The sequence below is a fragment of the Flavobacterium sp. ZT3R18 genome, assembly GCF_007097385.1.
Classification (GTDB): domain Bacteria; phylum Bacteroidota; class Bacteroidia; order Flavobacteriales; family Flavobacteriaceae; genus Flavobacterium.
In genome coordinates this window covers 2015-97158 of the sequence record NZ_VJZS01000002.1, presented here as the reverse complement: position 1 = coordinate 97158, position 95144 = coordinate 2015, and the positions used below count along the sequence as shown (strand labels likewise).

Genomic DNA, 95144 nt, shown 5'->3' with positions numbered 1-95144 from the left:
CCCACGGTTCAGCAGTCCATTGGCTCGCATTGGATTGGGTCGGTTCAGCAGTTGATTAGTTGCCAGTTCCCACGGTTCAGCAGTCCATTGGCTCGCATTGGATTGGGTCGGGTCAGCAGTCGACTGGTTGCCAGTTCCCACGGTTCAGCAGTCCATTGGCTCGCATTGGATTGGGTCGGTTCAGCAGTTGATTAGTTGCCAGTTCCCACGGTTCAGCAGTCCATTGGCTCGCATTGGATTGGGTCGGGTCAGCAGTCGATTAGTTGCCAGTTCCCACGGTTCAGCAGTCCATTGGGTCGTACTGGATTGGGTCGGTTCAGCAGTCGATTGGTTGCCAGTTCCAACGGTTCAGCAGTCCATTGGCTCGCATTGGATTGGGTCGGTTCAGCAGTTGATTAGTTGCCAGTTCCCACGGTTCAGCAATCCATTGGCTCGCATTGGATTGGGTCGGGTCAGCAGTCGATTAGTTGCCAGTTCCCACGGTTCAGCAGTCCATTGGGTCGTACTGGATTGGGTCGGTTCAGCAGTCGATTGGTTGCCAGTTCCAACGGTTCAGTAGTCCATTGGTTCGTATTGCATTGGGTCGGTTCAGCAGTCGATTAGTTGCCAGTTCCCACATTCGTACAGGAACAACTGGAGCGGTCGCCTTTGGATTGAGTTTGAGCCGTTGCCTTTGGATTGAATTAACGGACAAAAACAATTAAAAAAATGATTTTACAATAAAACAATTTTTAAAAAACTATATATCAATGTTTTACCAAACGCAATAACCTGGCATTCACAAGGTAAAAACAGGATTTATTTTGATTTTTTTTATTAAAACGATTATAAATAAAAAAAATACTCATTTTCTACCCAAAATTAAAATTAATTATCAAACCCTTTAAAAATGACGCTTCACAGCATTTTTATAAAGTTCTTTTTATACTTTTATAGTTTAAAGAAAACGACAAAAATTATCCCGCCGTTTCGGGACTAAATATCCTCTACATGGAAATTCATTATTTATCAGAAAACAATAGCGTTCTAAATCATTTTTTAGGTCAAATTCGAGACGTTAAAGTCCAAAAGGACAGCATGCGTTTTCGCAGAAACATAGAACGCATTGGTGAAATTATGGGGTATGAAATGAGTAAATCATTGCATTATAAAACCGTTGAAATACAGACTCCACTGGGTATTAAAAAAACTACCGAAATTGCAGATCAATTGGTTTTATGTTCCATTTTGAGAGCTGGATTGACCTTGCATCAGGGGTTTTTAAACTATTTTGACAATGCGGAGAATGGTTTTATTTCGGCCTACAGACACCATCCCAATCATGATGATTATTTTGATATTCTTGTGGAGTACCAAGCTATTGCCGACATTAATGGAAAAAATGTTTTGTTGCTAGATCCTATGCTCGCCACGGGACAATCTATAGTGGCTGTTTTTAATAAACTAATAGAAAGAGGCACACCAAAAGAAATTCATATTGCCGTGATCATTGCCGCTCCCGAAGGCATTGCGCATCTAAAGGAAAATTTACCGGATACGTGTCATCTTTGGATTGCTTCCTTAGACGAGAAACTCAATGACAAAAGTTATATTATTCCGGGACTCGGAGATGCAGGAGATTTAGCCTATGGAAACAAATTATAACTGAGAAAAGAAAGCAAATAGACTACAGGCCAAAAGCACAAACATAACGATTTCTTCTTTTAATTTGGGTTGGGCAATTTCGATATGGGCAGTCGCTAATATAGCCAATGGTGCAAAAGTAAAAACTAATAATTCATTGCTTTTATTAGCCGAAAAAACGAAAACGAGAACCCCAATAAAAAAAGAAGCTATCACTTTTTTATAAGAAGAAAGTAGCACTAATGGTCGGCTGGATAATGTTGAAAATATTGATATTACAAAAAACAACGCAACCGTGATATAAATAGAAAAGGCGGCATTTTGGTAATTATTGGTAAAATAATCTACATCGAAATCTATTTTGCTATTCTCCTGTAAAAAAGCAATACTGTTAATGTCAAAAATCAAAGAACTCAAAACAAACAAAATCGATACCGCAAAAAAAGCGATAAAAGGAATAATCCAGTTTCTATAATCCCTAGAAACGTGGAATATAACGGATATAAAAACCAAAAGAATATATAAAATACTCCAAAATTGAAATAATGCGGCTATAAAAATCCATAAAGACGCATCAAAAAGTTTCTCTTTTGTTTCTTTTAAAGTTTGCAAAGAAACAAGCCGTCTAATGGCCATTAAAACAAAAAAATTGGCAAGAATCAGATTTGGGTTGTTGAATAAATCTGGGAAAAAAATCAGAAACAAAAGACAGAAAAAAGCGGTGTACGTACTGTCTCTGCTCAATCCGTTGCGTTTTGAAATAAAACTACTAAGGAAAACAGTCCCCAGTAAAACGCACAATAACCCAACTCTCTGAAGAATTAAAATAACAGAATTTGTCCAAGCTAGCTCTCGAATTTGAAATAGAAAAAAGAAAACCAGCATTAAAATAACGACCAAAGAAAAATTTAATGGTGTAGATTTTTTAAAAACACTTGTTATCATAAGGATATTTTATACTTTTGTGACTGTAAATATAATACTTGTTTAAAAAGGAATGGGGCAAGATTAAAAAAGATTCGTTAGAAAATTTATTTATTGATTTTCTCAATTCCAAAACATAAAAATAATAAAATAAAAAAGATACATTATGACATCATTTTTTGAAGGAATCCAATACTTATTTGTAAACATTTTATTCGCTCCGCTTGACTTTTTACGTTCATTAGAGCTTAAAACATGGTTTGGAGCTAATACAATCAACTGGATCTTCATGATTATTTGTGCAGTTGCAATGGTTTATTGGATCAAACAATTGAAATTACATAAAGAAAATGGAGAAGAGTTTCAAGACACAACTGCTCATTCATTTTTGAAATAAGCAAGTAGCTTTGTAGCAATTAAGATAAACTTCTTAGATTTTAACTTTTGTAAAAAATTAAAATCTAAGAAGTTTTTTTGGTTTTATATCAAATCAAATCCGATGTCTTTTCTGAAATTCATTTTGTCAAAATGCAATTGATTTACATTCTTGTATGATTTGTCTAAGGCTTCTTGAAAATTATCTCCATAAGAAGTGATAGCCATAACTCTTCCTCCATTAGATACCACATTACCATTCTCTAATTTGGTTCCAGCATGAAAAACGATAGAATCAGTAATCGTTTCTAAACCTGAAATTATTTTGCCTTTTTCAAAATCTTCAGGATATCCACCGGAAACAATCATAACCGTAGTGGCACTTCTCTCATCCACTTCTAGGTTGAATTCGTCCAGTTTTTCATTGGCTACAGCCAAAAACAACTCCACTAAATCTGATTTTAATCTTGGGACAACTACTTCGGTTTCTGGATCGCCCATTCTTACATTGTATTCAATAACAATTGGCTCGTTATTGACATTGATCAGTCCAATAAACACAAAACCTTTATATGGAATTCCGTCTTTTTGAAAACCTTCGATGGTTGGTTTTACAATACGAGTTTCTATTTTCTCCATCAACACCGCATCTACATAAGGAACTGGAGAGACTGCTCCCATTCCACCTGTATTCAAACCTGTATCGCCTTCGCCTATACGCTTGTAATCTTTGGCTGTTGGCAAAATTTTATAGTTTTTCCCGTCAGTAAGTACAAAACAACTCAACTCTATTCCGTCAAGGAATTCTTCGATTACCACTTTTGAACTTGCTGCACCAAATTTTTGATGTACCAACATGTTTCTTAATTCGTCTTGGGCTTCCGCCAAATCGGGAATGATTAAAACCCCTTTTCCTGCTGCTAAACCATCGGCTTTCAGTACATACGGAGGTTGTAATGTTTCAAGAAACTGACATCCTTTTTCAACGGTTTCGGCCGTAAAACTATCGTAGGCTGCTGTTGGAATATTGTGTTTCATCAAAAACTCTTTGGCAAACTCTTTACTTCCTTCTAATGTTGCTCCAATTTTTGAAGGCCCTATCACAGGAATATCTTTTAAATCTTGATCATTTAAGAAAAAGTCATAAATCCCTTTTACCAAAGGATCTTCTGGCCCAACCACTACCATTTTAATATTTTCCTTAATTACCAATGCTTTTATGGCATCAAAATCGGTGGCACTGATGTCAATGTTTTTTGCAATTTGAGCAGTACCTGCGTTTCCTGGTGCTACAAAAAGAGTGTCGCAAAGTGGACTTTGAATCATTTTCCACGCAAAAGCATGTTCTCTTCCTCCAGATCCTAGTAGTAAAATATTCATGGTGTAGTTTTTTAGTTGCATTTCCGTCTTTTGACAGCTGGTGCAAAAATAATTGGTTTTGAACGTAAAAAATAATTATATTTTAAAAAGTTACAGTTAAATCATCAATAGTTCTAGCTAAATCTTATTTTTGATAAAAATTACTCCACCAAATGTTGAAAATTTTCAACTTAGCTCTCAAACTAAATGGTTTCCCCATACAGGAAGCTAATACCGAATTGCAAAAAATACTTGCCATTCCAGAGGAAGAATACGTTCATTACATTGAGCAAAAAAAAATGGAAATCTTTAATTTTCATTTGCAGAATAATCCTTTTTATAAAGAATTAGTAGGTACCGCATCTTTTAAAAATTGGTCGGATTTGCCTATTTTGAATAAGGGAAATTTACAGAAACCTTTGCAGGAAAGACTTTCGATGGGTTACACATCCAAAAACACTTTTGTCAATAAAACGTCTGGCTCTAGTGGAAATCCCTTTGTATTTGCCAAAGATAAATTTTGTCATGCCCTAATCTGGGTCAACATTATGCGTCGTTTTCAATGGCATGGTATAGATTTTAACCATTCCTATCAGGCCCGCTTTTATGGAATGCCTCTGGATTTTGTATCGAATAAAAAACTGCGCATTAAAGATTTTTTGAGCCACCGTTACCGCTTTACTATTTTTGATTTATCAGACAAGGGATTAGAAAAAATAGTACGTAAATTTTCGAACAGCAAGTTCGATTATATCAATGGCTACACTAGTTCTATTGTATTATTGGCAAACTATTTGAAAAAAAACGATTTATTTCTAGACACCATTTGCCCCACCTTAAAAGTATGCATCGTTACCTCCGAAATGCTTTTTGAAGAAGATAAAATGTTACTTGAAGAACGTTTTAGAATCCCAATTGTAAACGAATACGGAGCCGCAGAACTAGATGTTATTGCCCTAGAAAGTGCAGAAGGAGAATGGAAAGTGAACGCAGAAACCATTTTTGTCGAAATTTTGGATGAAAATAATCAGGTGGTTCCTTATGGCACAGCGGGGCGAATTGTGGTTACCTCACTTTATAACAAAGCCCATCCGATGATTCGGTATGAAGTGGGCGATATGGGCATATTAGATGAAAAAAGCACACTGAAAAACCCTATTCTGAAAAAATTAATAGGTAGAACCAATGACATTGCAGTATTGCCAAGTGGTAAAATAGCACCTGGAATGACTTTTTATTCGATTACAAAAAAACTATTTGGGGATCAAGGAAACGTAAAAGAGTTTGTGATTAAACAAACAAAATTAGATACTTTTGAAATAGAATATACAAGTGACGTTGAGCTAAATGAAAAAGAAATAAACAACATTAAAACTGTGTTTTCTAATTATTTAGAACCTCATTTGTACTATTTTTTTATTAGAAAAAAAGTCTTAGAAAGAGGGAAAAGCGGAAAATTGAAACAGTTTATTTCGTTATTGTAGTGTAATTAAAATCGTATATTGGTGATTTAAATTAAAAAATGATGAGCGATCAAACTTTATTTTCAGAAGAAACCATTTCTAATAAAATATACTTTATACGCAATCAAAAAGTGATGTTAGATAGTGATTTAGCTTTGCTTTATTGAGTTGAAACCAAAAGATTAAACGAACAGGTAAAAAGGAATGAATCAAGATTTCCTTTGGATTTTATGTTTCAACTCACTGAAATTGAATTTCATAACTTGAAGTCGCAATTTGCGACTTCAAGTTGGGGTGGAACTAGAAAATTGCCTTTTGCTTTCACTGAACACGGTGTTTTAATGCTGTCAAGTGTATTAAAAAGCGAAAAAGCAATACAAACCAATATTTAAATTATGCGCATTTTTTCGAGAGTAAGACAAATGCTTTTGGACACCACAGAAATAAAAATAGACATCCTTCAAATTCAAAAGAAACTTGAAAATCATGATAAAAACATCGAATTGGTTTTCTCCTATTTGGACGAACTAACAGAGAAAAAAGAAAACGAGAGCAACAGAGTAAAAATTGGATATAAAAATGAAAATCACGATAATCGCAGGAGCTAGACCCAATTTCATAAAAATTGCACCGATAATTAGAGCCATAGAGCAAAAACAAAATAGCGGTGAAAAAATTGCATATCGCTTGGTTCATACTGGTCAGCATTATGATAAAAATCTTAGCGACACTTTTTTTGAGGAACTTAACATTCCTTTACCTCATATAAACCTAGATGTAAAAAGCGGAACACAGTCTGAACAAACAGCTGCTATAATGGTCGCTTTTGAACAGGAATTACTTAAAAATCCTTGTGATCTAGTTTTGGTTGTTGGAGATGTAAATTCGACTATGGCTTGCGCAATTACAGCCAAAAAATTAAATATAAAAGTAGCCCATGTAGAAGCTGGAATTCGTTCTGGTGATCTAACAATGCCCGAGGAAATTAACAGAATGGTTACTGATAGCATTTCGGATTATTTTTTCACAACTACAATTACCGCTTCGGAGAATCTACTAAGGAATGGCGCTAATAAGTCTGCTATTCATTTTGTGGGCAATGTGATGATTGATACTTTATATCAAAATCAAAATAAATTTACACCTCCATCTTTCTGGAAAGAGTATCAGTTAGCAGCTGAAAACTATATTATTCTCACTTTGCATCGCCCTTCCAATGTAGATGAGGAACAATCATTAATAGACTTACTTTTAGGGATTGACAAAATGGTAGGCGACAAAAAAGTGATTTTCCCGATACACCCAAGAACAAAATCAATATTAGGAGAAAATAACTTGAACCTTAAAAACATACTATTTGTAGAGCCGCAAGGCTATTTATCATTTATGTATTTAATTCAAAATAGTTTTGCTGTAATTACAGATTCTGGCGGAATTTCGGAAGAAACGACGATCTTGAACATTCCTTGTTTTACGATGCGAAATACAACCGAAAGACCCGAGACTGAGACCATAGGAACCAATACTTTGGTAGGCACATCGATAGAAAACTTAGTAAAGGTTTACAATGAATTTCTATTAAACGGAAAAAAACAGTCTGGTATTCCAGAACTTTGGGATGGAAAAACATCTGAACGAATCGTTACTATTTTACTAAGTAAAAAATAATGGAAGAAATCCTTATTGTATCCAATTATTATCCTCCAGAAAAAGGAGCTGCTGCCAATAGAATAGAACAATTGGCATTGAAACTAAATCAAAATAACTACAATGTTACTGTACTTTGTCCATTGGGAAATTACCCAAAAGGAGAGCTGTTTCCTGAATACAAAGGGAAATTCTTTGTGAAAGAAACGTTTCAGAATATTATTGTAAAACGACTTTGGATTTATCCCAGCAATAGCAAAAATATTTTCATCCGATTAATATCGATACTGTCTTTTACTACTTGCATCTTCTTTTACCTTTTGTTCAAAAAAACACCTCATAAAGTGGTTGTCCAATCGCCTCCATTATTATTATCCTTTATTTCTGTTTTAGTGCTTTGGTTCAAACGTAAAAAAATAATTCTAAACGTTTCTGACCTGTGGCCTTTGGCAGCAATAGAATTAAAGGCTCTTAAAAAAAATAGCCTTTCGCACAAAGTATCTTTAAAATTTGAGCATTTTATATATCAAAAAGCAACATTGATTTTAGGTCAATCAAACGAAATTATTTCTCATATCAAATCACTAATTCCTGATAAGACTTGCTTTTTATACCAAAATTTTCCTGATCATGCCGTGAATCAAAACGATACAATTCTAGAAAATAAAATCGAGACGGAAGGAACTATAAAACTATTCTATGCGGGATTATTGGGTGTTGCTCAAGGTGTTTTAGAGTTGTGCAAAAAAATAGAAATAGACCATTTAAATATTGAATTGCATATTTTTGGAGATGGAGCAGAACGAGCTCAAATAGAAGGGTTCATTAAACAAAATCCTTTGAAAAAAATATATTTTTATGGAATGTTAGCACGTCAAGATTTGCATGAAGAAATCAAAAAATTAGATATCGCCATTGTACCGCTTACAACAAGAATATATGGTTCTGTACCCTCAAAAATATATGAATATGGCGCCCTTGGTTTCCCTATCCTCTATTTTGGAGGAGGGGAAGGAGAGAATATTGTACTCGAAAATAGAATGGGGTGGGTTGCAGAAGTGGGTAATTATGATAAACTGAATTCTGAAATAGCCATAATTTCAAAAATAAACAAATCTGAAATTCATAAAATGAAAAGTACAATTGTAAAACAATCCAAAATTGTATTTAATCTAGATACTCAAATGAAAAAACTATTGTCAAAAAACGTATTTTAATACGCTTTTTTATCGCCTTTTATAATATTATAGATGGTTTTGAAAATGATTGTTAAATCCAACAATTGAGACCATTTTTCGATATAAAAAATATCATATCTTACCCTATTTATAATGTCTTTGTCGGTTTCAACTTCACCCCGAAATCCTTTGGTCTGGGCCAAACCTGTTATACCTGGTTTTATAAAATGGCGCACCATAAAATTATCAATTCTTTCGGCATACATATTGGTGTGGCTAATCATATGCGGTCTGGGACCTACTACGGACATATCTCCCAATAAAACATTAAAAAACTGAGGTAGCTCATCTATGCTTGTTTTTCTAATATATCTGCCAATTTTTGTTATGCGGACATCATTTTTAGAAACTTGATTAATATTCGCTTCATCATTGAGTTCCATCGATCTGAATTTGAAACAATTGAATTCCTTATTATTTAAACCATTTCTCTTTTGTATAAAAAATAATGGCCCATTTGAATCCAATCTAATAATAATGGCTAAAATAGGGATCAGCCAAGATAATACCGCAACTATTATTAAAATTGAAAAAACAATATCAAATACGCGTTTAATGATTTTATGTAATGATTCGTCTAGAGAAATCGTTCTCTGTGCAATTATGGGAATATAATCGTAATATTCGAAGGTCGCATTTAAAGAAAGGAGCTGTTTCTCATCTGGAATGAATTTGAGTGTTTTAAAGTTATTGTCTGCAAAAAAAATAAAATCATCAATTTGCTTGCTGGTCAAATCACTCATAGAACAATAAATTTCATCAATTTTGTTTTCTAAAATAAACGAAAAACTCTCCTGAAGCTGTTCGGTTTTATGATGATCCAAATCAAACACTTTTGTCAATTTATACCCATAATCTGGGTTTTCTTCGAAAAAATGTTGCAACGGACTTATACTTTTACGTTTTCCTATCAGAGCAACGGTCCTAAAATTACCCCCAAATATGATTCTGTATTTTTTTAGAAAAAAATAAATGAATAATTTAAAACCAAGAACTAATACTACCGACACTGTTGTGAATAATAGTATGGTATACAAACTATATCTTTCGGGATAAAAATAAGCGAGTGCTAGACAACAAATCGCAAAAGCAATAGCCTGTTTCAAAGTACAATTCAATATAGCAATTACTTTGGTGTACCTATAAACTTCGTAAAAACCTAAATTGGCAGTAATAATAAACCAAGCACAACTAATAAAAAAAGCATAAAAATCCTGAAAAACAGGTATACCCGAAAAGTACGCAGCAAAAACATTGATAATAACCAAGTCTAATAAGCGTGAAAAAGGGCGGATATAGCCCGAATATCTTCCGGTTTTTGTCTTCATATGTGTAAAATTTATATTTTAGTGGTCACATATGGTATCGCCTCAGTATTCATCGGTGTTTGCTTATCCAAACTTATTGTAAATGGCGATTTCACTAATTGATATACTTAGAAAAATCTTTATGCTCCTCTTTGGATAATTCTTCTTTGGATAGTGATTTGAAATAATCATAGGTAATTTTCATTCCTTCGGCACGGTTTACTTTCGCCTCCCAACCCAGTAACTCTTTAGCTTTGGTAGTATCCGGTTGACGTTGCAAAGGATCGTTGATAGGTAACGGATGGTAAACCACTTTTTGATTGGTTCCAGTTAATTTTATAATTTCCTCAGCAAAATCCTTGATGGTGATTTCGTCTGGATTACCAATATTTACAGGCAAAACATAATCCGAATGCAATAATCTGAAAATCCCTTCTACTTGATCATCAACATAACAAAAAGAACGAGTTTGCATTCCGTCTCCAAAAATCGTTAAATCCTCTCCACGAATGGCTTGTCCAATAAAAGCAGGAATAACACGACCATCATTAAGACGCATTCTTGGTCCATAGGTATTAAAAATTCGAACAATTCTAGTTTCTACCCCATGAAAAGTATGGTACGCCATAGTGATCGATTCTTGAAAACGTTTGGCCTCATCATACACTCCTCTTGGTCCTATGGTGTTTACGTTCCCGTAATATTCCTCCGTTTGCGGGTGAACTAGAGGGTCTCCATACACCTCAGATGTGGATGCAATAAGAATTCTTGCCTTTTTTACCCTAGCCAATCCTAATAAATTATGCGTTCCCAACGAACCTACTTTTAAGGTTTGAATTGGAATTTTGAGGTAATCGATTGGACTTGCAGGCGAAGCAAAATGTAAAATATAATCTATTTTTCCTGGAACATGCACAAACTTGGTGATATCATGGTGGTAAAACTCAAAATGTTCCAATTTGAACAAATGCTCTATATTTTTTAAATCACCTGTAATGAGATTATCCATTCCAATAACATGATAACCTTCTTTGATAAAACGGTCACAAAGATGTGATCCTAAAAATCCTGCTGCCCCAGTAATGAGTATTCTTTTCATAAAAATAATAATAGGTAACAAATATAGTGAGAATGGGTTTTGTAATACACTTCTTTACATAACTTTTTGCAATAAACTATCCATATTCAAGTTTTGATATTCTTGATATTTTTCGTCCACAAAAGCTTTAATTTCACTTTCAAACCTTTCCCTTGAAAATTGCAAAGCGTGTTCCCGTATTTCTTTTGGGTTGAATGTTAGGGTTTCAAAATAAAGTATGGCATCTCTTAAGCTTTGAGCTGTTTGTTCCTTAAAAAAAACGCCTGTTTTGCCATTACAGACCGTTTCCAACACTCCTCCTTCGCCAAAAGCAATTACAGGAGTTCCGCAAGCTTGAGCCTCCACAGGTGCAATCCCAAAGCCTTCAACTCCTACTTGAATAAAACCTTTTGCTTTACTTACGTATTCATTTACCTGATTTGATTCTAAAAAACCTGTGAATAAAACATTACTACTTGCCTTTTTTTTAAGTACTTCATAATTATCTCCATTCCCTATAATTATCAAATTGAAATCAAGATCCTTAAATGTTTCTATAAGAATATCGAATCTTTTTACCGAAACAATTCTTCCTACAGAAACATAATAATTTTCTTTTTCCTCGACTAAAAAAAAGTTACTAAGATCCACAGGCGGATAAATAATAGTGGCTTCTCTATTGTATTTTTCTTTTACCCATTGCTTTACAAAATTTGAATTTGCAACAATAAAATCTGGGTTTTGAGCTTGCTTTACGTCCATTCTTCTCAAAATAGAGAAAAATGGTTCAAATAAAAATCTGAAATTGCCAAAAAACAATTTGCTGTCATCCCAAATGTAATTAAAATTTCTAGCCTGAAAATAACTGATATGGAGCTGTTGTTTTGATGACTTTCGTATTCCTTTTGCTACTGCATGAGACGATGAAATAATTATGGATATATCCTTATCTACAACTATTTTATTGATGGAATAGTGAAAAAATAAAAATAAAAATCTAAAATTATTGCTCAAAAAGCGAATAGGAGTTTCTATTATCTCTCGTTTCTTGTTTTTGTAAATTTTCATTAAATCATTCTCTTTCATCACATTGACCAAGGTGTAGGTTTTCCCGAAAGAAAACACATTTTCCAGAGATGCAATTACTCTCTCGGCACCGCCATACTTATCTAGCCAATCGACTACTAATGCTTTTTTCAAAGTAATTTGTTTTGTTAATAAAGAAAAGCGAGTTAAAAAAAGTAAAAAAGACAACTCCAATCTGTCTGTCAAACAAATTCTCGGTTACTAATCCAATCAAAATAATAAAAAGGAAAACGTGATAAATCAGGTCTTTAGTATTTACTCCCCAAAAAAGAAAAATTAAAAACGCAATCAGACCAAAGACACCATATTTTAAACAAATGTCTATATACTGATTGTGTGAATTATATTCAATATGGCTATAATCATCGTAATTTTTATAAGTATACCCAGAATAGCAATCGTCTAATTGTTTTTGAACATTCCCAGGTCCTACCCCTGTAATCCAGTTTTCTTTTAGAATCGTACTTGCACAATGATAAATACCATAGCGGAAATTTACCTCGCTTGAGTTTTGATTTTTATTGGGTAAAATAAGTTTCGAATTAAATACATCATCTATTCTTTTTTTAGAAGATGGTACTATAAAAACAGTTAGAAGCAGCAGAAAGAACCCGGAAATAAATACAATTCTAATGCCTACGGTCTTTGTCATTTTAAAAATTAAAAATAGAGAAACTAACAAAAATGAAAACAAAGCCAATCTGGCGGCGAAAGCTACCACCGAAAACATCAATAAACTTATCGCTAATAGTCGGATGCCATTTAAAATTGAAACTTTTTTTTTACTAAACAATATATCTTTCAAAAGCATTAAACTCGAAAAAACAAATAATATCCCTAAGTAAGGCAAGTGAATTCCTGAGACATCACTAAATATGTTTCTTATTGTTGGGTTATAATAATTATCGGCTGCCATGATCTCAGCATATCCTTTGGACAGAATAATAATCCAGATGTAGGAGGCTAATATTAGATTGCTAAATATAAAGCCATATAACGCTTTTTTTAAAGTATCGGGGAAAATAAAATCTTTGTTCACAATCATAAATAAAGGAAACAAAAGGAAAGCAATGTTTTTTTCAAGAAATCTTGATGCTAAAGCACGGTCATCGATAAAGACAAAGGAAATAACAAAGGCAAAGTAATAACTCGTCAAAACAACCAAATTTATACCGTCTTTTTTAGTAATTGTTTTATAGGTTTTCTCAGTAAAAAGAATAAAAATGGAAAACAAAGCCCAAATGATTATCGTAAACACACTCTTCTTTAATCCTAGAATTGGAAAAACAGCTATGAGTATTGTCAAATAATTGTATATTTTTATCTTGTCTTTAAACATTCCTTAAATTCCTTTTTTAAAATTGATAAATAATTAACGTTGAGCAAATAACTTTGTGCAGCACTAACTTTTACATGCTTTTCTGCTGGACTTAAATTAAAAACAGCCAAAATTGATGTAATGAATTCTGTTGGAGTATTGGCTTCAAAATACATTTCTCCATCTAATCCAATTCCTTCAGCACCTATTGTAGTTGCTATCAATGGCAATCCATTTACAATTGCATTTATAGATTTTAATTTTACTCCGGTTCCGTGGAACATTGGATTAATAAAGACCGTTGATTGTGCATAAAATAAATCTAGTTCTTTGGCATTGAAAAATAACTCAATATTTGAATAGTGATTTAATTTCTTTCTAAAGTAATCTTCGGTAAACTCTCCTGTACTACCAACAATTATTAATTTGTAGTTTTCCTCCTTTACTAAAAATGGATGGACAAAATCTAAGTACCACAACAATGCTTCAATGTTATTTGGCATAAATAAAGCACCTATAAATAACACTGTCTTACTAGACAATTCCTGTTTAAGAAATGGGTCGTTTATTGGTGAAGGCAAATGGGTCGATTTGTATCCCATAGAAGTATTCAGCTCATTTTGAACCAATTCCTCTTTTGATATAAACCAAAGCCTGTCTGCTTTAGAAAAAATATTGAATGAAAAATAGTTGTATTTAAACGATTCCTGAAAATAATACAGTTTGTTAAAAAATGAATGGGTACTATAGGCTAGTTCCCTGAAATATTTTGATTCGTTATTGTGAATCCTAACGATAACTTCATCGGTTCTAAGGCTTTTGTTTTCTAGTATTAACCCAACACATTCTGATTCTAAAATGGTGTAATTGTATTTTTGATGCAACACAACATTTTTCAATTCATTTCTGGAAATTACCTGTAGCGGTTTTAAATTAAAAAGGTCTAGCAGCCTGTTCTTTCTTTCAACCAAAAACAATTCTTCGATATATGTTTTTACAAAATCAATATCTTCCTCTTTTGGGATTGTTTTACAAGTACATATTAAATCTATCTCAAAACCAAGGGATTTCAAGCCTTTGATTCTTTCAAAAACGTCATAAGCACCACCAAAAAAAGAGGGAAATGGAAAAAAACTAGATACAATTAAGATTTTATTCTGCGATTGGGGTTTCATTACTTATTCTGTTTTGCATTACATCTAAAAAGGCCATTAAAAACCAAACCTCATATTTTATATGGAAAGTAATGTAAATAGATCCCGCTAAAATACTAAAGATTAAAGGAACTTTAAGGAAAAAAAAAGTAGGGTTTTTTACTTTGAAAAAAAAGAAGACTCTTTTTATGAAAAATAGATAATAAAAGACTAGAAACCCTATACCGCCATATATTAAACCATCAAAAAACTCCGTTTTGGTAGACAGTCCTTTTGCCGATAGAAGATAGCCTTTTATTTCATTAAGATCTAAAGTACTTACCCAGCTCCCATTTATGGTTTCTCGTATGGTTTCAGGGAGATAGTAAACAAAGCCACTCCAACCAACGCCAAAGGGATGCGTCAAAAATATTTTTATTGCAGACAAATAGGACGTAAAACGCGTTCCAAAAGTTATACTAGTATGTATTTGACTTTCGATGGTTGTTTTTAAAACTATAAAAACAAAAACAGTTACAATAAAAACAACGGGGAGCAATACAAGAGCAATCTTTCTTAATTTTTTGCTCTTAAACATATAACTAATCGTCATCGGTAAAATAGACACTAAAACTAATAACAAATACCCTTTGGATTCACTTACTAAAGTGTAATACAGAAATATAAATGCCGAAATACTATAAACCTTTTGTTTAGTCCGTTTAGAATACTCCAAATAATTTACCAGAAATACAGGAACAAAAACAAAAAAAGTCAAAACTGTTCCAGCCCAACTTTCTTCGGCTGTCAATAGCCTAACCCTATAATATTTAAAAGGATCAACATGTAAAAAGGACAAGAAAATTGTTGTTGTTTTTAAGAAAAAAACTTCGAATAAGAGGTAAATAGCAACGAGCACCTGAAGACAAAATATAGCTTTAAAAAGATAGTTTAGTGTGTCTTTACCCCTGCTTAAAATACTATACACAAATTGATAAAATACCAAAGCTGATAAGGGATAAACGCTCATTTTTATTGTTTTGAGTATAAGATTCTCCTTCAAAAAAATGAGTGACCCGTTTAAAAAGTAAAGAATCGGCATAAAAACCAATGAAATAAGCATCAAATACAACACATAATAAATAAAATATTCGGTGTAATTGGATACCATAATTTTCTTGAGGCTCATTAAATAAACAAGCATCAGAGGAATGACAAAAATTATTGGGGAACGCGCAATTTCACCAAAAACAGTAACCAAAGGAAAATCTTGGTAAATTGCCAAAAATAGTATTCCAAAAAGCAATATCGTTATTGTATTTATCCTCATTTCTGTACTGTGATTTTTAGCAATTCTAATCCTAACCTAATTTTCCCTTTACGGATTCGATTTAGAATCAACGCTAAACTAGAAAAATAAAAATTGAACCCCAATTTGAAATGTTTTTTTACAAATAACTTTCTACTTTTAAAGATCGTAATCTCTGAAAAATAACTCTTTTTTTGGGAATCATAAGAAGAACCTATGCTTGCGCCTTCTTTATGATACACTATCGATTCTAGGCAGCAATCAACATCCCAGCCCTTATCTTTAGCACGATATGTCCAGTCGAGTTCCTCATAATAAAGAAAAAAATCTTCGCACAGCATACCAACATCTTTTATAAATTGTAATGGAACAAACATTGATGCCCCTATAACATAATCTATTTTGATAGAATTATTCTTTTGTAAAACAATAGATTCCCCTTCGCAAATATGAGATGGAATATAATGTCTTTCATTAAAATTTCCGCCAATTGCCTGAATTTTGTCGGGTTTGTGATAATAGACTAGCTTACTTCCTAAAATTCCTATTCCCTTATTTTTGGGTTTTGACAAATACAAAATTTGAGCACTCAGCGCTTCTTTATCAACTACAGTGTCATTGTTTAATAGCCAAATATACGAATCTGGAGTTCCAAATTTTAAAACATAGCGCAGAGCAATATTATTCCCAGCCGCAAATCCATTGTTCTGATTGGCTTTTACAAAAACTATTTTATGGTTTAGCTCCTTTTCTAAAAATTCATTTTCCGATGTTGTACAAAAATCTACTGGTTTTTGCTCCAATGGAAAAACAAGATTTTCGAAAGCAGTTTCTTTTACTTTTACTGTAAAATTTCCTAAAGCCCAATTGATTAAATTTTCAAAAGGCACTAGCGTCTCGCTGTTATCAATCACTATTATTTGAAAATTTTCATAGTGTAACTTCAATACACTCTCTAAACACTCCATCGTGTCCAAAAAGCCATTGTAATTTAAGAGTACTATATAAACTTTGTTTGCCATTTAATTCTAGTTCAATTTTTGGGTTAAACTCTTTATTTTAATGTTGCTTTTATAAAATATTGGAGGCTCAAAAACTGCTCAAAAACACCAAAAGTCAATTTATTCAAAATTGTTTTCATAGAAGAAGTATGTTTCAAATTGGATTCGACTTTAACTATTTCTAATTCATCAAATGAACTCACAAGTTGAATCATATCTTTTTTACAGTAAAATCGCAGATGTGTTCTATCAAAAATTCCACTATCAGCATATTCAAAACTACCTTTTAAGAAGATTTGAGACAACGCTTTAATGTTTCTAATATTGGGCAAACTGATATAAAAACTTCCGCCTTTTCTTAAACAAGGAATCAATTTTTGAATTGTTTTTTCAGGATCAATAAGATGTTCCAGTACATCAGCCAAAATAATAACGTCAAATTCTTTTTTATCAAAAGGACTTAGTTGATTCTCTATATTTCCAATAATAAAACAGTCGAATTTTTCTTTATTGGGATTTATATCAACTATGTCAAAACCAGAAATTCGATTTGCTACACCTCTTTTCTTTAATTCTAATAAGGTTTCGCCTGTTCCTGCACCAATTTCCAAAACATTTAAATCTTTCTCATTTCCTATAAAAGAAATAATATCCTTTCTAACAATTGAAAAATAATCATTGTTTTTATCTAAATAAGATTCTTCCATTTTTCTCTATTTAATCTTTAAACTAATTGCTTTTAAATTTATACCATACTTTACGCAACAATAGCCTATTATTAGGGATGAAATTATTGTTTCTATTAAAAAAACAGCAATTAAACTGCCTTTTAAATGAAACATTTTTGTAAAAAAATAACATCCAAATAGCATTAATATGGAACTAAGGGATAAAATTATTGACAATATCTTTTGCTGATTTTTATAAATCAAGAATTGATAGAATGGAATATTTATCGCAATTACAATGGGCACAATTATAAAACCTGAATAAAAAACAATCAAGTCATATGTTTTACTATTCATTACTACAGTGTTCAGAATCGTGATTCCAAAAACGAGAATAGAGAATATTCCAATTAATAGTAGCAAAATGTTTATACTGTTAACCTTTTTTAAAAATAAAATTCCATTAGATTTATTTTCGGTATAAGTACTGCAAAATTTAGGAAAACTCACATTGAAAAATACCGACAAATAGCTTCTAAAAACGCTTAATATCATATCCCCTATTTTGTATATCCCTGCATAATAATCTCCTAATAAATACCTAATTATTAATATTGGACACTGAGTATAAATAGAAATTGAAATATTGGATATCAGTATTGAATATTCATTTTTAACATACTCTTTGAGTAAATAAAGATCTACCTTAAATAAACTGAGGTTATAAAAACTATACATTTTAAAGTAAAAAAAAGAATAAACTAACGTATTTGAAACTCCAAGCAGAAACAAAACATAGATATAATCATCGCTCTTTTTGACTAAAATAAAGACCAGAAGGATATAGATAGATTTTGAAAAAAAAATAAGCCTGTTTACGGAAGAAAACTTCTCCAGACCTTGATAAATCCATGTTATGTTAAAAAACTGAGCTGATAACATGAATAATCCTAAAAAATAAAGATTGCTTTCTTTTATGTCAAAAACTAAAATAGTTAAACTGACAGGGACCAGCAGGACAAAAAGAATAATTAATTTAAATGAAAATGATAAATTCAAATAACTTCTAATTTTAGAAAAATCATTCTTATTGGCACTAATTTCTTTAACACCCAACAGGTTGGAACCGAAGTCAACAAACAGTCCTAATAAAGTAAAAATAGACAGTGCCACGCCAACTTTACCCCAATTTTCAATACCACAAACCGAAATTACTTTAGGTGCAACTAATAACGGAGCAATTAAATTTATTAATTGTCCTGAACCATATATTAAATAGTCTTTAACTGCTTTTATTTTTTTTTCTATTTTCATTTAATAATGAAATACCAAAAGGAACATTATTGTTAAAGTTCCTTTACTATTTCTAACTATATATTTAGGCTAACTGTATAACTACAAAAAAGTTGCGTTTTATTGAATTTAAATCGTTGAAATCAATACATAAAACAGATTGAATACCCGACCAAGGAGTTTTCTACAATTAAATCTCTTGCGCTTTCACAGATTGTTTTTTATAAAATGAAATGAAAAAGTTAATAAAAATAAAAAGCCCAACTAAAACTAATGGTAAAAGATAAATTAACTTTCCTTGTATTGATTTGTATTTTTTTGTATTTAAAACCATCCCGCTTTCTTTAATGATTTTATCAGCACTGTAAAGTTTTAATTTTAATAGGCCAATCTGATCAGATATAGAATCTTTGGTTTTAATAACCTTATCTAGATCAATATTTTCGTTATAATAAACTAATTTTTGATTGGCTGATTGACTTGTAGCAACTGAAAACTGATTTAAAATGCCATCAATTTGAATAATAGTTGCTTCTTTTATCTTGATTTGATTTTGAATATTCTGAAGATTTATTTTTTTAAATGCATCATAATAGGAACTTTTATTCAAAAAATTTAATATTGGGTCTATCATGTTTTTTGAGGAAACTACACCATTGGTATTTATTTTAATAGAATGAAAATTATAGTATTTTCTTAAAGTAGTATCTTTTACAATGGATTTTAAACCTTCATTTGCTTCCATTAAATTTAATAATTGAAACTCTTTGTCTTTCTCATTAATCAGATCATTTACATTTACAATCGGTTCAACAGAAATAGAAGCGATTTGTAAAGGATTTTGAATCCCAATTGATTTTAAAAACAAGGTATCTTGCAATGCTATTTTTGAGCCTAAAAGATCAATTTTTGAATATAAATATTCGGTTGATTTGAAATTTGGGACTACTATAATTTTTTGATCATAACTGTTATTTGACTTTTGCAAATACTTTCCAACAACAACCCCAACAACGACCAAAACAACAACAACAATTGCGTTTTTTACAAAAAAACGAATCATTTTAAACAACAAAGTATTAATCCATTCGAAGAAATGTCCTATTCTGCTAAAAACCGTTAGCAAGTCAATTTCTGGATTATCTTCTCTTTTTGCACTCATGCTGTGTTTTTATTTTATATTGAAAATTTGTTCTAATATTTTAATGGTAATCAAATACGTAGGTTTTACACCTGTGGTTCCCAACCCGCCTGATGCCAATGTACTTCCTGTTTCTAATGGATTATCTGATGCATAATAAGCATATCGTACTTTGATGTCGTGAGGAACGCTTTTTCTGATTTTAGAGGCCGATTGAATGGCTTTTTGGTAATAGGAACCTTCCATTTCCAATCCTATAACGCCCCAAGTCGATTCGTGAAAAAACTTCAACAAGTCTCTGTTTTGCAACGATGTTCCCAAAACCGTAACCATTGGTCCAGCAAAAACTGCAATGTCATTGCCTTCAAACATGTCTGCAGTCAGTTCATTTTCGAAAAAATAATTATCTGCCGTTCCCTCATTGATATGGGCATTCGGAATCATGATATCTCCTTTTCCCCCTTCTAAAATTCCCGCTTTTCCCATAATGGAAACCGATTCTACACGAAGCAAAGTTTCTTTTTTGTACGGTTTCAATAACTCGTCTATCGTTTCATAAGCTTGCTCACCAAAGGCATAATCCATAACGACAAGAACAGGTTTCTCTTCCCTAAGATTTGCTGTTGGAAAAGAAGTCTTAGTCCAATCTATTTTGGCTGTATCAAAAATTTGCACATCAATGTTGGTTCCAGAAGTATCTGGTAAGGCAATCATTCCTTGTTTTAATGCAACGGCTTCCACTAGATTGCGAACTTCATGCGCTCCCGACTTGCTCAACTCTTCATAAATAAAGAAATCAGATTTGTCTTTGAACTTCGTTTTCAAAATGGGTGTGGCAAAAATAGAATTCATCACCGAATGCATGTTGGCACTAATCACATGAATGGGTCTATCCAACAATTGATTGGCTTTCAAAACTTCCTTGATGTTGGTTGCCCAAATCTCACCATGAATATGATGTCCCAAACGCTCTCTGAGAATAGGACTAAACGTAATGGTTCTTTTATTATTGTCCACAACTTCTTCTATAGCCAGTTTCCCCAACCAATAAATCACGTGCAAAAAGCGATCGGGCGCTGCTTCGGTTCCAAAAGCATCGTATATATCCAAGACTTCCTCGAAGGTTCTTCCTAGAATATTGGCAGCATGAGAAATGGCCTTCTCTTTTTCTATAAGACTCAATTTTTTACTTTGAGAGACTGCCATTTCCAATTTTTCCCAATCACGGGATACTTCGCCAGCATCGTCCAGTAAAACTCTATTCTTGATTTTATGAGATTCGATGAAAATAAACGTCAAATGCGTCAGGATATCATAAATGTCTGATCGTCCTCGAGTGATTTCTACATTCATTTGCTCTTCGTCAATTCGATAGCAATTGCGGCGTCTTTTTGGCGGTACTATCGCTTTAAAATGTGATTTGGAATACCCTTCATCCGAAGTTAAATTAATAAAACGGCACTCCTCGATTCCAACTGGAAGACGCTCAATAACATATAAAAGTCCATTTAATTCCACTTTCTCTTCGGCAATATTTCCATAAATTTCTGGTCTTAAAGCCAATAAGGCCTCTCTTAAGGTGTCCCCAGAAATCCCCATAGGTTTATAAAATCCTCTATTAAAAAGATGGCGCATTGTGATGTACATTTTTTCAATGGCTGCCGATGATTCTTGTGCTCTGGATCTGGATATATTTTTAGTCTCTTTCATTTTTTATAACTTTATAACGCTCAAATGTAAGGATTTTGTTCTTTTATTTTAACCCCTTTAGATTTAAAACTTCTTTAGATTTGCATTAAATTAAATACTCAAAAAAATTAGCTGAATTGATAACCGAAAAAGTATGATTTGGGTATTGATTTGAAAAAGTTTTAGTCAATTTTACCTTTGTATTTGGATTCCATTTTATTTCGAAAGTCCTCAATTGGCCATTTTTTTCGATTATTAAATCAATTTCTTGTTGTTCTTGGGTGCGCCAAAAATAAAATTTTTCAAACAGTTCGTTGTATTCACTCCCTTTTATTAATTCATTTATGATATAATTTTCAAACAAATTTCCTTTATCTTTTCTGGTTTCAAAAGGAGAGAAATCGTTGATAATCGCATTTCGAATGCCTAAATCATTAAAATACACTTTCTTCCCTTTTTTAATCTCGTTACGCTGATTGCTATGAAACGAATTTAATCTATAAATCACAAAGGATTGCTCTAATAAATGAATATATTCTTCGACAGTTTCACTCTTTATTCCAATTAATTTTCCCAATTCGTTGTAATTTACTTCGCTCCCAATTTGCCAAGCCAATGCTTTGAGTAAATCTTGCATTTTTTCAGGTTTTCGTATTCCTTTAAACATCAAGACATCTTTGTATAAATAACTATCGGATAACAATCGTAATATTTTTTCTTCGCTATTCTGAGTGGTTACCACTTCTGGGTAATAGCCAAAAACCATTCTATGGGGAAGCATTCTAAGTTCTTCCAACATCCCTATTTCATTTTTCATTTCTACAAAAGATAAAGGAAATAACTTGTGTTCAAACTTGCGACCTGTAAGCGGTTCATTGAGTTGATTTCTCAATTCAAAAGCACTGGAACCGGTTGCAATTACTTGTATTTCCGGCAAATGATCCGTAATTAACTTCAGTTTGCTGCCAATATCGAGTATTTTTTGTGCTTCGTCTATGACAACAAATTTATTCTTACCAAAAAAAGCCTGCAAACGGGTAGCGCTGGCGTTATCAAAAATTAAGGATACATCTGGATTTTCCGCATCAAGCCACAATACATTTTCTTGATTTTGAAGTGTATTTTTAAGTAATGTGCTTTTCCCAACTTGTCTAGCACCAAGAATTATTATCGCTTTTTGTTGAAAAAACTCTCGCTGAATAGTAGCTATAATGGTTCGAGTAATCATTTTTTTAATTCAAAAATACCTAATTTTTCCGTTATAAAGGAAAAATAAGTACTTTATTTTCCGTTACAACAGAAAATAAAAGGTTTTTATCTTTTATATGCTCAATAAATCAACAATACCCCTATCATTAGATAATCTTGGAATTTTATTCTGTCCTCCCAATTTTCCAATAGATTTCATATAATCTTGAAACCCATTTTTGGTCACTTTGGTAATGACCAATTTTTTCAAAACATGTCCTACAATCAAATCATCATAATACATGTTTTGTTTGCGCATGGCATTGTCTAGCGCTTCCGCAAAAGTGTCGCTGTCCTCTGGTTCGTTTTCAAATTCGATAAACCATTCATGATAAGGCAATCCTTCAATGGGTGTGATTTGAGGCGCTACAGTAAATTCATTCACCCTTACTGTTGTTCCTATCATAGCTTCCTGCAAAGCGCATTCGACTTCTTTCCCTATAACATGTTCTCCAAAAGCCGAAATGTAATGTTTAATACGTCCCGAAACGATAACACGATACGGTTTCAAAGAAGTAAACTGAACGGTATCGCCGATATTATACCCCCAAAGCCCAGCATTCGTCGAAATAATTAAAACATAATTAACCCCCAGCTCTACTTCGCCTATGGTATGTCGTTTTGGGTTTTCCGTATAAAATTCTTCACTTTTTATAAATTCAAAAAAAATTCCAGCATTCAGCAACAGCAACATTCCCTTTTCTTTTTGAGAATCCTGGTAGGCGAAAAATCCTTCGGAAGCGGGAAATAATTCGATGCTATCTACTTTTCTCCCAATTAAATTCTCGAATTTAGCTCTGTAAGGTTCGTAATTAACTCCCCCGTAAATAAACAGATTAAAATTTTTGAAGATTTCGCCCACTGGTTTAGCTTCGCTCCGTTCGCCTACGGCTCGGGTTCCGGCTCTCTGCTGTAGTTTTTCAAAATACATTTGTACCCAAGAAGGAATTCCCGAAATCACGGTCATGTCTTCCTCTATGGTTTCATTAACAATGGCATTTACTTTGGTTTCCCAATCTTCAATACAATTGGTTTCCCAAGAAGGCAGTCGGTTTTTTTGTAAATATTTTGGAACAAAGTGCGCCACAATCCCGGACAAACGTCCCAGTTTTATTCCGTATTTTTCTTCAAGAATAGGACTTCCTTGCAGGAAAATCATTTTGCCGTTTACAAAATCGGCTTTTTTGGTTTCATGTATATAAAGCAAAATCGCATTTCGGGCTGCTTCAATATGATACGGCATCGATTCCTTAGTCAACGGAATGTATTTCGCACCTGATGTGGTTCCTGATGTTTTGGCAAAATAAAGTGGTTTGCCTTTCCAAAGTATATTCTCCTCCCCTTTTATAACTCTATCTACATATGGTTTTAAGTCTTCGTAATCACGGATAGGAACTCGTTTTGTATAATCTTCGTAAGTCTTTATCGCTTCAAAATGATGGTCTTTCCCAAATTGAGTCTGTTTTGCGTCTTGTATTAAATTCAAGAAAACAGTTTTTTGGGTTTCTCTAGGAGTATTGGCCCAAGCCTGTGTCTTTTTATAAATTTTTTGTGCAAATAATCTTGCTGCAACCGATTTTAGTGACATTGTATTGGACTTTATTTTTAAAATTGTGGTCTTATTTTTTAATTCCGAAACTATCCAGATTATTTTTTAGGGTTTCGGCTCCTCCCCTTCGGGGAGGCTGCGAGGGGATTTTCCTCTTGCGCTACTCTTTCCCTTAATTCCATTTCTTTTTTAGAAGGCGATAAATTCACTGGTTCTGGTTCTTCATCAGCGCTAGAAAGTATAGAGTCTTTGTTGAATTTGGTATATTCTAAATCGCCATTTAGCACTTTTTGAATCGATTTGATATAGGCTTCATTTTTCTTTAAGGCAAAAGATAGAGAATCTGATTTTAATGCCAGAACCGTGGCATCTCTTTTTAGCTGAGAAGACGAATACCCGGGGATGAATTCTCGTAAAGGAGTAAAGGCTATCAAAACGGTTGTAATCAAAATCAAAAAAATGGCACTTAATGAAAGTGAAACAAAAACACTCATAATGTTTAGTTTGAAAGAAAAAATTTCTTCAAAAGTATTCTCGTTCAAAATTATCAATCGGTTTTTGATTAATAATTTATCCAAAAACTTTTTTCTTTTCAATCGATTAGTTGACATACTTTGAGTTTAAGTCACAAATATAATAATTAAAAGCGTTGCCAACACTAGCCTCTTTTAAGTAGCATGGCATTCACGTTTAAAAATTTTCGCCACGAATTATATCGCGGGGAATTTTTAGCCACGAATTCCATAAATTTACACGAATTTTTTTTTCTTATAAATTAAAGGAATTCGTGCAAATTTGTGGAATTCGTGGCTAACTTTTTTAAAAGCGAATGCCTTGTTTAAGTGGTTGTACGGTTAACCAAACTATTTTATCAAATATTTAACGCTATCAAAAGTAAATAAATGAATCAAAATGAATGCCTATTAAGTTATTCTATATACATTTGCACATTAGATTCATTACAAATTTGCTACGGCATTAAATATTCAATCATGGGAAGATTTGGAGTTACAGAAATCCTTGTTATTTTGGCAGTTGTTTTATTACTTTTTGGAGGTAAAAAAATTCCAGAATTAATGAAAGGTTTAGGAAGCGGTATTAAAGAGTTCAAAAACGCAGCCAAAGACGAACAGCCAGCTGATAAGAAAGAAGAAAAAGAAGAAGAAAAAAAATAAAAAAAAGGCTTTTCGATACCGAAAAGCCTTTTTTTTGTGTTTTAAATTACCATTGTCAACTGAATCCGTTTTCGCTCTTCATCCACTTCCGTCACTTTGACCTGAACGTGTTGGTGTAATTTAACCTCTTCGTTTACATCGCTCACAAAACCCTACTTTGAGTTGGGAAATAGGAACCAAATCGCTTTTTTTATAAACTCACGAAGCAATTATTGACTAATTTGAATAAATTTCAAAAATATCATTTTCAATATAATTAACAAATTGGATTATTTTGTCTTTGTTTTCCAGTATTAAATCGACTAATTTTTTGGTGTCAAGATTATAGGTTTTGAGATAAATTAATTTGGGTGGTGCTTTTCTTAAAAGGACAATTTTCTCAAAATCATCGTCCTTGCTTATTATTGTAAAACCATTTTTTTTAGCATAATTCCAAATAGAAATATCAGTGGCTGGTTGTGTAATTTTTAAATCGGATACATGAATTATCTCTTCGGAAATTGACACAAGCATTTTTATCATTCTCCAAGATAAATTTTCGTCTAACAATAACTTCATGATGCAAATGAAATCTTAGTCATACTGTCTCTATAGGCAGCAAACGAAAGTGTTGCCACTATTTTTTCTTTATCCAAAGAAGGAAAATCTTCAATAATTTCTTCAATTGACATTCCCGATGCAAGATAAGATAATACATCCGAAACTGTAATTCTTGTACCAGTAACACACGGTTTTCCGCTTCTAATTTCTGGATTTATGCTGATGTGTTTTTGCCAATTTTCCATGATTGATTCTTTTGTCATTCAAATTTAATCTATTTTTTTGATTTTTCTTTAAATAACCATCGTCAACTGAATTCGTTTTCTATCCTCATCAACTTCAACAACTTTTACAGTAACGTGTTGGTGTAATTTAACCACCTCATTGACATCGCTCACAAAACCCGCTTTGAGTTGTGAAATATGAACCAATCCGCTTTCTTTTACCCCAATATCAACAAAACAACCAAAATTGGTAATGTTATTGACAATTCCTGGTAGAATCATACCGGTTCTAACATCTTTTATCGATTTTACATTAGGGTCGAATTCAAAAACCGTGGCTGCTTTTCTTGGGTCCAATCCCGGTTTCTCCAATTCTTTAATGATGTCCTTTAAAGTCAATACTCCAATATCGGGTGTAATGTAATTTTCGGGTTTAATTAAGGCCGTTTTTTCTTTATTGGCAATCAAATCATTTACCGTTAATTTCAAATCTTTGGCCATCTTTTCAACAATTGCATAGGCTTCCGGATGCACCGCCGAATTGTCCAATGGATTCTTGGCATTCGAAATTCGGATAAAAGCTACTCCTTGTTGATACGCTTTCTCGCCCAAACGAGGTACTTTTTTGAGTTGTTTTCTATCGGTAAAAGGTCCGTTTTCAGAACGATAGGTTACAATATTTTCGGCCAGCTTCTCTCCTATTCCACTCACATAACTCAACAAATGTTTACTCGCGGTGTTGATGTTGATTCCTACCGAGTTCACACAACGAATTACTGTATTGTCCAGTTCTTCCTTAAGTTTGTTTTGATCTACGTCGTGTTGGTACTGCCCTACTCCAATCGCTTTGGGGTCAATTTTTACCAATTCGGCCAACGGATCAGACAATCGTCTCCCAATAGAAACCGATCCTCGAACCGTAACATCATAATTAGGAAACTCCTCTCTCGCAATCTTCGAAGCCGAATACACCGAAGCCCCGGCCTCCGAAACGATAAATACTTGAAGTGGCTTATCAAAAGCAATTTTCTTGATGAAGAATTCCGTTTCCCTCGAAGCAGTTCCGTTTCCTATCGAAATCGCATCAATTTGATACGCATTAACCATCGAACGAATTTTTTTCATTGCCATGGCTTCCTCCTTTTGCGGAGCATGCGGATAAACGGTTTCATTGTACAACAAATCCCCTTTTTCGTCCAAACAAACCACTTTACATCCCGAACGAAATCCAGGATCAATCGCCAAAATTCGTTTTTCTCCCAATGGTGGTGCGAGTAAAAGTTGTCCCAAATTATTCGCAAATACCTGAATTGAGTTAGCATCTGCTTTTGCTTTGGCTTCCTGCAACGCTTCATTTGAAATTGCTGGATTCAACAAGCGTTTGTAACTATCCTCAATCGCCAATTGAATGTGTGGCGTGGTGGCGTTATCGCCTTTTATAATTAATTCGTCAATAATATTGTAAGCATCATCAATTTCAACATCAACTTTGAACTTGATAAAACCTTCATTTTCGGCACGCATAATGGCCAATAATCGATGCGATGGTGCTTTGGTCAACGGTTCTGCCCATTCAAAATACTGATTGAATTTTTGGGCTCCCTCCTCCTCTTTTTTGGATTTAACGACCTTTGTTGTTATAGTCGCTTTACGTTCAAACAACCGTCTGAGTTGCTTTCTGACGTAAATGTTTTCATTGATCCATTCGGCAATGATATCTCTTGCTCCTTGCAAAGCTGCTTCTTCATTGATTACATTTTCATTCAGATATTGTGTTGCTAAGAAATCAACATCATCCTTGCTTTGAGCCATAATGATCTTGGCCAAAGGTTCCAATCCATTTTCACGGGCCACATCGGCTTTGGTTCGTTTTTTCTTTTTATACGGCAAATAAAAGTCTTCCAATTCCTGTAAATCAAAACTTTTATCAATTTTAGCAAATAAGCTCTCGTTCATGGCTCCTTGCTCCATAATCGATTTTAAAATTGCTTCTTTGCGTTTTACAATAACTTCATACTCTTTTTGAAATTTGGCAATATTCTCAATATAAACTTCATCCAGATTTCCCGTTTTGTCTTTTCTATAACGAGATATAAACGGAATCGTACAGTCTTCCTGTAATAATTGAACCGTGTTTTGAATGTTGATCGTTGCTGTGGCAACGTATTTTGAAATGAATTGTAAGTTGGTCATTTTTTATGCTGTGATTTTTATGGTGTAAAAATAGAAAAAGGAATGCATTTCTATTCGTTTAATTCCTTTTTTGCTGGTGGTAAAAAATTCTCCCCAGTCACTACACTTTTTCCGGTCTTATCTTCCAGGGCAATACGGGCATTTTTGGCAATGGCTCCTCCTTTTTTGCTTGCTTTTGCATTTTCAATAAGTCCTTTGGCTTCGTCGCTTTCGGCTATTTGTCTGGTGGAAAGTTCAGCCAATGCGGTAAAAATTAATTCGGCTTCACTCATATGATCTCTTAGATTTTGAGTTTCCAAACCCTTAACTTCTTTGTGTTTTTTTACCGATAATCCTGTCCATTCTTGATGAATGATGTTCGTCAATAAAGCAAACTCGTCCTGCTTTTCAACACCGCTTTCTTTCCAATAGTCAGTCAATTTATTACGTGTCTCCTGCCCCGTCATTCGTTGCTGAATCCATTTTTCGCTTCGACCTAGTTTTTGCCAATTTTCACGGGCGCGATCTAAACTTTGAGCGGGATCTGCCAATTCTTGCATACGTTCGTACCCAACTTTCGCCAACCATTGTTTGAAAGGTTCTGCTTTTGGAGAGGGAATGGATTGGATTAATCTTAAAAGTTGTTCAGTATCAGCTACATCTGTAGTTCTTTGTTTCCCATCTGTTGCTTCCATTTTCAACTGTCCGATTTTATCGGACACTTCACTTCCCTCTTTTAAAAGTTTAGCTTTTAAATCTCCCCAATATTTTCTGGGTCTATCAGTTCCTGTCAAAATCTCAATTACATCGATAACCGAGAAATACCAAATTTCTTTTTCAGCATCGTAATGGCTTCGTACTTTTTTTTGTTCAAATAATTTAATTGGGCTCATAATTTATACATTTTTAAGGCTTCAATAAAGACTCTAAATATAAGAAAAATAATAAACTTCTGCTATCTTTGTACCTTATTTTTATAGCAATGACATTACTTTTATATTTGTTTTTTCTTGTTAATTTGATAGCTTTTATTACAATTGGATATGACAAACGACTGGCTATTAGAAACAAAAGAAGAATATCCGAAAAAGCACTTTTAACCTGGGTCGCTTTAGGTGGAACCATTGGATCATCGCTTGCGATGTCGATTTTTAGACATAAAACACAAAAACGGAGTTATTTGTTAAAACTTGCAGGAATTGTAATGATTCAGATTTTAATTGTTTATTTTCTATTCAAAAACAACATCATTAAACTATAAAATCCAAGTAATTCTCTTTGTTAACAACCTCAAAACTCGCTTCCGGATACGCTTTTGCGAAAGCGCCCGGAATTTTTACTTTTCTGTTTCCATTCCATTTGAATTCATACGCACGAAGCAAACCGTTTTCTTCTTCTAGCCAATCCAGTTCTTGCTGATCGTAGGTTCTCCAAAAATAATTACTTACCAAATTCTGATTGTAGTTTTGATATTTAATACGTTCCGAAGCCAGATAATTTTCCCATAAATCGCCCACATCGTTTCGGGCATCTAAACGGCTAAAATTACCAATGATTCCATTCCGAATTCCATTGTCATAAAAATACCATCTATTAGATTTTGTAATTTCTTTACGCAAATTTCTACTAAAACCGGGAACTTTATAAATCACAAAAACTTTGGAAAGCAGATCCAAATAATTTTCTACTGTGTTTTTTGAGATACCCAATTGTCGCGCCAATTCCTGCAATGAAACTTCTTTACCCACCTGAAAAGCAATCAATTTTAAAAGATCAAAAACTTTATTAGATTGTTTAATTCCTTCAAAAACAAGAATATCTTTTAATAAATAGGAATTGATTATTTCATTCAGATAATTTTGTTTGTCTTTCCAATCCGAATATTGTTCCAACTCGGGATAACAGCCAAAAAGCAATCGTTCCTCAAGTTTTCCCACTGTTTCTTTATAGTTTTCGTGCTTCGAAAATTCTAATTGTGCCAATGGAAACAAATAAATGGTGTTTTTTCTACCTACCAAGGGCTCCCCTAATTTGTTGCTCAAATCAAAAACCGAAGACCCGGTAGCTATAATTTTGATTCCATCGATGCTGTCCACAATCAATTTTAGAATCATGCCAATTTCTGGAATGTTTTGTGCTTCATCAATTACCAACAGTTCTACGTTTGCCAAAAGCCGTTTGTAATTGTTCACTGAGCGCTCTTTTAACAAATCGGCATCTTGAATATCTTCTCCATTAAGTTGCAAATAGCTTTCTTTTGGAATCGTTGACAGATAATTTTTGATGAAAGCTGTTTTACCTACTCGTCTCGCTCCCAATAAAAGCAATACTTTGTTAGGTAAAACCTTCTTAGTAAATAAAGTAGTAATCCCTCTTTCTAAAAAAAACATCGCTTATTATTTTTAATTATATCAACAAATATAATCAAAAAACGTTAATTCAGTCAGTACACTGACCGAATTAACGTTAATTCAGTCAGTACACTGACCAAATTACTACTTTTTTAATCCGTTAGAAACAAAAAAAGCACTTATTTCGAAAGTTATAATTATCGAAATAAGTACTTTTTTTAAATTTATCTAAAAATAAATTAACACATTTTACTAATCTTATCCACTCTATTTTGGTGTCTTCCTCCCTCAAATTCTGTAGTCAAAAAAGCATCAACTATTTCTACAGCCTGTGGAATAGAAGTAAAACGAGCTGGTATACTTATAATATTAGCATCATTATGCAAACGAGTTAAAACAGCTATTTCTTTCATCCAACAAAGACCGGCGCGAACTTTTGGGTATTTATTTACTGTCATCGCAATTCCGTTTCCGCTTCCACAAACAACAATACCAAAATCAGCTTTTCCTTCAGAAACATCTGTGGCAACTGGATGGGCAAAATCAGGATAATCAACACTGTCAACAGAATCGGTTCCGTAATTGGTTACTTCATGTCCTTTTGCTTCAAGCATAGCAACAATCGCTTTTTTATAATCTGGACCGGCATGGTCATTTCCTATGGAGATTTTCATTTTTATTGAGTTTGATTTTTCGATGCAAATTTAACCAAAGTTATTTATATACAATGCAAAAAGCGTTTCTCACTTTTATAACTATCCAATCTATACTAATTATTGAAAGTCATTGATAAATAGAATTATAAATAAAAACCTTAAAGTTGATTCTGTTTTTATTTCTTTAGGTCAAATTTTAAGATCTAAATTTCTAACCTTTACGCTGCGACCATTTTTTAAACAGAATTTCAAACTAATTAAGGTAGAAGCCTTTATTTTAAAAGTAAAACACAACTACTTGATTATTAGAAATTCAGCAGGTTATCAACATAATGATAAATTTACAATAGACTGTAAATCAATAGGTAGTCTGTAATTAAAATGTTAATTTTTTGAATTGTTAATAGCAAAACCTAACTACTTGATATTCAGTTAACATTAAGTTAACAAGAAATGTTTATAACTTAAGATAGAATATTAGAAGTTTTTTTTGGAAAATAGAATAAAATAAGTAATCCAAAACCCACTTTAGAAATCCTAATTTAGTTTGATGAATTTTTAGAAAAGTTATCAATACTTAAAATTGGTTTTTCAACAAAAAAATAGAAATCACTTATTTACAATTTATATAATTTTTGAATTGTTAACAGTTGTTAACTAAACTTGAAAAAGCCTTTAAAACTAAATATTTACGCATAAATAACTATGTTGATAACTCAATATAAAGTGACAAAACTTCATTTCAACATATTTTTTCAGAAATTTATAGCAACTATTAACACCCTATAATAACCATAAATAAATAATTTAAATTTAAATTTTCTTTTTGTTGTATTTAATATATGTTGACAACTTTGATTTTTTAAAACAAAAAAAATGAGAAATTAGCGAATAGCTTTTAGTGATTAGCTAAGTGTTTCGCAATAAATGTTTTTTAGAGTAGGTAAAAAAGCGAATCACTCTTTACTAATCACTGATAGCTGACTTTTTTATCCCTATAGTAAAGTTATTATTAGTTTAAAACTCTTGGCAGAATAGGGATTAGTGGATACTATTTTGTAATTTTAGACTTTTAAGAAAAAGATATATGAGTAAAAGATTAAGAAAGCCGATAAAAAAAGAGAAAGATTTCTCAGATAAAATTATAAAAATATTATCGCAAAGTGCCAATAAAGCCTTTAATTACAAGCAAATAGGAGCCAAATTAGAATTAGACGATACCCAAAGTCGCAATCAAATTATAAAGGATTTAAAGATTTTGGCCGCTTCCAAAAAAATTATAGAATCAGAACCTGGTAAATATTTAGTAAAAGCCGAAAGTAAAGAGTATTACGAAGGCAAAATTGATATGACAGGTCGTAAAACTGCCTATTTTATTTGTCCTGAATTTGAAGAAGACGTTTTCATTCCAACCAATAATTTGAATCACGCTCTAGACAAGGATACCGTAAAAGTGTATGTTTATAATAGAAGAAGTGGTAGAAGAGCTGAAGGAGAGGTAATTGAAGTGGTTGAAAGATACAAAACCGACTTCGTTGGAGTAATTGACATTCAAAAGAATTTCTCTTTTGTATCGACAGCCAATCCAAAAATGTACACCGATATTTTTATTCCAAAAGACAAAATAGGGGAGGCGGAGCAAGGAGATGTAGTTTTAGTCCATATCGAAGATTGGCCTTCAAGAGCCGATAGTCCTTTTGGAAAAGTGGTAAAAGTTCTTGGGAAACCTGGAGAACACGATACCGAAATTCATGCGATTCTAGCCGAATATGGCTTACCAGCTGAATTTCCTATTGAAGTGGAAACCTTTGCACAGAAAATTGATACCTCGATTGAAGCCAGTGAAATAGCCAAACGTCGTGATATGCGCGATACGTTGACTTTTACCATTGACCCAAAAGATGCCAAAGATTTTGATGATGCTTTGTCTTTCAAACCATTAGAAAACGGAAACTACGAAATCGGAATTCACATTGCCGATGTGTCGCATTATCTCGAAGAAGGAACTATCTTAGACGATGAAGCTTATCAAAGAGCAACATCGGTTTATTTGGTGGATAGGGTAGTGCCTATGTTACCGGAAGTGCTTTCTAATTTCGCTTGTTCGTTGCGTCCCCAAGAAGAAAAATATACCTTCTCGGCCATATTCGAAATTTCCGAAAAATGTGAAGTAGTCAATCAGTGGTTTGGTAGAACGGTAATTTTCTCTGATCAACGATTTGCTTATGAAGAAGCTCAATATATCATTGAAACGAAAGACAATACCATTCCAACCGAAATTTCGATTACAGGAAGTTCGTATGTAGTTTCAGATGAAATTGTTGCTGCTACTTTAAAAATGGATGAACTGGCTAAAATTTTCCGAAGAAACAGAATGAACGAAGGAGCTATTTCTTTTGATAAAGTAGAAGTTAAATTCAATTTAGATCCAGAAGGAGAACCAGAAGGTGTTTATTTTAAAATTGCTAAAGATGCCAATCATTTGATTGAAGAATTTATGCTTTTAGCCAATAGAAAAGTAGCGGAATTCATTGGTAAACAAAAGAAAACATTTATTTATAGAATTCACGATGAACCCAATGAAGATAAACTTTTTGCAATGCAAAGCGTAATAGCTAAGTTTGGTTATAAAATCGATTTCAAACAAGGATCTATTTCTCAAGCTTTGAATAAATTAATGGAAGATGTAAATGGTAAAAAAGAACAGAATCTAATTGATACTTTAGCCATTCGATCTATGAGTAAAGCCAAATATTCTACCGATAACATTGGTCATTATGGTTTAGCATTTGATTATTATTCTCATTTTACGTCGCCTATCCGACGTTATCCAGATGTCATGGTGCATCGTTTGTTGCAGTTTTATTTGGATGGAGGAAAATCCGTAGATGAAGAAACCTATGAAACGAAATGTTTGCATTCCTCAACAATGGAAGGTTTGGCTACCAATGCCGAAAGAGATTCCATCAAATACATGCAAGTAAAATACATGCAAAACCATCAGGATCAAGAATTCTTAGGAGTTATTTCTGGAGTTACAGAATGGGGTATTTATGTTGAAATTATAGAGAATAAATGCGAAGGTATGGTAAGAACCCGTGATATAAAAGAGGATTATTACACTTTTGATGAAAAACAATATGCTTTAGTAGGCGCAAATTCCGATCGTTTATTACAACTAGGTGATGAGATTTATGTAAAAGTAAAAAATGCCGATTTAGTTAAAAAACAATTGGATTTCAATTTTATAAAAAGAAACGAGTAAGATTTTAAAATAAGCATAGTAACAATTAAATTTTTTTAAGAGATGAAAAGAATAATTTTAGTAGGTTTCCTATTTCTAGCTCAATTCACTTTTGCACAAAAGACAATAGATCTCAAGGAATTTGACGATCTAAAAGTGTTTGATAAACTGAATGTTACTTTGATTGCTTCTGCTGAAAATAAAGTAGTTATCACAGGAACCAATCAAAATGATGTTGAAGCAGTAATTAAAAATGGGCTTTTAAAATTAAAATTGCCTTTTACAAAAACAATGTCTGGTGAAGCGATAAAAGTGATATTATATTTTAAAAAGTTACAAAGTATAGATGCTAATGAAGGGAGTATTGTAATTTGTGCCGATACTTTTAAACAAACTAGCTTGGATTTAAACGCTCAAGAAGGTGCTAGGATTACAGTTGCTATAAAGGTGGATAATACGTCAATTAAAGCGTATTCAGGCGGTATTATCAATTTATCAGGTAAAGCCACCACTCAAGTGGTTTCGATTAATTCTGGAGGTATTTTAAAAGCGAGTAGTTTAGAAACTTCTCAAACCACAGTAAGAGTTTCTGCTGGTGGAAATGCCGAAGTAAAAGCAAGCATATTGGTCGATGCTAAAGTAAAAGCTGGCGGGTTTATTACTATTTATGGTAATCCAAAAGAAATAAGGCAAGAAACCGTTATGGGTGGAAGTGTTATTCAGAAATAATAAATAATTTATAAATTTTTAAAGTCATTTTTTAATGATAAACGATATTTTAACTGGGGTTCCTTGGGGAGTTTTATTGAGTTTTATGATTGGCCCTGTTTTTTTTATTTTACTTGAAACAAGTATTATTAAGGGATTTAGAGCCGCTTTGGTGTTTGATTTAGGTGTAGTTTTGGGAGATGTTTTTTTTATAGTAATTGCCTATTTAGGAAGTTATAAATTGATTCAAAGTCTGAATGATAATTCTTCTTTATTTATTTTTGGTGGTTTTATTATGATATCTTATGGTTTTGTTTCTTTCTTAGGGATTAAAAAAGAGAAAAAAATGAATACTAAAACAATTGATAATGAGATTATAAAGAAGAACTATCTCGGTCTTTTTCTAAAAGGTTTTTTTCTAAACATTATTAACATTGGTGTTCTTGGTTTTTGGTTGGCAGTAATTATTTCTGTGGGACCAAAATTAGAAATGGAAACTTCAAGAATATTTACGTTTTTCATCTCGGTTATCTTAACGTATTTAGGTATAGATTGTATTAAAATAGGCTTAGCCAAGCAATTAAAACACAAAATGACACCAACTAATATCTATAAAATAAAAAGAGGAATTAGTGTTGTTTTAATGATTTTTGGAATAGTTTTAATTTTTCAAGGTTGGTTTCCAAAAGAAAAACAAATGGTAAAAAATGCATTTGAAAAAATAGAGTAGAAATTTTTGAATCAAAATTTATAAAAAAGAGACTGTAATTAGTCTCTTTTTTTATATTAATAATTAGCCTATTTTAGTGAGATTGCTTCGTTCCTCGCAAAGACTTAACGCACGTCTTTGCGAGGAACGAAGCAATCTCACTCGCTAAATTTTTTAATTTTTATAAAATAGAACTTGTGGCATAGTATAGATTCGAACATTATATTTACCTAATTTTTTCTAAAAATGAGACATAAAAAAAACGGCTGAATTACTTTAGAGGTTTTAGAGTTATTGTCCGGATTCGAACATTATATTTACTTCATTTTTTCTAAAAATGAGACATAAAAAAAACGGCTGAATTGCTTTAGAGGTTTTATAGTTATTGTCCGGATTCGAACATTATATTTACTTCATTTTTTCTAAAAATGAGACATAAAAAAAACCTCTAAATTGCTTTAGAGGTTTTAGAGGCATCGTCCGGATTCGAACCGGAGTAGGAGCTTTTGCAGAGCCCAGCCTAGCCGCTCGGCCACGACGCCATTGTTGAACGGATGGCAAAAGTAGTTTAAAATTTTAAATTTTAAAAGTTAAATCTTAACTTTTTTTTATTTTTATACGAATAGTTACAATTTAAAATAGCGCTCTTCTTCCATTTCTATGGTAACGGCTTCAACATCACCACCAATAGGAGGATTTATTTTGGACACTGCTACTTTTATTTTTGATATGGCTTCTATTTCAACCAATGCTCTTACTATTATTCTTTTGGTTACATGTTCCAATAAATTAGAACGAATAGCCATTTCTTCTACCACAATTTGATTTAAATGCACATAATCTACCGTATCTTTCAAATTATCCGATTCGGAAGATTGTTTTAAATTGGCTCTTATTTCTAAATCTACACTGTAATCAGACCCAATTTTACCTTCCTCGATTAAGCAACCGTGGTAAGAATACGTTCTGATGTTCTTTAATTTTATTGTTCCCATTTGGTTTATTGTTCAGTCTAATTTTTTGAATATATAAAGATTTTAATCTTTAATTTTAGTTGTTCTTGGATCTTGATAGTCACAAGTTACGGCTTGAATATAAACTAATTTTTCTTTTTCATCTACAGTAAAATGTATAGTGTAAGGGAAATTTTTTAAAGGAAGCTTACGAACAATATTATATTTTTCTTCAAAAAAAGGAAAGGTTTTCAAAGTTTCTACATAGTCTTGAAATTCATTAAAAAATTTTGTTCCTAATCCTTCAGAAATTGATTCATAGTATTCGGAAATTTCATCCGCTTCTAAATCTGCACGAACAAGAATACTTATTTCAAATTCATTTATTCCATTTCGCATTCAATCTTTTTTTAGATTCTTCCCAACTTATGTAATCTTCTGGTTTTGCATTTTTGACCCTATCTATAACCATTTTTTCTATAGAACGATTGTATTCCTCTTGACTTTCATCAATTTTTACCTCAGGAACATGCTTAAAAAATTCTACGAAAGAATTATAAAATTCGTCTGGAATTGTAACGGTTAATTGTTTCATAACTTCAAGTATTTATACAAATGTATTAAAAATTACAATCTGTTTTTTCTTTAAAGTCTATTATCTTATTCTCTATTATCTGTCATCTATTTTTTATCTTTGTTTAAAATTATTTACAAATGGCATCAGAAGATAAATCACTTCATTTTATAGAACAAATTATAGAAGACAGTTTAACAAACGGTTTTTCACAAGATAAATTACGCTTTCGTTTTCCACCAGAACCTAATGGATATTTACACATTGGTCATGCCAAATCGATATGTCTTAATTTTGGTTTAGGTCTAAAATACAATGCACCAGTAAACTTACGTTTTGATGACACCAATCCAGCCAAAGAGGAGCAGGAATATGTAGATGCCATCAAAGAAGATTTAAAATGGTTGGGTTTCAATTGGTCTGAAGAACTGTATTCGTCTGATTATTTTCAGCAATTATACGATTGGGCTGTTACTATGATCAATAATGGAAAAGCTTATGTTGACAGCCAATCTTCTGAAGAAATGGCGATTCAAAAAGGAACTCCAACACAACCAGGTGTAGATGGTCCTTATAGAAATCGTTCTATTGAAGAAAATTTAACGCTTTTTGAAGGCATGAAAAATGGCGATTTCCCAGAAGGAAGTCATGTTTTACGTGCCAAAATAGACATGACATCTACCAATATGTTGATGCGTGATCCTTTGATGTACAGAATATTACATCGCCATCATCATCGTACAGGAAATGATTGGAATATCTATCCGATGTATGATTATGCACATGGAGAAAGCGATTATGTAGAACAAATTTCGCATTCTATTTGTACGCTTGAATTCGTGATGCATCGTGAATTATACAATTGGTTTTTAGATCAAATTTATGATGAAAATAAAGTACGTCCCCATCAACATGAGTTTGCTCGTTTGAACTTGAATTATACCGTTATGAGTAAGCGAAAGCTTTTGCAATTGGTACAGGAAAATATAGTAAACGGTTGGGATGATCCAAGAATGCCTACTATTTCCGGACTAAGAAGACGTGGTTATACTGCTGCTGCTATCCGTAAATTTTGTGAGGTTATTGGGGTTGCCAAACGGGAGAATATTATTGATGTTTCACTTTTAGATTTCTGTTTGCGGGAAGATTTAAACAAAACAGCTCCAAGGGTTATGGCTGTTTTAGATCCTGTAAAAGTCGTTATTACCAATTATGCAGAAGGAGTAGAGGAGTGGCTTGAAGCCGAAAACAATCAAGAAGATGAATCGGCTGGTTATAGAAAAGTTATTTTTTCTCGCGAATTATACATCGAAAGAGACGATTTCCTTGAAGTGGCTCCAGCTAAGTTTTTCCGTTTGAGTATCGGAAATGAAGTGCGTCTAAAAAATGGATATATCATTAAAGGAGAGAGTGTTACTAAAGATGCTAACGGTGTTATTACCGAAATTCAAGTAACCTATGATCCCGATTCCAGAAGCGGAAGTGGGAGTGAAGCCAGTCAAAGAAAAGTGGCTGGAACCTTGCATTGGGTAGCTGTAAAATCCGCTGTTGAAGCCGAAGTTCGTTTATACGATCGTTTGTTTACTGATGAAGCACCGGACAGTCACAAAGAGAAAAGTTTCTTAGAATTTATGAATGCCGAATCACTGCAAATCGTAAAAGGTTTTGTAGAACCAAGTCTATCAGCTGCTAAAATTGGAGATCATTTTCAGTTTCAACGTTTGGGTTATTTTGTTGTTGATAAAGACGCAACTGATTCAAAATTAGTGTTTAACAAAACAGTTGGACTTAAAGATGCTTGGGAAGAAAAGGATAAAAAGGAAGCTAATCTTTTGATGAATACCCAAAAAGAAATCAATAAATATGTAAAAGAAAAGGAGGATAACAACGCTCAAATTCTTTTAAATTCTATTGTTGATAACATCAAATCTATTGACAATTTCAGTTTGCTTTGTCAAACTATGGTCAAGAATGTTAAGAATGACAATAACTCATTGTTGTTTGCTAATTTAATTTTGCATTTTTCTGATAAAGTAACTGCTAACGATGTTGATCCAGAAATTGTGCATAAATTATATACCATGTCATTAAAAAGTCAATTGGCAACGGTTCGTATTTTTGTATTATTAAATATTAAAAAAGATTTAGCTAATTTTTCTGTTTTCGAATCTCAAATCTCAGATTTAAGAAATGTAGAAAAAAACGAAAAAGTATTAGAAGTTCTAAATTCTATATAAAACCAAATTATAGATATTATCAATCGAAAGCGCTTTTTACAAAGCGCTTTTTTTATTATATAGAATAATGATTATTTTAGTAAAATATATAAATTTTATTTATTAAAATCAGCCTCCATAAATTGATTTTAAGACGTTTTTTATTTTTGTTTATGTCAATTTACATTTTATATATTTCAATTCATTAGGAGTTTTAATTTCAATTTTAATGTAAAAAACACCTCTTTTTTTACGCTTCAGCCTATTTTTTGTTCTTTTTTCAAATCTTCCTAATTTTTTTTTAAATATCAGTTTTTATTATTGATTTTCAATATTGATCATTTATGATTATAATTTATTTTGTATATTTAAATAGTAATATTAATCAATTATATTTATGATTTATTTTATATATATTGATTTTAATATTTATCAATTTTACTTATAATTAAGTTTTAGTGTTGTAATATTAATTTTCATCAATTTTATTTATAATTGACTTTAGATATTAAATATTATTTTTCATCAATTTAACTTATAGTTTATTTTAGGTATTTAAATATTTATTATTTAAAATTATAATTAACTTTAGGTATTTAAATTTTAATATCTATAGTTTTTAATTATAATTGATTTTATATATTCAAATTTTACTTTTAATTGTTATTTTTGATTAAAAGCGACTTTTATAGCTTTGTTTTAATCCATTTTTATTTAGTTTTTATACTGATAGATGGTTTTGTGATTTTGATTAAACAGAACGCTTTATTTAGTTTTTTAGCCTAATATAGGACACTTTAACGGCTTGTTAACATTGGTTTGTTAATAAAGTTGTATTTTTATAAATAGTAACCTTTTAAATTTTAATAATATGTCAAATAATACTGGAAATACAATAGTGGCCATTTTAGTTGGTGCAGCGATTGGTGCAGGGGTAGGAATTTTGTTTGCACCAGATAAAGGATCTAAAACTAGAGAAAAATTAAAAGATGGTTTTGATGATGCCAAACACAATCTTCAGGATAAATTACATGATGTTACTGAAAGCATTAAAAGTAAAATAGTAACTGCTAAAGATGACATTGATGGAAATTACGATAATATAGTTTCTTCTCTAAGTCATAAAAGTGAAGATGTCATTTCTTTTTTAGAAAACAAATTAGCGGATCTTAAATTAAAAAACGCTAAATTTCAAAAATAAAATAGAGCGTCTATGGCATTTGTCGATATAAAAGAAAATACGGATAAGATTCAGGAACAAGCCCAAGCTTATCTTGAAAGTACTGTTTCCTATTATAAATTATGGGGTTTTAAGGTTGCGATGAAATCAACCACTATGATTTTGAAGTTTACTTTAATCTTGTTGTGTTTTGCTATGGTTTTATTATTTGGCTCTGTTGGAGCAGCTTTGGCAATTGGTATTTATTTTGACAGTTACGCTATTGGTTTTCTTAGTATAGCTGGTTTGTATTTATTCATAACAGGTCTTTTATTTTTAGTAAAAGACAGAGTGATTGAAGGACCAATTTTAGAAAAATTTTCAGAAATCTTTTTTAACGACTAAATATGGAAACGAAGAAATATTCATCTTATGCCGAAATTGATTATAATCTGGAAATTTTAAAATTAGAAAAAGAGATTAATTATCAAAAGCTAGTATTAACTGTTCAAAAAACAAAAGAAGCCATTACTCCAGAAAACATAGTATGTGGTTTTTTTGATTCGTATAAAAATATAATTTCTAATTCGTATGTATCTATTTTAAAATTAATAGCTCCCTATGTAATTAGTTATTTTGTAAATAGAAAAAGAGGCGATTAAGCCTCTTTTTTTATGGTAATTAGTTATTTTATTCTTCAGATTTTGGTAATTCTGAATCTGGTAATTCCAGTTTAGTTGGTGTTGTATAATGATCCTCAGTTTTAGCCTTCACTTTGGGTTTATTTCTCTTCATCATTTCGCCTACTTGGTTCGATGCTGAGAATGAAGCTACCATATTATTCAACATATCGCTTCCTGCCTGTGGAGAGTTGGGTAATAAAATTAAATTAGAATTGGCATCTGCGCCTATGGCTTGCAAAGTATCATAATGTTGGGTAACTACAATCAATGCAGAAGCTTCTTGCGAATTGATACCCACTTTATTCAAAATATCTACACTTTCTACCAATCCTCTTGCGATTTCTCTTCTCTGATCAGCAATTCCTTGTCCTTGTAAACGTTTGCTTTCTGCTTCTGCCTTGGCTTTTGCAACGATTCTAATTCTAGATGCCTCTGCTTCAAACTCGGCTACTGTTTTTTCTCTATCGGCAGCATTGATTCTGTTCATTGCATTTTTTACTTGAATATCGGGATCAATATCGGTTACTAATGTGTTGATAATCGTATATCCATAGGTTGTCATTGCTTCATTCAATTCTCTTTTTACGGCAATGGCAATATCGTCTTTTCTTTCAAAAACATCATCTAGTTTTAGTTTTGGAACTTCGGCACGAACAACATCAAATACATAAGAAGTAATTTGATCGTGTGGATATTCCAGTTTATAAAAGGCATCATAAACCGTTTCTTTGACCACCATAAATTGTACCGAAACTTTTAGTTTAACAAATACATTGTCTTTGGTTTTGGTTTCGATAATCACATCCAACTGTTGAATTTTAAGATTTACTCGTCCTGCAATTCGATCAATCATCGGGATTTTGAGTTGCAAACCAGATTGTCTTATGCTGTGAAATTTTCCAAAACGTTCGATTATAAAACTGCTTTGTTGCTTCACAGTGAAAAAGGAAGATAGAAAAATAAATAACCCTAAGATTATTATAAAAATTAATGCAATGTTCATAGTGTTTACTTTTTAGTTAGTTAATATTAGACGTAAGAATATTTTTAAAGTTACAAAAAAAAAGCTCCCAATCATTTGGAAGCTTTTTAGTTTTTATAAAGTGGCTATTGCTTTTTGAATTCTCGAAATCGTTTCGTCTTTTCCGATGACATCAACAATATCAAATAGGTGAGGGCCTTTGAGCGCTCCAACCAAACTCAATCGAAACGGTTGCATTACTTTACCCATTCCAATTTCATTTTTGGTCATCCAATCTTTTACGATGGTTTCTATATTCATCGAGGTAAAATCGGTTATTTCTTCAACTACCGAAATCAATTCTTGCATCAAAGCAGGAGTTTCTTCTTTCCAATTTTTTCTAGCTTTTTCATCATAAGTTGTTGGAGCCACAAAGAAGAAATCACTCATTTCCCAAAATTCAGATACAAAATGCGCTCTGTCTTTTACCAAGGAAACGATTCTTGTCAAATCAAATTTTGAAACATCAACACCTTTTTGAATCAAAATTGGAGCAAAGGCTTCTGCTAATATTGCATTATCTTGTTTCATTAAATATTGATGATTGAACCATTTGTTTTTTTCTGGATCAAATTTGGCTCCTGATTTATGCACTCTTTTCAAATCAAAAGCTGCAGTTAGTTCTTCTAAAGAAAAGAGTTCTTTCTCGGTTCCGTCATTCCAACCCAATAAAGCAAGGAAGTTAACAACCGTTTCCGGAAAAAATCCTTTCTCTCTATAACCAGATGAAACCCCTTCTTCGGTTTTCCATTCTAAAGGAAATACTGGGAATCCCATTTTATCTCCATCTCGTTTGGATAATTTACCGTTTCCAATTGGTTTTAAAATCAATGGTAAATGGGCAAATTCTGGTGCATCCCAACCAAAAGCTCTGTACAACATTACGTGCAACGGCATCGATGGCAACCATTCTTCCCCACGAATCACGTGTGTAGTTTCCATCAAATGATCGTCAACAATATTTGCTAAATGATAGGTTGGCATTCCATCACTTTTAAATAATACTTTATCATCCAAAAGACCGGTTTGAAACTGAACTTCTCCACGAATGATGTCTTGCAAATGCAAAGTTTCCTCTACTGGTGTTTTAAAACGGATCACATAATCTTCGTTATTGGCGATTCTTTTCTCCGTTTCTGCTGCAGAAATCACTAATGAAGTATCTAGTTTCTCCCGATTATGATGATTGTAAATAAACGTTTTGCCATCTGCTTCGTGTTGTTTTCTATGGGCATCCAGTGATTCGGCAGTGTCAAAAGCGTAATATGCGTTACCGGATTCTATCAACATATCGGCATACTGTTTGTACAAATGCTTTCTCTCGCTTTGTCTGTATGGTCCAAATTTTTCATTTTTTCCAATGGTTTCTTCGGGAGCAATTCCCAACCATTCTAAGGCTTCCATAATATATTCTTCGGCACCTGGAACAAATCTATTTTGATCGGTATCTTCTATTCTTAAATAAAAAGTACCCCCATTTTTTTTGGCAAACAAATAATTGAATAAGGCGGTACGTACTCCGCCAATATGTAATGGTCCTGTTGGACTTGGTGCAAAACGCACGCGAACTGGTTTAGACATTGCTTAAATTTTTTGCAAATATACAATTTTCAAACAGTCCATTTGTTATTGTGAATTGCTATCGCGTGGACACAAATATTATACGTGAATTTTGAACACGAATTTCACGAATTTTCACGAATTTTGAAGGTTAGCTTAGTTTGTGAAATTTATTTCACAAACTAATTTGTGATAATTAGTGAAATTCGTGTTCATTTTTGTACAATGTCCAGACGATAGATAGTGAATTGGGGATTCTTGGTATGTAGAATATTATGTTTTTTTTACATTTTAATACCCATTATAATTATTACTTTTATTGGTTATTAAATCAATACGTTTATTTTGGAAAAATCTAATTCGATACATAAAAAACTAGAAGCTTTTATCAGGAAGTATTACACCAATGAGTTAATCCGTGGTATTATATTTTTCGTTGGTTTAGGATTAATTTATTTTTTGTTTACTCTTTTTATTGAGTATTTCCTTTGGTTGCAACCACAAGGCAGGTCATTCTTATTTTGGTTTTTCATTACTGTCGAAGCTTTCTTGTTACTGCGATTTATACTTTTCCCAGTTTTTAAAATTTTAAAATTCCAAAAAGGGATTGATTACAAACAAGCTTCATTAATTATAGGAAACCATTTTTCGGAAGTGAATGATACCTTAACGAACTATCTTCAACTTTCTAATTCAGATACTACGGCTTATAATTCAGAATTATTATTGGCTTCTATCGATCAAAAGGCGAATGCCCTTAGTCCAATTCCATTTGGTAAAGCAATTGATTTTAATAAAAATACTAAGTTTTTGCCATTAGCTATTATTCCAATTTTATTTTTATTGTTCTTTTTTATATCGGGTAACAGTAATATTATTTCTCAAAGTTTGAATAGGGTAGTGCATTTCAATGCTGCTTTTGCACCGCCAGCACCTTTTAAATTTGTTGTATTGAATAACAATTTGGTTACCGAACAAGGCAAAGATTTCATGTTGCATATCAAATCCGAAGGGTCGATTGTTCCAGAAAATGTGATGATCTTTATAGGAGATGAAAGTTATTTTTTAGAAACCATTCGTCCCGGAGAGTTTCAATTCAAAATTGTGAAGCCTTCTTCTAATGTAGCTTTCCATCTTGAAGCCAATACAGTTGCTTCTTCTAGTTTTGAATTGAAAGTTATAGCCGTTCCAACTATAGAAAATTTTGAAATGAAGTTTGTTTATCCTTCGTATTTGAATCTAAAAAACACGATTATCAAAGGAACAGGGAATGCCATAATTCCAGAAGGCACACAAGTTACTTGGATTATGAATACGAATTATACTCAAAATGTAGTTTGGAAAGAGGGTACTCATTCATTTCCATTCTCTAAAACGGATAACACCTTCAATTTATCTAAAAATATCACTCAAAACACAGAATATCAAATTATTACGTCGAATTCTGAAGTGAAAAACTTCGAAAAGTTAGATTATCAGCTCAATATTGTCAAAGATCAATTCCCTACCATCAATGTTGACAAAGCTCCTGATAGTTTAAGGGTAGGGAACACCTATTTTGTTGGACAATTATCGGATGATTACGGTTTATCTAAGTTACAGATTGTTTATTATGAAAGCGGAAAAACCCATACTGCCAAACGTGGAACAATAGCAGTCAAGAAGGGCACATTCGATCAATTTGTTTTTGATTTTCCGAGTAATCTTGATTTGGTAAAAGGAGTAACCTATGATTTCTATTTCGAGGTTTTTGATAACGATGCCATTCATCATTTCAAAAGTACCCGTTCTTCAGTGTTTACGAATCGTGTTCTTTCGGATGAGGAAAAACAAAATCAAGCTTTTCAAGAGCAAAATAATGACATCAACAGTTTGCAAAAAACATTGTCCAAACAAGACAAACAGTTTTCAGAAATGGAAAAACTTCAGAAAGCCAGTAAAGAAAAAGCTTCTTTAGATTTTAAAGATCGCCAAAAAGTGAATGATTTCATCAAACAGCAAAACCAACAAAATGATTTGATGAAGGAGTTTGCCAATAAAATGAAGAACAATTTGGACAAATCCAATCCACAGCAAAAAGACGAAAACAAAGAATTGTTGCAAAAAAGATTAGAGAACACCGAAAAGGAATTAGATAAAAACAAGAAATTATTAGACGAGCTTAATGAACTTAACAATAAAATCAATGACGAAGATTTTACAGAAAAGCTAGAAAAGTTTAAGGAGAAAAGTAAAAGTCAAAATAAGAATTTAGCACAATTGGTCGAACTTACTAAGCGTTATTATGTCGAAAAAAAGGCAGAACAAATAGCAGACAAATTAGATAAGCTATCTCAAAAAGAAGATAAATTATCAGACAATGAAAAAGAGAATTCTGCAGAAGAACAGAAAAAACTCAATGAAGAGTTTGATAAAATTCAAGAGGAGTTGAATAAATTAGACAAAGAAAATGAAGAATTAAAATCTCCGATGGATATTCCGAATGATGCCGAGAAGGAGAAAAGTATTAAGGAAGATTTAAACAAAGCTTCTTCTGATTTGCAGAAAAACAGTAAATCAAAAGCTAAACCGAGTCAAAAAAGCGCTTCCAAAAAGATGAAAGAAATGTCTAAAGCGATGGAGCAGGCGATGGAAGAATCCAACAAAGATCAGATAGAAGAAGATGTAAAAATGTTGCGTCAAATATTGGATAATCTATTGACCTATTCTTTTTCGCAAGAGGATGTGATGAACCAATTCAAAACAATTAAACTGGGTTCTCCCTCTTTCAACAAGTATATAAAAAGTCAGCAAAATTTAAAAAACGAGTTCAAGCATGTTGATGATAGCCTTTTTGCTTTGTCCTTACGTCAACCTAAAATAGCAGAAGCTGTTACCAAGGAGGTAGCCAATGTGCAATACAATATAGACAAAGCGATCGAAAGCTTATCGGATTCACAGCTGCAAAGAGGTTCGTCTCAACAGCAATATGCGTTATCTTCTGCTAACAAACTGGCGGATTTATTAAGTGATTCTCTTAACAGCATGCAAATGCAAATGTCGGGTAGCGGTAGTGGAAAGCCAAAACCAGGTAAAGGATCTGGAATGCAATTGCCGGACATTATCAAAAAACAAGGAGAGTTGGGCGATAAGATGAAACAAGGAACAAAGCCTGGGAATAAACCTGGAGAAGGAAATAAACCTGGGGATAGCAAGAATAAAGGTTCCCAATCAGGCAAAGGTCAAGGAGAAAATGGAGACTCGAATGGAGATGGAGAAGGAGATGCCAAAGCAACGATGGATATTTACAAAGAACAGAAGCAACTGCGTGAAGCGCTGCAAGAAGAACTGAACAAAAAAGGTTTAGGTAACAATGGACAAAACGTATTGGAGCAAATGAAGCAGTTGGAAAAGCAATTGTTAAACAAAGGTTTTACCAACGAAACAGTTCAGAAAGTAAATAATATTAAACAGGAACTTTTAAAATTAGACACGGCAATTCGGCTACAGGGAGAAGATCCCAAACGTCAATCGGAGACTAATACCAAGAGTTATTCTAATCAAGCGAGTCCATTGCCAAAGGTACTTTCAGATTATTTGAATAGCATCGAAATATTAAATAGACAATCGCTACCTTTGCGCTCGAATTTTAATCAAAAAGTTCAAGTATATTTCAATAACAAATGATCAATTTTAATTACGAATCCGACTTTACTTTAGACAACGAAGAGGCTATAGCTACTTGGTTAAGCGCTGTAATAGTTTCGGAAAACAAGAGCGAGGGAGAAATTAATTATATTTTTTGCGACGATGAGTATCTGCATAAAATCAATGTAGAGTATCTGGATCACGACACGCTTACTGATGTCATCAGTTTTGATTACACGATGGGTAACGAAATAAGCGGCGATGTCTTTGTTTCTGTCGAAAGAGTTTTAGACAATTCCAAAGATTACAACACCAGTTTCAACGAAGAGTTGAAACGCGTTTTGGTTCACGGACTGTTACACTACTGCGGTTATAAAGACAAGTCAGAAGCGGACGAGACGGTAATGCGCAGCAAAGAAGAAGAAAAACTAACTATGTTTCACGTGGAACAGTAAGCGAAAAAGAAATCAAAATTATATAAAATAACAATACGTTCCACGTGAAACATTCTATTTTTTATAATTTTTAAAAACGAATTGTTTCACGTGGAACGTGTTTAACATTCGCAGCCTTCGATAAGCTCAGTCTACGAATGTAAAAAGCAAATGGCATGTGTGTTTTTGTACGATATGATATTTTAATTAGTAGGTGGTTTTTAGTACTTGGCAAATATATTTAGAAGACAGTCATGTTTAAAGGTGTTTGAATTGTTTCACGTGGAACAGTTTAAAAGTTGCTTTGTTAGTGCTAGAGTTTTGAAATGATTTTTTTTAATTCGTAGCCTGAGCTTGTCGAAGACGATGAATGAAAAAAGTGTAAACGTTAAGTAGGAGTGGTGATTTTATTTTTGATTTTTTTTTATTCGCAGACTGAGCCTGTCGAAGCAACGGATAAAAAAGCGTAAAAGTCACGTTCAATTGGTGGTTTTATTTCTGTATTTTTTTATATTCGTTGACTGAGCCTGTCGAAGGCAATGAATATAAAAAACATAGAAGAGACGTATGTTTATTTTGCTAAGATCACACCTTAATCAATATGCTGATGTTTTAGAATTAAGTTGGTTTGTTTAGATTGTTTCACGTGGAACGTTATTTTGAAATTTCACAATTCCTTTAAAAAGGATTAATACATAAGAAAATGTTTTTAGAAGAGTATGATGTAATTGTGGTGGGAGCGGGTCACGCTGGTTCTGAAGCGGCGGCGGCAGCGGCAAATTTGGGTTCCAAAACTTTGCTGGTGACGATGAGTTTGCAGAACATTGCACAGATGTCTTGCAACCCTGCCATGGGGGGAATTGCCAAAGGGCAAATTGTTCGTGAGATCGATGCGCTTGGTGGATACTCCGGAATTGTTTCGGATCGAACAGCGATTCAATTCAAGATGTTGAATAAATCAAAAGGACCTGCTATGTGGTCTCCAAGAGTTCAAAGTGACCGTATGCGTTTTGCCGAAGAATGGAGAATGATGTTGGAGGGAACTCCGAATCTTGATTTTTACCAAGAAATGGTCAAAGGGTTGATCATTGAGAATGGAAAGATAAAAGGAATCAAAACTTCGTTGGGAGTGGAGATTCGATCCAAATCGGTTGTCTTGACCAATGGAACCTTTTTGAATGGTTTGATTCATATTGGAGAAAAACAATTCGGCGGAGGTCGTGCAGGGGAGAGTGCCGCGTATGGAATTACCGAAGATTTAATTCAGGCAGGTTTTGAAGCGGGTCGAATGAAAACGGGAACGCCGCCAAGAGTGGATGGAAGATCATTGGACTATTCGAAAATGAACGAGGAAAAAGGAGATGCAAAACCGGATAAATTTTCGTATTCGGATTTAACGAAACCATTGGCTGTTCAAAAGTCTTGTCACATGACGTACACTTCTCTTGAAGTGCATAATATTTTGAGAGAAGGTTTTGATCGTTCTCCAATGTTCAACGGAAGAATAAAAAGTATAGGCCCGCGATATTGCCCCTCTATCGAAGATAAGATTAATCGTTTTGCGGATAAAGAACGCCACCAATTATTTGTGGAGCCAGAAGGATGGAATACCTGTGAGGTTTACGTGAATGGTTTTTCAACTTCTTTGCCGGAGGATATTCAATTTAAAGCGTTGCGCTCTGTTGTTGGTTTTGAAAACGTGAAATTCTTTCGTCCGGGTTATGCTATCGAATACGACTACTTTCCGCCAACACAATTAAAGCATACGTTGGAAACCAAATTGGTTGAAGGTTTGTATTTCGCCGGACAAATAAATGGAACGACAGGATACGAAGAAGCCGCTTCTCAAGGTTTGATGGCGGGAATCAATGCGCATCTAAAAGCGCACGAAAAAGCTCCGTTGATTTTGAAAAGAGACGAAGCGTATATTGGTGTTTTAATTGACGACTTGATTACGAAGGGAACAGAGGAGCCATATCGTATGTTTACTTCACGTGCAGAATACAGAACGTTGTTGCGACAAGATAATGCCGATTTTAGATTGACGCCGCTTTCGTATGAAATTGGTTTGGCATCAGAAGCGCGTTTGAGACGTATGGAGCATAAATTAAACGAATCCGAAAAAATGGTGGCTTTCTTCAAAGAGACGAGTGTTTCTGTTGCGGAGGCCAATCCTATTTTAGAATCGAAAGATACGGCGCTGATTCATCAAGGCGATAAATTGTTTAAAGTTTTTTCTAGACCGCAAATTGATCTGGAGGATATGATGAAGTTTGAGAAGGTTGCTGAGTACGTAGCAGAAAATAATCTGGATCAGGAAATTTTGGAGCAAGCCGAAATTCAAGTGAAGTACTCGGGTTATATCGAAAAGGAAAGAAACAATGCCGACAAGCTAACACGACTCGAAGATGTAAAGATCCCTGAAAATTTTGATTACAATAAAATCAAATCGATGTCGATAGAAGCGAAACAAAAATTAAGCAAGATTCGACCTGTGACGATTTCTCAAGCTTCCCGAATTAGCGGAGTTTCTCCTAGCGATGTTTCGGTGCTTTTGATTTATATGGGAAGATAGAGATTTTTGATTTTAGATTGAAGATTAACGATTTTTGATTTATTCTGAATTGAGATTTATTTCGATTGATAGAATGTTTGTTTTAAGTCTATTTTGGGATTGTATCTTAAGGGTTAAATGCTGATTTTTTAACTTAAACGATTTGCTGAGGATTTTAAATCTAAAATCAAAAATCGTTAATCTTCAATTTGAAATCATTTTGTTCCACGTGAAACTATGCTCGCAACGCCCGTATTTGTTGACAAATCTCTTTATACTATTTTTTTTAAATAAAAATTATTCAAACTACGAGTTTAACTTTAGATCAAAAACAATCGGTTTTTGAACTTTGGAATTCGGAATATCCAGAAAAAATTGGTTATAATGAATTATTCGAATTTGAGAATTATCTTGACGGCCTTTCTAATAAAAAACATTATTTAGTAGTTGATGATCAAAATCAAATAGTAGGTTGGGCTTTTACTTTTTTTCGTGAAGCCGAAGATTGGTTTGGAATTATCATCAATTCAGAAATACAGGCAAAAGGATTTGGAATACTTTTGCTGGATGAATTGAAAAAGAATAAATTGGTTTTGAATGGTTGGGTAATCGATCATCAAAATGATTTGAAACAAAATAAGGAGCCTTATTTGTCGCCATTAGGGTTTTATACAAAAAACGGTTTTTTAGTGCATCAAAATAGTCGGATAGAAAATGATAAAATTTCGGCCGTAAAAATAAGATGGGAAAGGGAGTATAAAGACAATGGGTAACTATTCAGTTTTCAGTTTTCAGTCGCAGTTTTCAGTGTTGGCTGTAAAGATTGTAAATCACTTTCTTAAGACTATTTATAAAAACGAGAGTGTTATTTGGCACTGTTTTAAAACGAACACCTTTTTTGGTTTAAAACCGAGAAGTACTAGAATGATTGTGGTAATTCAATTGCTGCGCAATATTATTAATTAAAAAAGAATTTCTTTTTCAGCTTTTTGTACGCAAGGGCTGAAATTATTTATTTAAAACAAAAATGGACATTACAAACAAAAAGCATTTTCTACAAGTAAAAGATTATTCGGTTTCCCAAGAAACTTTCGAGCTGTATCATGATGAAACACTCGACATGTTAATTACCCATCCACAACCTAGTTTAGATGTTTTAGGCAAGTACTACGAAAGCGCCGATTATATTTCACATACCGATTCAAAAAGGTCTCTGTTTGAGAAAGCATACCATTTTGTGAAAAATATTGCTTTAAAAAATAAATTGAATTTAATCAACTCTTATCAACCTTCAAAAGGGTTGATTTTGGACATTGGTGCTGGAACAGGAGATTTTTTATCAGTGGCAAAGAATGACGGTTGGAAAACAGTAGGAGTAGAGCCAAGTGATAAAGCCAAAGCCATTGCAAAAAGCAAGGGCGTTTCCTTTGTCGAGAAAACTTCGGAATTAGAAGATCATACTTTCGATGTAATTTCGATGTGGCACGTTTTGGAACACGTTCCCAATTTGGAGGAACAAATCAAGGAATTAAAACGTTTGCTAAAACCTAGCGGAACTTTGATTGTTGCGGTTCCAAATTTCAAATCTTTCGATGCAAAACATTATGGACATTTTTGGGCCGCTTATGATGTGCCGATTCATTTTTGGCATTTCTCGAAAACAGCGATTCAAAAACTTTTCGAAAAGGAAAATATGAAGCTCGAAAAAGTGCTTCCTATGAAATTTGATTCTTTTTATGTGAGCTTACTTTCGGAAAAATACAAAACGGGGAAAATGAATTATATCAAAGCTTTTTTTATCGGATTGCTGTCGAATTGGAAAGCCAAGCGAAATTTAGAATACTCATCACACATTTACATCCTTAAAAACGACTAAAACGCATTTTAAGCTGTTTTAATACGTTTATTTTGGTTTTTCTAGGGTAATTATTCGATTATTTCGATTCGTGCTTTAGAAGCGAGCTTTTAAACCCGTTTTTAATAGCTTTTTTTGATACCATTTATCTTTATTAATAATTAAAATTGATTACAATAAAATAGTAGCATTTTTGAAACTTTTTACTAATACTATCTATTTTTTTATATTTTTGTCATCCATACTTAAAAAACTTGAAATACATCAAAATGAAGAAAGCATTATTATTTATCGCAATTTCAATATCACTTGTTTCTTGTGATAAAGCAGCAGAAGTGAAAGAATTAAAAACAGCTTATGTTGATACAGCTGAATTGATGAAAGAATATACCGAAACTAAAGACCTAGAAGCAAAATACAAAGGTCAAGCTGCCGAAAAAGGAAGACAATTGGAAGCAGAAATCAATAGATTCAAACAAGATGCGGCTAATTTTCAACGTAATGCTCAAGCAAACGGACAAGAATGGGCTCAAAAAAATGGTCAAGAATTGCAACGTAGAGAGCAGCAATTGGCTCAAGCGCAACAAGGTTTGCAAATGCAATTGCAACAAGAAAGCGGAAAAGAAATGGATTCTCTTGTAAAAGGGGTTAAAAAATTCATCAAAGAATACGGTAAAGAGAAAGGATATGCTTATATCTACGGTACAGGTGATGCTGCATCGATCTTGTATGCTGAAGAGAAATACGACATCACAAAAGACATCGTGAAATTATTGAACGAAAAATACAAATCGACTGCTAAAACAGAAGAAGTTAAAAAGTAATTTTTTGTTTGCACAAATAAAAAAAACCTTCAATCTTATTCAAGATGAAGGTTTTTTTGTTTATGTTCAGTTAAAAGTGATTTGTAAAAAAAATTAGCCGAGTTCAATAGCCTTTGAACAATTTATTCTTGAAAGAATTGGTTAAGAATACCATAGCCCAAGGTTTTAACCTTGGGTATTGTTTTTCAATCTTTGGTATTATTATCTATTGTTTCCAACGGTTGATCCCGATAATTATCGGGAGTTGGCTATGGTTTTAAGTAAAAAAGTGGCACGCAGATTTCGCAGATTATAATAATTGAAATGAATGATTTTTTAAAATACTTTAGCCTTATTTTCGTTTTCTATGCTAATCACCAATCACTATTCACTAATCACTCTATATTTTTCCTTTATTTTAGCTCTCTAAATCTATACGCCAAATGCAAACCCTATCCGAAGCCGCTGCTTATGCCCTCCGTTTTATCAATCAAACCCACCAATCTGTTTTTCTTACGGGGAAAGCGGGAACGGGTAAAACCACACTCTTAAAGGAAATCATTGCGACCACACACAAGAATACCGTTGTGGTGGCACCTACTGGAATTGCTGCGTTGAATGCGGGCGGAGTGACGATCCACTCGATGTTTCAATTGCCTTTCGGTGGATTTATACCTGATAATTCGGCTCCTCAGTTTTCGGATACGACCAAGTTTGAAACCAAAGCCACTTTGCGCCGACATTTCAAAATGAGCGGACAAAAACGCGCGGTTATTCGCAATATGGAATTGCTTATCATAGACGAAGTCAGTATGTTACGTGCCGATTTGCTAGACGCTATGGATTATATGATGCAAACCGTTCGCAGGAAATCGTCTCCGTTTGGAGGTGTTCAAGTATTGTTTATAGGAGATTTATTACAGTTACCACCTATTATCCGAGACGAAGAATGGCGTACGCTTCGCAATTATTACAGAGGAAAATTCTTCTTCCACGCACACGTCATTCAGCAGTATCCGCCTTTGTACATCGAGTTGTCCAAAATTTACCGTCAGACCGATGATCGTTTCATTTCGGTTTTGAATAATTTGCGTAACAATGAGATTACGCCAACGGATATACAAATGCTGAACGAATTTGTAAAACCCAATTTTGACTTGAAAGCCAACAAAGGCTATATCACGCTGACCACGCACAATGCCAAAGCCGATGTGATGAACGCCCAATCGCTCGAAGACTTAGAAGGAAAACAGGTAACTTTCAAACCGGAAATCACAGACGATTTTCCAGAAAAAATATATCCGGTAGATCCCAATCTACAGCTGAAAGTAGGCGCACAGATTATGTTTGTAAAAAATGATTTGTCTCCAGATAAAAATTATTTCAACGGAAAAATGGGAATTGTCAAATCGATGACCCAAAAAGAAATCTGGGTGCATTTTCCGGATGAAGACAAAACCATTGAAGTCGACAAGTACGAATGGCAAAACATTCGCTACACCGTAAACGAGATGACCAAGGAAATAGAGGAGGAGATTTTGGGCACTTTTGTGCATTACCCCATCAAGTTGGCTTGGGCGATTACGGTGCACAAAAGCCAAGGATTGACTTTTGACAAAGCTGCGCTCGATGTATCGCAAGTTTTCCTGCCCGGACAGGCGTATGTGGCATTATCGCGTTTACGTTCCTTAAACGGGCTTGTTTTGCTGTCTCCGTTGCGAATGAATGGTATTTCAAACGATCAGGACGTGATGGATTACGCCGAGAACAAAGCCTCCGAAGAAGCTTTGGCGAATGCCTTAAAACGAGAAACCAAAAATTTTATTCTCAACTATCTGAAAAACAGTTTCGAGTGGAACGAGTTGGCACAAGAATGGCGCAACCACCAGTTCAGCTACAACGAAGATGCCGAAAATTCAGCTAAATCAAAACACTCCGCTTGGGCGAAAAATCAAGCCGGGGTAATTTGGCAATTGCTAGACCCGTCTTCTAAGTTTTTGGTGCAGTTAGACAAGTTGTTCCACAGCGAACAGTTGGAATTCAGCCATATTTCGGATCGTATCAACGCAGCCTTCAATTACTTCATGGATCCCATGGACAAGTTGGTGTATGAAATCCTCTGGAAACTCGAAGAAGTAAAACGACTCAAAAAAGCCAAAGCCTTTTATGACGAACTAATACTACTCGACGATTTGCAAACCAAGGCAGTGCTCCAACTGATGAAAGCCAAATTGATGGTCGCCACGCTGGTAAAAGGTGAAACCATCTCTAAAGAAAAACTAACCTCGGATGAAATAAAACTTTACAAATCAACAAAGATGAACCGAGTCATCGAAGATTTCAAGAAAGCCAACATCACACTGATCGAGGACGAAAAAGATGCCGAACGCTACGCACCCAAGAAAACCGCCAAAGCAGCACCCAAAAAATCGACGGTGCAGGAAACCCATGAGCTGTGGTTAGAAAAGAAAACCGTTCAGGAAATCGCAACCATCCGCAAGTTCACTCAAGAAACCATTTTGTCACACTTAACCAAGTTGATTCAATCCAAAGTCATTACCATCAACGAAGTCCTGCCCGCAGACAAAGTGACTGCACTTACCGAGGCCTTTGCGGGTTATAAAGAAGAATCTGTTTCTCCGCTAAAGGAAAAATACGGTGACAAATTCACTTGGGAAGAATTGAGAATGTTCAAGGCGAGTTTGAATCTCAACTAGGCCCAATATTTTCAAGATTATTTGGGCGTGCCACCATAAAACAAAGGGGCCAACTTATCATACCGGTGAGTCGGCCCCTTTGCTTTATGCTGTCGGGCTATTGCCATTACTTCGGTAATTTGGCGCTATCCCTCACGTAGCTCACAAGATGTTTAGGGGAAGCAGAGGGATTTTGTTTTTTGTAAGATCAAAAGAATAAAAGCAATTCAAAGTTCTTCCTAAAATTTTGTCACACGCCCTTCGGAGATTAATCCAAACAATCCGAAGGGAATAGCAACTTGTCAGATAAGGGCGCTAAGCTGTCCGAAGGCTATAAAAATAGTTCCGAAGTAGGCAACAACTTGTCCGAAGATTATAAAAGGGAGTCCGAAGCATGCAACAGGGCTTCCGAAGCTCTTATCAGGCAGTCCGAAGCACGCATCAGGGCATTATTTTTTCTTCGGATGCCCTGTTTTACTGAACGGAGCACAAAAAACGTTCAAACATACAAAAATTTTATTTTGTAGGTTTCTAACTATTATTGTCTATATTTGAGAAAAAGTAAAACAGGACGTTTGTTGTACCAAACTACACAGAGTAGGATGGATATATGAAAGTTTGTATCGTATGGATACAAGTTGGTGGCAATTTAACAGCAGACAAGAACGAAATAGAAAACTATGACTAAATTATTAGAAGAAATAAAAAATTTAGAGGAATTAAATAATTATTGCTTGAACTTTGAAAACTTCAAAAATCAAGAAGATATAAGAAGCATAACAAATCATTATATATGCCAAACAATCCAAAATTTTATAATTTCGATTAAATTATCATTCAATCTAAAAGAAATAGATTATTGTAAAAAAAACATTTCCGAACAATTAAATGATGACGATTTAAAAGTATTACAAAACAATTTCATTGCATATTCAAAAGAAGCATTTTTTATAAATTTTTCAATTATAGTTGAAAATCATTTTAGACAAATAGCAATACACTATGAAAATGATACAAATAAAATAAATGTAACTCCTATAAAAAAAACATTTGAAAATATCTTCATTGAAAATAAATTTAATAATTCACTTTCTGAGGATGAAATTAATACATATTATTTTTTTCTGTACTTAAGAAATACAATGCACAACATAGGAATTCATACTAAAGATGATATTAAAATCAACTTTAATGACTCAAATTCAATATTTACATTTGATAAAATTTCTTTGAGTCTAACAGAAAATAATTTTAACAACATAACATTTTTTGAGTTAGTTTTCTTAATCGAACAAGTTTGTAAATTAGTAAATAAAACTAACCTTAAAATTGAAAGTAATGAATTTATAAAACATAGGTTAGTTGATGCAGGATTCAATGAATAAACTGCCTCCAACACACGTCTCTAGCCATTTGCAAATTTAGTGGAATTACCGTTTTTTCATCGTATTTTCGTTTAGCCGAAAATAATCGTTTTCATAACTTGCAAACGGCTAGAGGCGCGAGAACGTTGATGGCAACCATATAAAATCTGAATTATGACAGATAAATTAATTGAGATAATTGTTGAGAAAGGTTTATTAGCTATAATAATTGCTTTAGCAGGCTTTTGGATTAGTAAATATTTAGAAATCGACAAACAAAGAATAACTCTACAGAATAAAATCAAAGAAACTAATAGAGATAAAATTTATTCACAAATCGAGAAACAGCTTTCAAATTTCTATTATCCAATCTATTTTAGACTCCAAAAAGATAATGCTTTATGGAAATTGTCTCCTCAATTATCAGGAAGCAAAGATGCATTGCCTCAAGAAACTAATGACATTATAGAGAAAGATTACATACTCAAGAATCATAATGAAATTCTATCAACTATTCAAAACAATATTCACTTTGTAGAAATAGATAACGAACTTCAAGAAAGCATTAACGCTTATATTAAGCATGTTACCGTTTATGATACGATCAGAAAGATTAATTCAACGAGCAAGTTGAACCCAATAGATTTTGATGCCCCATATCCAAATTCTTTTGTTGAAATCATTAAAGCAAGAATGACAATTTTACAGAAAAAAAACAACGAACTTCTAAATGAAATATAGAATGGCAGCCATCCCGTGCTCCGCAAAGTCTGGAGACTTTGCGTAACGGGTTCAAGTTAGTGGCAAGCTTATCCGAACATAACTACATAGAAAATATTATGGTAAATAAAAACAATAAAATAGAGTGGTCAGAAAAAGATGCAAAATCTTTAACCGAAAATTTTATTAATCATATCGATGAGAAATATTATGAGAGTTATAAAAGTGATTCTGAATATTATGAAAAAATAAACAATCGCCTTTTTGCCATAATAACGATAATCGGATTTTTGGTAACTATTACTATTGGCTTGAAAGGAATTTTAAAAATAGAAGATAAAGATGCACTTATTTTTACAATTATTTCGTTTATTCTTCCTTCAGTTTCGTCAGTCATTTTGCTTTATATGAATAACAAAGGATTTAAACGGAAAGAAGAATTAAGGGAAGATGCGAGAATTCAATGTAAATATTTGGTAAATGAAGCTAAAATTAGATTTTCAACGGCAAAAGAAAATGTCGAATTTGAAAATATATACAAGTGGCTCAATGAAGAAGTAAAAAAACTTCAATTAAGCCAAGCAAACGATTATTTTGTAGTTCATAATAACACTTACTGGCCTACTCAAACTGAAAATCTGCAAAAAATGAAAAATGGAAATGAATAAAAATCCAGCCACCTAACCCCCGCTCTTTTAAGTGTTCGTATCTACACGCTACCCTAGCTCCTCTAAGTGTTCGCTGCTACACGCTACGCAAATGTCTCTGAATCATATCTTTAAAAGTTCTTGAAAACGCTAAATATGATAAAAGTCTCCTGCTTTTTATCGTTAAAGTCTTTTAGAATTGTATGCTTTTCGAGAGTTATTAAAAAACAAGAAAGTAACAAAACTGTTATTTTTAATCATGTAATGCGCAGCTGGGTTTGCTGAGTCCTTGCGAGGAACGAAGCAATCTCATTTGCTATATCCATTCCAATCATTTGTTTTGTTTGCTTGCGATAGTGAGATTGCTTCGTTCCTCGCAAGGACTTTGATTGTAGATCTGCATTGTTTGCTGTTTGTGTAACGAAAACCAATTGGTTGTAAATGCAAATAATGTCATTGTATCAATAAATTTTCTTCTTTACTTCGTTATCGTTCAGTTGTAATTAGCCAGAAAGAAAGCCACAATAAAAAAAACTATGCTCAAACAATTTACAACTAGCGTTTTCATTATCAATACTTTTGAAAGTAATTTAAAAATAGCACTCATTCATCATAAAAAATTCGATCGCTGGATGGTTCCTGGGGGGCATATTGAACCTTGTGAAAACCAAGTAGAAGCTGCCATTCGGGAAGCTAGGGAAGAAACGGGATTGAGTATTAAGCTTTTTTCTTTTTTGCATGCCGAAAATAAGGTCAATGATTCGGAATGGGTTTTGGCTCCTGAATACTTTTATCAACAGCAAATTCCAGCGTCAACCCTAGAAGAGTCCCATTATCATTTGGATTTTGCCTATTTGGCTTTTGCCAATGAGGTAGAATTTACTTTTAATAGCAATGAAACAAAAGACATAAAATGGGTAGATTTAGAAGAGGCTTTAAATTTTAATCTATTCGACGGAACAAGATTTATAATACATCAGATTATTTCTAAGTTTGAAAACAAGGAAAAATTACAATACCTGCAAGACGCATAGTCAAAACGGTCAGCGTTATTTTTTTGACTTTTTTAGGGTTTTGTATCTGTCATGCATTATAAACCGCTTTAAAGACTTTTTTTGAATCAAATGACATCAAACTTGAAAGTTTTAAAAAACACACTAGAACCGAAGCGAAACCGCTTTAATCGTAAAACAGAAATTTGTTTGGCAATGTACATTACATAAGTTTCATTCATGGACTTTAAACAAAGGACTAGATTCTTTATTTTTTTTGAGTATTTACAGCTTTCATATTTTTGACTGACTAGTCAATAAGTTGTTTTGAATGATATAAAAACTCTTAATTGTTGGATAAGTACTTAAACAGTTAGTTGTAATTAGATTCAGTTACTTGCTTGTTTTCAATAGTTTTTGGTAAGGCTGCATAAATGTTTCAGAATTTGTAGCCGAAATTGTGTGCACAATAAATAAAAAAAGAGACTGAATATTTTTCAGTCTCTTTTTAATTTGTAGTGGAGTATTTATGATTTTAAAAGTATTTTTTTATCATTTGTTTACTATGCTTTTTTTATAATAATAGAAGGATGCCAATGTTATCATGTTTAAAACAATTATTGTTGATAGAATTGGATTGAAATTTAATGTTTTTTCAATGCTTTCTACATTTTCAGTAATTTTACTTACTGACATCACTAAAAATGCTGCGATGCTTACATAAGTATAGATTAGGTAGGCACATACTTTGGTGGATAAATTGGTGGTTTTCATTTTTTTTGGTTTACTTTTTTGGTTTTCATGTTAAGATTACTACGAATTTATATTAAGGGTATTACTATTAAAAATATATCTGCCAAGAAGCATAAAAATCCGATTAAAATACAAAAAGATTGTTTTTATTTAGTGTTATTAAGAAGGTATATAGTAAAAAATCAAGGTTTTAGGTGGTTGTACTGCTAGATGGATGTGTCAAATTTACCATCGTAACTATCGCAGGATTTGCGATCCATACCACAATGAAAGGCGACCAATCTGATCCTTTTTAGGCCATATCAAAAGCAAATGAAGTATGATCTTCAGAATTGAAAATAGTCTATGCGTCTTGCCAAAATGATTTTAATAAAAAATGAGATGTTCTGTTTAGAGAAAATGGCAGTGTCTTAAATTAAGCAGGTGTTTGGACATGGTTTAAAAATCGATCAACTGCTTAGTGGTAGTTAGTGATTTATTATTGCTACATTTGTGACTGACTAGTCAATAATTATATAAATGGACAAAAAGCAAATTATTATTAATACAGCCACCCAATTATTTGTTGAATTGGGATTTCACGGTACAGCAACCAGTAAAATTGCGCAAGAAGCCGGTGTGGCCAACGGGACACTGTTTAATTACTTCAAGACCAAAGACGAACTTATCGTTACTTTATACCACAGCATTTTAGAAGAAATGGATGATTTCATCATCGAAAGAATGAGTTCCCATTCGATTTCCAAAGAATCATTCCAATCCCTTTTCGTTGTAACTCTTTTCTGGAGTTTGGATAATCGGACTCAGTATCAATATATGCAGCAATTCAATCATTCTCCCTATTTTCAACAAATAGCCCCAACCATTTTAAATCAGGAAGAACACCCACTCTTCATCCTCATCCAAAACGGAATTGATATTGTTCTCTTAAAACCAATGCCAGCTGCTTTTATTTTCTCATTAGTTACTGCGCATATAAATGGTTTGTATAATTATATCATTGCGAATGATTTAACAAATGAAGCTCAGTTGGAACTGATTCAAGAGGCTTTCGATCTGCTATGGAAAATGATTGAAGATTAATATAAATCGTAATGACTGATTAGTCAATCTTTACTTTTTAACTATTAAAAAATCTATAGTCGTAGAAACTTTTTCTTTTGGCACGATTGTTTCAATCACTCCGTTATTTTAAATTTCTACCGATGTGTTGAAGTATCGGTTTCATCAGTCTTTAGTAGGTTTTTGTATAAACAACTAAAAATTAGTATTTTACAAATATAATTCATCTAAATTCAACTGTTGTTTACTCGTTTTTTTGTAAATTAGCGGATTAAATAATTCACGCTTCCCCACTTCTGTTTTTTAAAAATTTGCACGGCATGAAAGTTTGTTAATTTACCCAAAAGGTAGAGCACTTTCAAGAATAACACCTTAGAAATAAAAGCTCAAAACCATAGTTTTTCTTAATGCTTTTTTTGATAGTTGAAAAAGACCTTATTCAAAATGAAAACCGCTATAAAAGACGGAGTAGCCGAAAACCAAACAGAGTAGGCAAAAATTAAAATGAAAATAAGATGAAAAAAACAATTTTAATGATGCTGTCAGTGATTGCATTCACAGTATTTATGAACGTTCAAACTGTCAACGCACAGGAAACTAAAACACCATGGCCTGGTGTTACCATGAAAGTTTTATTGGACAACGAACATGTTAACGTTACGGAAGTAACTTTTGCTCCCGGTGCTATTGCCGAATGGCACTCACATCCGCAGTATACCGTTTATACCAAAACCGATTTAAAAATGAAAGTGGAAATTAAAGATAAAGAACCAGCCAATGTTGATTTAAAAGCAGGTCAATCGATGTGGTCTCCAGCCGTAACGCACAGAACCTCTAATATTGGCAAAAAGCCTTTTACTGTCATTGTCACTGAAATAAAATAATACCTTTACACATAGTAAAGAAAGGAACTAAAATTAAGCCCCGAAATGGAACCATTTCGGGGTTTTTCGACTTTAATGGTTTAGTTACAATTTTTTAAAAGCATTTTGGGTATAGTTTAAATCCACTATATTTACTTCCGAATTTAACAAAAGAAAAATGGAGTTGCAGTATTTAGACAAACTGCCATTTTTAGTAATACTATTGATCCACAAGAGATAAACACTATAAATGCAAACATTAATTACCTATTTTGAGAAATTGGGTTTTTTGGAGAATGACTTAAACGCTTTTTTGAGTTGTGTTAAATTGCGTAAGTTTTCCGCCAATGAAATTATCCTTTCCGATGGTCAATTAGAAAACTATCTATCCTTTATTGACACTGGTGTAGTGCGCTATTATGTGGTGGCAAACGACAAAGAAATTACGTTTGATTTTGCCTTCAAGAATTCCTTTTATTGTGCCTACGATTCCTTTTATGACAGATCCAAAACCAATAGTTACATACAGGCAATAACCGATTGTCAGTTGTATTCGATTTCATATGAAAATCTGCAAATGCTTTACGGAAAATGCGAAACCGCTAAAAAACTGGGTCGCATTGCCACCGAATTTTTATTGACCAAAAAGGCGAAAAGAGAATTAGATCTTCTAACGACATCTCCACAAGAAAGATATGAAAAATTGCTGCAGGAACATCCTAAATACGTTCAACAGATACCCCTAAAATACCTAGCTTCGTACATTGGAGTAGTGCCAGAAACCTTGAGTCGTATTCGGAAACGCATTTCTTGACCAAAGTCAATTCTGGACTCATAAATTGAACCCAATTTTGTATTATTATTTAACATCAAAATCTAATACAAAATGAAAGTAACCATTACACATATTGACACGGCTTGTGTTTTACTCAACATCAATGGGTTCAAAATATTGACGGACCCCACTTTGGACAAAAAAGACGGTATTTTTCCGCAATATGTCAGCAGTCCTTTGGCTTTTTCCAAGAAATATTGCGACCCCGCTTTATCCAATGAGGAAATCGGAAAAGTAGATTTAGTGCTATTAAGCCACGACCATCACAGTGATAATTTAGATAAAAACGGCCGAGCGTTTATCAAGACTGTCAATACTGTGCTTTCGACAAAAGATGCCGTAAAACGTTTAAAAAACGACAATACCGTTGGACTCGATAACTGGGAAGAGTACATCGTGGAAACCGATAAAGTTCCCCAATTAAAAATAACGGCAATACCTGCCCAACACACCAACATAAAGCGATTGGATAAAGTAATGGGTAAGGTTATCGGATTTGCGATTGAATGGCAAGGTCAAAAAAACGGTTGCCTTTATATTTCTGGAGATACGGTACTTTTTGAAGGGATTTTTGAACTCCAAAGAAGAAAAAAAGTCGATGTCGCCATTTTGCATTTGGGTGCAGGGGCATTCCCATATCTGAAAAAGAATTTGAGAGTGACCATGAATGGGGAAGAAGCCATTGAAACCACGAAGCTTCTGAATCCAAACAGTGTCATACCCATTCATTACGAAGGCTGGTGGCATTTTAAACAATCGGTTAAGTCCTTAAAAAATGAGATTGAAAAGTCAGGGGAAAAGGATAAGTTTTTATGGCTCAGCAGTGGAGTTGAAACGGAATTAATGCAACACAATTAGAAGGATTCTCAAACACGCAGACAATTAGAGAACAGTTTTTAACACAGATTCCACAAATTAGCACAAATTAATCTGTGATAATTTGTGTAATCTGTGTTTGACGTTTAATTATTTTTACTAACGTATATATTTAAATATCATTAAGTTAAGACGTTTTAACCGTCACTTCGAGTGATTTTAAACATTAATGCGATAGCTTTAATGTTCAAAATTGTATCGAGAAGCTTTCAAACGCAAGGGTTCTCGATACTTCGTAAAAATTTTCTATCGCAAATTATTACTCAACTCGAACTGACGAATCCTTAACCTTAATGACATTTAGCTATCGGGGCGCAGATTTATTTTTTGAAAACCTAAATTTTGTGATTTTATAGAAACTAATTTGCGCTAATACCGCTGAAAGCGGTTATTTATGATAGAAGTTTTTATTGAAATCTGCGAATCTGCGGTAAAAAGAACTCATACGTTTGTCCTGCAATAGTTTCGATAAAGACGCAAAGGATGCGATTTGTTTTCACTTGGCTGAAAAGCTATTTTTTAATGGTTTTAAAAGGTTTTTGTGGCTTAACCGTATTAGTTGGTATTTAATGAAAAAAGCGCTCTGAAAAGACTTGAGATTAATTAATAACCCAAACCAAAAAGAATCGAAATAGGTTAAAACGAAAAATCACGAATAAACACCTATTTAATTCGGGTTTATTCGTGATTATTCTATGCTGAATTTTTGATTTTCTATAGCGATTGTATCAAGATCCAAGCTTCAGGATTATCCGTTTCGGTAATTTTGGCTTTCTCTTTTTCTGCTTCCGCAAAAGTGGAGTAGCTTCCGTATAAAACAGGGAATAGTCCATTTTTATTAACAGCCAAACGTCTCGCATTGTATCCTTTGGCAACTAGTTGATCGTATCTTTTTTCTGCATTAGCTTCACTTCTAAAAGCGCCTGCCATAATATGGTACGGCATTTTAGTTTCTTTGTTCGATTTCAAAGAAAGAGTTACGGCCGGTATTGGTGTCTGAATAAAGAAAGTAGCTTCCTGTATTTTATTCTGCACTTGTTTTTGAACCGCTGTTTCTACCAAAATAGTTTCAGAGGCAATTTGGTTTTGATATAAAGGATATCCAATAGTTCCCGTTGCAGCTAGTCCTAATACAAAAACAGCGGCATACTTAAGATAAACAGTTGTTTTTCTGGTTTCTGGGATAAACTCAATCGGTGCTTTTTCTGCGACAACTGTTTCTTTTTGATCCCGAAGCGTCGGGACAACTTCTCTTTTTACGGCTGGCGATACAAAAGTACTTAACCCAAAAGATTGAGTCAAATAATTGGTTTGTTCGTTTGGAGTAAAAAGGATATTGTTATCGGCATTCAAACTAAGAGTACCAATGTTTTTTATCGAAAAAGTACGGTTTTCCTGTAATGCTTTTTTCCAATTCAAGACCTCATATTCTATGGCACTTACGGCATAATCATAGGATGTTTTTTCGGCTTGGGCAATATGATTGGCCAATAATCCATCATTGTTTTTTAGATAGGAATTAAAGGAAATCATCTTCTTTGGCGGAAAAAAAGAATGCGAGTTTTCGATCAATTGAGCCGATTGGATTTCGGTCAAGAAAGCTCCAAAACCTGGTACAGTTACACATTGGTAACGGTACAAAAGCTGCGCGATGTAAAGTTCGATTTTCATAGTAACAAAGTTATGCAACGAAAATAGTTATCAAAATTTTATTCACAATTTTTATTAACAATTTGTATGAATTTATAAATCAGTCGATTGCTGTTTTAACATTTGTAGAAGTGCTGTTTAAAAGTGCGTTTTATTTTTATTTCGTTGCTAAATGAGCTCCTTAATTTTTAGGTTTGGCCACTTATCGTGTGAGTTTTTATAAATCGTTTAAAAAAGGTAGCCACGAATTACACGAATTTGCACAAATTTCTTTAAATTTTAAAATTAAAATTCGTGAATAATTCGTGTAATTCGTGGCGAAAAACTTTTACCATACTCGCGACACTTCGGGACGCAGTAGCCTCATTTTTAAAAAGGCCTTTAGTTTTGAAATATTTTGATGCTAAATTTTTAAGGATTCAAAAATATGTGGTATAATTGTAAGATATGTCAGAAGAAAATTTATTTCATTTAATGGCTTTGCTCCGTGTAGAAGGGGTGGGGGATATTATGGCCAAAAAGCTCCTAACACACTTTGGCAGTGCCGAGGCAGTATTGAATGCCAAAACCGCGCAACTTGCCGCTATTGATGGGGTGGGTTCTGTCTTATTGAAAAACCTAAAAGACAAATCTGTTTTTGAAAAAGCGACTCAAGAGTTGCAGTTTATTCAAAACAATGACATCGAGGTGCTTTATTTTCAAGACGAAAAGTATCCAGATCGCTTAAAGCATTGTATCGATGGACCTGTTTTGTTATTTAGCTCGGGCAATATCAACCTAAAAAACCGAAAAATAATAAGCATTGTGGGCACCCGCCAAATCACTTCTTATGGTACGGAATTTTGCAGGAAATTGATTGAAGATCTGGCTCCTCTAGACCCTATAATCGTGAGTGGTTTTGCTTATGGCGTCGATATCGTGGCACACCAACTGGCGATGGATCACAATTTGCAGACTGTTGGTGTTGTGGCACACGGGTTAAACCAAATTTACCCCAAACCGCATAAAAAATATGTCGCCAAAATGGAGCAAAATGGCGGTTTTATGACCGAGTTTTGGAGTACCTCGAATCCCGATAAAGAGAATTTTGTTCGCAGAAATAGAATCGTGGCCGGAATGACCGAGGCAACGATTGTCATAGAATCTGCCGATAGGGGTGGTTCGCTCATTACCGCCAACCTGGCCAATGATTACAACCGTGATGTTTTTGCTGTTCCAGGGCGAGTTACGGACAAATACAGTCAAGGATGTAACAATCTAATCAAAACCCAAAAGGCGAATCTACTTACCAGTGCCGCAGATTTGATTTATATTCTGAATTGGGATATAAAAAATGACACCAAACCAGTGCAAAAACAATTGTTTGTCACGCTTGATGATGACGAGCAAAAAGTCTATGATTATCTTCTGAAAACAGGCAAAGAACTGATGGACATTATCGCTTTGCATTGTGATTTTCCCATTTATAGAATATCAGGATTGCTCTTGAATATGGAATTGAAAGGGGTAATTCGTCCTTTGCCAGGGAAATTGTTTGAGGTAATTTAAAAATGTTTGATTTTAGATTGAAGATTAACGATTTTTGATTTCAGATTTTTTGACATCCGAAATCAAAGTAAGCTTTAGTAGTGATTGTAATCTATACCGATAGCTTAATGAAACTAGGATATGGTTTTTTTAGATAGTGCAATAGCCCAAGTCCCGATAATTATCGGGATCAACCTTGGGTTACGTATTTTTGGTTTCAATTGTTTGTTATCTATATTGTCTCCAACGGTTGAAACCGTGGGGCTATGGTTTAATGTCATTAAGTTAAGGGGAAAGTGTTGGTTTTACTAGGATTGTCGAGCTACTTGCGGAGATTGCTTCGCCAGTTCGCTATCGCTCGTGTCCTCCGTCGGAATGACAAACTTGCGTGATATTGTATATCTAAACCATCGTTTTTTGTCATTCCGACGAAGGAGGAATCACATAATATGAGAACGCTACAAGCTCTCAAGTACTAAAAAACACTCATAAAAAAGCTTAATTTAATGACATTGGGCTATGGTTTAATGAAAAAATATCGTGTAGTGTCTTTTAGTTAGGAAGTAAAGCAGTATTTGGGTACTGAGCGCTTATAAAAAAAATGCAGATGTCTTACTTAACATCTGCAATCTAAAATCGTTAATCAAAAATCAAAAATCTCTATTTTAAAGCCCTATACAGTATCTCAACAGGATGAAATGCTTTTCGGCTGGTACCGTCGCTTATTTGATGCCTGCAGCTGGTTCCGGAGGCAGATATTAAAGTAGCTTCTTTTTCGGATCGAATGGCTGGGAATAAAACCAGTTCGCCAATTTTCATCGAAATGTCATAATGCTCTTTTTCATATCCAAAAGAACCCGCCATACCGCAACATCCGCTTGGAATATTGAGTACCGTATAATTTTGGGGCAACATCAATATTTTCTTGAGTGGGACCAAAGAGGATAAAGCTTTTTGGAAACAGTGACCGTGCATACGAACTCTTTCTTCATTTGCCGTAAAGGAAGCCGATGTGATGCGGCCTTCGTCCAGTTCTTTGGCCAAGAATTCTTCAATAAGCATCGCTCTACTGGAGAACGATTTGGCTTTTTCTTTCAAATCGCCACGGCACAAATCTGGATATTCATCTCGGAATGATAAAATGGCCGATGGTTCAATTCCAACCAGAATCGCTTTTTCCGGCATTTCTTTGGCGAAAGCCTGTGTATTCTTTTCGGCAATTTCCCTCGCTTCTTTTAGCATTCCTTTCGAAAGATAGGTTCTGCCGCTGATGCCAATTTCGGGAATCTCGACTTCATACCCCAAACGGTTCAACAGCTTCACAGCGGTTTGACCGATTTCTACATCATAGAAATTCAAGAATTCATCGTTGTACAAATAGACTTTTCCTTGTATAAAATTACCCGTTTGTCGGTAGCTTTTGATCCATTTGGCAAAAGTAATTTTATGCATTAATGGCAATGTTCTTTCGGTGGCAAAACCAGTCGAACGTTTCATAATGTTGCCCAGAATTCCTTTGGAACCAAAATTATACAACCACGGAACGGAAGCAAATAATTGATTGATTTTTGGAGTATTTCCAATCAATCTGGAACGAAATTTTACCCCATTCTTGTCATGGTATTGTTGTAAAGTCTCTGCTTTTAGCTTCGCCATATCTACATTTGAGGGACATTCGGATTTACATCCTTTGCAACTCAAACACAAATCCAGCACATCAAGCAGCGCTTCATCGTCAAATCTATTTTCTTTGGTAGAATTGGTAATGGTTTCTCTCAGGATGTTGGCTCTGGCACGAGTGGTGTGTTTTTCATCGCGGGTAGCCATGTAACTCGGGCACATGGTACCGCCACTTTTCTCGGTTTTTCTGCAATCTCCGGATCCGTTACACATCTCGGCCGCACGAAGGATTCCGTTATGTTCCGAAAAATCAAAATACGTTTCAGGCATTGGAGTATCTTGGCCAGGCGTGTATCTTAGGCTGGTGTCCATGGGTGGTGTGTTCACAATCTTCCCGGGATTAAATACGCCCCAAGGATCCCAAGTTTGTTTCACTTGGATAAACAATTGGTAGATTTCCTCTCCCAACATCAGCGGAATAAATTCCCCGCGGAGTCTTCCGTCTCCATGCTCGCCACTTAGGGAACCTTTGTATTTTTTGACCAAATGGGCAATATCGGTGGCGATGGTTCTAAAAAGTCCTGCGCCTTCTTTGGTTTTTAAGTCAATGATCGGACGAAGGTGCAATTCTCCTGTAGCCGCATGTGCATAATGCACGCAATTCAGGTTTCGCTCTTTCAGAATCGCATTAAAATCTTCTATAAAATCGGGTAAATCATTGACGTCAACTGCCGTATCCTCAATAACGGCAACCGCCTTGGCATCTCCGGGAATATTGGATAATAGCCCTAATCCCGCTTTTCTTAGATTCCAAACTTTATTGGTGTCGTCTCCAAAAACGATTGGGAAATGATAGCCTAGATTTTCAGAACGCATCAATTCCTCCATGGCTTTGGCACTTTCCAGAATTTCTTCTTGAGTGTCGCGCAAAAACTCAACCGCCAAAATAGCCTGAGGATCGCCTTGTACGAAGAACCTGTTTTTGCTTTGTTCTATATTTTCTTTAGTACATTCCAGTATATAATGATCGATCAATTCGACACTGTCCGGTTTGAATTTTAAGGCTAATAAATTAGCTTTCAATGATTCATTGATGCTGTTAAAATGCACACAAACCAAAGCTGCGAAAGGCTTTAAGGCATCAACCAAGTTCAGTTTTATGGCTGTCGAAAAAAACAAAGTCCCTTCGGATCCTGCAATTAATTTGCAGAAATTAAATTTTTCGGTAGGATCGCCAAAGGGCTGGCTGTCTGCCAATAAATCCAAAGCATAACCCGTATTTCTTCTTGGAATTGATTTTTTAGGATAATTTTCATCGAATAAAGCTCTGTTTTCAGCCGAAGATAAAATTTCTTTTGCTTGAACATAAATGGCTTGTTCCAATGGACTCACGACGTTTACACCATTGCATTTGTCTTCAAACTCGGCATTGGTCAATGCCCCAAAAGTGACTTCATTTCCATCTGCCAAAAAACCCTTGATTTCCAGCAAATGCTCCCGTGTAGAACCATAAATTACAGATCTGGCACCACAGGCATTATTTCCTACCATTCCGCCGATCATGCAGCGATTGCTCGTTGACGTTTCAGGCCCAAAAAACAGTTTATAGGATTGTAAATGAAGATTGAGCTCATCACGAATGACTCCCGGTTCTACCCAAGCGGATTTTTCAACAGGATCAACCGAAAGGATTTTGGTAAATTCTTGCGAAATATCAACCACAATTCCGTTTCCTACCACCTGGCCTGCGAGAGATGTTCCGGCTGCACGAGGAATTACGCTGCTATTGTTTTCTCTGGCAAAAGCAATGATTTTTTGAATATCTTCCTTAGTTTTTGGAATGGCTACCGCCAATGGCATTTCTTTATAAGCACTGGCATCCGTGGCATAAAGCGTACGCATGGTGTGGTCATAAAATAATTTACCGTCTAATTGCTTTTCAAGATTTTCAAGCTTCATTTTATTTTTGATTGAGGATTAACGATTGCTGATTTTTGATTTTTATTACGACGAAATCTGCAATCAAAAATCGTTAATCAACAATCTGAAATCTTTAGTAAAGAATTCTATATCGAATAGTATTCGGAATCTTTTTTAATTTTTTCTCTAATTCTTTGTTATGGAAATTATCAATATCGGTGATCACATATCCCAAAGTTTCGTTTGTTTTTAGATATTGACCCAAAATATTATTATCATATTCCGAAAGAATGGTATTGATTTGTGCCAAAATACCTTTCACATTCTCGTGGATATGCATGATACGGTGGGCACTTTGAAGTTCAGGAAGCTGAATTTCAGGAAGGTTAACGCTTCCATAAGTGGTACCCGTATTGATATACTGAATTATTTTTTTGGCAACATAATGGCCAATGTCAAATTGAGCTTCCTCTGTACTTCCACCAATATGGGGCGTTAGAATAACATTAGGCATACCTTGCAATTCAGATACAAATGGTTCATCGTTATTGCTTGGTTCTTCTGGGAAAACATCCACGGCTGCACCACGGATTTTGCCACTTCTCAAGTTGGCTGTCAAAGCTTCAATATCGACTACGTGTCCACGGGAAAGATTCAAAAAGATCACTCCAGGCTTCATGTATTCAAAAGCGGTGGCATCAATTAAGTTTTTATTGCTTGCGCGTCCGTCAACGTGTAAAGAAACCACATCCGAAAGCGCCAATAACTCTTTTAAGGAAGAACATTTTTTGGCATTTCCTAGGGCTAATTTATCGACTGCATCATAGAAATAGACTTTCATTCCAAGCGCTTCTGCAATGATCGAAAGCTGTGATCCGATGCTTCCGTATCCTACCAATCCTAACTTTTTACCGCGAATCTCCACACTATTGGTGGCCGATTTGTCCCAAACACCGGCATGCATCATTTTGCTTTTTTCGAAAGTATTACGAACCAGCATGATGATTTCTCCAATGGCTAACTCAACTACCGAACGGGTATTGCTATAAGGCGCATTAAATACCGAAACCCCTCTCATGCTACAGGCAGTAAGATCTACTTGGTTGGTACCGATACAAAAAGTTCCAATGGCATGAAGTTTTTTGGCATGTTCCAAAACCTTTTCGGTTACATGGGTTTTCGAACGAATTCCCAATATAGAAACTCCTTTTATTTTTTCGATCAATTCATCTTCAGACAAGGATCCTTTGATCACTTCAACATTATACCCTTCGTGCTCAAATATTTGAACAGCATCTTGGTGTACGTTTTCCAATAACAAAACTTTAATTCTGTTTTTAGGATAGGATACGGAGGCTTTGTAAGACAAATCATAAAGGATTTCGTCTAATGAAGGGGCGATTCTATCCGCTTTATCGACCACAACTTTTCTGCTCACATTTTCTGTAAAGGCAAAAAACTTTGATACGGCACCACCTTCCAGTGTTTCATAATCGGTATATCCATCACCGATCATTATGGCCTCTCCAGCTAGATTTAATGATTTTATTTTAAGGACTTTTCCTTGATTTTCACACAATTCGTCTTTCTCGTCAAAACCTATGATTTTTCCATCATGGTCGAATTTGAAAGTATTGGCCAAAACATGTTCCGGTTTTATGCCGTATTCTTGAACAATCGGAATAATGATTTCTTTAAATCCATTAGAAATGATATAGATATTTTCGGCATGTTGCTTAAAAAAAGATCTATTTCTGATAACAGATGCGGTAACTTTCTTTTTTAAAACTTCAATTACGGTGCCTAAATGATCTCTATTGGCTTGCAATAAATGAATTCGTTGGGTTAAGGATTCTTTCAAGGACAATTTGCCTTCCATTCCCAGATCGGTCAACCGTTGAATTTCGCTCAATATTTGAACACCCGCAACGCTATCTTCATAAATTACTTCACATAACACGTCAAGTGCTTCGACTTTAATAAAAGTACTGTCAAAATCGAATATAAATGTTTCTTGAATTTCTGTCATCTTTTTACTGTTTATCACAAATAGAAATTATTTGCCAATTTTTTTTCAAAGATAGAGCCTCGATTGGTATTGTGAAAATTTATTAGAATAATACTAAACGGTTTAACGAGAATTGAGATTATTGTTATAATTCCTCCTTTTGATTGGATAATATTTATTTATTAACCCTAAAATCAATACTATTTTCCATTGACCATATTCCAAAAGGGTTTTTGGATGGATTATAAGTTTTTACTTTTCTTGAATATGGAGTGTGTTTTCCTAAAAAAAAACTGCAACTTGTCAAGTTCTTCTAATTTTAGAAGAAATAATGACAAGTTATAGTGTTGTTTTCCAATATTATTTTTGCAATTTCACGTCGGTACTTTCAAAAATTTTATCCGCAGAGGCTGCTACAAATCCTTGGTATAAGTTTCCGTCTGGCATGGCATATCGAAGAGCAAATTCATAATAGCAAGAGGGTATTTCAACCGAACCTTCTTCAAAGGTAATTGTGTGTAAATCTGCCAATGTACTGGATTGCTCTAAAAATTGCTCAGGAGTTCCTTTTATTTTTCCACCAGAAGCGTTCAGTTTCCAGCCATTTTCTTCCAAGAATGAATTCAATTCTTCCAGTTTTTCAAAATGCTTAAGCGCATTTACACTAATCGTAAAATGATTGGCACGGAAACCATAGATATACATCCAAGCTGCATATTCTGATTCTTCCAGGAGTGATTTGTATATTGCCTGTGAATTTGATTTCCAAAAAGTGCTGTTTAAAGCTAATTCAGGATTAGTAAATTCGTTAGGGTCGCAATCATCCAGTAATTTTTTTACCGTATTTTGTAATGATTCTGAACATTTTTCTAGCTCTAATTCAGAGATAAAAATTCTCGGGGCATCTTTGTCTGTAGTATGTTCGTAGTGTTTGGCAAATAATTTTTTAGATTCAAATACATACTCTCCACGAGCTTCATATCCAACGCTTAAGAAAATTTTTTCTAACACAGCGATGTTGACTCTTTTGTCATTAAATGTTCTAATTGCAATATGATCATTTTGAATCGTTTCGCCTTTTTCTTCCAATAAAGTATGTATTTTTTTAGCAGATGGGGTTATTTCAGCATATTGCTCCCATAGTTTCGAAAGTAGTTGATTTTTGTCCATTTTCGTATGTTTTTAGTGTTGTTATTGTGACACAAAATTATAGATACTTGTATCATAATAACAGTAATGTTCTACGATTATTTATAAATAGACATTTTATGATATATTTAATGTAATTTTGACAGCATTAAGTCTAATTTTAACATTCGAATTGTCAAAATAATAGTTTCAACAAAATCACCTTACCGATGTCAAGTATAAAACAAAACGAAAATACTGATTATTTAGATCTAGAAATCATCAGAAAGCTTAGTGAGAACGGCAGAATTCCCTATTCTGAATTGGCCAAAGAATTAAAAGTATCTAATTCACTGGTGCATTTACGGGTTCGGAAATTGCAGGAATCGGGTGTGATTGCGGGTTTTTCGGTGAAATTAAATGCGAAAGCCAATGGATTTGAAACCATAACCTATACCGGAATTACCACCAAAGAAGCTCGTTTTGCCTATTCTATTGCCGAGCAGCTCAAAATGATTCCTGAGATTGTGGAATGCCATTGGGTTTCCGGTAAATATGCTTTATTTATAAAAATTGTGGCGGCCAATAATGACGAGTTGCGTAAAATTATATACGACCAAATTCATATTATTGAAGGGGTTGGCGGTACCGATTCATTCATTTCTTTCGGATCGGCCTTTGAGAAAAACTTGCCGATACATTAGGGTTTGTAAACACGAATTTGCTTCGCCAGTTCGCTATCGCTCGGGTCACGAATTAGCACGAATTCCTTTGTGTTGAAAAATTTCACGAATTCAGTCTAAAGGCGGAATTTGTTCAAAGAAAATCAGTTTTATTTCGTTTTTTTAAAACGCGGATTTACTATAGTCTGAAAAGAGTTAGATAGAATTTCACGAATTTACACGAATCTGTTAGTGAAATTAATCACTCAAAATGTAAGTTTTTAGATTCGTGTAAATTCGTGACCCGAGCGATAGCGAACTGGCGAAGCAAATTCGTGTTGCCTATTCTTTTTTAAACCTCAAACCCCAATTTCTCTCTCACTCTTCCCAAAACACCATTGGCAACTGTACTCGCTTTTTCGGCTCCAATTTTCAACAAAGCATCTACTTCAGGGAGATTATTGATGTAGTAATTGTATTTTTCTCTTTCGGTTTTAAATTTTTCAACAATCAATTCAAACAAAGCTTGTTTCGCGTGACCATACCCATAATTACCTCCCAAATAATTAGCCGTCATGGTTGCTATCTGGCTTTCATTGGCCATTAGTTTATACAAAGCAAAACAATTACAAGTTTCAGGATTTTTTGGATCTTCTAGTGGTGTACTGTCGGTTTCGATACCCATTATTTGCTTGCGTAACGCTTTGTCATCCAAGAAAATATTGATAAAATTATTGGCCGATTTGCTCATTTTTCCGCCATTGGTTCCGGGAATTAGCATGCTGTCTTCTTGGATTTTAGCCTCCGGAAGGACAAAAGTTTCCCCCATTTGGAAATTGAAACGGGAAGCCACATCCCTAGTAATTTCTACATGTTGCAACTGGTCTTTTCCCACAGGTACAAATTCGGCATCATACAACAAAATATCGGCAGCCATCAACATCGGATAAGAAAACAATCCGGCATTTACATCTTCCAATCGGTCCGCTTTATCTTTGAAAGAATGCGCCAATGTCAACCTTTGGTAAGGGAAAAAACAACTCAAATACCAAGATAATTCAGCCGTTTGTGGCACATCTGATTGACGGTAAAAAACCACTTTTTCTACATTTAAACCACATGCCAACCAAGCCGCTGCAGTACTGTAGGTATTGGCTCTTAATGTCTCTCCGTTTTTTATTTGTGTAATCGAGTGTAAATCGGCTATAAAAAGAAAAGATTCGTTTTCGGGTTTATTAGATAGTTCTATTGCTGGTATAATTGCTCCAAGTAAGTTCCCTAAATGCGGCGTTCCCGTGCTCTGAACGCCTGTAAGTATTTTTGCCATTTTAATGTATTTTATTCCCTATAGATTTCGTTATCGAAAAGTGATTTTTTTTGCAAAGTTAATTCTTTTGCTAAATTTTCCGCAAGTTTCCTTACTTTTGACATTGTGAAATCGCCATGATTCCAAAAAACAAATAAAAATGAAGAATGGCGATACCTCCCTTCTCGATAATTATCGGGAGTTATCGTGATCCTTTAAAAAACAATTATTATCAACACATGAAAGGTATAAAAAAGATGTTTTGGGCCGTTTGGCGGGTTTGGTTTTATGTCGTAATGCTTATTCCGATCCTTATTATGTCTCCTTTTTTGGTGGCTTCCATCTTGACCGAAAGAGGCTATCCCTATTTTTTCAAGATGTCCCGTATTTGGGCAAAATGTGTTCTTTTTGGAATGGGATTTTATTATAAAGTCGAAAAAATTCAAAATTTAGACCCTCATAAAAGTTATATGTTTGTAGCCAATCATACTTCGATGTCGGATATTATGTTAATGCTTGCCGTTGTTGAAAATCCATTTGTTTTTGTGGGAAAAAAATCGCTGTCAAAAATCCCATTATTTGGCTTTTTCTACAAAAGAACCAGTATTTTGGTCGATAGAAATTGTTCCAAAAGCAGAATGGAAGTGTTTGATGAAGCTCAAAAAAGAATTGATCGCGGATTGAGCATTTGTATATTCCCCGAAGGCGGAGTGCCACATGATGAATCGATCCTATTGGACAGTTTTAAAGATGGTGCCTTTCGTTTGGCAATAGAACATCAATTGCCTATTGTCCCTCTGATTTTTCCGGACAATAAAAAAAGATTATCCTATACTTTTTATAGCGGAAGTCCAGGTCTAATGAGGGTTAAAATCCTTCCTTATGTTGAAACTATTGGCAAAATAGCCCATAGAAAAGAAATTAAGGAGGAAGTACGGGATCTTATTTATAATGAATTACTCGAGTTTGAGAAGCTAGATAAGCTGAAATAATTTACATAAGCTGTTATAAAAAAAGAGCTACCCTGAACTGTGTGGGTGGACATAAATAAAAAAAAGTTAGCCACGAATTACACTAATTAACACTAATTCTTTGAAATTCAAATAAATTAATTCGTGGATAATTCGTGAAATTCGTGGCGAAATAAAAGCAACCCACACAATTCGTGGTAGAACCATAAAAAAAAGCCCGCAATTGCGGGCTTTTTAAATTTTTAGGCAGCTGCCAATTCTTTGATGTGATTTTTGATCTTCACTTCCAGTTCATCTGCTAATTCTGGATTGTCTTTTATCAATGATTTTACTGCATCACGTCCTTGCCCTAGTTTGGTTTCGCCATAACTGAACCAAGAACCCGCTTTTTTGATAATTTCAAATTCTACTGCAAGATCCAATATTTCACCAGTTTTAGAGATTCCTTCTCCATACATAATGTCAAATTCGGCCACTTTAAATGGTGGTGCGACTTTGTTTTTAACCACTTTCACTTTAGTTCGGTTACCCAATACGTTATCCCCATCTTTAATCTGAGTAGAACGACGAATATCCAAACGTACCGAAGCATAAAACTTCAGTGCATTTCCTCCCGTTGTAGTTTCTGGATTACCAAACATAACTCCAATTTTCTCTCTCAACTGGTTGATAAAAAATACTGTACAGTTCGTTTTGCTGATTGTTCCCGTTAATTTTCTCAGGGCTTGAGACATTAATCGAGCGTGAAGTCCCATTTTTGAATCTCCCATTTCACCTTCAATTTCACTTTTAGGCGTTAAGGCTGCAACAGAGTCAATTACCACAATGTCAATGGCTCCAGAACGAATCAAATTTTCGGCGATTTCTAAGGCTTGCTCCCCGTTATCCGGTTGTGAGATGATTAGGTTTTCGATATCAACCCCCAATTTCTCTGCATAATTTCTATCAAATGCATGTTCCGCATCTATAAAAGCAGCTATTCCACCCGCTTTTTGAGCCTCGGCAATAGCATGTAGTGTTAATGTAGTTTTACCAGAAGATTCCGGTCCGTAAATTTCTATAATTCTTCCTCTTGGATAACCACCAACTCCCAATGCTAAATCAATTCCTAAAGACCCTGACGAGATAGTTTCTACTTCCTCAATGGCTTTATCCCCCATTTTCATTACAGTCCCTTTTCCGTAAGTTTTGTCTAATTTGTCAAGCGTTAATTGCAATGCTTTTAACTTGGCTTCTTTCTCTGAACTGGTTTTTTCTTTCATCTCTTTTTCTTTTTTCATGTTTTTTTGCAATACTATAGGCTTGTAATATAGGCTTGATTTAATTTTATTTTCGTAAAAATACTTCTTTTTTCTGAAGTTGCAATAGTTGTTTTTTGGAATCAATCGGCTTTGCTAGAGATTGATTTCTATGTAAAAAGGGCTTTTAATTCAGTAGCATCATGAGGATTCATTTTGCCGGCCAATACTAAGCTCAATTGTTTTCTTCTCAAAGCTGCCTCGTAACGTTGTTTTTCTAACTCTGTTTCAGGTTCAAGTGAAGGAACTTCTACGGGTCTTCCGGTATCATCTACCGCTACAAAAGTATAAATCGCTTCATTGGCTTTGGTTCTGTTTCCGGATTGGCGGTCTTCTACCCAAACATCCAGATAGATTTCCATCGAACTTTTAAAAGCTCTGGATACTTTGGCTTCAATAATTACAACACTCCCTAGCGGAATGGATTTGTTGAAAGCCACATGATTAACAGAAGCCGTTACACCTATTCTACGCGAATGTCTTCCTGCGGCAATGCTCGCTGCACGATCCATTCTGGCCAATAATTCCCCTCCAAATAAGTTGTTCAAAGGATTGGTTTCGCTCGGTAAAACCAAATCGGTTAATATAGTCAAGGATTCTGAAGGATGTTTTGGTGTCATTATCTGTTATCTGTTTTCTGTTATTTGAAATCTGAAATCTAAAATCTGCAATCTAAAATTTAATTGAGCCAATACACTGCCATTACCGCAGGAATAAAATAAAGGACAATGGTTCTAGCTCCGTCATAATCTTTTGCTAATCGTTGTCCAAAAAGCAACATTATAAGCGTAATACAAGAAAAAATGGCTCCGTATAAACCATAGATTCTTCCGCTATTTACGGCCAATTCTATAGCGCCAACCACGCATAAAATCCCAGAAATTAATTCTAAAATTAATACATTAAGTAAGGCCAAGGGTACTTGATTTTTTAAAGGAGTTGCGGCAAAGTGTTCTTTTAACCAATCTAGATTGTCTTTCCAATAGAACAATTTGTCATAGGCTGATTGTAAAAAGGTAATGGCTAAAAAAATTAAAATTAGGATGGAGGCAATGTTATTCATGTTTAATTATTTTTTATGGATTAGACGAGTTAGTTTTATGGATAAATCAGTTAAAATTATTTTTGCATTTCCATTGCGTTCTATATGATACATCGCATCCGATAGTTCTTTAAAAATGTCGTTTATGTTATTTCCGTTTACAAAAGGCGCAAAATTTTCCAGTTTGAATTTTTCAACTTTTGGTTCAATGTACACCAGTTTTTGGCTTTCATAATTCAGTAACAAAGCCTGACGGAACATTTCAATACAAAACAACAGGAATTTTTTCTGGGTTTCTCTTCCTAAAGCGGCAATTTGCTCACTCCATAGTATCAAATCCTGAATCGCGGCGGCATTTCCTTTGGCTTTAAAGGCGGCTCTAACCCAAGTCACAAACCATTGTTCAAATGGAAATTCGTCACTATCATCATATAATAAGTGGAGCGCTTTAGAGTAGTTACCCTGTGCTTGATGAGCAATCTTTACCGCTAGTTTGGGGTCAATTTGCTCTCTGATTAGTAATGCATCTGAAATGGTTTGTTCACTTAAACCATTAAAATGTACGATTTGGCAACGAGATCGAATCGTTTGAATGATATCTTCTTCATTTTCAGAAATCAATATAAATACTGTTTTTTCCGGCGGTTCTTCCAGTAACTTTAATAATTTATTGGATGCGGCAGTGTTTAATTTATCAGCCATCCAAATAATCATGATCTTATAACCACCTTCGTATGATTTTAATGCCAATGATTTTAGAATTTCTTGAGCATCATCTACGCGAATTTCTCCTTGCTTATTCTGAACACCCAATTTGGCGTACCAATCAAATAAACTTCCGTATGGATTTTCAGTTATAAATTGCCGCCAATCGGTTATGAAATCGATACTCTTTGGTTTTTGTTTTACCTCTTCAGTAGTTACCGTTGGATAGACAAAATGCAAATCTGGATGGGATAATTTTTGAAATTTCAGTACACAAGATTCATTCAAGCCGCCACTATTATTACAAAGTACATACTGAGAATAGGCTATTGCCATGGCCAGAGTACCACTTCCTTCAGGACCTACAAATAATTGAGCATGAGGAATTCTTCCTAAATCGGCACTTTTTGTTAAATGATTTTTAATATAATCTTGTCCTAGAATTTCTGAAAATTGCATGAAGCAAAGATATAAGAAAATGATTTAGTCAAAAATAATCCATAGTAAAGTTTATATAAGATTTAAATTAAAACGAGAATGAATAAAAAAAAGGCGTCAAATTTAATGTTTTTTATAGTACGGATTGAAAAGATGTTAATAACTTTCGTGTTAATATTAACAACTAAATATGCGCTTGTTTTTCATGGTGTCGCTTTAACAAGGTAAATCACATTTAAAATAATATTTTTTATGTTAATTGTTATTTTATATATTTAATAATTATGCCGACAAAGTGTTGGTTTTACTCGTCATAACGTTGTTTTCCCTTTGTTTTTATCTTAAAATTGACTTTAAAATATTTTTTTGGACTTGCAAATTCAAAATATTTGTATATTTTTGTTTTATTAATTAAATATATCTACGGTATGAAAGGGAAATTTATTTTTTTCAGTATTTTTATGTTAGCATTTAGTACTACAGTTACAGTTAAGGCACAGGCCAAAAATCCAAATATGCCAAAAAGTATTATTAGCACTAGTGCTTCAATTCGTACTTTTTATGATGATAAGACATTAAGAGCAATGTCAAAAGGTGAATTGGTGGAATTGTACATCGAACGTATGAAGGTTATTGTAAGAACATTACCAAATATTGCTTTGGCTACAAAACCGGGTGTAACTTTGGTTGATCTTGGTATTCCTAATGATGATGTAAACAAAAAAGCATTAGATTTAGAAACAGAGGCAACGAATGTGTATTTAGATGTAACGGTAGATTTTTTAAGAAAAATGCTGCCTTATTCAGATAAAGGACAACTAGTGACTATGGTTTTGTTCTATGAGCAAACATTGAAGTCATTGCATGAAGTTGAGCACCAATAAAAATAAATTTTTTTGGAAAAGATGTAACAGTCTTTACTAAGTTTGATCTTCAACTCTTTTAATGAGTTTATAAACTCTTGCCTACAGAGATTACAAATAATAATAATTTTATCGCCCCAAACCTATGAAAAATGTATTTATTATATGGGTTTTCCTTGCAGTTGTTTGCAATATAAATGCACAACAAGAAAAGGGAATAATTGGATCAAGCAATTGGTTAAACAATTGGACTGAATTTAAACCAGGTAAAGCAGACTATGGAGAAGCTACTCAGATTCTTGCTGGTAATATAGCTGTGAATACTAAATTGGTCAAAAAAGAAGTTTACATCATACAAGGTAATGTGTATGTAACTAATAATGCAATCCTTACTATTGAACCTGGTACGGTAATTATTGGAGATTCCGAATCAAAAGGAACTTTGATTATTACTAAGGGAGCTCAACTGATTGCAGAAGGTTTAGAGACAGATCCTATTGTTTTTACTTCAAATAAATCGCTTAAAAAAGCGGGTGATTGGGGCGGGATTGTGATTCTTGGTGATGCTCCAATTAATAAATTCGGAACCTATTCTTCTGTCAATTACGATTTAGATCCTTCATTAACTACTTATGGAGGTTTGAATCCTGCAAGTTCTTCAGGAGTTTTGAAATTTGTTAGAATTGAATACGCAGGTAAAAAACCAAGAGGTTCAGAAAATTTTGATGCTCTTTTGTTAGGTGGAATTGGAAACAAAACAATTTTGGAAAATATTATGGTGAGCTATGCTGCTGGAGATTCATTTGAAGTTCTTGGTGGTGAGCCTGTAATGACTAAAATGGTTTCCTATAAGTCTAACGGAATAGATTTTAAATTTACTTTAGGAACACAAGCTAAAATTGATAATTCTTTGGCTGTAAGGTCTTCCTACTTAACTAGTAGTAGTGGATCGCGTTGTTTAGATGTTTCCTCTTATGTTAAAAAAGAAGAAGTAGATTTTACAAAAAAACAAACACTTGTTATCGCGACAAACTTGACCTTGCTAAATGATAGTGAAAACATAGACACGGATATTAAAGCTGGTTTAATTAAAGAAGGGGTTTACGTAAGTGAAAATTCTTATTTGGTTTTACGTAAAAGTGTGATTTCAGGTTTTAATCCTGCAGTTGTTTTAGATGGCAAGATTGAAATAAACGATAAGAATCTTAAAAAGATTCGTATTGAGGAAATGTATATAAACTTCTGTAAAGGAAATATATTTTCGGAAGGAATTGATAATAATGAAGATTTAGAAGGGTATTACGGAAATAGTGTGTTTTTTAATTTGTATTCTAAAACTACAAATTTAGAAACATTCAATGACTTTTCAAATCCAAAAAGACCTGATTTTAGATTGGCTCTTTCTAAATTCACGGCTTCTTCAAAATAAAATTAAAGTTATAATGACTTTTAGTTGTAAAATGAAAGTAAAACCTAAACAGAGGTTTTGCTTTCATTTTATTACTTAAAAACAGTCTTTAATTTTAGTTTTAAATGCTATTTAATATGTCAAGCAAAACTACTTTCGTTTTTTCTTTAGATACTTTTTTAAACTTTTTAATGTTGCTGGTATTACCTTCAACACTTTTTTTGTTTGCGCAAGGTACAATTACGCCTCAAAAATTACCATTTAGTCAGATTTGTGCTGGTGCTGCTCATCCTAGTAAACCAGGTGAAATATTTAATGAGTTTCAAGCACAATTCACAATATCAGGTTTTGCATCGGATGTTACTTTCGTTGTTGAGCTATCAGATCCTTCGGGTTCTTTTATAACACCAACTCCTACTACAACTTTGGCTCCTTTAGCCGGAACTCCTCCAGACACAGCGACTGATAAAACGCTAACATTTTCGGTTCCTATGAATTTAGTAGGGTCTAATACCTACCAATTAAGGGTAAAGCCCTCTGTAGGAACGCCAAGTTCTAGTTTTAATATTAATATTCCTGGTAGCGTAAAAACGCTTTCAGCCTATTATAAAGCTTATAATGACCCTTTTTTTATCAATGATAAAAACAATATTATAAGTTATTGTAATGGGGGTAGTGTTACTCTAACAATATACAATCCAACTCCATCTATTCCAACTTCATCTCCTGCCAATTATCCACAATTAAAATACAATTGGTACAAAGATGATGCTTTAATTCCTGGACAATCCGGTAGTTCCTTAGTCGTAAGTATGAATGGAGTCTATTATGCCGAATTAAATTATGGTCCTTGTTCTGATGTTAATTATAGTTCACAGCGAGTTACTGTATCTGGTACATCTGGAACTGTGGCTACAATCACCTCTAGCTCCGGAAATCCTTTTTGTTCCAGTTTGGGAAATACAACTTTAACTGCTTCTGCTGGTAATGTATATATTTGGAAAAAGAACAATGCTGTTATTGTAGGGGCTACTGATCAAACGTATCAAACCAATTTACCTGGTGTTTACACTTGTGAGGTTGATTTTGGAGGATGTAAATCTACAGGGTCAATTGATTTAAAAGTATTCGAAATTAGTAGCAACATATCGGGCGTAGATAAAGATAAGGTCAATAAAATTCCACAAGGACAAACAGTATCCGTTGCAACGACTACAACGGCGGTTTCACCTAGCTATCAATGGTTTCTTAATGGTACCACCATTCCTGGCGAAACCAAGAGTTCATTAGATGTTACTGCTGAAGGAAAATATAAAGTAATTATTGCGCAAACTTCCGGCTGTCAAATCAGTAATGAATTTCTTTTTGAAATTTCTTACCAAACTAATTTTAATGTGCCACAAATAGCTAATATCGTTACTCCTAATAACGACGGTGCCAATGATACTTGGATTATTCCAGATGATTATATAGACGGTAAGGCAAAAGTGATGATTTTAAGCTCGTTGGGTGAAATTGTATTTGAAACCGATAATTATGATAATTATGGTACTGATGATTGTGTAGATAAGGTACACTGTTCTAATTGGCCAAACACCAATACCCCTGAATTCAATAATTACAATCCTGTTTATTATTATATAATTACTCCTACTGGTCAATCTGCCAAAAAGGGTTCGATAACTCTTGTGAAATAATATGAAAAATTTTTTTTTAAGCGTTTTCTTTTTTTTATGTTCCATTCATGTTTTCTATTCACAAGAAGGTGGAGCAGTTTCTTTCGTAATTCCACCTGGGAACTCTTTAAAATTCAATTCATTTACAATCAATCCCACTTTTAGTTTTGTAAGACAACAGGGGGCCTACATAACTTTGTTTAACAAAACGCAATGGGCTGGATTCGAAAACGCCCCAAAAACGTATTTCTTAAATTACTCTGGTCGTTTTAGAGAAAATCAAGGTGTTGCTTTGGGTGTTTTTCAACAAAATTATGGTCTATTAACCACCTTTGGTCTTATGGCCAATTTTGCCCATAATATTATTCTAGAAGAAGACAGTAATTTGACATTTGGGATCAATTTAAGCGCCTACAAAAGTGGTTTAAATAGCGGAAAAGTAATTTCAAATTTTCCTGATCCCTCACTAGATAACATTCCTTCCAATACTTTAATGGCAGTTTCACCAGGCATCAATTATGGGACTGCTTTTTTTGATTTTGGAGTTGCTTATAATAATTTAGTGACCTATAATTTTAATTCAGGCCTATTAAAAGAAGATCCTAACAGTGGGATACAAGCGCATGTTATGTACACAGGATTTCTTGATTCTTATGGTTTCTTTGACAAAAGTAAATTCTCAGGTCTCGTAAAAACCGAATTATATAAAGATCAAACCATTATTTCGGGATCGGCTGTGTTTACTATTCCTAAAGGGATTTGGGCTCAGGCAGGTTATAATTCTGTGTTGGGAGTATCTGCTGGTTTAGGATTCAATATCACGCCAAAAATCGCACTTGAGTATTCTTATGGAATGGGATTGGGTGATATTTCAAACTTAGGAGCGTCCCATATTCTTGTTTTGGCCTATAAATTTAAAAATGATACTTACGATTATGGAGACGATGATGAAGAAGGTGCTATTATAACACCTAAGGAAATTCGTAAAACGGTAGTTGCAAAACCCAAAACAGATACTAAAGCAATTGCAAATACTCAAGCTCAAGCTGTAGCTGAAGCAAAAGCCAAATTGGCCGCTGCTGCAAAAGCGAAAGCCGATGCTAAACAAGCTGTTGTTGCAAAAGCAAAACTAGCTGCCGATGCTAAAGCGAAGTCGGATGCAGAAGCTGTTATTGCTAAAAATAAATTAGTTGTAGATGCAAAAGCCAAAGCCGATGCCGCCGCCGCACTAATTGTAGCGAATAAAAAACCAGAAACGGCTGTCTCAAAAGCGAAACTAGCAGCCGATGCCAAAGCGAAAGCGGATGCCGATGCTTCTGTAAAATTAGCTGCTGATGCTAAAGCGAAAGCTGACGCCGAAGTTCAGGCAAAACTAGCTGCTGATGCAAAAGCGAAAGCTAAATCAGAAGCTCAAGCCAAACTAGCTGCAGACGCCAAAGCGAAAGCCGATGCTCAAGTTCAAGCAAAATTAGCTGCGGATGCTAAAGCGAAAGCGGATGCCGATGCAACTGCCCAAGCCAAACTAGCTGCGGATGTTAAAGCAAAAGCGGATGCCGAATCTCAAGTGAAATTAGCTGCAGAAGCCAAAGCGGATGCTGCTGCTCAAGCAAAACTAGCTGCGGATGCTAAAGCCAAAGCGGATGCAGAAGCTCAAGCAAAATTAGCTGCAGATGCCAAAGCCAAAGCCGATGCAGAAGCTCAAGCCAAATTAGCTGCAGATGCCAAAGCCAAAGCGGATGCTGCTGCTCAAGCAAAACTAGCTGCGGATGCCAAAGCGAAAGCGGATGCAGAAGCTCAAGCAAAATTAGCTGCAGATGCCAAAGCGAAAGCCGATGCAGAAGCACAAGCAAAATTAGCTGCAGACGCCAAAGCCAAAGCGGATGCCGAAGCTCAAGCCAAATTAGCTGCAGACGCCAAAGCCAAAGCCGATGCCGAAGCACAAACCAAATTAGCTGAGGACGCCAAAGCCAAAGCGGATGCCGAAGCTCAAGCAAAATTAGCTGCAGACGCCAAAGCCAAAGCGGATGCCGAAGCTCAAGCAAAATTAGCTGCGGATGCCAAAGCGAAAGCCGATGCCGAAGCACAAACCAAATTAGCTGAGGACGCCAAAGCCAAAGCGGATGCCGAAGCTCAAGCAAAATTAGCTGCAGACGCCAAAGCCAAAGCGGATGCCGAAGCTCAAGCAAAATTAGCTGCGGATGCCAAAGCGAAAGCCGATGCCGAAGCTCAAGCCAAATTAGCTGAGGATGCCAAAGCTAAAGCTGTTACTGAAGCACAAGCAAAATTAGCTGCAGACGCCAAAGCCAAAGCGGATGCCGAAGCACAAGCCAAATTAGCTGCTGATGCCAAAGCTAAAGCCGATGCTGCTGCTCAAGCAAAATTAGCTGCTGATGCCAAAGCCAAAGCCGATGCTGCTGCTCAAGCAAAACTAGCTGCTGATGCTAAAGCAAAAGCGGATGCCAAAGCCAAAGCGGATGCCGAAGCTCAAGCAAAACTAGCTGCAGACGCCAAAGCCAAAGCCGATGCTGCTGCTCAAGCAAAATTAGCTGCAGACGCCAAAGCCAAAGCGGATGCCGAAGCACAAGCAAAATTAGCTGCAGACGCCAAAGCCAAAGCCGATGCTGCTGCTCAAGCAAAATTAACTGCCGATACCAAAGCGAAAGCGGATGCCGAAGCACAAGCCAAATTAGCTGCTGATGCCAAAGCTAAAGCGGATGCCGAAGCTCAAGCAAAATTAGCTGCTGATGCCAAAGCCAAAGCCGATGCTGCTGCTCAAGCAAAACTAGCTGCTGATGCTAAAGCAAAAGTGGATGCCGAAGCACTAGCAAAATTAGCTGCGGATGCCAAAGCCAAAGCCGATGCTGCTGCTCAAGCAAAACTAGCTGCCGAAGCGAAAGCAAAAGCCGATGCTGTTGCAGAACAAGATAGACTGGAGGCCGCTGCCGCTGCCAAGCTTGCGATAGATGCTCTTGCCAAAGCCAAAGCCGATGCCATGCCTAAAGACGAATATGGCAAGTCGATGGATAATTTGACCAAAACATTAGAAGATTCTAAAAAGAAACAACAACAGTTGTTAACTCGATTAGATGCTTCTGTTGCCAACAAAGAAAAAGCCTTAAAAGCCTTAAGAGAGGAAAATGACTTAAGCGACAAAGGAATTGTGAAAACTACTGTAGAATTCAAGAGTACCTCAGGTGAAAATGCTGAATTGGAAGCCATTAGAGCTCAAATAGAGGAAGTGAATAAGGCACAAAATGCCTCTTTGGCTGAATTTAACCGACTTTATAATGAAAGACTTAAAAAAGCACCGAAAAATGATTTAATTAATCAAAATTATTTGAAAACGATAGAGAGTTTGAAAGCAGAACAAGCCAAAGCCGAGCAATCAAATGGTACTTTAATTACAACTCTAGAACAAATTAAAGTAGAAACCGAAATTGAGAAAAAACGTAGAATCAAACGTGCAGCCTCATTGAATGATCAAGATCGATATGCACAAGATATGGCTACATTAAAACGATTAAAAGAAACAACAAAGGTGAGTAGTGTTCCTCTTAAAGCGGAAGACTTTGATTTTGGCGACAGTCAATCGAATATGCAGATCATTAAAAACAATAAAAATGTAGAAAGTGGTTATTATTTAATTATTGCGGTACATAATGATGTTCAAAAAAGAGATACCTTTGTTACCAAAACGATGTCTGCCGGACAAAAGGATGTGAATTTCTTCTACGATGCAAATTCAAGTAAGTACTTTATTTACGATGCTAAGTTTGATAATTTGGATGAGGCAACACAAGCATTAGAGTCCAAAGGGAACAAACCATACAATAGTAAAATGGTGATTGTTAAGATTGAAAAATAAATTTGTAAGAATAGATTTTTTTTAAAAATAATAATTTAAAAAAAACATACAATATTGTTATAAAAAGTATATTTTAGCCTCTTAACTTATGTTTTGTAGTAAAAATATACAAATTGTGAGTTTTTTATAATTAATTATGATGATAAAAAAATATAACTAAATAAAAATGATGTCTTTGTAGTTTTCTAGCGATAGGATTTAATTTACAACTGCATTATTAGATTTAAAATTCAGCATTTAATAAAAAATGATTTTCTTTTACTATATCCTTTTGCCCCAAAGAATATAGTAAAAGAAACTCCGTAAATATAATCAATATGAAAAAACCTACTTTTTCAAAAATATTTTTTTGGGATTTATTCTTGTTATTGAATAGCTTAAAATCAGCCTTTATTTTGGGTTGCTCAATGATAAAAGAAATGATTTTAATCAAGAATGATGGATATAGTCTGTCTTTTTGTGATTCAAAGCAACTTAAGAAAACACTACTAATCCCTGTTTTTTTTATCTTAAGTACTTATACCGGTTTTTCACAGGTGGGTAAAGCATTTGCGCCTCGATTACCAGGAGGGAATATGCGTATCAAAGGGGATGTTATTTTTGTAGGGAATAGCATGATGAGTCGTACTACGACCCAACCTACTTTTAGTGCTGCAGATCCTAATGGTACTCCGACAAATCTAGCCACTCTAACCACTGAAGCCAATCAAAATTATAATACAGTATCTAATAATAATGGGCTTAATCAAGAATATACTGATATTGACACCGATCCAACAACATTTGCGTCCAGCAGTGCGGAGTTAAATATCAGCAATAGTTGTAAACGTGTTGTTTATGCAGGTTTGTATTGGACGGCGATATATCCGTATGAAAGAAGTACTGATTCAGATTCAAATACAAAAGGTACCCCCCGATTAAACGATTGGAACCAGATTAAATTTAAAGTGCCAGGAGCAGCCAATTATACCACTTTAGTAGCTGATAATGCAGCAGATCCTGTTGGAGATGAAGATGATATTATTTTTAATGGTTACAAAGCGCCTCCCGCTTCTTCATTTACGAATGCGCCTTATGTTTGTTATAAGAATGTAACAAGTATGTTACAATTATTGACAGATCCAAATGGAAATTATTTTGCCGCCAACATCAGAGCGGCAAAAGGTAAAAAGAGTTCTGGTTCGATGGCTGGTTGGACTTTGGTTATCATTTATGAAAGTCCTACGTTGCCAAGTAGATATATTTCTACTTTTGATGGTTTTGCGGGGATTACCAGCACATTGAAAAATTTAGATTTTACCGTAAATGGTTTTAAAGCATTACCAGCTCCACTTCCTGTTAGAGCGACAATTGGAGTAGCAGCTCAAGAAGGGGAAGCAAAACTTTTTGGTGATGATTTGCTTATTAAAGCCAATACAGCTGTTGGTGGTTTTACTTATGTCAACAACTCACTAAATCCATTAGACAATGTATTTAATTCCAGTATTACTGTACCGAGTGCAACAACGCCGTTTTCGGTCAATGTAAGTACAAGAGTGCCTAATAGTTTGAATACATTAGGATTTGACATGGATTTGTTGAATGTGAACAATCCTTCAAATCAAGTCATACCTAATGGTGAAACAGGAGCGACTTTTCGTCTAACCTCGACTTCGGATACTTATGCTGTTTATGTAACCACCTTTGCTGTTGATATTATTGAACCTAAAATTGTATTGACTAAAATTGTAAAAAATACAGCAGGTGTTGATATTGGAAATTCAAACGTCACTTTAGGTGATTATTTGAATTATGAAATTGGGTTTAAAAACGTGGGTAATGATGACGCGGATTCTTTTACCATAAAAGATATCTTGCCTGTAAATATTATTTTTGATCCCAATAATATAGTGGTGCCAAGTGGTTCTGGTATTACCTATACCTATACGGCAGCAACACGTACCATCATTTTTACAGTACCGAATAATCTGGTAAAAATAAATGGTAACCAATGGATTGTTAAATTTGGAGTTCAAGTCGTTCCTAATTGTAATGACTTGAGTGACGCATGTTCAGATCAAATCAAAAATCAGGCATTTGGTACGTATAAAGGCACTACGAATCCAGCTGTCATTACAGATGATCCGAGTATCTCTGTTTTTGGAAACTGTAACTTAGCTACACCCTCAGCGACCAACTTCCTTGTAGGAGTAGGGGGATGTAAGTATACCCGAAAATATCAATTGTGTGGTAAAAATGTTACTATCTCAGCGGCTAACGGTTATGATAAATACTCGTGGTCTACTAGTCCTACCGGTAGTCCGGTTATTGGTACAACGCAATCCATCACAGTGACTAATGTGGGTACCTACTATGTCCATAATACTGCTTTAGCACCTTGCGTGTCTATTGATCAAACGATTACTGTAGAACCTTTTGGATCGACAACAGTTAACCCAGTGATTCCTTTTGCAGATGAAGTGGTAAAGTGTGCTAACGATGGTAAACTTCTTCCTAATATTTATTTGTGTGGCGATAATGCTAAGCGATATATTAGATCGGGTGTAACCGATACGAATTCAATTGTTTGGGAAAAAAGTAATTGTGCACTCGTAAGTGGTACGACATGTGCTGATGAAACCAATATTTGTACTTGGACTCAAGTAGCTACTGGTCCAGATTTTAACGTTGGAGTGCAAGGACAATACCGTGTGACACTCACTTATGTAAATGGTTGTTTCAGTCGTTATTTCTTTAATGTATATGAAAATAAATTAAATCCAACCGCGACATCAAGAGATATTATTTGTAATACAAATGGTGAAATTGTAGTAGGTACACCTGCTGCAGGAAGTGGCTATGAGTACAGTTTGGATGGGGTAACCTACCAGCCTAGTACTATTTTGCCAATCTCCACACCTAACATCTACACGGTTTACATTCGCTCTACAGTTAACGTTCCGAATCGTTGTGTATTTACAATTCCTGGTATCCAAATTAGGAAACGTGATTTTACTGTAACGACTACCGTAAATGACCCTTTGTGTTATGGTGGAAAAGGTTCGGTTAAATTGGCAGCCAATGATGTTCGTGCGCAGTACTACTTTAGTATTTCTAAAGGAGGAACACCAGTAAATAGTGTTGGACCTATTATGGCAAATGATTATACGTTTAGTAATCTGGATCCGGGGACTTACGATTATAGAGTGAAAACTGAAGACGGTTGTGATATTACAGGAACGGTAATTTTAATAGAACCAGCGAAGTTGACGGCTACTGCTAACATTACTAAAGCGTTAACTTGTGAGAGTGGTGAAATTACTGTAACTCCAGTTGGCGGAACAGGACCTTTTACTTATTTTGTCAATAGTACCACCGATTTTCAAGGGTCTCCTATTATTTCGATAACTACGGCGGGTACTTATAGTATTAAAGTGGTTGATTTTAATAACTGTGAATTTACTATTGCTGATATTACTATTGCTGACAACCCAAAACCAGTATATACTGTAATACCAACAAATGTAAAATGTTATGGTTCTAGTACAGCAGAAATTAAATTCAATGTAACGAATGTGTATGGGTATGCTTTGTCGTATAGTATAGACGGAACAACCTATTCATCAAATGCAACTTTTTCTAATCTTCCGGCAGGGACTTATACTGCAATGCTTAAATATTCTTTAGGAGGTGTTGATTGTTTTGATGGACCGCAAACGATTATAATTACGGAGCCTGCTCAAGCTTTAACGGCTTCTGCGGGAGTTTCTGAGTTGGCGGGTTGTGGACCTGCAAAGGAGGGTAAAATACGTATTACCAATCCGCAAGGAGGAAATGCGCCTTATGAATACAGTTTCGATAATCAGGCGACTTGGACACCAATAAATGACGCCTACAAAGCTCCAGGTACATATACCGTTTATGTCAAAGATGCGAATGGTTGTGTTTTTGCAATGCCAGGAGTTATTATTGATCCAGAACCTGTTGCGCCTACTATCAATGTTAATACTCCAGTAGATTTTAATTGTGACGGAACGGCGACAAGTAAGGTTATAATCAATAATCCAGGTTCAGCTTCTTATTCATACGAATACTATTTGGATAACGTGAAAAATTTAAATAATCCATCAAATGAGTTTTTAAATGTTGCCCCAGGGAGTCATGCCGTTAGAGTAGAATACAAACTTACCTCAGTACCTACTTACAGTAATTTATTGAATGAAGATTTTGGGAAAGGTACACCAACGACAACTTCGGGTATTGCGTCAGCTTATTGTTTTAATGATCAGCATGTGTTAGCACCTTATTTTTGTCCAAATCCAACACGTTCTGTTGAAGATAATCAATACTCTGTGGCTAGTTTCTTTTGGAGGTCAGATGATCCAAGTAGTACAAATGTTGGCGCATGGTATCATTTCAAAGACCATACTGTTTTTACTCCTGCTGTAACTGACGGACGCTATTTATTAGTGAATATTGGTAGTGCTGCAGGAAACTATGGTGTTTTATACAGTAAGTCAATTGTAGATGTGATTCCTAATCAGCCCGTTAAAGTTGATTTATATCTTGGTAATTTATTGAGAAATACTATAAGTGCAGTTAATCCAGATTTTATAATAGAATTAGTAAATGGTTCAGGAACAGTAGTTGCTTCACAAGCAACAGGTGTTATTCCTAATAATGAGCTTTGGAATCTAAAATCTTTATCCTTAAATCCAGGAGCTAATACAAGTTTAACTTTCAAGATTCGTTCTGGTAGTATTGCTTATGGTGGAAATGATGCAGTTATTGATGACATCAAAGTATACCAATTACCAAAGTCATGTATCACTACAAAAGATTTTACTATAGTTGTACCTACAGGAAAAGCTTTTACGGCTCAAATTTCAGGAAGTACGAATGTAACTTGTGCTGGCGCTAACAATGGTTCTATTACTATTGCGGCTCAGAATTTTGATGCCGCTGGATTCCAGTATTCTATAGACAATGGAGGAACTTGGACAACAACAACAACAACGCCTGTAACGATTCCTAATTTAGGGGCAGCTACTTATAATGTAATAATTAAACCGAAAACTGCTTCTGTAGTAGCTTGTACAAAATCTTTTGCTCCGGTTATTAGTGCACCTGCAACGCTAACGGTTAATGCTTCGATTACAAAAATGGCAACCTGTACTACGGGTGCTACTATCACAGCCGTAGGAGGAGGTGGAACTCCTGCTTATCAATATGAGTTGCGTCAAGGGGTAACAGTAATCAAGGCTTTCAATACTAATGCCGACTTTACCAATGTAGTACCAGGTAATTATACTGTGTTTGTTAGAGATGCTAATTTGTGTGCTACTCTAGTAGGAAAAGCCATAACTGTAAATGCAGCGCCAGGATTAACAGCAACGTTAGACGCCACTACAGACTGGTGTTATACGCCTTCTAATCCTGCCACTTTGGTGGTGAATGTTACTGGAGGAGTGGGGCCATTTACATATAAATTAGATAGTAACGCAGCTATCAATACAAATAGTTTCAGTAATGTATCCCCGGGTACTCATACGGTTATTGTAACAGACAGTAATAATTGTACGGCTACGATTTCGAGTATTATCATTGCATCTCAATTACTTCCTGTTGCGACTGTAACTAAAACTTTGGATTGTTCTGCAACTCCAAATGCTACAATAACAGTTAACATTGCAGGAGGAACAGCTCCATATACTTATACCGTTCAAAAAGGAGCTGGTACGCCAAGTACTTCTTCCTCTCCAAGTGCTGCTTTAAGTTTTACTCAAAGCGTGAGTAATGCCAATGCAGATATTTATACTTTTGTTGTAACAGATGCGAATAGTTGCCCTGCCACTACAACGGCCACTATCAAAGCATTAGTTCCTGTATCAGCGACTACAACGGATGTAAATCCGACATGTAATGGAGGTACTAATGGTTCGGTTCAAATTTCAGCATCAGGAGGAGTTGGTCCCTATACTTATAACTTTAATGGATTGGGTTCTTCCAGTACGACTTTATATACTGGTTTAAAAGCAAATACCGCTTATCCTTATGTAGTTACAGACAGCAAAAACTGTACTTTTAACGGTTCAGTTACTTTATCACAACCAGTTACAATTTCGGGGACTGCAGTAGTTACAGTTCCTTATACTTGTTTGCAGAATGCAACTATTGAAGCTCAGACAGTTGGAGGAGGAACAGGAGCATACCGTTACAGTATTAACGGGACTACTTTCCAGGCTTTGCCTACATTTACCGGATTGACAAATGGTACTTACACTATCACCATTAAAGATGTAAACAATTGTACTTTTGTTACGGCACCAGTTACAATAGTGCCTTTGACACCTCCAACGGATTTAACTTTTACAAATTCGGCTTTAATGTGTCCTGCAAATAAATCTGATGTTAGTATAGCAACTACTACAGGAGGTTCAGGAATAAAAACATATCAGATAATAGCACCAGCTGGATCTGTAACGCCATATCAATTATCGACTTCATTTACAGGATTGGTACCAGGTACCTATACGTTCCAAGTGAAAGACGATAAAGATTGTACATATAAAGAGGATTTTACTATCAATGCCTTGCCGGCAG

General features: G+C 34.3%; 76 protein-coding genes, 1 tRNA gene and 2 pseudogenes. 40 read left to right on the top strand and 39 right to left on the bottom strand.

Going from position 1 to position 95144, the window contains the following annotated elements:
* Window positions 1-467: 467 nt before the first annotated feature.
* Window positions 468-704, top strand: a complete 237-nt coding sequence (locus FNW52_RS02920; protein WP_143375929.1) for a hypothetical protein — start codon at window positions 468-470, stop codon at window positions 702-704.
* A 286-nt stretch (window positions 705-990) separates the two neighbouring features.
* A complete protein-coding gene (gene upp / locus FNW52_RS02915; protein WP_143375928.1) occupies window positions 991-1644 on the top strand; it encodes a uracil phosphoribosyltransferase in 654 nt (217 codons plus the stop codon).
* Here the strand turns inward: upp and FNW52_RS02910 are convergent.
* Entirely contained in the window at window positions 1639-2568 is a 930-nt protein-coding gene (locus tag FNW52_RS02910) for a DUF6427 family protein (protein ID WP_143375927.1), read from the bottom strand. The genes upp and FNW52_RS02910 overlap by 6 nt on opposite strands.
* A gap of 145 nt (window positions 2569-2713) precedes the next feature.
* Here FNW52_RS02910 and FNW52_RS02905 point away from each other — a divergent pair, with 145 nt between their 5' ends.
* Window positions 2714-2944 (top strand): uracil phosphoribosyltransferase, encoded by a 231-nt coding sequence (locus tag FNW52_RS02905; protein ID WP_143375926.1) that lies wholly within the window; start codon window positions 2714-2716, stop codon window positions 2942-2944.
* A gap of 83 nt (window positions 2945-3027) precedes the next feature.
* Here FNW52_RS02905 and purD read toward each other — a convergent pair whose 3' ends face one another.
* On the bottom strand, window positions 3028-4302 hold the full coding sequence (gene purD / locus FNW52_RS02900) for a phosphoribosylamine--glycine ligase (protein ID WP_143375925.1): 1275 nt from the start codon (window positions 4300-4302) through the stop codon (window positions 3028-3030).
* Window positions 4303-4454: 152 nt separating this feature from the next.
* On the opposite strand from purD, the gene FNW52_RS02895 reads away from it, so the two are divergent.
* The 5 genes and pseudogenes from FNW52_RS02895 (at window position 4455) to FNW52_RS02880 (ending at window position 8608) form a co-directional block, all read left to right on the top strand.
* Window positions 4455-5765, top strand: a complete 1311-nt coding sequence (locus tag FNW52_RS02895; RefSeq protein ID WP_143375924.1) for a phenylacetate--CoA ligase family protein — start codon at window positions 4455-4457, stop codon at window positions 5763-5765.
* Window positions 5766-5923: 158 nt separating this feature from the next.
* A pseudogene (locus FNW52_RS21045) lies at window positions 5924-6136 on the top strand (ORF6N domain-containing protein); the annotation flags it as partial.
* Between the two features lie 3 nt (window positions 6137-6139).
* The gene (locus tag FNW52_RS21040; RefSeq protein WP_255515466.1) at window positions 6140-6352 is read left to right on the top strand and encodes a hypothetical protein; all 213 of its coding nucleotides are present in this window, start codon (window positions 6140-6142) and stop codon (window positions 6350-6352) included.
* Window positions 6324-7412 (top strand): non-hydrolyzing UDP-N-acetylglucosamine 2-epimerase, encoded by a 1089-nt coding sequence (gene wecB / locus FNW52_RS02885; protein ID WP_143375923.1) that lies wholly within the window; start codon window positions 6324-6326, stop codon window positions 7410-7412. Before FNW52_RS21040 ends, wecB begins: the two co-directional genes overlap by 29 nt.
* A complete protein-coding gene (locus FNW52_RS02880) occupies window positions 7412-8608 on the top strand; it encodes a glycosyltransferase family 4 protein (protein WP_143375922.1) in 1197 nt (398 codons plus the stop codon). Before wecB ends, FNW52_RS02880 begins: the two co-directional genes overlap by 1 nt.
* Here the strand turns inward: FNW52_RS02880 and FNW52_RS02875 are convergent.
* The 14 genes from FNW52_RS02875 to FNW52_RS02810 all read right to left on the bottom strand — a co-directional run bounded on the left by FNW52_RS02875 (window position 8605) and on the right by FNW52_RS02810 (window position 25060).
* Window positions 8605-9957 carry an exopolysaccharide biosynthesis polyprenyl glycosylphosphotransferase gene (locus FNW52_RS02875; RefSeq protein WP_143375921.1) on the bottom strand — a complete coding sequence of 451 codons (1353 nt, stop codon included), beginning with the start codon at window positions 9955-9957 and terminating at the stop codon, window positions 8605-8607. The two genes, FNW52_RS02880 and FNW52_RS02875, sit on opposite strands and share 4 nt — an antisense overlap.
* Before the next feature lie 94 nt (window positions 9958-10051).
* Window positions 10052-11035, bottom strand: a complete 984-nt coding sequence (locus FNW52_RS02870) for a UDP-glucuronic acid decarboxylase family protein (RefSeq protein WP_143375920.1) — start codon at window positions 11033-11035, stop codon at window positions 10052-10054.
* Between the two features lie 54 nt (window positions 11036-11089).
* On the bottom strand, window positions 11090-12214 hold the full coding sequence (locus tag FNW52_RS02865; protein WP_143375919.1) for a glycosyltransferase: 1125 nt from the start codon (window positions 12212-12214) through the stop codon (window positions 11090-11092).
* Entirely contained in the window at window positions 12180-13439 is a 1260-nt protein-coding gene (locus FNW52_RS02860) for an O-antigen ligase (protein WP_143375918.1), read from the bottom strand. The genes FNW52_RS02865 and FNW52_RS02860 overlap by 35 nt, the downstream gene beginning before the upstream one ends.
* Window positions 13421-14593: a glycosyltransferase gene (locus FNW52_RS02855; protein WP_143375917.1), complete on the bottom strand. Its 1173-nt coding sequence runs from the start codon at window positions 14591-14593 to the stop codon at window positions 13421-13423. Before FNW52_RS02855 ends, FNW52_RS02860 begins: the two co-directional genes overlap by 19 nt.
* Window positions 14571-15881 (bottom strand): O-antigen ligase family protein, encoded by a 1311-nt coding sequence (locus FNW52_RS02850; RefSeq protein ID WP_143375916.1) that lies wholly within the window; start codon window positions 15879-15881, stop codon window positions 14571-14573. The genes FNW52_RS02855 and FNW52_RS02850 overlap by 23 nt, the downstream gene beginning before the upstream one ends.
* Window positions 15878-16882: a glycosyltransferase family 2 protein gene (locus tag FNW52_RS02845; protein ID WP_143375915.1), complete on the bottom strand. Its 1005-nt coding sequence runs from the start codon at window positions 16880-16882 to the stop codon at window positions 15878-15880. The genes FNW52_RS02850 and FNW52_RS02845 overlap by 4 nt, the downstream gene beginning before the upstream one ends.
* A gap of 32 nt (window positions 16883-16914) precedes the next feature.
* Window positions 16915-17568, bottom strand: a complete 654-nt coding sequence (locus FNW52_RS02840; RefSeq protein ID WP_143375914.1) for a bifunctional 2-polyprenyl-6-hydroxyphenol methylase/3-demethylubiquinol 3-O-methyltransferase UbiG — start codon at window positions 17566-17568, stop codon at window positions 16915-16917.
* A 6-nt stretch (window positions 17569-17574) separates the two neighbouring features.
* On the bottom strand, window positions 17575-18843 hold the full coding sequence (locus tag FNW52_RS02835) for an oligosaccharide flippase family protein (RefSeq protein ID WP_143375913.1): 1269 nt from the start codon (window positions 18841-18843) through the stop codon (window positions 17575-17577).
* Window positions 18844-19012: 169 nt separating this feature from the next.
* Window positions 19013-19885 (bottom strand): hypothetical protein, encoded by an 873-nt coding sequence (locus tag FNW52_RS02830; RefSeq protein WP_143375912.1) that lies wholly within the window; start codon window positions 19883-19885, stop codon window positions 19013-19015.
* Window positions 19886-19993: 108 nt separating this feature from the next.
* Window positions 19994-21673, bottom strand: coding sequence for a hypothetical protein (locus tag FNW52_RS02825; RefSeq protein WP_143375911.1), 1680 nt, complete (start codon window positions 21671-21673; stop codon window positions 19994-19996).
* 85 nt (window positions 21674-21758) lie between these two features.
* Window positions 21759-22880 (bottom strand): ATP-binding protein, encoded by a 1122-nt coding sequence (locus FNW52_RS02820; protein WP_143375910.1) that lies wholly within the window; start codon window positions 22878-22880, stop codon window positions 21759-21761.
* 93 nt (window positions 22881-22973) lie between these two features.
* On the bottom strand, window positions 22974-24488 hold the full coding sequence (locus tag FNW52_RS02815) for a GH3 auxin-responsive promoter family protein (protein WP_143375909.1): 1515 nt from the start codon (window positions 24486-24488) through the stop codon (window positions 22974-22976).
* Between the two features lie 59 nt (window positions 24489-24547).
* Window positions 24548-25060 carry a peptidase gene (locus tag FNW52_RS02810; protein WP_143375908.1) on the bottom strand — a complete coding sequence of 171 codons (513 nt, stop codon included), beginning with the start codon at window positions 25058-25060 and terminating at the stop codon, window positions 24548-24550.
* Window positions 25061-25441: 381 nt separating this feature from the next.
* Between FNW52_RS02810 and tatA the strand changes: the two genes are divergently transcribed.
* On the top strand, window positions 25442-25624 hold the full coding sequence (tatA, locus tag FNW52_RS02805; RefSeq protein WP_143376251.1) for a twin-arginine translocase TatA/TatE family subunit: 183 nt from the start codon (window positions 25442-25444) through the stop codon (window positions 25622-25624).
* Between the two features lie 41 nt (window positions 25625-25665).
* Here the strand turns inward: tatA and FNW52_RS21270 are convergent.
* The 5 genes and pseudogenes from FNW52_RS21270 to FNW52_RS02780 form a co-directional block, all read right to left on the bottom strand.
* A pseudogene (locus FNW52_RS21270) lies at window positions 25666-25816 on the bottom strand (S1 RNA-binding domain-containing protein); the annotation flags it as partial.
* 24 nt (window positions 25817-25840) lie between these two features.
* A complete protein-coding gene (locus FNW52_RS02795; RefSeq protein ID WP_143375906.1) occupies window positions 25841-26182 on the bottom strand; it encodes a DUF5615 family PIN-like protein in 342 nt (113 codons plus the stop codon).
* Window positions 26179-26409: a DUF433 domain-containing protein gene (locus FNW52_RS02790; protein WP_143375905.1), complete on the bottom strand. Its 231-nt coding sequence runs from the start codon at window positions 26407-26409 to the stop codon at window positions 26179-26181. Before FNW52_RS02790 ends, FNW52_RS02795 begins: the two co-directional genes overlap by 4 nt.
* Window positions 26410-26457: 48 nt before the next feature.
* Complete coding sequence (locus FNW52_RS02785; protein ID WP_143375904.1) at window positions 26458-28581, bottom strand: Tex family protein; 2124 nt, start codon at window positions 28579-28581, stop codon at window positions 26458-26460.
* A 50-nt stretch (window positions 28582-28631) separates the two neighbouring features.
* Complete coding sequence (locus FNW52_RS02780) at window positions 28632-29453, bottom strand: BRO family protein (protein WP_143375903.1); 822 nt, start codon at window positions 29451-29453, stop codon at window positions 28632-28634.
* Between the two features lie 89 nt (window positions 29454-29542).
* Between FNW52_RS02780 and FNW52_RS02775 the strand changes: the two genes are divergently transcribed.
* Window positions 29543-29821 (top strand): DUF1294 domain-containing protein, encoded by a 279-nt coding sequence (locus tag FNW52_RS02775; protein WP_143375902.1) that lies wholly within the window; start codon window positions 29543-29545, stop codon window positions 29819-29821.
* Here the strand turns inward: FNW52_RS02775 and FNW52_RS02770 are convergent.
* Complete coding sequence (locus FNW52_RS02770) at window positions 29811-30950, bottom strand: ATP-binding protein (RefSeq protein WP_143375901.1); 1140 nt, start codon at window positions 30948-30950, stop codon at window positions 29811-29813. The two genes, FNW52_RS02775 and FNW52_RS02770, sit on opposite strands and share 11 nt — an antisense overlap.
* Before the next feature lie 200 nt (window positions 30951-31150).
* On the bottom strand, window positions 31151-31585 hold the full coding sequence (gene rpiB, locus FNW52_RS02765) for a ribose 5-phosphate isomerase B (RefSeq protein WP_143375900.1): 435 nt from the start codon (window positions 31583-31585) through the stop codon (window positions 31151-31153).
* Between the two features lie 1069 nt (window positions 31586-32654).
* Between rpiB and rnr the strand changes: the two genes are divergently transcribed.
* Genes rnr through FNW52_RS02750 form a run of 3 tightly spaced genes read left to right on the top strand, consistent with a single transcriptional unit; the run spans window position 32655 to window position 36249 of the window.
* Window positions 32655-34832 carry a ribonuclease R gene (gene rnr, locus FNW52_RS02760; RefSeq protein ID WP_143375899.1) on the top strand — a complete coding sequence of 726 codons (2178 nt, stop codon included), beginning with the start codon at window positions 32655-32657 and terminating at the stop codon, window positions 34830-34832.
* A gap of 42 nt (window positions 34833-34874) precedes the next feature.
* Window positions 34875-35540 (top strand): head GIN domain-containing protein, encoded by a 666-nt coding sequence (locus tag FNW52_RS02755; protein ID WP_143375898.1) that lies wholly within the window; start codon window positions 34875-34877, stop codon window positions 35538-35540.
* Between the two features lie 34 nt (window positions 35541-35574).
* Window positions 35575-36249, top strand: a complete 675-nt coding sequence (locus tag FNW52_RS02750) for a LysE family translocator (RefSeq protein ID WP_143375897.1) — start codon at window positions 35575-35577, stop codon at window positions 36247-36249.
* 450 nt (window positions 36250-36699) lie between these two features.
* Here FNW52_RS02750 and FNW52_RS20645 read toward each other — a convergent pair.
* The 4 genes from FNW52_RS20645 to FNW52_RS02735 form a co-directional block, all read right to left on the bottom strand.
* Window positions 36700-36770, bottom strand: a tRNA-Cys gene (locus FNW52_RS20645).
* 84 nt (window positions 36771-36854) lie between these two features.
* Window positions 36855-37223, bottom strand: coding sequence for a dihydroneopterin aldolase (folB, locus tag FNW52_RS02745; RefSeq protein WP_143375896.1), 369 nt, complete (start codon window positions 37221-37223; stop codon window positions 36855-36857).
* Between the two features lie 42 nt (window positions 37224-37265).
* Window positions 37266-37580 carry a hypothetical protein gene (locus tag FNW52_RS02740; RefSeq protein ID WP_143375895.1) on the bottom strand — a complete coding sequence of 105 codons (315 nt, stop codon included), beginning with the start codon at window positions 37578-37580 and terminating at the stop codon, window positions 37266-37268.
* Window positions 37561-37776, bottom strand: coding sequence for a hypothetical protein (locus FNW52_RS02735; RefSeq protein WP_143375894.1), 216 nt, complete (start codon window positions 37774-37776; stop codon window positions 37561-37563). Before FNW52_RS02735 ends, FNW52_RS02740 begins: the two co-directional genes overlap by 20 nt.
* 119 nt (window positions 37777-37895) lie before the next feature.
* Here FNW52_RS02735 and FNW52_RS02730 point away from each other — a divergent pair, with 119 nt between their 5' ends.
* From FNW52_RS02730 to FNW52_RS02715, 4 genes are all read left to right on the top strand, one after another.
* Window positions 37896-39992, top strand: coding sequence for a glutamine--tRNA ligase/YqeY domain fusion protein (locus FNW52_RS02730; RefSeq protein ID WP_143375893.1), 2097 nt, complete (start codon window positions 37896-37898; stop codon window positions 39990-39992).
* 850 nt (window positions 39993-40842) lie between these two features.
* A complete protein-coding gene (locus FNW52_RS02725; protein ID WP_143375892.1) occupies window positions 40843-41172 on the top strand; it encodes a YtxH domain-containing protein in 330 nt (109 codons plus the stop codon).
* 12 nt (window positions 41173-41184) lie between these two features.
* The gene (locus FNW52_RS02720) at window positions 41185-41535 is read left to right on the top strand and encodes a competence protein (RefSeq protein WP_143375891.1); all 351 of its coding nucleotides are present in this window, start codon (window positions 41185-41187) and stop codon (window positions 41533-41535) included.
* Between the two features lie 2 nt (window positions 41536-41537).
* Window positions 41538-41792, top strand: coding sequence for a DUF6327 family protein (locus FNW52_RS02715; RefSeq protein WP_143375890.1), 255 nt, complete (start codon window positions 41538-41540; stop codon window positions 41790-41792).
* Between the two features lie 28 nt (window positions 41793-41820).
* Here FNW52_RS02715 and FNW52_RS02710 read toward each other — a convergent pair whose 3' ends face one another.
* Together FNW52_RS02710 and gltX are read right to left on the bottom strand one after the other, a co-directional pair.
* Window positions 41821-42816 carry an SPFH domain-containing protein gene (locus tag FNW52_RS02710; protein ID WP_143375889.1) on the bottom strand — a complete coding sequence of 332 codons (996 nt, stop codon included), beginning with the start codon at window positions 42814-42816 and terminating at the stop codon, window positions 41821-41823.
* 93 nt (window positions 42817-42909) lie between these two features.
* Window positions 42910-44415: a glutamate--tRNA ligase gene (gltX, locus tag FNW52_RS02705; protein ID WP_143375888.1), complete on the bottom strand. Its 1506-nt coding sequence runs from the start codon at window positions 44413-44415 to the stop codon at window positions 42910-42912.
* Window positions 44416-44739: 324 nt separating this feature from the next.
* Here gltX and FNW52_RS02700 point away from each other — a divergent pair, with 324 nt between their 5' ends.
* The 11 genes from FNW52_RS02700 (at window position 44740) to FNW52_RS02650 (ending at window position 60128) form a co-directional block, all read left to right on the top strand.
* Window positions 44740-48060 (top strand): DUF4175 family protein, encoded by a 3321-nt coding sequence (locus tag FNW52_RS02700; RefSeq protein ID WP_143375887.1) that lies wholly within the window; start codon window positions 44740-44742, stop codon window positions 48058-48060.
* Window positions 48057-48476, top strand: a complete 420-nt coding sequence (gene ybeY, locus FNW52_RS02695; RefSeq protein ID WP_143375886.1) for an rRNA maturation RNase YbeY — start codon at window positions 48057-48059, stop codon at window positions 48474-48476. The genes FNW52_RS02700 and ybeY overlap by 4 nt, the downstream gene beginning before the upstream one ends.
* A gap of 682 nt (window positions 48477-49158) precedes the next feature.
* Window positions 49159-51030, top strand: a complete 1872-nt coding sequence (gene mnmG / locus FNW52_RS02690; protein ID WP_143375885.1) for a tRNA uridine-5-carboxymethylaminomethyl(34) synthesis enzyme MnmG — start codon at window positions 49159-49161, stop codon at window positions 51028-51030.
* 269 nt (window positions 51031-51299) lie between these two features.
* A complete protein-coding gene (locus tag FNW52_RS02685) occupies window positions 51300-51782 on the top strand; it encodes a GNAT family N-acetyltransferase (protein WP_143375884.1) in 483 nt (160 codons plus the stop codon).
* A 254-nt stretch (window positions 51783-52036) separates the two neighbouring features.
* A complete protein-coding gene (locus FNW52_RS02680) occupies window positions 52037-52885 on the top strand; it encodes a bifunctional 2-polyprenyl-6-hydroxyphenol methylase/3-demethylubiquinol 3-O-methyltransferase UbiG (protein ID WP_143375883.1) in 849 nt (282 codons plus the stop codon).
* A 248-nt stretch (window positions 52886-53133) separates the two neighbouring features.
* A complete protein-coding gene (locus tag FNW52_RS02675) occupies window positions 53134-53688 on the top strand; it encodes an OmpH family outer membrane protein (RefSeq protein WP_143375882.1) in 555 nt (184 codons plus the stop codon).
* Between the two features lie 422 nt (window positions 53689-54110).
* Window positions 54111-56384: a helix-turn-helix domain-containing protein gene (locus FNW52_RS02670; RefSeq protein ID WP_143375881.1), complete on the top strand. Its 2274-nt coding sequence runs from the start codon at window positions 54111-54113 to the stop codon at window positions 56382-56384.
* A 659-nt stretch (window positions 56385-57043) separates the two neighbouring features.
* Window positions 57044-57748: a hypothetical protein gene (locus FNW52_RS02665; RefSeq protein WP_143375880.1), complete on the top strand. Its 705-nt coding sequence runs from the start codon at window positions 57044-57046 to the stop codon at window positions 57746-57748.
* Between the two features lie 153 nt (window positions 57749-57901).
* Entirely contained in the window at window positions 57902-58468 is a 567-nt protein-coding gene (locus tag FNW52_RS02660; protein WP_143375879.1) for a hypothetical protein, read from the top strand.
* A gap of 98 nt (window positions 58469-58566) precedes the next feature.
* Complete coding sequence (locus FNW52_RS02655) at window positions 58567-59115, top strand: hypothetical protein (RefSeq protein WP_143375878.1); 549 nt, start codon at window positions 58567-58569, stop codon at window positions 59113-59115.
* A gap of 515 nt (window positions 59116-59630) precedes the next feature.
* Entirely contained in the window at window positions 59631-60128 is a 498-nt protein-coding gene (locus FNW52_RS02650; RefSeq protein ID WP_143375877.1) for an NUDIX hydrolase, read from the top strand.
* 510 nt (window positions 60129-60638) lie between these two features.
* Here the strand turns inward: FNW52_RS02650 and FNW52_RS02645 are convergent.
* Entirely contained in the window at window positions 60639-60860 is a 222-nt protein-coding gene (locus tag FNW52_RS02645) for a hypothetical protein (protein WP_143375876.1), read from the bottom strand.
* Between the two features lie 498 nt (window positions 60861-61358).
* Between FNW52_RS02645 and FNW52_RS02640 the strand changes: the two genes are divergently transcribed.
* From FNW52_RS02640 to FNW52_RS02625, 4 genes are all read left to right on the top strand, one after another.
* Window positions 61359-61922, top strand: a complete 564-nt coding sequence (locus FNW52_RS02640; protein ID WP_143375875.1) for a TetR/AcrR family transcriptional regulator — start codon at window positions 61359-61361, stop codon at window positions 61920-61922.
* A gap of 494 nt (window positions 61923-62416) precedes the next feature.
* Window positions 62417-62785, top strand: coding sequence for a cupin domain-containing protein (locus FNW52_RS02635; RefSeq protein WP_143375874.1), 369 nt, complete (start codon window positions 62417-62419; stop codon window positions 62783-62785).
* Between the two features lie 229 nt (window positions 62786-63014).
* On the top strand, window positions 63015-63578 hold the full coding sequence (locus FNW52_RS02630) for a Crp/Fnr family transcriptional regulator (protein ID WP_143375873.1): 564 nt from the start codon (window positions 63015-63017) through the stop codon (window positions 63576-63578).
* Window positions 63579-63650: 72 nt separating this feature from the next.
* Window positions 63651-64457: an MBL fold metallo-hydrolase gene (locus tag FNW52_RS02625; RefSeq protein WP_143375872.1), complete on the top strand. Its 807-nt coding sequence runs from the start codon at window positions 63651-63653 to the stop codon at window positions 64455-64457.
* A 732-nt stretch (window positions 64458-65189) separates the two neighbouring features.
* Here the strand turns inward: FNW52_RS02625 and FNW52_RS02620 are convergent.
* Window positions 65190-66146, bottom strand: a complete 957-nt coding sequence (locus tag FNW52_RS02620) for an SPOR domain-containing protein (protein WP_143375871.1) — start codon at window positions 66144-66146, stop codon at window positions 65190-65192.
* 426 nt (window positions 66147-66572) lie between these two features.
* Here FNW52_RS02620 and dprA point away from each other — a divergent pair, with 426 nt between their 5' ends.
* A complete protein-coding gene (gene dprA, locus FNW52_RS02615; RefSeq protein WP_143375870.1) occupies window positions 66573-67673 on the top strand; it encodes a DNA-processing protein DprA in 1101 nt (366 codons plus the stop codon).
* A 639-nt stretch (window positions 67674-68312) separates the two neighbouring features.
* On the opposite strand, the gene FNW52_RS02610 is transcribed toward dprA, so the two are convergent.
* The 3 genes from FNW52_RS02610 to FNW52_RS02600 all read right to left on the bottom strand — a co-directional run bounded on the left by FNW52_RS02610 (window position 68313) and on the right by FNW52_RS02600 (window position 74370).
* Window positions 68313-71231 (bottom strand): FAD-binding and (Fe-S)-binding domain-containing protein, encoded by a 2919-nt coding sequence (locus FNW52_RS02610; protein WP_143375869.1) that lies wholly within the window; start codon window positions 71229-71231, stop codon window positions 68313-68315.
* Window positions 71232-71325: 94 nt separating this feature from the next.
* A complete protein-coding gene (gene serA / locus FNW52_RS02605; RefSeq protein ID WP_143375868.1) occupies window positions 71326-73221 on the bottom strand; it encodes a phosphoglycerate dehydrogenase in 1896 nt (631 codons plus the stop codon).
* A 339-nt stretch (window positions 73222-73560) separates the two neighbouring features.
* On the bottom strand, window positions 73561-74370 hold the full coding sequence (locus tag FNW52_RS02600) for a DUF1338 domain-containing protein (RefSeq protein WP_143375867.1): 810 nt from the start codon (window positions 74368-74370) through the stop codon (window positions 73561-73563).
* 188 nt (window positions 74371-74558) lie between these two features.
* On the opposite strand from FNW52_RS02600, the gene FNW52_RS02595 reads away from it, so the two are divergent.
* Window positions 74559-75032: an Lrp/AsnC family transcriptional regulator gene (locus FNW52_RS02595; protein WP_143375866.1), complete on the top strand. Its 474-nt coding sequence runs from the start codon at window positions 74559-74561 to the stop codon at window positions 75030-75032.
* A 310-nt stretch (window positions 75033-75342) separates the two neighbouring features.
* Here FNW52_RS02595 and trpS read toward each other — a convergent pair whose 3' ends face one another.
* A complete protein-coding gene (gene trpS / locus FNW52_RS02590) occupies window positions 75343-76317 on the bottom strand; it encodes a tryptophan--tRNA ligase (RefSeq protein ID WP_143375865.1) in 975 nt (324 codons plus the stop codon).
* 218 nt (window positions 76318-76535) lie between these two features.
* On the opposite strand from trpS, the gene FNW52_RS02585 reads away from it, so the two are divergent.
* Window positions 76536-77288, top strand: coding sequence for a 1-acyl-sn-glycerol-3-phosphate acyltransferase (locus tag FNW52_RS02585; RefSeq protein ID WP_143376250.1), 753 nt, complete (start codon window positions 76536-76538; stop codon window positions 77286-77288).
* Between the two features lie 221 nt (window positions 77289-77509).
* Here FNW52_RS02585 and recA read toward each other — a convergent pair whose 3' ends face one another.
* The 4 genes from recA to FNW52_RS02565 form a co-directional block, all read right to left on the bottom strand.
* Entirely contained in the window at window positions 77510-78547 is a 1038-nt protein-coding gene (gene recA / locus FNW52_RS02580) for a recombinase RecA (protein ID WP_143375864.1), read from the bottom strand.
* Between the two features lie 128 nt (window positions 78548-78675).
* On the bottom strand, window positions 78676-79185 hold the full coding sequence (locus tag FNW52_RS02575; protein WP_143375863.1) for an acyl-CoA thioesterase: 510 nt from the start codon (window positions 79183-79185) through the stop codon (window positions 78676-78678).
* 59 nt (window positions 79186-79244) lie between these two features.
* Entirely contained in the window at window positions 79245-79628 is a 384-nt protein-coding gene (locus tag FNW52_RS02570) for a DoxX family protein (protein ID WP_143375862.1), read from the bottom strand.
* Between the two features lie 6 nt (window positions 79629-79634).
* A complete protein-coding gene (locus FNW52_RS02565; RefSeq protein WP_143375861.1) occupies window positions 79635-80771 on the bottom strand; it encodes a DNA polymerase III subunit delta' in 1137 nt (378 codons plus the stop codon).
* A gap of 407 nt (window positions 80772-81178) precedes the next feature.
* On the opposite strand from FNW52_RS02565, the gene FNW52_RS02560 reads away from it, so the two are divergent.
* The 5 genes from FNW52_RS02560 to FNW52_RS02540 all read left to right on the top strand — a co-directional run.
* Window positions 81179-81634 (top strand): hypothetical protein, encoded by a 456-nt coding sequence (locus FNW52_RS02560; protein ID WP_143375860.1) that lies wholly within the window; start codon window positions 81179-81181, stop codon window positions 81632-81634.
* 124 nt (window positions 81635-81758) lie between these two features.
* Entirely contained in the window at window positions 81759-83042 is a 1284-nt protein-coding gene (locus tag FNW52_RS02555) for a hypothetical protein (protein ID WP_143375859.1), read from the top strand.
* 116 nt (window positions 83043-83158) lie between these two features.
* The gene (locus FNW52_RS02550) at window positions 83159-84718 is read left to right on the top strand and encodes a gliding motility-associated C-terminal domain-containing protein (RefSeq protein ID WP_185965903.1); all 1560 of its coding nucleotides are present in this window, start codon (window positions 83159-83161) and stop codon (window positions 84716-84718) included.
* Window position 84719: 1 nt separating this feature from the next.
* Window positions 84720-88562 carry a PorP/SprF family type IX secretion system membrane protein gene (locus FNW52_RS02545; protein ID WP_143375857.1) on the top strand — a complete coding sequence of 1281 codons (3843 nt, stop codon included), beginning with the start codon at window positions 84720-84722 and terminating at the stop codon, window positions 88560-88562.
* A gap of 317 nt (window positions 88563-88879) precedes the next feature.
* Window positions 88880-95144: SprB repeat-containing protein (locus tag FNW52_RS02540; protein WP_185965902.1), on the top strand; the 6265-nt coding region annotated here is incomplete at its 3' end.

What these genes read in the sequence shown, in the direction of transcription:
- FNW52_RS02875 (WP_143375921.1), bottom strand. Translation starts at nt 9,957, where the DNA reads ATGAAGACAAAAACCGGAAGATATTCGGGCTATATCCGCCCTTTTTCA.
- rpiB (WP_143375900.1), bottom strand. Translation starts at nt 31,585, where the DNA reads ATGAAAATCTCCATAGGAAATGACCATGCCGGTCCAGATTATAAAAAA.
- folB (WP_143375896.1), bottom strand. Translation starts at nt 37,223, where the DNA reads ATGGGAACAATAAAATTAAAGAACATCAGAACGTATTCTTACCACGGT.
- FNW52_RS02655 (WP_143375878.1), top strand. Translation starts at nt 58,567, where the DNA reads ATGGTAAATAAAAACAATAAAATAGAGTGGTCAGAAAAAGATGCAAAA.
- FNW52_RS02640 (WP_143375875.1), top strand. Translation starts at nt 61,359, where the DNA reads ATGGACAAAAAGCAAATTATTATTAATACAGCCACCCAATTATTTGTT.
- FNW52_RS02645 (WP_143375876.1), bottom strand. Translation starts at nt 60,860, where the DNA reads ATGAAAACCACCAATTTATCCACCAAAGTATGTGCCTACCTAATCTAT.
- FNW52_RS02555 (WP_143375859.1), top strand. Translation starts at nt 81,759, where the DNA reads ATGAAAAATGTATTTATTATATGGGTTTTCCTTGCAGTTGTTTGCAAT.
- FNW52_RS02675 (WP_143375882.1), top strand. Translation starts at nt 53,134, where the DNA reads ATGAAGAAAGCATTATTATTTATCGCAATTTCAATATCACTTGTTTCT.
- FNW52_RS02880 (WP_143375922.1), top strand. Translation starts at nt 7,412, where the DNA reads ATGGAAGAAATCCTTATTGTATCCAATTATTATCCTCCAGAAAAAGGA.
- trpS (WP_143375865.1), bottom strand. Translation starts at nt 76,317, where the DNA reads ATGGCAAAAATACTTACAGGCGTTCAGAGCACGGGAACGCCGCATTTA.
- FNW52_RS02775 (WP_143375902.1), top strand. Translation starts at nt 29,543, where the DNA reads ATGACATTACTTTTATATTTGTTTTTTCTTGTTAATTTGATAGCTTTT.
- FNW52_RS02545 (WP_143375857.1), top strand. Translation starts at nt 84,720, where the DNA reads ATGAAAAATTTTTTTTTAAGCGTTTTCTTTTTTTTATGTTCCATTCAT.
- FNW52_RS02595 (WP_143375866.1), top strand. Translation starts at nt 74,559, where the DNA reads ATGTCAAGTATAAAACAAAACGAAAATACTGATTATTTAGATCTAGAA.
- serA (WP_143375868.1), bottom strand. Translation starts at nt 73,221, where the DNA reads ATGACAGAAATTCAAGAAACATTTATATTCGATTTTGACAGTACTTTT.
- FNW52_RS02780 (WP_143375903.1), bottom strand. Translation starts at nt 29,453, where the DNA reads ATGAGCCCAATTAAATTATTTGAACAAAAAAAAGTACGAAGCCATTAC.
- FNW52_RS02730 (WP_143375893.1), top strand. Translation starts at nt 37,896, where the DNA reads ATGGCATCAGAAGATAAATCACTTCATTTTATAGAACAAATTATAGAA.
- FNW52_RS02635 (WP_143375874.1), top strand. Translation starts at nt 62,417, where the DNA reads ATGAAAAAAACAATTTTAATGATGCTGTCAGTGATTGCATTCACAGTA.
- FNW52_RS02870 (WP_143375920.1), bottom strand. Translation starts at nt 11,035, where the DNA reads ATGAAAAGAATACTCATTACTGGGGCAGCAGGATTTTTAGGATCACAT.
- FNW52_RS02750 (WP_143375897.1), top strand. Translation starts at nt 35,575, where the DNA reads ATGATAAACGATATTTTAACTGGGGTTCCTTGGGGAGTTTTATTGAGT.
- upp (WP_143375928.1), top strand. Translation starts at nt 991, where the DNA reads ATGGAAATTCATTATTTATCAGAAAACAATAGCGTTCTAAATCATTTT.
- FNW52_RS02585 (WP_143376250.1), top strand. Translation starts at nt 76,536, where the DNA reads ATGAAAGGTATAAAAAAGATGTTTTGGGCCGTTTGGCGGGTTTGGTTT.
- FNW52_RS02625 (WP_143375872.1), top strand. Translation starts at nt 63,651, where the DNA reads ATGAAAGTAACCATTACACATATTGACACGGCTTGTGTTTTACTCAAC.
- FNW52_RS02830 (WP_143375912.1), bottom strand. Translation starts at nt 19,885, where the DNA reads ATGATTCGTTTTTTTGTAAAAAACGCAATTGTTGTTGTTGTTTTGGTC.
- FNW52_RS02710 (WP_143375889.1), bottom strand. Translation starts at nt 42,816, where the DNA reads ATGAACATTGCATTAATTTTTATAATAATCTTAGGGTTATTTATTTTT.
- FNW52_RS02810 (WP_143375908.1), bottom strand. Translation starts at nt 25,060, where the DNA reads ATGTCAACTAATCGATTGAAAAGAAAAAAGTTTTTGGATAAATTATTA.
- FNW52_RS02620 (WP_143375871.1), bottom strand. Translation starts at nt 66,146, where the DNA reads ATGAAAATCGAACTTTACATCGCGCAGCTTTTGTACCGTTACCAATGT.
- FNW52_RS02740 (WP_143375895.1), bottom strand. Translation starts at nt 37,580, where the DNA reads ATGCGAAATGGAATAAATGAATTTGAAATAAGTATTCTTGTTCGTGCA.
- FNW52_RS02790 (WP_143375905.1), bottom strand. Translation starts at nt 26,409, where the DNA reads ATGGAAAATTGGCAAAAACACATCAGCATAAATCCAGAAATTAGAAGC.
- FNW52_RS02770 (WP_143375901.1), bottom strand. Translation starts at nt 30,950, where the DNA reads ATGTTTTTTTTAGAAAGAGGGATTACTACTTTATTTACTAAGAAGGTT.
- FNW52_RS02910 (WP_143375927.1), bottom strand. Translation starts at nt 2,568, where the DNA reads ATGATAACAAGTGTTTTTAAAAAATCTACACCATTAAATTTTTCTTTG.
- FNW52_RS02825 (WP_143375911.1), bottom strand. Translation starts at nt 21,673, where the DNA reads ATGAAAGAGACTAAAAATATATCCAGATCCAGAGCACAAGAATCATCG.
- FNW52_RS02820 (WP_143375910.1), bottom strand. Translation starts at nt 22,880, where the DNA reads ATGATTACTCGAACCATTATAGCTACTATTCAGCGAGAGTTTTTTCAA.
- wecB (WP_143375923.1), top strand. Translation starts at nt 6,324, where the DNA reads ATGAAAATCACGATAATCGCAGGAGCTAGACCCAATTTCATAAAAATT.
- FNW52_RS02850 (WP_143375916.1), bottom strand. Translation starts at nt 15,881, where the DNA reads ATGAGGATAAATACAATAACGATATTGCTTTTTGGAATACTATTTTTG.
- mnmG (WP_143375885.1), top strand. Translation starts at nt 49,159, where the DNA reads ATGTTTTTAGAAGAGTATGATGTAATTGTGGTGGGAGCGGGTCACGCT.
- tatA (WP_143376251.1), top strand. Translation starts at nt 25,442, where the DNA reads ATGGGAAGATTTGGAGTTACAGAAATCCTTGTTATTTTGGCAGTTGTT.
- FNW52_RS02845 (WP_143375915.1), bottom strand. Translation starts at nt 16,882, where the DNA reads ATGGCAAACAAAGTTTATATAGTACTCTTAAATTACAATGGCTTTTTG.
- FNW52_RS02815 (WP_143375909.1), bottom strand. Translation starts at nt 24,488, where the DNA reads ATGTCACTAAAATCGGTTGCAGCAAGATTATTTGCACAAAAAATTTAT.
- FNW52_RS02630 (WP_143375873.1), top strand. Translation starts at nt 63,015, where the DNA reads ATGCAAACATTAATTACCTATTTTGAGAAATTGGGTTTTTTGGAGAAT.
- FNW52_RS02895 (WP_143375924.1), top strand. Translation starts at nt 4,455, where the DNA reads ATGTTGAAAATTTTCAACTTAGCTCTCAAACTAAATGGTTTCCCCATA.
- rnr (WP_143375899.1), top strand. Translation starts at nt 32,655, where the DNA reads ATGAGTAAAAGATTAAGAAAGCCGATAAAAAAAGAGAAAGATTTCTCA.
- ybeY (WP_143375886.1), top strand. Translation starts at nt 48,057, where the DNA reads ATGATCAATTTTAATTACGAATCCGACTTTACTTTAGACAACGAAGAG.
- FNW52_RS02835 (WP_143375913.1), bottom strand. Translation starts at nt 18,843, where the DNA reads ATGAAAATAGAAAAAAAAATAAAAGCAGTTAAAGACTATTTAATATAT.
- FNW52_RS02905 (WP_143375926.1), top strand. Translation starts at nt 2,714, where the DNA reads ATGACATCATTTTTTGAAGGAATCCAATACTTATTTGTAAACATTTTA.
- FNW52_RS02660 (WP_143375879.1), top strand. Translation starts at nt 57,902, where the DNA reads ATGACAGATAAATTAATTGAGATAATTGTTGAGAAAGGTTTATTAGCT.
- FNW52_RS02860 (WP_143375918.1), bottom strand. Translation starts at nt 13,439, where the DNA reads ATGTTTAAAGACAAGATAAAAATATACAATTATTTGACAATACTCATA.
- FNW52_RS02840 (WP_143375914.1), bottom strand. Translation starts at nt 17,568, where the DNA reads ATGGAAGAATCTTATTTAGATAAAAACAATGATTATTTTTCAATTGTT.
- FNW52_RS02735 (WP_143375894.1), bottom strand. Translation starts at nt 37,776, where the DNA reads ATGAAACAATTAACCGTTACAATTCCAGACGAATTTTATAATTCTTTC.
- FNW52_RS02720 (WP_143375891.1), top strand. Translation starts at nt 41,185, where the DNA reads ATGGCATTTGTCGATATAAAAGAAAATACGGATAAGATTCAGGAACAA.
- FNW52_RS02650 (WP_143375877.1), top strand. Translation starts at nt 59,631, where the DNA reads ATGCTCAAACAATTTACAACTAGCGTTTTCATTATCAATACTTTTGAA.
- FNW52_RS02785 (WP_143375904.1), bottom strand. Translation starts at nt 28,581, where the DNA reads ATGACCAACTTACAATTCATTTCAAAATACGTTGCCACAGCAACGATC.
- purD (WP_143375925.1), bottom strand. Translation starts at nt 4,302, where the DNA reads ATGAATATTTTACTACTAGGATCTGGAGGAAGAGAACATGCTTTTGCG.
- FNW52_RS02550 (WP_185965903.1), top strand. Translation starts at nt 83,159, where the DNA reads ATGTCAAGCAAAACTACTTTCGTTTTTTCTTTAGATACTTTTTTAAAC.
- recA (WP_143375864.1), bottom strand. Translation starts at nt 78,547, where the DNA reads ATGAAAAAAGAAAAAGAGATGAAAGAAAAAACCAGTTCAGAGAAAGAA.
- FNW52_RS02725 (WP_143375892.1), top strand. Translation starts at nt 40,843, where the DNA reads ATGTCAAATAATACTGGAAATACAATAGTGGCCATTTTAGTTGGTGCA.
- FNW52_RS02565 (WP_143375861.1), bottom strand. Translation starts at nt 80,771, where the DNA reads ATGCAATTTTCAGAAATTCTAGGACAAGATTATATTAAAAATCATTTA.
- FNW52_RS02680 (WP_143375883.1), top strand. Translation starts at nt 52,037, where the DNA reads ATGGACATTACAAACAAAAAGCATTTTCTACAAGTAAAAGATTATTCG.
- FNW52_RS02665 (WP_143375880.1), top strand. Translation starts at nt 57,044, where the DNA reads ATGACTAAATTATTAGAAGAAATAAAAAATTTAGAGGAATTAAATAAT.
- FNW52_RS02795 (WP_143375906.1), bottom strand. Translation starts at nt 26,182, where the DNA reads ATGAAGTTATTGTTAGACGAAAATTTATCTTGGAGAATGATAAAAATG.
- FNW52_RS02855 (WP_143375917.1), bottom strand. Translation starts at nt 14,593, where the DNA reads ATGAAACCCCAATCGCAGAATAAAATCTTAATTGTATCTAGTTTTTTT.
- FNW52_RS02600 (WP_143375867.1), bottom strand. Translation starts at nt 74,370, where the DNA reads ATGGACAAAAATCAACTACTTTCGAAACTATGGGAGCAATATGCTGAA.
- FNW52_RS02560 (WP_143375860.1), top strand. Translation starts at nt 81,179, where the DNA reads ATGAAAGGGAAATTTATTTTTTTCAGTATTTTTATGTTAGCATTTAGT.
- FNW52_RS02670 (WP_143375881.1), top strand. Translation starts at nt 54,111, where the DNA reads ATGCAAACCCTATCCGAAGCCGCTGCTTATGCCCTCCGTTTTATCAAT.
- FNW52_RS21040 (WP_255515466.1), top strand. Translation starts at nt 6,140, where the DNA reads ATGCGCATTTTTTCGAGAGTAAGACAAATGCTTTTGGACACCACAGAA.
- FNW52_RS02570 (WP_143375862.1), bottom strand. Translation starts at nt 79,628, where the DNA reads ATGAATAACATTGCCTCCATCCTAATTTTAATTTTTTTAGCCATTACC.
- dprA (WP_143375870.1), top strand. Translation starts at nt 66,573, where the DNA reads ATGTCAGAAGAAAATTTATTTCATTTAATGGCTTTGCTCCGTGTAGAA.
- FNW52_RS02610 (WP_143375869.1), bottom strand. Translation starts at nt 71,231, where the DNA reads ATGAAGCTTGAAAATCTTGAAAAGCAATTAGACGGTAAATTATTTTAT.
- FNW52_RS02755 (WP_143375898.1), top strand. Translation starts at nt 34,875, where the DNA reads ATGAAAAGAATAATTTTAGTAGGTTTCCTATTTCTAGCTCAATTCACT.
- FNW52_RS02575 (WP_143375863.1), bottom strand. Translation starts at nt 79,185, where the DNA reads ATGACACCAAAACATCCTTCAGAATCCTTGACTATATTAACCGATTTG.
- gltX (WP_143375888.1), bottom strand. Translation starts at nt 44,415, where the DNA reads ATGTCTAAACCAGTTCGCGTGCGTTTTGCACCAAGTCCAACAGGACCA.
- FNW52_RS02715 (WP_143375890.1), top strand. Translation starts at nt 41,538, where the DNA reads ATGGAAACGAAGAAATATTCATCTTATGCCGAAATTGATTATAATCTG.